General features: G+C 42.6%; 99 protein-coding genes, 1 tRNA gene and 1 other annotated feature (1 of these 101 cut by a window edge). Of the genes, 27 read left to right on the top strand and 73 right to left on the bottom strand.

The annotated features are described in order from the left end of the window. The 24 genes from miaB to DXD11_RS03160 all read left to right on the top strand — a co-directional run. Window positions 1-136: the 3' end of a tRNA (N6-isopentenyl adenosine(37)-C2)-methylthiotransferase MiaB gene (miaB, locus tag DXD11_RS03275; RefSeq protein WP_118757758.1), read on the top strand. It extends 1,316 nt beyond the left edge of the window; the window shows 136 of its 1,452 coding nt (coding positions 1,317-1,452); its start codon lies off the left edge, out of view; the stop codon is at window positions 134-136. 29 nt (window positions 137-165) lie between these two features. Then, complete coding sequence (mutS, locus tag DXD11_RS03270; RefSeq protein WP_118757872.1) at window positions 166-2,763, top strand: DNA mismatch repair protein MutS; 2,598 nt, start codon at window positions 166-168, stop codon at window positions 2,761-2,763. A 16-nt stretch (window positions 2,764-2,779) separates the two neighbouring features. Next, on the top strand, window positions 2,780-4,861 hold the full coding sequence (mutL, locus tag DXD11_RS03265; protein WP_118757757.1) for a DNA mismatch repair endonuclease MutL: 2,082 nt from the start codon (window positions 2,780-2,782) through the stop codon (window positions 4,859-4,861). A 12-nt stretch (window positions 4,862-4,873) separates the two neighbouring features. Next, window positions 4,874-5,830, top strand: a complete 957-nt coding sequence (gene miaA / locus DXD11_RS03260; protein WP_243105808.1) for a tRNA (adenosine(37)-N6)-dimethylallyltransferase MiaA — start codon at window positions 4,874-4,876, stop codon at window positions 5,828-5,830. After that, the gene (locus tag DXD11_RS03255; protein WP_117548968.1) at window positions 5,827-7,113 is read left to right on the top strand and encodes a methionine gamma-lyase family protein; all 1,287 of its coding nucleotides are present in this window, start codon (window positions 5,827-5,829) and stop codon (window positions 7,111-7,113) included. Before miaA ends, DXD11_RS03255 begins: the two co-directional genes overlap by 4 nt. Before the next feature lie 59 nt (window positions 7,114-7,172). Further along, the gene (gene radC / locus DXD11_RS03250) at window positions 7,173-7,901 is read left to right on the top strand and encodes a RadC family protein (RefSeq protein ID WP_015534923.1); all 729 of its coding nucleotides are present in this window, start codon (window positions 7,173-7,175) and stop codon (window positions 7,899-7,901) included. Continuing rightward, window positions 7,901-8,767: a rod shape-determining protein MreC gene (mreC, locus tag DXD11_RS03245; protein ID WP_242992607.1), complete on the top strand. Its 867-nt coding sequence runs from the start codon at window positions 7,901-7,903 to the stop codon at window positions 8,765-8,767. Before radC ends, mreC begins: the two co-directional genes overlap by 1 nt. Window positions 8,768-8,789: 22 nt before the next feature. Beyond that, window positions 8,790-9,299, top strand: a complete 510-nt coding sequence (mreD, locus tag DXD11_RS03240; protein WP_022216476.1) for a rod shape-determining protein MreD — start codon at window positions 8,790-8,792, stop codon at window positions 9,297-9,299. Continuing rightward, window positions 9,299-12,136, top strand: a complete 2,838-nt coding sequence (locus DXD11_RS03235; RefSeq protein ID WP_118757756.1) for a penicillin-binding transpeptidase domain-containing protein — start codon at window positions 9,299-9,301, stop codon at window positions 12,134-12,136. Before mreD ends, DXD11_RS03235 begins: the two co-directional genes overlap by 1 nt. Window positions 12,137-12,182: 46 nt before the next feature. Then, entirely contained in the window at window positions 12,183-12,887 is a 705-nt protein-coding gene (locus DXD11_RS03230; RefSeq protein WP_055144455.1) for a septum site-determining protein MinC, read from the top strand. A 25-nt stretch (window positions 12,888-12,912) separates the two neighbouring features. Next, window positions 12,913-13,704, top strand: coding sequence for a septum site-determining protein MinD (gene minD / locus DXD11_RS03225; RefSeq protein WP_022216474.1), 792 nt, complete (start codon window positions 12,913-12,915; stop codon window positions 13,702-13,704). A 16-nt stretch (window positions 13,705-13,720) separates the two neighbouring features. After that, window positions 13,721-14,050, top strand: a complete 330-nt coding sequence (locus tag DXD11_RS03220; protein ID WP_117548966.1) for a cell division topological specificity factor MinE — start codon at window positions 13,721-13,723, stop codon at window positions 14,048-14,050. Next, window positions 14,001-15,164, top strand: coding sequence for an FtsW/RodA/SpoVE family cell cycle protein (locus tag DXD11_RS03215; RefSeq protein WP_117548965.1), 1,164 nt, complete (start codon window positions 14,001-14,003; stop codon window positions 15,162-15,164). Before DXD11_RS03220 ends, DXD11_RS03215 begins: the two co-directional genes overlap by 50 nt. Window positions 15,165-15,174: 10 nt before the next feature. After that, the gene (locus DXD11_RS03210; protein WP_022216472.1) at window positions 15,175-15,570 is read left to right on the top strand and encodes a methylglyoxal synthase; all 396 of its coding nucleotides are present in this window, start codon (window positions 15,175-15,177) and stop codon (window positions 15,568-15,570) included. Between the two features lie 52 nt (window positions 15,571-15,622). Beyond that, window positions 15,623-16,618 (top strand): D-alanyl-D-alanine carboxypeptidase family protein, encoded by a 996-nt coding sequence (locus tag DXD11_RS03205; protein ID WP_242849648.1) that lies wholly within the window; start codon window positions 15,623-15,625, stop codon window positions 16,616-16,618. A gap of 73 nt (window positions 16,619-16,691) precedes the next feature. Next, window positions 16,692-17,111, top strand: coding sequence for a hypothetical protein (locus tag DXD11_RS03200; RefSeq protein WP_015534931.1), 420 nt, complete (start codon window positions 16,692-16,694; stop codon window positions 17,109-17,111). Window positions 17,112-17,205: 94 nt separating this feature from the next. Then, window positions 17,206-18,612: an HlyD family efflux transporter periplasmic adaptor subunit gene (locus DXD11_RS14180; protein ID WP_158579419.1), complete on the top strand. Its 1,407-nt coding sequence runs from the start codon at window positions 17,206-17,208 to the stop codon at window positions 18,610-18,612. A gap of 22 nt (window positions 18,613-18,634) precedes the next feature. Continuing rightward, a complete protein-coding gene (locus DXD11_RS03190; RefSeq protein WP_015534934.1) occupies window positions 18,635-19,330 on the top strand; it encodes a YggS family pyridoxal phosphate-dependent enzyme in 696 nt (231 codons plus the stop codon). 12 nt (window positions 19,331-19,342) lie between these two features. After that, window positions 19,343-19,996 carry a cell division protein SepF gene (locus DXD11_RS03185; RefSeq protein WP_015534935.1) on the top strand — a complete coding sequence of 218 codons (654 nt, stop codon included), beginning with the start codon at window positions 19,343-19,345 and terminating at the stop codon, window positions 19,994-19,996. 25 nt (window positions 19,997-20,021) lie between these two features. Further along, the gene (locus tag DXD11_RS03180; protein WP_015534936.1) at window positions 20,022-20,738 is read left to right on the top strand and encodes a DivIVA domain-containing protein; all 717 of its coding nucleotides are present in this window, start codon (window positions 20,022-20,024) and stop codon (window positions 20,736-20,738) included. Window positions 20,739-20,770: 32 nt separating this feature from the next. Beyond that, the gene (gene aroB, locus DXD11_RS03175; protein WP_118017619.1) at window positions 20,771-21,856 is read left to right on the top strand and encodes a 3-dehydroquinate synthase; all 1,086 of its coding nucleotides are present in this window, start codon (window positions 20,771-20,773) and stop codon (window positions 21,854-21,856) included. A gap of 23 nt (window positions 21,857-21,879) precedes the next feature. Next, the gene (lspA, locus tag DXD11_RS03170) at window positions 21,880-22,398 is read left to right on the top strand and encodes a signal peptidase II (protein ID WP_015534938.1); all 519 of its coding nucleotides are present in this window, start codon (window positions 21,880-21,882) and stop codon (window positions 22,396-22,398) included. A 3-nt stretch (window positions 22,399-22,401) separates the two neighbouring features. Further along, window positions 22,402-23,325 carry an RluA family pseudouridine synthase gene (locus DXD11_RS03165; protein WP_022216467.1) on the top strand — a complete coding sequence of 308 codons (924 nt, stop codon included), beginning with the start codon at window positions 22,402-22,404 and terminating at the stop codon, window positions 23,323-23,325. A gap of 183 nt (window positions 23,326-23,508) precedes the next feature. Further along, entirely contained in the window at window positions 23,509-24,123 is a 615-nt protein-coding gene (locus DXD11_RS03160) for a cytidylate kinase-like family protein (RefSeq protein ID WP_022216466.1), read from the top strand. Between the two features lie 157 nt (window positions 24,124-24,280). On the opposite strand, the gene DXD11_RS03155 is transcribed toward DXD11_RS03160, so the two are convergent. From DXD11_RS03155 to yneA, 3 genes are all read right to left on the bottom strand, one after another. Continuing rightward, on the bottom strand, window positions 24,281-25,000 hold the full coding sequence (locus tag DXD11_RS03155; protein WP_118757755.1) for a tRNA 2-thiocytidine biosynthesis TtcA family protein: 720 nt from the start codon (window positions 24,998-25,000) through the stop codon (window positions 24,281-24,283). Window positions 25,001-25,030: 30 nt separating this feature from the next. Then, window positions 25,031-26,095 (bottom strand): tyrosine-type recombinase/integrase, encoded by a 1,065-nt coding sequence (locus DXD11_RS03150; protein ID WP_055144446.1) that lies wholly within the window; start codon window positions 26,093-26,095, stop codon window positions 25,031-25,033. A gap of 273 nt (window positions 26,096-26,368) precedes the next feature. Beyond that, window positions 26,369-26,698, bottom strand: coding sequence for a cell division suppressor protein YneA (yneA, locus tag DXD11_RS03145; protein WP_015534940.1), 330 nt, complete (start codon window positions 26,696-26,698; stop codon window positions 26,369-26,371). Window positions 26,699-27,010: 312 nt separating this feature from the next. Here yneA and lexA point away from each other — a divergent pair, with 312 nt between their 5' ends. Further along, window positions 27,011-27,631 (top strand): transcriptional repressor LexA, encoded by a 621-nt coding sequence (lexA, locus tag DXD11_RS03140; protein ID WP_022216463.1) that lies wholly within the window; start codon window positions 27,011-27,013, stop codon window positions 27,629-27,631. 294 nt (window positions 27,632-27,925) lie between these two features. Here the strand turns inward: lexA and DXD11_RS03135 are convergent, their stop codons facing one another. The 38 genes from DXD11_RS03135 to DXD11_RS02950 form a co-directional block, all read right to left on the bottom strand. After that, on the bottom strand, window positions 27,926-29,113 hold the full coding sequence (locus DXD11_RS03135) for an HD-GYP domain-containing protein (protein WP_118757754.1): 1,188 nt from the start codon (window positions 29,111-29,113) through the stop codon (window positions 27,926-27,928). Between the two features lie 54 nt (window positions 29,114-29,167). After that, the gene (rsfS, locus tag DXD11_RS03130) at window positions 29,168-29,518 is read right to left on the bottom strand and encodes a ribosome silencing factor (RefSeq protein ID WP_022216461.1); all 351 of its coding nucleotides are present in this window, start codon (window positions 29,516-29,518) and stop codon (window positions 29,168-29,170) included. Between the two features lies 1 nt (window position 29,519). After that, window positions 29,520-30,098: a bis(5'-nucleosyl)-tetraphosphatase (symmetrical) YqeK gene (gene yqeK, locus DXD11_RS03125; RefSeq protein ID WP_082418046.1), complete on the bottom strand. Its 579-nt coding sequence runs from the start codon at window positions 30,096-30,098 to the stop codon at window positions 29,520-29,522. Window positions 30,099-30,167: 69 nt separating this feature from the next. After that, the gene (nadD, locus tag DXD11_RS03120) at window positions 30,168-30,791 is read right to left on the bottom strand and encodes a nicotinate (nicotinamide) nucleotide adenylyltransferase (RefSeq protein ID WP_118757753.1); all 624 of its coding nucleotides are present in this window, start codon (window positions 30,789-30,791) and stop codon (window positions 30,168-30,170) included. A gap of 12 nt (window positions 30,792-30,803) precedes the next feature. After that, window positions 30,804-31,091 carry a ribosome assembly RNA-binding protein YhbY gene (gene yhbY, locus DXD11_RS03115; protein ID WP_022216458.1) on the bottom strand — a complete coding sequence of 96 codons (288 nt, stop codon included), beginning with the start codon at window positions 31,089-31,091 and terminating at the stop codon, window positions 30,804-30,806. A 14-nt stretch (window positions 31,092-31,105) separates the two neighbouring features. Further along, window positions 31,106-32,401 carry a GTPase ObgE gene (obgE, locus tag DXD11_RS03110; RefSeq protein ID WP_055144437.1) on the bottom strand — a complete coding sequence of 432 codons (1,296 nt, stop codon included), beginning with the start codon at window positions 32,399-32,401 and terminating at the stop codon, window positions 31,106-31,108. Window positions 32,402-32,594: 193 nt separating this feature from the next. Next, window positions 32,595-32,882 carry a 50S ribosomal protein L27 gene (gene rpmA / locus DXD11_RS03105; RefSeq protein ID WP_004850948.1) on the bottom strand — a complete coding sequence of 96 codons (288 nt, stop codon included), beginning with the start codon at window positions 32,880-32,882 and terminating at the stop codon, window positions 32,595-32,597. 5 nt (window positions 32,883-32,887) lie between these two features. Further along, the gene (locus DXD11_RS03100) at window positions 32,888-33,214 is read right to left on the bottom strand and encodes a ribosomal-processing cysteine protease Prp (RefSeq protein ID WP_015534943.1); all 327 of its coding nucleotides are present in this window, start codon (window positions 33,212-33,214) and stop codon (window positions 32,888-32,890) included. 28 nt (window positions 33,215-33,242) lie between these two features. Then, a complete protein-coding gene (gene rplU / locus DXD11_RS03095) occupies window positions 33,243-33,551 on the bottom strand; it encodes a 50S ribosomal protein L21 (RefSeq protein WP_004850943.1) in 309 nt (102 codons plus the stop codon). A 156-nt stretch (window positions 33,552-33,707) separates the two neighbouring features. Further along, window positions 33,708-34,874, bottom strand: a complete 1,167-nt coding sequence (locus DXD11_RS03090) for a ribonuclease E/G (RefSeq protein WP_117548956.1) — start codon at window positions 34,872-34,874, stop codon at window positions 33,708-33,710. A gap of 46 nt (window positions 34,875-34,920) precedes the next feature. After that, window positions 34,921-35,628: a TIGR03936 family radical SAM-associated protein gene (locus tag DXD11_RS03085; protein WP_242859136.1), complete on the bottom strand. Its 708-nt coding sequence runs from the start codon at window positions 35,626-35,628 to the stop codon at window positions 34,921-34,923. Beyond that, window positions 35,603-37,471 carry a TIGR03960 family B12-binding radical SAM protein gene (locus tag DXD11_RS03080; RefSeq protein ID WP_118757752.1) on the bottom strand — a complete coding sequence of 623 codons (1,869 nt, stop codon included), beginning with the start codon at window positions 37,469-37,471 and terminating at the stop codon, window positions 35,603-35,605. Before DXD11_RS03080 ends, DXD11_RS03085 begins: the two co-directional genes overlap by 26 nt. Window positions 37,472-37,640: 169 nt before the next feature. Then, window positions 37,641-39,005 carry a PFL family protein gene (locus DXD11_RS03075; protein WP_022216453.1) on the bottom strand — a complete coding sequence of 455 codons (1,365 nt, stop codon included), beginning with the start codon at window positions 39,003-39,005 and terminating at the stop codon, window positions 37,641-37,643. Between the two features lie 36 nt (window positions 39,006-39,041). Further along, the gene (locus DXD11_RS03070; RefSeq protein WP_015534945.1) at window positions 39,042-39,314 is read right to left on the bottom strand and encodes an ACT domain-containing protein; all 273 of its coding nucleotides are present in this window, start codon (window positions 39,312-39,314) and stop codon (window positions 39,042-39,044) included. A 73-nt stretch (window positions 39,315-39,387) separates the two neighbouring features. Next, on the bottom strand, window positions 39,388-40,185 hold the full coding sequence (locus DXD11_RS03065) for an MBL fold metallo-hydrolase (protein ID WP_117548954.1): 798 nt from the start codon (window positions 40,183-40,185) through the stop codon (window positions 39,388-39,390). Further along, on the bottom strand, window positions 40,182-41,621 hold the full coding sequence (locus tag DXD11_RS03060) for an ASKHA domain-containing protein (RefSeq protein WP_117549430.1): 1,440 nt from the start codon (window positions 41,619-41,621) through the stop codon (window positions 40,182-40,184). Before DXD11_RS03060 ends, DXD11_RS03065 begins: the two co-directional genes overlap by 4 nt. Before the next feature lie 15 nt (window positions 41,622-41,636). Beyond that, complete coding sequence (gene ilvA, locus DXD11_RS03055; protein ID WP_015534949.1) at window positions 41,637-42,881, bottom strand: threonine ammonia-lyase; 1,245 nt, start codon at window positions 42,879-42,881, stop codon at window positions 41,637-41,639. 103 nt (window positions 42,882-42,984) lie between these two features. Continuing rightward, window positions 42,985-43,962 carry a signal recognition particle-docking protein FtsY gene (gene ftsY, locus DXD11_RS03050; RefSeq protein ID WP_022216450.1) on the bottom strand — a complete coding sequence of 326 codons (978 nt, stop codon included), beginning with the start codon at window positions 43,960-43,962 and terminating at the stop codon, window positions 42,985-42,987. Between the two features lie 30 nt (window positions 43,963-43,992). Further along, window positions 43,993-47,550: a chromosome segregation protein SMC gene (smc, locus tag DXD11_RS03045; RefSeq protein WP_118757751.1), complete on the bottom strand. Its 3,558-nt coding sequence runs from the start codon at window positions 47,548-47,550 to the stop codon at window positions 43,993-43,995. A gap of 3 nt (window positions 47,551-47,553) precedes the next feature. Further along, window positions 47,554-48,243, bottom strand: coding sequence for a ribonuclease III (gene rnc, locus DXD11_RS03040; protein WP_117548951.1), 690 nt, complete (start codon window positions 48,241-48,243; stop codon window positions 47,554-47,556). Further along, entirely contained in the window at window positions 48,243-49,253 is a 1,011-nt protein-coding gene (gene plsX / locus DXD11_RS03035; protein ID WP_118649149.1) for a phosphate acyltransferase PlsX, read from the bottom strand. Before plsX ends, rnc begins: the two co-directional genes overlap by 1 nt. A gap of 229 nt (window positions 49,254-49,482) precedes the next feature. Then, a complete protein-coding gene (gene rpmF, locus DXD11_RS03030; RefSeq protein WP_004850916.1) occupies window positions 49,483-49,665 on the bottom strand; it encodes a 50S ribosomal protein L32 in 183 nt (60 codons plus the stop codon). A 13-nt stretch (window positions 49,666-49,678) separates the two neighbouring features. Continuing rightward, the gene (locus DXD11_RS03025; protein ID WP_117548949.1) at window positions 49,679-50,194 is read right to left on the bottom strand and encodes a YceD family protein; all 516 of its coding nucleotides are present in this window, start codon (window positions 50,192-50,194) and stop codon (window positions 49,679-49,681) included. Between the two features lie 118 nt (window positions 50,195-50,312). Continuing rightward, entirely contained in the window at window positions 50,313-51,506 is a 1,194-nt protein-coding gene (locus DXD11_RS03020; protein ID WP_118016537.1) for an acetate/propionate family kinase, read from the bottom strand. A 57-nt stretch (window positions 51,507-51,563) separates the two neighbouring features. Then, window positions 51,564-52,595: a phosphate acetyltransferase gene (gene pta / locus DXD11_RS03015; protein WP_055222666.1), complete on the bottom strand. Its 1,032-nt coding sequence runs from the start codon at window positions 52,593-52,595 to the stop codon at window positions 51,564-51,566. A gap of 132 nt (window positions 52,596-52,727) precedes the next feature. Beyond that, window positions 52,728-53,336 (bottom strand): dephospho-CoA kinase, encoded by a 609-nt coding sequence (gene coaE, locus DXD11_RS03010; RefSeq protein WP_242992605.1) that lies wholly within the window; start codon window positions 53,334-53,336, stop codon window positions 52,728-52,730. Beyond that, window positions 53,323-55,968 carry a DNA polymerase I gene (gene polA, locus DXD11_RS03005; RefSeq protein WP_118757750.1) on the bottom strand — a complete coding sequence of 882 codons (2,646 nt, stop codon included), beginning with the start codon at window positions 55,966-55,968 and terminating at the stop codon, window positions 53,323-53,325. Before polA ends, coaE begins: the two co-directional genes overlap by 14 nt. A gap of 42 nt (window positions 55,969-56,010) precedes the next feature. Then, on the bottom strand, window positions 56,011-56,550 hold the full coding sequence (locus tag DXD11_RS03000) for an anti-sigma factor family protein (protein ID WP_022216444.1): 540 nt from the start codon (window positions 56,548-56,550) through the stop codon (window positions 56,011-56,013). A gap of 9 nt (window positions 56,551-56,559) precedes the next feature. After that, the gene (gene greA, locus DXD11_RS02995) at window positions 56,560-57,057 is read right to left on the bottom strand and encodes a transcription elongation factor GreA (RefSeq protein WP_015534956.1); all 498 of its coding nucleotides are present in this window, start codon (window positions 57,055-57,057) and stop codon (window positions 56,560-56,562) included. 203 nt (window positions 57,058-57,260) lie between these two features. Beyond that, on the bottom strand, window positions 57,261-58,286 hold the full coding sequence (gene ilvC, locus DXD11_RS02990; protein ID WP_015534957.1) for a ketol-acid reductoisomerase: 1,026 nt from the start codon (window positions 58,284-58,286) through the stop codon (window positions 57,261-57,263). A gap of 70 nt (window positions 58,287-58,356) precedes the next feature. Continuing rightward, the gene (gene ilvN / locus DXD11_RS02985) at window positions 58,357-58,833 is read right to left on the bottom strand and encodes an acetolactate synthase small subunit (RefSeq protein WP_015534958.1); all 477 of its coding nucleotides are present in this window, start codon (window positions 58,831-58,833) and stop codon (window positions 58,357-58,359) included. A gap of 186 nt (window positions 58,834-59,019) precedes the next feature. Then, window positions 59,020-61,446: a homocysteine S-methyltransferase family protein gene (locus DXD11_RS02980; protein ID WP_118757749.1), complete on the bottom strand. Its 2,427-nt coding sequence runs from the start codon at window positions 61,444-61,446 to the stop codon at window positions 59,020-59,022. 17 nt (window positions 61,447-61,463) lie between these two features. Then, window positions 61,464-61,946: a ribonuclease HI gene (gene rnhA, locus DXD11_RS02975; RefSeq protein WP_022216442.1), complete on the bottom strand. Its 483-nt coding sequence runs from the start codon at window positions 61,944-61,946 to the stop codon at window positions 61,464-61,466. Window positions 61,947-61,961: 15 nt separating this feature from the next. Continuing rightward, window positions 61,962-62,777 (bottom strand): purine-nucleoside phosphorylase, encoded by an 816-nt coding sequence (locus DXD11_RS02970; protein WP_242849647.1) that lies wholly within the window; start codon window positions 62,775-62,777, stop codon window positions 61,962-61,964. Between the two features lie 68 nt (window positions 62,778-62,845). Beyond that, window positions 62,846-62,933 (bottom strand) — tRNA-Ser (locus DXD11_RS02965). A 9-nt stretch (window positions 62,934-62,942) separates the two neighbouring features. Next, window positions 62,943-64,547 carry a L,D-transpeptidase family protein gene (locus DXD11_RS02960; RefSeq protein ID WP_158579418.1) on the bottom strand — a complete coding sequence of 535 codons (1,605 nt, stop codon included), beginning with the start codon at window positions 64,545-64,547 and terminating at the stop codon, window positions 62,943-62,945. Window positions 64,548-64,673: 126 nt separating this feature from the next. Continuing rightward, complete coding sequence (locus DXD11_RS02955; protein WP_242992604.1) at window positions 64,674-65,528, bottom strand: metallophosphoesterase; 855 nt, start codon at window positions 65,526-65,528, stop codon at window positions 64,674-64,676. A gap of 10 nt (window positions 65,529-65,538) precedes the next feature. Then, on the bottom strand, window positions 65,539-66,786 hold the full coding sequence (locus DXD11_RS02950) for a D-alanyl-D-alanine carboxypeptidase family protein (protein WP_118757747.1): 1,248 nt from the start codon (window positions 66,784-66,786) through the stop codon (window positions 65,539-65,541). Between the two features lie 149 nt (window positions 66,787-66,935). Between DXD11_RS02950 and DXD11_RS02945 the strand changes: the two genes are divergently transcribed. Then, on the top strand, window positions 66,936-67,964 hold the full coding sequence (locus tag DXD11_RS02945; RefSeq protein WP_022216437.1) for a 3-deoxy-7-phosphoheptulonate synthase: 1,029 nt from the start codon (window positions 66,936-66,938) through the stop codon (window positions 67,962-67,964). A 109-nt stretch (window positions 67,965-68,073) separates the two neighbouring features. On the opposite strand, the gene DXD11_RS02940 is transcribed toward DXD11_RS02945, so the two are convergent. From DXD11_RS02940 to DXD11_RS02900, 9 genes are all read right to left on the bottom strand, one after another. Next, a complete protein-coding gene (locus DXD11_RS02940; protein ID WP_117548940.1) occupies window positions 68,074-68,403 on the bottom strand; it encodes a hypothetical protein in 330 nt (109 codons plus the stop codon). Window positions 68,404-68,417: 14 nt separating this feature from the next. After that, window positions 68,418-69,080, bottom strand: coding sequence for a DivIVA domain-containing protein (locus DXD11_RS02935; RefSeq protein WP_118757745.1), 663 nt, complete (start codon window positions 69,078-69,080; stop codon window positions 68,418-68,420). Window positions 69,081-69,246: 166 nt separating this feature from the next. Next, complete coding sequence (dtd, locus tag DXD11_RS02930; RefSeq protein ID WP_055144406.1) at window positions 69,247-69,693, bottom strand: D-aminoacyl-tRNA deacylase; 447 nt, start codon at window positions 69,691-69,693, stop codon at window positions 69,247-69,249. 76 nt (window positions 69,694-69,769) lie between these two features. After that, window positions 69,770-70,276: an acetolactate synthase small subunit gene (ilvN, locus tag DXD11_RS02925; protein WP_022058961.1), complete on the bottom strand. Its 507-nt coding sequence runs from the start codon at window positions 70,274-70,276 to the stop codon at window positions 69,770-69,772. A gap of 81 nt (window positions 70,277-70,357) precedes the next feature. Then, on the bottom strand, window positions 70,358-72,082 hold the full coding sequence (ilvB, locus tag DXD11_RS02920; protein WP_118757744.1) for a biosynthetic-type acetolactate synthase large subunit: 1,725 nt from the start codon (window positions 72,080-72,082) through the stop codon (window positions 70,358-70,360). A gap of 101 nt (window positions 72,083-72,183) precedes the next feature. Further along, window positions 72,184-72,471 (bottom strand) — a binding site (T-box leader). Between the two features lie 74 nt (window positions 72,472-72,545). Next, window positions 72,546-74,525, bottom strand: coding sequence for an AAA family ATPase (locus tag DXD11_RS02915; RefSeq protein ID WP_118757743.1), 1,980 nt, complete (start codon window positions 74,523-74,525; stop codon window positions 72,546-72,548). A 112-nt stretch (window positions 74,526-74,637) separates the two neighbouring features. Then, on the bottom strand, window positions 74,638-75,945 hold the full coding sequence (locus DXD11_RS14450; protein WP_243105799.1) for a GNAT family N-acetyltransferase: 1,308 nt from the start codon (window positions 75,943-75,945) through the stop codon (window positions 74,638-74,640). 15 nt (window positions 75,946-75,960) lie between these two features. Continuing rightward, window positions 75,961-77,337: an MATE family efflux transporter gene (locus tag DXD11_RS02905; RefSeq protein WP_118757742.1), complete on the bottom strand. Its 1,377-nt coding sequence runs from the start codon at window positions 77,335-77,337 to the stop codon at window positions 75,961-75,963. 211 nt (window positions 77,338-77,548) lie between these two features. Beyond that, entirely contained in the window at window positions 77,549-78,382 is an 834-nt protein-coding gene (locus DXD11_RS02900) for an Rpn family recombination-promoting nuclease/putative transposase (RefSeq protein ID WP_118757741.1), read from the bottom strand. 172 nt (window positions 78,383-78,554) lie between these two features. Between DXD11_RS02900 and asnB the strand changes: the two genes are divergently transcribed. Next, window positions 78,555-80,411 (top strand): asparagine synthase (glutamine-hydrolyzing), encoded by a 1,857-nt coding sequence (gene asnB, locus DXD11_RS02895; RefSeq protein WP_118757740.1) that lies wholly within the window; start codon window positions 78,555-78,557, stop codon window positions 80,409-80,411. A 106-nt stretch (window positions 80,412-80,517) separates the two neighbouring features. Here the strand turns inward: asnB and DXD11_RS02890 are convergent, their stop codons facing one another. The 23 genes from DXD11_RS02890 to rplS form a co-directional block, all read right to left on the bottom strand. Then, complete coding sequence (locus tag DXD11_RS02890; protein ID WP_118757739.1) at window positions 80,518-85,728, bottom strand: leucine-rich repeat protein; 5,211 nt, start codon at window positions 85,726-85,728, stop codon at window positions 80,518-80,520. 28 nt (window positions 85,729-85,756) lie between these two features. Continuing rightward, window positions 85,757-86,410 (bottom strand): TetR/AcrR family transcriptional regulator, encoded by a 654-nt coding sequence (locus DXD11_RS02885; RefSeq protein ID WP_118757738.1) that lies wholly within the window; start codon window positions 86,408-86,410, stop codon window positions 85,757-85,759. Between the two features lie 163 nt (window positions 86,411-86,573). Further along, window positions 86,574-87,524, bottom strand: a complete 951-nt coding sequence (locus tag DXD11_RS02880) for a HipA domain-containing protein (RefSeq protein WP_118016545.1) — start codon at window positions 87,522-87,524, stop codon at window positions 86,574-86,576. Next, entirely contained in the window at window positions 87,521-87,856 is a 336-nt protein-coding gene (locus DXD11_RS02875) for a HipA N-terminal domain-containing protein (protein ID WP_082418041.1), read from the bottom strand. Before DXD11_RS02875 ends, DXD11_RS02880 begins: the two co-directional genes overlap by 4 nt. Next, entirely contained in the window at window positions 87,856-88,056 is a 201-nt protein-coding gene (locus tag DXD11_RS02870; RefSeq protein ID WP_015534972.1) for a type II toxin-antitoxin system Y4mF family antitoxin, read from the bottom strand. The genes DXD11_RS02875 and DXD11_RS02870 overlap by 1 nt, the downstream gene beginning before the upstream one ends. Before the next feature lie 200 nt (window positions 88,057-88,256). Then, entirely contained in the window at window positions 88,257-88,838 is a 582-nt protein-coding gene (locus tag DXD11_RS02865) for a dipicolinate synthase subunit B (protein ID WP_118757737.1), read from the bottom strand. Window positions 88,839-88,885: 47 nt separating this feature from the next. After that, window positions 88,886-89,803 (bottom strand): dipicolinate synthase subunit DpsA, encoded by a 918-nt coding sequence (locus DXD11_RS02860; RefSeq protein WP_117548930.1) that lies wholly within the window; start codon window positions 89,801-89,803, stop codon window positions 88,886-88,888. 60 nt (window positions 89,804-89,863) lie between these two features. After that, on the bottom strand, window positions 89,864-91,051 hold the full coding sequence (locus DXD11_RS02855) for a D-alanyl-D-alanine carboxypeptidase family protein (protein WP_118757736.1): 1,188 nt from the start codon (window positions 91,049-91,051) through the stop codon (window positions 89,864-89,866). A gap of 101 nt (window positions 91,052-91,152) precedes the next feature. After that, the gene (scpB, locus tag DXD11_RS02850; protein ID WP_015534975.1) at window positions 91,153-91,827 is read right to left on the bottom strand and encodes an SMC-Scp complex subunit ScpB; all 675 of its coding nucleotides are present in this window, start codon (window positions 91,825-91,827) and stop codon (window positions 91,153-91,155) included. Between the two features lie 13 nt (window positions 91,828-91,840). Further along, entirely contained in the window at window positions 91,841-92,599 is a 759-nt protein-coding gene (locus DXD11_RS02845; RefSeq protein ID WP_022216424.1) for a segregation and condensation protein A, read from the bottom strand. A gap of 122 nt (window positions 92,600-92,721) precedes the next feature. Further along, entirely contained in the window at window positions 92,722-94,188 is a 1,467-nt protein-coding gene (gene spoIVA / locus DXD11_RS02840; protein ID WP_117874207.1) for a stage IV sporulation protein A, read from the bottom strand. 174 nt (window positions 94,189-94,362) lie between these two features. Then, on the bottom strand, window positions 94,363-105,054 hold the full coding sequence (locus DXD11_RS14675) for a Cna B-type domain-containing protein (RefSeq protein WP_118757735.1): 10,692 nt from the start codon (window positions 105,052-105,054) through the stop codon (window positions 94,363-94,365). 217 nt (window positions 105,055-105,271) lie between these two features. Beyond that, the gene (locus DXD11_RS02830) at window positions 105,272-106,261 is read right to left on the bottom strand and encodes an NAD(P)H-dependent glycerol-3-phosphate dehydrogenase (protein WP_117548926.1); all 990 of its coding nucleotides are present in this window, start codon (window positions 106,259-106,261) and stop codon (window positions 105,272-105,274) included. A gap of 375 nt (window positions 106,262-106,636) precedes the next feature. Then, entirely contained in the window at window positions 106,637-107,296 is a 660-nt protein-coding gene (gene plsY, locus DXD11_RS02825; protein WP_118757734.1) for a glycerol-3-phosphate 1-O-acyltransferase PlsY, read from the bottom strand. A 2-nt stretch (window positions 107,297-107,298) separates the two neighbouring features. After that, on the bottom strand, window positions 107,299-108,621 hold the full coding sequence (der, locus tag DXD11_RS02820) for a ribosome biogenesis GTPase Der (RefSeq protein WP_118757733.1): 1,323 nt from the start codon (window positions 108,619-108,621) through the stop codon (window positions 107,299-107,301). Between the two features lie 25 nt (window positions 108,622-108,646). Continuing rightward, window positions 108,647-109,957: a DUF512 domain-containing protein gene (locus tag DXD11_RS02815; protein WP_118757732.1), complete on the bottom strand. Its 1,311-nt coding sequence runs from the start codon at window positions 109,955-109,957 to the stop codon at window positions 108,647-108,649. A gap of 62 nt (window positions 109,958-110,019) precedes the next feature. Next, entirely contained in the window at window positions 110,020-110,865 is an 846-nt protein-coding gene (gene pgeF, locus DXD11_RS02810) for a peptidoglycan editing factor PgeF (protein WP_243105798.1), read from the bottom strand. Window positions 110,866-110,878: 13 nt separating this feature from the next. Next, window positions 110,879-111,238: a YraN family protein gene (locus tag DXD11_RS02805; RefSeq protein ID WP_015534983.1), complete on the bottom strand. Its 360-nt coding sequence runs from the start codon at window positions 111,236-111,238 to the stop codon at window positions 110,879-110,881. Window positions 111,239-111,278: 40 nt separating this feature from the next. Next, the gene (locus DXD11_RS02800) at window positions 111,279-112,034 is read right to left on the bottom strand and encodes a ribonuclease HII (protein ID WP_015534984.1); all 756 of its coding nucleotides are present in this window, start codon (window positions 112,032-112,034) and stop codon (window positions 111,279-111,281) included. A 64-nt stretch (window positions 112,035-112,098) separates the two neighbouring features. Then, window positions 112,099-113,124, bottom strand: coding sequence for a signal peptidase I (gene lepB, locus DXD11_RS14755; protein WP_118757730.1), 1,026 nt, complete (start codon window positions 113,122-113,124; stop codon window positions 112,099-112,101). Then, the gene (gene ylqF, locus DXD11_RS02790) at window positions 113,125-113,973 is read right to left on the bottom strand and encodes a ribosome biogenesis GTPase YlqF (RefSeq protein WP_015534986.1); all 849 of its coding nucleotides are present in this window, start codon (window positions 113,971-113,973) and stop codon (window positions 113,125-113,127) included. 10 nt (window positions 113,974-113,983) lie between these two features. Further along, window positions 113,984-114,556, bottom strand: a complete 573-nt coding sequence (lepB, locus tag DXD11_RS02785; RefSeq protein WP_117548919.1) for a signal peptidase I — start codon at window positions 114,554-114,556, stop codon at window positions 113,984-113,986. 110 nt (window positions 114,557-114,666) lie between these two features. Beyond that, a complete protein-coding gene (gene rplS / locus DXD11_RS02780; protein ID WP_055272925.1) occupies window positions 114,667-115,014 on the bottom strand; it encodes a 50S ribosomal protein L19 in 348 nt (115 codons plus the stop codon). Window positions 115,015-115,343: the final 329 nt, after the last annotated feature.

Below are 115,343 nucleotides of genomic sequence, written 5' to 3'. Positions count from 1 at the left end.
CGGCCTTCTGACCGGAAGACTCTCCAACAACATACTTGTCCATTTCCCTGGGTGTGCGGAGATGGTTGGAAAGATCCTGAATGTAAAGCTTGTTGAGTGTAAGGGATTTTATTACATGGGTGAATTAGCAGAATAGGAGTAGTTGAAGTGGCAGCATTAACACCAATGATGGCTCAGTATATGGAAGTTAAGAATCAGTATAAGGACTGTATTCTCTTCTACAGACTGGGAGATTTCTACGAGATGTTCTTCGACGATGCCCTGACGGCATCCAGGGAACTTGAGATAACACTGACCGGCAGGGACTGTGGTCAGGAGGAGCGCGCACCAATGTGCGGTGTTCCGTATCATGCTTGTGACATATACCTGAACAAGCTGATAGAGAAGGGCTACAAGGTAGCCATATGTGAGCAGATGGAAGATCCGAAGCTCGCAAAGGGTATAGTAAAAAGAGAAGTTATACGTATAGTTACGCCTGGTACAAATATGTCCCAGGCTATTCTTGATGAGACGAGGAATAACTATCTCATGTGTATATTTGGCTGTAATGATGAGTATGGCGTGGCAGTGTGTGATATCACTACCGGAGAGTTCAGATCATGTCATATCTCATCCACATCCAAGCTGTACGATGAGATCAACAAATATTCACCGACGGAGATCATAGGGAATGAGGTTTTTCTGTCATGTGGCCTGAACTTTGATTACATGAAGGAGAAGATGAAGATAACGATATCGGAGGCTCCGTCTCATTATTTTAACGATGACACCTGTGAGGATTTCATTAAAAGACAGTTTAAGGCCGGATCAATAGATGGTCTCGGCATAGATGAGCAGGAGGATATGCTGCTGTCAGCGGGCGCACTTCTCCAGTATCTACATGAGACACAGAAGAACTCACTGGATCATATCAACAGAATAGATATATATTCCATAGAGGACTTCATGATCATAGACAGCTCATCCAGAAGGAATCTGGAGCTGACAGAGACACTCAGGGATAAGCAGAAGAGAGGCTCACTACTCTGGGTGCTTGACAAGACCAAAACGGCCATGGGAGCGAGAATGCTCAGAAATATGATAGAGCAGCCCCTTATCCACAAAGATGATATAGAAGCCAGACTTGACGCGATAACAGAGCTCAACGACTCTGTCATAACCAGAGACGAACTCCGTGAGTACATGAATACCATATACGATCTCGAGAGACTTATGACGAGGATATCGTTAAGAACAGCGAATCCGAGAGATCTTCTGGCATTTAAGACGTCCATACAGCTTCTGCCATTTATAATACAGCTTCTCGGTGAATTCCATTCGGATGAGCTCACCGAGATCAGGGATGGAATAGATGATCTGCAGGATCTCTATGACCTTCTTGACCGTGCCATAGTTGATGAGCCGCCTATACTTATCAGAGAGGGCGGAATATTCAAAGATGGCTATCTTGAGGACATAGACACTCTGAAGAATGCCACAACTGATGGCAAGAACTGGATCGCAGAGCTTGAGGCCAGAGAGAAGGAAAAGACCGGAATCAAGAATCTCAAGATAAAGTTTAATAAGGTGTTCGGATATTATTTTGATGTAACCAATTCATATAAGAGTCTTGTGCCGGATTATTTCATCAGAAAGCAGACACTTGCCAATTCTGAGAGATACACAACCGAGGAGCTTGACAGACTGGCTGGAGTTATACTCGGATCATCCGACAAGCTTGTTGCGCTGGAGTACGACACATATGTTGAGCTCAGGGACACCCTTGCTGCAGAGCTCACAAGGGTACAGAGAACAGCACACAGCATAGCCATGCTCGACGCTCTGTGTTCACTCTCATATGTGGCTGTTGCAAATGGGTATGTTAGACCTGAGATCAATACAGATGGAGTCATCGACATAAAGGACGGACGTCATCCGGTCGTTGAGAAGATGCTGAACAACGATATGTTCATCACAAACGACACATATCTGAACAACCATGAGAGCAGGATATCTATCATCACCGGTCCTAACATGGCTGGTAAATCCACATATATGAGACAGACTGCGCTCATAGTTCTCATGGCTCAGGTTGGAAGCTTTGTCCCTGCGGCATCTGCCAATATAGGCATATGCGACAGGATATTTACAAGAGTGGGAGCTTCCGACGACCTTGCATCAGGACAGTCCACATTTATGGTGGAGATGAGCGAGGTCGCAAATATACTCAGAAATGCCACGAAGAACAGCCTTCTCATCCTTGATGAGATAGGTCGAGGAACAAGCACATATGACGGTCTGGCGATCGCCTGGGCTGTCGTTGAGTATATAAGCAACAGTGAACTGCTCGGAGCAAAAACTCTGTTTGCGACACATTACCATGAGCTCACGGAGCTTGAGGGTAAGCTGTCGGCAGTCAACAACTACTGTATAGCGGTCAAGGAAGACGGAGACGACATAGTGTTCCTCAGAAAGATCGTCAAGGGCGGTGCCGACAGAAGCTACGGTATACAGGTTGCAAAGCTTGCCGGTGTGCCGGATGTCGTTATAGCGAGAGCAAATGAGATATGTAATCAGCTTATAGACAAGGACATAACAACCAAGCTGAAGGAGATAAAGGTTACAAATGATTTCAAGCCGAAGAAAGAAGACACCCAGATGTCAATGTTCGGCTCACTTGCCGAATCACAGGTGATCGAGGACATAAAGTGTGTTGATCTGTCCAACATGACACCTATGAAGGCGTTGCTTTATTTAAATGAATTGCAAGAGCGACTTAAATAATAAGGAGCGATAAGTGATGATAAAAGTATTAGACCAGAATACGATAAACAAGATAGCAGCCGGTGAGGTTATAGAGAAGCCGAGCTCGGTCATCAAGGAGCTTGTGGAAAATTCTATAGACTCAGGTGCCACAGCGGTAACCGTCGAGGTAAAGGGAGGCGGACTGTCATTTCTCAGAGTCACCGACAACGGAGCAGGCATAAAGAAGGATGAGGTCAAGCTTGCATTCCTCAGACATGCCACAAGTAAGCTTGTGACAGTCGAGGATCTCCTGAGTATCTCTTCTCTTGGTTTCCGTGGTGAGGCACTTGCAAGTATAGCGGCGGTTGCACAGGTTGAGATGATCACCAAGACCGCTGATGATGTGACCGGTCTCAGATACCAGATACATGGCGGTAAGGAGATATCCAGCGAGGAGATAGGTGCTCCGGGTGGAACAACCATAATTGTCAGAAATCTTTTTTACAATACACCGGCGAGAAAGAAGTTCATGAAGACTGATGCCACGGAGACAAGCTATATCTACGACTTGATGTGCCGTATATGCATGTCACACCCGGAGATCTCATTTAAGTTCATTACAAATGGAACAGACAAGCTGTTCACATCAGGCAATGGCAAACTCAGAGACATAATCTACCATATCTATGGAAGAGACATCACCTCAAATCTTCTTGAGATAAATGCGGAAAATGACTATATGAAGATCTCCGGATATATAGCAAGACCTTGTATATCAAGGGGCAACAGATCATTTGAGGGCTACTATGTAAATCACAGATATATAAAGAGTGCGGTGCTCACCAAGGCGATCGAGGATGCTTTCAGGACATTTGTCATGATACACAAGTTTCCATTCACCGAGATCAATTTCCAGGTGAGACCCGATCTCCTCGATGTAAATGTACATCCGACCAAGATGGAGTTGAAATTCGCCAACAGTCAGGATATATACAGCTTCACCTACAATGCCATAAGGGAGACACTGTTATTCAAGGAGCTCATTCCTGATGTGGCGCCGGGGAAGGATCCAAAGCCGGAGACCTTCAAGCAGAGGGATGTTGGCAAGGCACCGGAGGCGTTCGAGAATAAGAGGCGTGAGGCGATAGTCAGGGCAGAGGAGAGGACTGTACCGCAGAGTCAGCCTGAGCAGCTTTGTCCGGCAGAACCACAGACATTACCACAGCCGGTCCGCCCGGTTATAGAGATCATAGATGAGACTAGCAGCTCAAACAATAAAGGATCAGACGTCATAGATAATAACAAGACGGAGAAGCCGGCAGGAAACTACATATATGCGGATAGAAAGAATGATCTGGGGAGATCTGTAGTACAAAACAGGAATGTGGTAAACGAGAGTCCGGCATATACAGCTCCGGCACCTGCTAGACCTTCGGTCACAGCGGCAACACCAGACTCAACAGTATCTGCAGCTTCAGATGCAGCTTATATTGAGAAAGCCGGAAAAAAATATGTACAGCAGGATATGTTCCAGGAGAAGTTCCTGACAAAGGAGGCACGTGCTAAGCATAGACTCATAGGACAGCTGTTCAAGACATACTGGCTCATAGAGTACGATGGTAAGTTCTTCATAATGGATCAGCATGCCGCCCATGAGAAGGTTAAGTACGAAGAGCTTATGGAGAATTACAAGAATAAGAAGATATACTCACAGTATCTTATGCCTCCAGCGGTCGTTACACTCAGTGCCGCAGAGATAGAGTTTCTTCATGAAAATATGGAGATGTTCGAGGCACTTGGATATCAGATAGAGAACTTCGGAGGCAGGGAGTTCAAGCTGAACGCTGTTCCTGACAACCTGTTTGGCCTTGATGGCAGAGAGCTTTTCATAGACTTCATAGCGGATGCAAGCAGCAGTGCTAAAAAGGTGACCATAGATACATTTATACACAAGCTTTCCACCATGGCGTGCAAAGCTGCGATAAAGGGTAACACGGAGATAAGCTTCAAGGAGGCTGACGCACTTATAGATCAGCTATTAAAGCTTGAAAATCCATACACATGTCCTCATGGACGTCCGACTGTCATATCCATGACGGAGGCGGAGATTGAGAAGAAGTTTAAACGAATAGTGTAGGAGATTAACATGATGGATAAGAATATGAAACCACTGATAATCCTCACCGGCCCCACGGCTGTCGGCAAGACGGCACTGTCCATAGGACTGGCAAAGGCGGTGGATGGCGAGATCATATCCGCAGATTCCATGCAGGTATATAGAAAGATGAATATTGGAACGGCGAAGATAGAGCCGGAGGAGATGCAGGGGGTAAGGCATCATCTGATAGATATTCTGGATCCGGCAGAAGAGTTCAACGTTGTGTTTTTCAAGAAATATGCTCTTCGTGCTATGGAGGATATATATTCCCGGGGAAAAATTCCAATCATAGTAGGTGGTACCGGTTTCTATATCCAGGCGCTTTTGTATGATATAGATTTTGAGGAAAATGACAATGATATGTCATACAGGGAAAGGCTGCAGAACCTTGCAGATACCCACGGCAAGACATTTCTTCATGACATGCTAGCGGAGGTCGACCCTGAATCCGCTGAAAAGATACATGAGAACAATGTAAAAAGAGTGATACGGGCTCTTGAATTTTATAAAAAAACAGGTATGAAGATATCTGAACATAACGAGACTGAGTCGCAGAAGAAGTCACCATATAATTTTGAATATTTTGTGTTAAATGATGACAGACAGAAATTATATGATAGAATAGACAGACGGATAGATATCATGCTTGAGGCAGGGCTTCTGGACGAGGTAAAACTGCTTGTGAGCGAGGGTTACAGCAGGGAGCTGGTGTCAATGCAGGGGCTTGGCTACAAGGAGATAATCGATTATATTCAGGGCAGATGCACTCTGGATGAGGCAGTATATACGCTAAAGAGAGATACAAGGCATTTTGCCAAGAGACAGATCACATGGTTCAAGAGGGAAAAACATGTGACCTGGGTTGATAAAAGTGAGTACGACAGCGAGTCTGAAATATTGTCATTTATGCTGGACAGGCTTCGCGAAAAGGAGATTATACAGAGATGAAAGATATGTTAAAGGATTACTACAGATCACTGAATGTGGATGAAAAGGTGTTTGAATACTGCAACAGTGTGGAGGAGAAACTTAAGGATAGATTCGCAGCCATCGATGCTGTGAGTGAGATAAACCAGCTCAAGGTCCTGAAGGCCATGCAGGACAACAGATTGTCCGAGGCGCATTTTGCCGGCTCTTCAGGCTATGGCTATACAGATGACGGAAGAGATGCCCTTGAGAGGATATATGCAGATGTATTCCACACGGAAGATGCTCTTGTCAGGACACAGATAGTGTGCGGAACCCATGCACTCTGCACGGCCATGTTTGGTAATCTGCGCCCGGGAGATGAGATCCTTGCCATAGCGGGAAAGCCGTACGACACATTGGATGAGATCATTGGTATCAGGGAGTCAAGGGGTTCACTTGCAGAGTATGGTGTCACATATGCCCAGGTGGATCTGCTACCGAATGGAAACTTTGACATTGACGGAATAAAGAATGCGATCAATAGCCGCACAAGACTTGTGGAGATACAGAGATCTAAGGGATATGCAGTCAGAAAGACGCTGTCTGTACAGCAGATCGGTGAGGCCATAAAGGCGGTCAAGAGTGTAAATCCTGATATCATATGTATGGTAGATAACTGTTACGGAGAATTTGTACAGGATATAGAGCCGTCGGATGTTGGGGCTGATCTGGTAGTCGGCTCTCTTATCAAGAATCCGGGAGGCGGACTTGCACCGATAGGAGGTTATATATGCGGTAAGAAGGAGTATGTGGAGAATGCTTCATACAGACTCACGACTCCGGGACTCGGCAAGGAGGTTGGAGCCTCACTTGGCAATACAAAGGCTCTCACTCAGGGACTTTTCATGGCACCTACAGTTACTGCAAGTGCGCTTAAGGGTGCGATATTTGCAGCAAATGTATACGAGGGACTGGGCTTTAAGGCTGTTCCTGACAGCACAGAGGACAGATACGATATTATTCAGGCTGTTGAGCTTCAGACTCCTGAGAGGGTCGTGGCATTCTGTGAAGGAATCCAGGCTGCAGCGCCGGTTGACAGTTATGTAAGACCTGAGCCTTGGGACATGCCGGGCTATGATTCACCGGTCATCATGGCCGCTGGAGCATTTGTGTCTGGTTCATCCATTGAGCTCTCAGCGGATGCACCTATGCGCCCACCTTATGCGGTATATTTTCAGGGGGGACTTACATATCCCCATGCCAAGTACGGCATAATAATGTCATTACAGAAAATGGTAGAAAAAAACCTTATAGTATGGTAGATTAATTAGTCGGCCATATAAAATTTTCTCTGGAGCTTGGAGAGGCGGAAGGAGGAAATATGGATAAAAATTATTGCAAAGAGAATTTTGCAGGAGGACTTTCGGTCTCCATGAAAGAAATGTCGGAGACTGAGAGACCGTATGAGAAGAGCTTTAAGTATGGAGTTGAGGTTCTCACAGATGCTGAACTTCTGGCAGTCATCCTCAGAACCGGAAGCAGGAAGGCAAATGCGCTGTCCACAGCCTACAGGATATTGGATGCCCATCCGGTCCACAAGGGTATAGTGGGGCTTAATTACCTGACTGTGAGTGAACTTGAAGAGATAAGCGGAGTTGGAAAGGTAAAAGCAATACAGATGAAATGTCTGGCTGAGATATCCAGGAGAATGGCCAGGGCTTCATTTAAGCCGTTTTTGTCGTTCCAGTCCCCACAGAGCATTGCGGATTATTTCATGGAGAACACAAGATATCTCGAAAAGGAATACGTGTATCTCCTCATGTTTGATGCGAAGCATAAGCTCATAAAGGATGTCCGCATTTCAGAGGGAACAGTGAACAGTTCGATGTTATCTCCGAGAGAGGTGTTTGTGGAGGCGCTCAGATACGATGCTGTCTATATCATACTTGTGCATAACCACCCATCCGGAGATCCGACTCCGAGCGGTCAGGATATAGATATTACCAGAGAGATGGACAGAGCCGGGGAACTGATAGGGATAGAGCTTTCAGATCATATTATTTTGGGAAATAACTGCTATGTCAGCTTAGCTGAGCGAGGTATTTTATAATGAAACGAAGACGAAATAGGAACAGAAAAAGAATAGAGATCACACCGAGATATTTTTTGCTTGGACTCACAGGCTTTTGCGTTGTGCTCATGCTTGTATCTCTTTTTGCGGGAGGCATATTTGCACCGGTGAGGAATTTTACCAACATATTTGTCCAACCCATGCAGAAAGGGGTAAATACCATAGGCAGATGGGTTCAGAGCAAAACTGAGGCATTCCAGAATTATGACGCACTGTTAAAGGAGAATGAAACACTCAAGGATCAGCTTGAACAGAGTCAGAAGCAGGTGGCACAGTACCAGCAGAATTCGTATGAGCTCGAACGTCTTCAGGCACTTTATGAGCTTGATCTCCAGTATTCCGATTATAAGAAGACTGCTGCCAGGGTCATATCAAAGGATACCGGCGGATGGTTTCAGGTGTTCTATGTCGACAAGGGAACAGATGATGGTGTTGTCGAGGGCTGCAATGTCATGTATGGCAACGGCCTGTGTGGAATAGTCACAGAGGCCGGAAATGATTATGCCAAGGTAAGAGCCATCATAGACGATACATCAAATGTAAACGGAATGATATTACCGTCAGAGGCTATTTGTAATGTTGAGGGAAGTGTCAGCAATTATGAGAATGGCTATCTTATCGCTGAAAACATTGACAAGGACGCAGAGGTCGGAGTCGGCGATCAGGTCGTCACATCCTATGTGTCAAGCAAATATCTGTCGGGAATTAACATAGGGTATGTAACAAAAATAGAGGAAGATTCCAACAATCTTACAAAGACTGCATATATCACTCCGGCATGTGATTTTTCAAAGATACAGGAGGTACTCATAGTCCTCCAGACCAAGAAAACTGTTTCGGAGTAGAAGTAAAGAGGTTAAACAGACATTGAGAAGAGTTATCACACTTGGATTATTAATCATAATATGTTTTGTGCTTCAGTCAGCACTTTTTCCATATATTTCAGTTGCGGGTGCGACTCCCAATCTGATGCTCATCCTCACGGTGTCCTTTGGACTTATGAGAGGTCGAAAAGAGGGAATGTTGGTGGGATTTTTCTGTGGCTTTTTATATGATCTGTACTTTGGCTTTGCCATAGGCCCTTTTATGATCATATATATGCTCATTGGATACTGTAACGGATTTTTCCACAGACTGTACCTCGTGGAGGATGTACTGCTGCCTATCATCATCATAACACTTGATGATTTCATATTTAATTTCATAACATTTATAATATTCTTTGTAATGCGTAACAGACTCAGTTTTGGGCTGTACATGAAGGATATTATTTTGCCGGATATGATATACACAGCCATACTTACGATGATAGTATTCAAGCTGTTTGTCTTTATAAACAAGCGGCTGAAACGCGCTGAAAAAGGAAGTGAGACATAGTGATCAGAGATATATTAGAGATAATCAAAGATTTTATAGTAGAAAAGTTAAAGAGCCGTATTTTTTATGTCACTCTGTTTTTTTTGTGCCTGTCAGGCGTGCTTGTGTACAGATTGTTTAATCTTCAGATCATAAATGGAGAAAAATATCAGTCCAGCTTCCAGTACAAATCACTTAAGACGGTGTCGGTCAAGGCCACCAGAGGAAAGATTTACGACTGCAACGGAAAACTGCTTGCATCTAACGAATCTTCATACAATCTGAGTTTCACCAGCAATGCAGACCTCACTGAGGCGGCAGACAAGAAGAATATGTCGGTCAATGAGCTAAGAAATGAGATAGTTTATAAGACGATACTTATACTTGAGCAGAATGGAGACAGTCTGTCCGTGGAGCTTCCGATCAAGCTGGATGCAAATGGCAACATGAAATTCACGATAAGCGGCTCACAACTCAATACATTTTATATGAATGTTTATGGTGCAAGCTCAGTTGAAGCCCTCACCGATGCACAGAAGAATGCTACAGCAAGGGAAGTATTTGACTATATGAGAAGTGATGAACTTTTCAATATCTCGGGTGATTATTCGGATGCCTATGTGCTCAAGATCCTTGCCGTGAGATATGAGGTATGGCTCAACAGATACCAGCAGTACATGACAGTGGATATCGCCAACAATATAAGTCAGCAGAGCTATGCTGCGATAACTGAGAATATGGATACACTGCTCGGAATGGATGTGAGTATTGAATCAAACAGAGTATACAATGATGCCATATATTTTTCGCATATAATCGGATATATCGGCAACATTTCAAATGAGGAGCTCGAGGAGTACAATGCGAAGCTTGACGAGGATCAGCAGTATGATTCCAATGATATGGTTGGAAAGCTTGGTTTGGAACAGTCGTACGAGGATCAGCTTCGTGGTGTTGACGGTTCCCAGAAGATGTACGTTGACAACATGGGAAAAGTCCTTGAGATTATAGAAAAAACTGATTCTGTTGCAGGAAACGATATTTACCTCACACTTGACTCTGATCTTCAGAAATACTGCTACAACGCACTTGAAAAGGAATTGTCGTATATTCTCCTTGCAAATCTCAAGAACGTGACGACATCCAAGGAGAAAGAGGATATACCTATAACGGATGTGTACTCGGCATTCTTTGACAACAACATTATAGACATAAAGGCCCTTAATGCTGCGAATGCAACTGACAATGAAAAGAATGTGTACAACACATTTGTATCAAGCAAGCAGTACACACTCAATGCGCTTTCGGACATTCTGAAGAGCAGTCACACGGAACTGTATAATCTTTCGGATCAGTACAAGGATTATATGGAGTTTATATGTGAGACGCTGAGCTCAAACGGCATATATGACAGCAGTGCAGTGGATAAGGACAGTGACACATATAACAACTATGTAAATGACAAGATATCATTATATGAGTATCTGAAATACTGCATAAGCCAGGGAGTAATAGACATAACCGGCATTCAGACAAGCAGTGATTATTATGATACGGATGAGATATACAATGTTATTGTCGATTATGTACTCAAAGAATTTGAGGATGACTCCGATTTCGACAAACGAGTCTTCAAATATATGATATTATCAGGTGAAATAACAGGTTCCCAGGTAATATACCTGTTATACGACCAGGGAATCCTTAATAGTACAACAGACGAAGATTACGAGGGATTTACGTCAGGAGTCCTCAGCAATTTTGAATTTATTTACAGAAAGATCAAAAAGCTTGAGATAACACCTGCCATGCTTGCTCTTGACCCATGCTCGGGATCCATCGTGGTGGTCGATCCGGCGACAGGAGCTGTAAGGGCTATGGTAAGCTACCCAAGCTACGACAACAACAAGCTCACAAATGTGATCGATCCTGACTATTATGCCAAGATAACAGAAGATAAGACGACCCCTATGTACAATCGTGCAACCATGCAGAGAACTGCACCGGGTTCCACATACAAGATGCTCATTGCTGCAGCGGGTCTGCAGGAGGGCGTTATAGACGTTGGATCAGTGATAACTGATTACGGTACATTCTCAAAGGTTGTTCCTTCACCGGCCTGCTGGCTCAGAAGCGGACACGGAACGCTTGGTCTCGCTGACGCCATAGAGGTATCGTGTAACGGTTTCTTCTATGAGGTTGGATACCGTCTTGCCACAGACAGCAAGGGAGTATATCAGGATGCACAGGGAATAGATAAGATACAGAAGTACGCTTCGTTATTTGGACTTGACCAGAAGTCAGGTGTGGAGATAGAAGAGATGGATCCGCATGTGTCAGATACTGATGCGGTACGTTCTTCTATCGGACAGGGTACAAATAACTATGCGCCTGTCCAGCTTGCCAGATATGTGACAACCATCGCCAATGAGGGCAACTGTTATGACCTGACACTGGTGAACGAGATAAAAAATATAGATGGAAGAACAGTGTATAAGAGTGACAACGTTCCTAAGAATACAGTTGATCTGACGGACAGCCAGTGGGCGGTCATAAAACGGGGAATGCGTCAGATGGTAAGTGACCACACAAGTCCATCGGCTCTTATAAATCAGATAAATGTCAATGTTGCCGGCAAGACGGGAACAGCAGAGGAGGATACCACAAGGCCGGATCACGCATTGTTTGTGTCATTTGCGCCTTATGAGAACCCTGAGGTCAGTGTAACATGTGTTATTCCACATGGATATACATCGGGTAACGCAGAGGAGCTTGCCGGAATGGTGTACGCATATATGTATGACCCTGACAAGCTTGATACGCTTGACATAACAGGAAACAACCAGATGTCAGATTAATTGAGATACCAAAGATATATCACAGAACCTGTGTGTAGGAAATAATATGACAGGAGCAGATGATATGGATGGTATGGACAGATTATCAATCAAGGCAGACAGATCAGGCATAGTTGTCTATGTACCGGCGGCTATGTCTGTAAATGATATCTGCTGCGATCTGTATTGCAGGATCCTCGATAATATAAGTGCCTTCCAGAAAAAAGGAACTGTATGTATATCTTTCAGGGGATGTACCCTGGAGCGTGGAGACACGGAGGAGATAATCAGTTTTTTAAACAGCATTGATAAGATTCATGTCAGATTTGCAGCTAAACCTGACATAGATCAATATACAGGTTCCGGTGTCCGGGATGATGGGGATCGTGAACCACAACAGGCAAAAGTCAGTATGGCTTTGCCGGATATGACTAAAACGCACAGTGACAATGAAAGACCATATATCTTCCGCGGTGACATAGGGAGAAAGCAGACCCTTGAGATCAGGGGAAATGTCATTATCCTCGGAGATGTTGCCAGGGATGCCAGGGTTGTATCCGGTAAGAATATCGTGGTCGTTGGGGAACTGGCGGGAGCTGCCATAGCGGGTAAGCTGGCGGCTGGAAACAATTTCATAATAGCGATGAGAATGTGCCCACAGCTTTTGCAGATAGGAAAAGCGAAAAGTACAGGAATCAGACTTCCGGGTGCAAAAAGAATGCCAATGATAGCTACGAATGATGAAGGAATCATAAATATAACCTACATATGATAGTAAATTTAGGAGGATTTTTATTATGTGTGAAGTTATTGTTGTTACATCAGGAAAAGGCGGAGTTGGCAAGACGACCACATCGGCGAATATAGGAACCGGTCTTGCGTCCCTCGGGAACAGAGTGGTGATGATAGATACAGATATAGGTCTCAGAAACCTGGATGTTGTGCTTGGCCTGGAAAACCGCATAGTCTATAATCTGATAGATGTAATAGAGGGAAACTGCAGATATAAGCAGGCTCTTATAAAGGCGAGGAACTACAACAATCTGTACCTGCTGCCTTGCGCGCAGACCAGGGATAAGACAGCGGTCAGCCCGGAACAGATCATCAAGCTCATAGACGAGATAAGAGACGAGTATGACTACATAATCATTGACTGCCCGGCCGGTATAGAACAGGGCTTTAAGAACGCCATAGCTGCTGCTGACAGGGCTGTCATAGTGACAACTCCCGAGGTCTCGGCCATAAGGGATGCAGACAGGATAATCGGTCTGCTCGAGGCGTATGGAATTGAAAAACAGCACCTCATAATCAACAGGATAAGATATGATATGGTCAAAAAGGGCAATATGATGTCCGTCGATGATGTGGTTGATATACTTGCAGTGGATCTGCTTGGAGTAATCGCCGATGATGAGGACATAGTCATATCGACAAACAAAGGAGAACCGGTCGTGTGCAGCAACACGAAATCGGGACATGCATATATGAATATATGCAGAAAGATAGTGGATGATTCCCTTGAAGTTGAAGATTATTATTCAGGGAAGAACCGCTCACTGCGTTCGCTTTTCAGACGTAAAAGAGCCTGAAGGGAGGAATATGGGGATGAATAAGATATATTTATATAACACAGGAAGTTATGCCAAAGAAAGGCTTATAAGCATGCTGGCTTCAGACAGGATAGGGTGTAATCCGGATTTCCTGGACGATATGAAGCATACCATAAAGCAGGAGATAGACAGATACATCAATGTAAAGGAATCAGATATCGATATCCAGGTCAAGGAGCGTATGCTAGTGGCATATATTCCATTGTTAAGCGTGGATACAGAGAAGAAGGATAACGAATATACATACAGAACAATAGGACGAGGATCAGTGAATTATGAACTTATTCAAGAAGGATCAACTGAACTTAAAACAATTCAGTCTTGATCAGGATCAAAAAAAATACAGTATACTGGATTACAATTTCAAATTGTTTTTCCTGATAATAGCAGCCATGGCCATGGGTACTGTGATCATAGTGAGCGTAGATGAGACAAAACTCACAAAGCAGTTGATCGGTGCCGGGGTGTGTATACTGGGAATGATAATAGTATCACTCATAGACTATAATTTCATATGCAAATACTACATGGTACTATACGCTGCAAATATAGTGCTGTTGGGACTTGTACTGGTGGCAGGATCAGGTGCGGATTCCCATGGAGCCAGCAGATGGTTCCAGATATCCGATTCATTTACCATACAGCCATCGGAGTTTGCCAAGATAATACTGATAATCTGCACGGCTGTTTTTCTTGAAAAACATGCGGATGATCTGAACACGGCAAAGACGCTGCTGAAGCTTGCAGCTTTCCTTGCAATACCGATCGGACTTATATTTGCCGAGCCGGATCTTTCAACCACGATATGTATATGTGCAACATTGTTTATAGTCATATTTATAGCGGGGCTCTCACTCAAGATAATAGGTATTGCGGTACTGATACTCATACCATTCTTTGGAGGCTTCTTCTGGTATATCCAGCAGGACAACCTGCCTCAGTTTCTGAACGGATATCAGAGACAGCGTATACTTGGACATATGTATGGAGGCGGATCCACCCAGGATCAGCAGAACAACTCGATCATGGCCATAGGATCGGGACAGTTGACCGGTAAGGGGATCAACAGCTCTGATGTGGCAACCGTAAAAGATACAAATCTCATATCTGAGCAGCAGACAGACTTTATATTCTCGGCAGTGGGAGAAGAATTAGGTTTCATCGGAAGTGTTATTATTATTGCAATTTTACTGCTCATAGTGTTACAATGTATTAGGGTTGCTAGGCGTTCCGGTGATAAAAAGGGAATGTATATAGCAACAGGTATGGCAGCACTGGTCAGCATCCAGTCATTTATCAATATTGGTGTTGCCACATCCATACTTCCGAACACGGGATTACCTTTGCCATTCATAAGTTACGGACTGAGTTCACTCGTCAGTTTGTGTGCCGGAATGGGCATGGTTCTCAATATAAATTTGCAAAAGAAAAAGTATTAGGAGGATTTTCATGAATATTGGTTTGATAGCACATGATGCTAAGAAAAAACTGATGCAGAACTTCTGTATAGCATATAGAGGAATTCTTAATAAGCATGAGCTTTACGCAACAGGAACTACCGGAAGACTTATTGAGGAGGTTACCAATCTTACAGTTCACAAATATATTGCAGGACATCTTGGCGGTGAGCAGCAGCTCGGATCACAGATAGAGAACAATGACATCGATATGGTCATCTTTCTGAGAGATCCGCTTCATCCAAAGAATCATGAACCTGATATAAACAACATATTTACATTGTGTGATACACATAATATTCCGCTTGCGACTAATCTGGCAACTGCCGAGCTTCTTATACTGGCACTTGACAGAGGAGATCTTGACTGGCGTGAATTCTACAAGTAAATATATTTCAGCACCGTTATCAGGCTGTTGAATATATTTCGGAGGTTATATTATGTTTAATCAAAGCAGAATAGGAAAATACATGCGAAGAAGTATCTCTTTGATACTTGTGTTGTCGATGGTCCTTCTGACCGGCTGCGGAAGCAAGACCTACAAAGCTGGAAAACAGCTCGACATAGGTGTGTTGCCTGATCTTCCGGTGTATGGGGAGCTCGGAATGGCATACGATAACGCTGTGATAGCACAGGGCGAGGAGATAGATGCCGCAAACTACAACGGATGTTATGCCGCTATGCTTGTCGATGAGACGACCAAGGATACCATAGTGGCTCATAATGTACATGGAAAGATATATCCGGCAAGTATGACCAAGATCATGACAGGTATACTCGTTATGGAGAGCATAGAAAAGGGAGATATATCCCTTGACGATGTGGTAACTCTCAACAGAAAGGTCACATTTGACGATTGGGATGCCATGGCCAGTGACCTGGTCGGAGGCTGTAGCCTGACGGTCAAGAACCTGCTGTACGGTCTCATGATAACATCATACAATGACTGTGGTGTTATACTTGCAGAGCTGATAGCCGGCAGCGAATCAGCATTTTGTGACATGATGAATGAAAAGGCGAAGGAGATCGGTGCGACAAATACCCACTTTGTCAATTGTCACGGACTTCACGACGATGACCATTACACTACAGCGTATGATCTGTATCTTATAATAAAGGAATTTTCAAAGCATGACCTTGCGTATGTGATAGATTCACTTGATACATATGATTTCACATACACGGATGCAGATGGCAATGAACAGGTGGTAACCATAGAGCCGACAAATGAATTCTTAACTGGTGAGGTAAATTTTCCAGATGGATACTCGATAGGTTCGTGGAAGACCGGAACCACAGAGGAGGCACTCAACTGTCTTATCATGGAGCTTAAGAACGATTCCACCGGTGAAGAGTATATTGCTCTTGTAGCCGGAGCAGATGGAAAAGAGGCACTGTACAGCGCCATGACTGAACTTATAAATAAGGCAAAGTGATGTGTGTATCTGACATATATGATACGGACATTATTTGTATAAATTTTACACCAAGATTCAGGAGGCATGAAAAATGATTCACATTATTGCAGGAGATAAGGGTAAGGGAAAGACAAAGGCACTGATAGATAAGGTCAACAATGAAGTAAAGGTTGTTTCCGGTACGGTAGTATTTCTTGATAATAACAACAAGCATCTCTATGAGCTCAGCAACAGAGTCAAGATGATCAACTGTACAAGCTATGGAATTAGCAAGCTGGATTCGTTCACCGGATTCGTGCGAGGAATAATCTCCCAGAACAGTGATATTGAGAAGATTTATATAGATAATTTTAAGACGGTTGCATACGTTGGAGAGTCACATATCGTTGAGGCATTGGACGAGATAAAGAACATATCCGATATGTTCAATGTTGATATAGTGATCTGTCTGGCAACAGATGTCAATGACGTACCAGAGGATTTCAAGGACTGCGTTATTGCGGCATTATAAGCTGGATGCCGCCTTATATTTCAGATAGAATGTGGTTGGCATATGTATGTTGCCAGCCATTTTCTGTGCCAGAGTAAATTACGGGAGACATATTATGGCGACAATAAAACGAAAAAAACAAAAGACAAAGATCGAACTTCCAAAGCTCAAAATGCCGGGCTTTGGAACATTCCTTTTTGCATTCGTATTCATATATATACTCATCAGGGTCGTTGCGTATGTTAATGATTCTGATCCGATAATATTCACGGTTGAGCAGAGTACGTACGATACTGATTTCACGGCTACAGGGCTTGCGGTAAGAAGTGAGACTGTCATAACCGCCTCGGCGACGGGAACACCATGCTACTATATAAGAGATGGCGAGAAGGTATCCAAGGGTGCAAATATATATGCCATTGATAGCTCGGGCTCCATGCAGGCAGCAATGAGCGACATGCAGGAGAATGGTTCAGCACTTCTCACGAGCGCAGATTACACAAGTCTGAACAATCAGATAAAGATGTTCAAAAATGGATTTTCGGCATCCAATTTTGGTAATGTATATAATTTCAAGACAAGCATCGACAACAAGCTTTTAGAGCTCTATGAGGAGCTTGCTCTTGAGCAGGTCAGCAATGGTTCTTCATCATTTTCACTTGATGCCCAGAAGGCACCATTCAGTGGACTTGTCACATACTATCAGGATGGATATGAGAGCGTCGATGTGAAGAATCTGACACCTGAGCTTTTTGATAAAACTGTGTATACAAAACAGTCACTCAAGTCAGATGGCCAGGTTTCTGCGGGCAGCGCTGTATGTAAGCTTATCAACGATGAGGAATGGAATATTGCCATATCGCTCAGCAAGGATGAATTTGACAAGGTTACACAGAATGAATACGCTTCATTTACCATCAATAATTCGAGCAGAAAGATCAGATTGACATACGATAAGATCGAAAAAGATGGTCATTATTATATAGTGGTATCATTCAACAAATATATCGCGCAGTATGTAAATGAAAGATTTCTGGACATCAACTTCATGTTTGAGGAATCCAGCGGTCTGAAGATACCGGCTTCATCCGTAATAACAAAGGATGTATATATGATACCTGTGGATTACCTGACAGGAGGCAGTGGTGATTCAGATCTGACTCATTTTAATCAGGTAACATACGGCAATTCGGGAAGCACTTCAATAAAACAGATATCACCGATAATATATTTTACCGACAAGAGATTCTGTTATGTTGATCCGTCAAGTATAGATTCAGATGCGGTACTGCAGAAGAATAATTCCAAGGATACATTTTCCGTTGCCACAGCCGCCAAGTATACGATGGATGGTGTTCTGTGTGTATCAAGAGGAACTGCGGAATTCAGAAGAATAGAGGTTATCGTATCGGGCGATGATTACTCGATCATCAAGCCGGATCTTTCATATGGAATATCCAGATATGACAGAATATTACTGGATGGACATTCCATGAAAGAGGGAGAGCTTATATATCAATAGTACAGACACAGGAGATGATAATATGCTTAAAGAAAATTACGAAAAAGTAAAAGAGAACATAGTCAGGGCATGTGAAAAGGCCGGCAGATCACCGGAGGATGTCACTCTGATCGCCGTTAGCAAGACAAAGCCTTTGTCAGATATAGAGGAATTGCTCAGTGATACGGATGCCGTTGATTTTGGTGAGAATAAGGTTCAGGAGCTTGTGGACAAATACGAGAATGTCTCAAGACCTGTAAACTGGCATATGATAGGTCACCTGCAGACGAACAAGGTAAAATACATTGTAGATAAGGTGTGTATGATACACTCCGTTGATTCGTTAAATCTTGCCAAAACCATTGAGAAGGAGGCTGCAAAGCATGATGTCACAGTCAATATTCTCATTGAGGTAAATGTTGCACAGGAAGAAACAAAGTTTGGACTGTCATGCGACGAGGTACTTCCGCTTATCCAGGAGATAAAAGATTTCCCTCATATCAGGGTTAAGGGCCTTATGACTATTGCTCCATTTGTGGATGATCCCGAGGACAACAGGGTCTATTTCCGCAAATTGAAAGATTTATCACTTGACATACAATCTAAAAGCATTGATAATATCGATATGAGCGTCTTGTCGATGGGTATGACAAACGACTATGAAGTTGCAGTTGAAGAAGGTGCAACGTTGGTTAGAGTTGGCACGGGAATATTCGGTGCCAGAAATTATAATATTTAAAGGAGAACAATCATGGCAAAGGGAAATACAAAGAAAAGTTTTCTTGATTATTTCAAATTAAGTGATTCAAGCGACGATGACTTTGATGATGATTTGTTTGATGAAGATGAAGATGACTATGAAGATGAAGACGATATGGACGATCGCTTAGATGATGAGTACGATGATGAGGATGATTACGATGCGCCTCAGACAGAGTCCAGAGTGAAGGCTTCACCGCTCAAGTCCTTTAATAAGTACAAAGGTTCTGCATCATCTGACAATGGATCGGCCAGATCAAAAGCTGCAAGATCTTCTCATGGTCAGCAGTCAGGAGCAGGTAATGGAAAGCTCGTATCGATCAACAGCAGATCCAGAGCAATGGATGACAGTGAAGTATTTGTTATCAAGCCGGACGAGTTTGACGATGCGCAGATGATAATCGATCATCTCAATCGAGGACAGATAATCGTAATAAACATGGAGGATCTTGATCTTCCAACTGCACAGAGAATAGCGGATTTCATTGGAGGAGCAAGTTATGCTGTGGATGGCCTGTTTCAGGCTATTTCGGGCAACATATTCCTTGCCACACCTAATGGAACCTACGTATCTGGTGATTTAAGGGAGGAATTGGCTGGAGGATCTCTTCAGGGGGAAACTCTTTCAAGTAAGGCAACTTACTAATATATGTTTTTACGGGGGATTACATATGCTTACACCAGTTGATTTACAACAGAAGAAGTTCACGCATGGAATGGGATATGCGCGAAAAGATGTAGATGCATTTTTTGACATAGTTGTGCTAAGCTACACAGAACTGTATAAGTCCAATGCAGATCTTACCAATCAGGTGAAAACTCTGACTGACAGTTTAGTACATTACAGAACAACCGAGTCAAAGCTTCAGAAATCTCTCATGCTAGCAGAGAAGAATGCTGAGGAGTCTACAAAGAACGCCACTGATAAGGCGAGATTGATAGAGAATGATGCCAAGATCAAGGCTAATAATATAGTGCAGGAGGCCAGGGAGGAGCTTGAGCGCATAGAGGGAAGTATTGATGGAATAAAACAGCAGTACAAGGACTATGTATGTGCATTCAAGGCTCTTATGGAAGCCCATATGAATTACCTTGCCCAGAATCCTATCAATGAGGAGATGGGGCTTAATTTCGATGATGTATTAAGCGAGGGCAGTTCAAATGCTTCTTATTCACAGTCGACACAGAGCGCAGCCATGAATTCGTTTATGAACTCCTATGACGGCGATCCACAGGGCCGTGAGGAATCAACTCTCGGATCAGGAGGCGGCTCAGCCATGGGTGATTCAACACTTGGCGGTGCCGGTGGCGGAAGTGTTACAAGTGATTCGTCTGTATACACAAAGAATCTTGGCGGTAAGTCATTTGTTAATCCATTTGGAAACTAACAATATATTTTATACTAAGGGAGAATGTTTATATGTGTAATGCACTCACAGTTCATCTGAATGATGAACCAATCTATGACATTTTCTTTGCAAACGATTTTAATTCCCTGCCTGAGCTTTTAGCCGGACAGGGAATTGCTGATAGAAGGGTATGTATCGTTACAGAGAGTAACGTTGCGCCTCTTTATCTCGATGAGATCAGGACTCAGCTTGATGGAAAATGCAAAGAATTGATATCTATTGTATTTGAGGCCGGTGAGTCTCAGAAGAATCTTGATACAGTAAAGATGATCTACGAGAAGCTTATTCTTGCAAAGTTTGACAGAAAAGATCTTCTGGTGGCTCTTGGAGGCGGCGTAACGGGCGATATAACCGGATTTACTGCTGCAACGTATCTCAGAGGCATAGACTTTGTACAGATACCTACAAGCCTTCTGGCACAGGTGGACAGCAGTATCGGTGGAAAGACAGGCGTTGACTTTGATTCATATAAGAACATGGTCGGAGCCTTTCACATGCCAAAGCTTGTGTATATCAATGTGTCAACACTCACCACGTTATCCGATGAGCAGTTTATTTCGGGAATGGGTGAGATCATAAAACATGGACTCATAAAGGATTCTGCATATTTTGACTGGCTTATAGAAAATCACGACAGAATACTTGCAAGGGATAAGGATGTCCTGATGGAGATGATAAGGGTGAGCTGCAACATCAAGAGAGTTGTTGTGGAAAACGATCCTACTGAGAAGGGCGACAGAGCTCTGCTCAATTTTGGACATACTCTTGGACATGCCATAGAGAGATACCTCGACCTTAAGCTGAGTCATGGGGCATGTGTCGGCATCGGATGCTGCCTTGCGTCTGTTATCTCATACAACAGGGGTGACATCACAGAGGACGAGCTTCATAAGATCATACACGCATTTGATATGTTTGGTTTCCCTACTCTTGAGGACTACCCTGTCGATGCAGATGCTGTCATAGAGTACACTAAGAACGATAAGAAGATGGTTGGGGGCAAGATCAAATTTATTCTTCTTTACACTATTGGCGATGCATATATCAATACCGATGTCGTTCCTGATGATATGAAAAAGGCATTTGAGTGGCATTGATGTTCAAAGGAGGAACGGATATTATGAAAAAGAGAATACCGATGGCTATACTTGCCATTATTATTCTTACAGCTTTAGATCAACTGGTGAAACATCTCATATCCACCAACTTTCAGGTTGGACAGACAAGGAAAATAATTGACGGAGTTTTCCAGCTCAACTATGTTCAGAACAGAGGTGCGGCCTGGGGAAGTTTCTCAGGTAAGATCGTTTTCCTGCTTGCGATAACATTTGTTATCCTGCTTGCGGCTATATATGTATACATCAGGCTTGCAGGCAATCAGGAAAAGAAATATACACCGCTCAGGATATCACTGGTATTTCTCATATCGGGAGCTGTCGGTAATATGATCGACAGAGTTGCCCGTGGATATGTGGTTGACATGTTTGACTTCTGCCTTATTAACTTCCCGGTATTCAATGTCGCAGATATATTTGTCACATGCAGTTTTATTGTTATAGTTATTCTGGTGCTGTTCAAGTATAAGGATGATGAGCTCTCAGAGATCATACACCAAAAACAGACAGATGGACAGGAATAGTATATGGAAGAATATAACATCGAAGCCAGCGGCGACTGGGCAGGGAAAAGAATAGACAAGGTTCTCAGCGGGTATTTCAGCGATTATTCGAGATCTTTCATAAAGAAGTTATTTGATGACGGATATATTCAGGTCAACGGTAAGGCTTCAAAGCCGAGCTACAGTGTACGTACCGGAGATATTTTTGATATATCTGTGCCGGATCCGGTCAGCATTGACATTGAGCCTGAGAACATACCGCTCGACATCATATATGAGGATGATGACGTGATACTTGTGAATAAACCAAAGGGAATGGTGGTCCATCCGGCACCGGGACACTACAGTGGGACTCTGGTCAACGGACTGATGTACCATTTTAAGGATTCCCTTTCCGGTATAAATGGAGAATTCAGGCCGGGAATCGTTCACAGGATAGATATGGATACAACAGGTGTACTTGTGGTGTGTAAGAACGATAATGCCCATAGATCATTGTCTGAGCAGCTTCACGAGCATAGTATAACCAGAAAGTATTATGCCATAGTCCATGGAAATATCGCACAGGATGATGGTACTGTGGATGCGCCGATTGGAAGAAGTCCTAAGGATCGGAAGAAGATGGCGATCAATACCAGAAATGGCAGACATGCCGTCACACATTACAGGGTTCTGGAGCGTTTTGGAGGAAAGTATACCTTTATTGAGTGTCAGCTTGAGACCGGCAGGACACATCAGATCCGAGTTCATATGGCATCCATTGGACATCCCATACTTGGGGATGAAGTTTATGGACCGAAGAAATGTCCGTTTAAGCTGCAGGGACAGACGCTGCATGCGGGTATTCTCGGTTTTGAACATCCCTCAACCGGGGAATACGTTGAGTTCAAGGCTGATCTGCCGGAATATTTTGAAGATCTTATAAAGAAGCTAAAACTGTTAAATTAATATAATGTAACAAACGAGTATAGACAATTGTCACAAATTACGTGCAATTGTCTATACTTTTTTATTTACAGTTTATTGTATAAATGTTATAATAACCCATATAGGAATTTAAGTATTTTGTACATAAGTAATATATTTTGATATTTCTTACATGGAGAATACGAGAAGATGGGAGTGGTTACTATGGCAGAGAAGAAGATTATTACTATAGGTAGACAGTTCGGAAGTGGAGGCAAGCAGATCGGAGAAGCTCTTGCAGAAAAGATGAACATACCATTTTACGACAAGGAGTTACTTAAAGAGGCAGCAAAGAACAGTGGAATATGTGAAGAGATTTTTGACAGCTTTGACGAAAAGCCTACGAATAGCTTTCTTTACTCACTGGTGATGGATCCATATTCACTGGGATTTGGCAATTCAACAGAGCTTCCTCTCAACCACAAAGTTTTCCTTGCGGCATTTGACACCATCAAGAATCTTGCAGAGAAAGATGGTTCATGTGTATTTGTCGGCAGATGTGCTGATTACGCACTCAGGGATCTGGACAACGTGGTGAATATATTCCTGTATGCAGACATGGATGACAGAACAGCCAGAATCGCCAAGAAGTACAACATAAGTGAATCGAAGGCCAAGGATATGATCAAGAAGGAAGACAAGGCAAGAGCTTCATATTACAACTATTATACATCCAAGAGATGGGGCGAGATGAAGGGATACGACATATGTATCAATACTTCGAAGTACGGCATAGATAAGACGATAGATCTGTTATATGACATTGTAAATAATTATTGATCTCAGTCATGATTATTATTGAAAATTGTAATATATCATCATAATAATGTTATTATAAAATCTTGTATATAAAAAATGACAGTAGGTTGTTTGTTAAACGCTTACTGTCATTTTTGTTTTGTGATTGGATTTATTTTTTATATCCATAAGCTATTAATCAGTGCCTTGACCATCCGTCTATTCCGGCACCCTCGATGGAGGAAAATATACGATCTTTTACATCAGGCACGCGTACTTTGAGTTCGTCTATAATGTCTTTGCTTTCCTGACGCTTTGTGACGCCGTCAGCGGGACAAGGGTTCTTGCAGACTGGAAGATCGTTGACGCGTGCAAATGCTCTTATTTCGCCTTCCAGGGCGTATATAAGAGGTCTTATGAGTGTGACACCTGATTTCTCCAGATGAGTGACAGGAGAGAAGGTGTGAATGCGCCCCTCATACAGCATGGACATCAGGAAGCTGTCTATAACGTCATCCTTGTGATGGGCATATGCGATCTTGTTGCAGCCAAGTTCTGCAGCACAATCATTGAAGGCTCCTTTGCGCATACGACTGCAGAGTGAACATGGATTAGGTTCCTTCCTGTAATCGAAAACGATCTCGCCTATATGAGTTTTGCAAACCGTATAATTGACTCCAAGTGACTCGCAATATTCCTTAAGTCTGGACGTGTCAAAATCCTTAAATCCAAGATCTACGGTTATAGCTTCAATTTCAAATTGTATGGGATAAAACTTTTTCAGTTTGGACATTGCATATAAAAGTGTCAGACTGTCTTTGCCTCCGGATATTCCTATGGCTATCTTGTCACCGGGACTGATCATATCGTAATCAGTTATAGCTCGTCTTGTATATGATAAAAGCTTTTGTGATTTCATAAAAATACTCCTTAAGTTAACATAATATTATTATGGTTTAATTGTGCGTTTTTCACGAAGCTGTACTTCGTTCCTGAAACGACGTTTTCTGTCCTCATCCATATCAGCGTAGTGTTTTCTTGTTGTATTTACATCCGAGTGGCCTAATACGTCCGCCACCAGGTATATGTCGTCTGTAGCCCTATAAAGTTCAGTGCCAAACGTACTCCTGAGTTTGTGAGGTGTTATATGCTTTAAAGGAACGGAGGTAAGAGAGTATTTTTTTACAATATTCTCAACTGATCTGACAGATATTCTTTTTAATTGACCGGACAGAAATAACGCATCCTCATGGCCTTTTTCCGGTATCAGTTTTTTCCTTTCATCAAGATATTCAAGCAAAGCTTCACTTGCCTCATCACTGAAGTATACGTATGCCTCCTTGCCACCTTTTCGAACGATCTTAATCCGCATATTATCGAAATCAACGTCACGTATATCAATTCCAACGCATTCGGATACACGCATGCCGGTGCTGAGCATAAGTGATAAAAGCGCCAGGTCACGGACTTTATTTTTCTCATGATATTTTTTCTGGCGTTCAGTCAGGCCGCTGCCATACTCAACATTATCAAGAAAATCTGCAACTTCGTTTGGCTCCATTCGTATAATTTTCTTATCGTGTATCTTTGGCATGTCGACCTTTTCTGCAGCGTTTGAGCTTATACGGTCGTTTTTATACAGGTATGCAAAAAATACCCGGAGTGCAGATAATTTGCGTTTTAACGCCTGCTCACCGTTGGTGTATGTACGTCCGTTTTTAGTGTAAAGCTTCATGGCATGCAGGAACTCCTCGATGTCCTCGGCCTCAAGTCTGCTGAGATCCTCAGTAGTAATATCGAGTGGAGTTTTATCACGAAAGAATGGGTTATTTTCACATAAATACTCGTAGAATGTTTTTATATCCCTGGCGTAACCAAGGCGTGTTCTTGTGGATGTAGTATTCTCAATTCCACGAAAAGCGATCGTTGCGTATTGTGGTAACTCGGAAAGAATATCTCTGAGCAATAATATATTATTCTCATCGACCTGTTTGTTGTATGGCTTGGCTGGCATCGTTATATTTGAAACCTCCTGATATATGTTAATTTGTGGGCATATTCATGTATATGACTAAATGGATTATAGCATAATCTAATATAATATGCTATATTTTTTCGTAAAACCTGAGTTTAGCGAATAGAAACATATAGACCAAAATACATTCCAACTGCACTGCTTTCACTGATTCTTACGACTCTCTAAGCAAAAATCTAAACATAAAACGCATATAGAATCTATCATTTAATAGAATCTATATGCGTTGATCAAGAACATATAATTCCTTGTTTAATTGAGATCAGTCACTTCATAATATGGTATTACCAGGTTTGTTCCGGCTACTATCGATGAATCGTTGTTCAGATTGTTGATCGAGACAACTTCATCGATATAATCCTGGGTTGATGTATATTCATCAGTCATATACTTCTGAGCTATATCCCAAAGTGAATCGCCAGACTCAACGGATATACATGTGTAATACTTGGTGCTGGCATTGGTGGCATCAGCTTCGGATGCATCCATGTGTGTGATCGAAACATATAATACTGCTGCTATGATTATGGCTACAATTATTGTCACCTTTTTATTGCTAATGAAATTAAATAATCTATTCATCTCTATCCCTCCTGAACGTATGTTTGTTACTATGTTCGTATTATACCGAACAGATGTTTTGTTGTCAAGTGATTTTCGAACACTTGTACGACTGCAGTTCGTATTGTAACTCTGAATCCTTAATACTACTATATTATGCACTATCAGGTGTCCATTTTTATTCCCACGAAAGAATAGATCCGGTCAAGAATATTCAAAACAAAGCAAAATTAAAACAGAACATTCGTTTGCAATATCAGAACATATGTGCTATCATATTTTGTATATAACAGATTATGTTAAATAGAATTTATTTGTGGAGGTTCAATATACATGGGAAAAGGAAAGATATCTGATAAACAGACAGAGATTTTGGAATATATCAAGGAAGAACAGCTTAAGAAGGGCTATCCACCTTCAGTAAGAGAGATCTGCAAGGCTGTTGGACTCAAGTCTACATCATCAGTACATGCTCATCTCGCATCTCTTGAGGAGAACGGATATATAAGGCGTGATCCAACAAAACCAAGGGCTATAGAGATAATAGATGATGATTTTGCATTGTCAAGGCGTGAGGTTATTAATATACCTGTTGTTGGACAGGTTGCAGCGGGACTTCCTATCCTTGCCACACAGAATATTATGGATTATTTTCCTATTCCACCGGAATATTTACATAACACCAATAATCAGACATTCATGCTTCGCGTTAAGGGCGAAAGTATGATCAACATCGGAATCAACGATGGTGATCTCCTTATTGTTGAACAATGCTCTTCTGCTTCCAATCGTGATATTGTGGTTGCACTTATCGATGACGGGGCTACAGTAAAGAGATATTTTAAGGAGAATGGTCATATAAGACTTCAGCCGGAGAATGATTATATGGATCCAATTATCGTAGACCACTGCGATATACTCGGAAAGGTTATCGGATTATTTAGGCAGATGTAATTACAATATAATATAATAAATTCATTAAGAAAGAGATCCCCAGGTCAACATACGTCAGCAACATTTACGTATATGACCTGGGGATCAATTTATGTCATATTTTTTAAGAGGGGGCTTATTAAAAGTAAATTAACTTCAAAATAGTTAATTTGTATCAATTTATTAATTACATTATACCAATTAATTAGCTTATTTCAAGCCTAAATCCAAAAAAATAGACTAAAAAATCATAAAAAACAGTTTTTTAGTCTATTAGCTTAATGTATATTTAGTCTATTTTTAAGTAATCACATTTTAGTATATGTGCTTATCAGCATTCTGTTCTGCTATCTGTTTGAATTCCTTGAAATGAGCCTGGAATAATAATACCACCTTTGGATCAAACTGTTTACCACTCTGGCTTACTATCTCGGTATAAGCCTCCTCCATAGACCAGCCTTTCTTGTAGTATCTTGCTGATGTAAGGGCATCGAATACATCACATACAGCCATAAGCCTGCTGATATATGCGATCTCTTCTCCCTTCATATGCAGATATCCAGAGCCATCCCATTTCTCATGATGTTCCTTGGCGATCGTTCTTGCAATCTGAAGGATCTGTCCCGGACATTTTGAGAGAAGTGCGTCGCCATATAATACATGACTCTTCATAATGGCGAACTCCTCATCTGTAAGACGGGAAGGTTTGTTGAGTATTTCCTCGCTGATCATCAGTTTGCCGATATCGTGCATCATGGCTGCGGTTGAAAGCATGTCAACATAATCGTCATCAAAACCGGATGCCTTTCCAAGAACCTCCATGTATTTTGCAACTCTCTTGATGTGCTCACCTGTTGATTTTGACTTGCTCTCTGAGAGCTCGGCAAACGCATATATGAGTTCCTTCTGATTAGTTTTGACCTCTTCAGCATGGTCTATAACATTATTGAGCATTGTTGAGTTTCTTGATACTATGAAATATGATACAAATGACATGATAAAAATGGCTATAACACATGGCGCTATGACCAGTATCATATTGTCAGCAAAATCATCATGTGCGGGTGGAATAACAAGATCACATAATCTGTAATTGACTATATCTGCAGCGAATACACCGACTGTAGATAAAAGCGCAGTATAGAGAACCATTGTCTTGTTATAATAAAGGGAAGCTACAAGCATAGGAAATATCCAGACGATCATAGCTGTGTACGATAAAGTTGTATTGAGTATGGAGCATATGAGTACAGCCAATGCAATTACCACATATTTTATACATTTGCCCTCATTGTTCTTAAGTAGATCAATAAAAATCGTAGGTATAAGGGTCAGAATACAACACACGCTCATGCATGAACACAGGATCACAATATTGCACTGTCCCCCGATATATGTAAATACCCAATATAGAAGTATCAATATCACGAAAAGCCTCATACATTTTGAGGCTATATGATTGATCTTGATATAATTGTCGCTTAATAGCCTGTTACTCTCCATGTTTTAATCCCCAAATTCTTACTTGCAACCCAATCTTATTTTAAGCTGAATATCTTATATGCTGTCCAGAGATACAATATCTCCGTCACTCCATATCTTCTCTATGTTGTAGAATCTTCTTGATTCTTCAGAAAATATATGGATTATTATATCATAATAATCCAGCAAAATCCATCCACCTTCAGAATATCCCTCCACTCCCTTGTGGGAATATCCAGCTTCGTGCATATTGTCCTCAACATTATCGCTGAGTGCCTGAACCTGTTTTTTATTTGTTCCGTCAGCTATCACTATATAATCACATAAGGTTGAAATTCTGCTTATGTCTATGATCTTAATGTCAAATGCTTTTTTATCCTCAAGAGCAGCACATGCTATCTTGAGCATCTCTCTGGAATCTGCCATATTAGTCCTCACTGTTCAATGATGTATAATATTTATATGTCCGGACAGACATTTCGTCCGTGTCTCCACAGCTGCCACTGTCCAGATAAGTTAAAGTATTCTTTAATATGTGGGCCACCGAAGCGTCAATATCGGAGAATGCCTCATTTCTTATCTCATCTATCTCCGGCAAAGGCTTACGGTTCGGCTCTATATAGTCAGCCACAAAAACAATCTTTTCCAGAAGCGACATAGCCGGTCTTCCAGTTGTATGGAATTCTATAGCCGATCGGATGTCCTCATCGTCAACTCCGTATTTTTCTCTTGCGTAATATGCTCCCAGCTTTGCGTGTAAAAGCTCAGGGTTAGCAAATTCGACCTGGCTTATTGGAAGTCCGTGTTTTTTGCATCTTGCTATCTTCTCGTCTGCAGGCAGACATTTGGCGCAGTCATGTAGAAGTCCGGCAGTCAAAGCTTTGTTAACATCTGCTCCGTGAACCATGGCCAGGCAGCCTGATACATATTCCACACCAAGTGAATGTTCAAATCTTTTCTTTGTGAGCTTGTTTTCAAGGCGCTCACGCATCTCAAATCTGTTCATCTTATCTCCTATCTGTTGCAAATGTTCAAGTATAAGTAATATTCAATATATGTTGTTATACCTGCCAGATCAAACGTGATATAGACCATTGTCCTTGATATATGTTATCACGCTGTCGGGAACCATATCCCTGATATCTTCTCCTGACCGCACAGCAGCTCTTATATCACTTGAGGATATATCGTGCTGGTGGATGTACTCCCGACGGATATCAGAAGCCGGAAACAGGCTGTGCAGGCTTGCTATCTTGTTGTTGATCATATCCTCAGGAGCTCCACTTCTTGTTGTGACAAGCAGCGTTGCATGCCTTGATATGATGTCAGGTCTGTGCCAGTGGTCAAAATACATAATGGAATCCCCGCCCATGATAAAATACCAGTGAACGTCAGGATATAACTCATGAAGGGCCTCAAGCGTATCTGAGGTGTATGTGATCCCGGGACGTCTGAGCTCAAAATCAGAATACTCCAACCCTTTTATGCCATCTATGGCAAGTTTTATCATGTTGACCCGGTGATCTGTTGTAACTTCGTTGGAAATATCTTTATAACCAGGCTTATTGTTGGGCATCACAAGCACTTTATCCAGTCTAAACTGTTCCAGTGCCTGTACGCCAAGCTCTATATGTCCATAGTGTATAGGATTGAATGTTCCGCCGAGTATACCTACATGTCCTGCTTTTGGTGCCAGCATGGCTTATTCCCCCTATGGAAGTTCGATCTTCTTATGTTCCTTTGACTCCTTGTACAGAACGATCTTTCTGCCGATCACCTGAACTACCTGTGAGTGTGTTCTCTCACCGAGCATAGCTGCTATCTCACGAGGATCGTCAAGACAGTTCTTGAGAACAGAGATCTTGATTAGTTCTCTCGCCTCAAGAGCCTCTGCAACAGATTCTGTGAACTCAGGTGTGAGTGATGATTTGCCTATGTTGAGTATAGGCTGGATGGTCTGTGCCAGCCCCTTTAAATATGCTCTCTGTTTGCTATTCATACGTGTTTATTCCTTTACTTATAATAATCAAATTCAAGGAAATACATTCTTACAGTATCTCCGTCTACACAGCCAAGCTCCTCAAGCTGTGCAAGTATTCCATTGTCTCTGAGGAACTTCTGGAAGAAATCAAAGCCCTTCTCAGATTCAAGGTTCGTATATCCGAGCATCTTCTCGATTCGTGGACCCTCGACGATATATACACCCTCCTCCTCGTCTGACTTTCTGACTTCAAATGGAAGCTCAGGATCATCCTGCATGGACAGATCTATCTCAGGTTCAAATTCGATGATCTCCCTTGGAGACTGCTTTACAAGGTCATTGACATACCAGAGAAGTTCATTGATACCCTTTCCTGATACTGCAGATATAGGGAATATCTTATATCCTTCATCCTCCGGGAATTCCTCCTTAAGCATCTCTATGACAGTCTCATAGCCCATATCATCCAGAAGATCGACCTTGTTGGCTGCTATAACCTGTGGACGGTTCTCGATGTCTTTATTGTACTTCTTGAGCTCTTCATTGATTACGTGGATATCATTTATCGGATCTCTTCCATCCACCGAGGCTGCATCCACGATGTGGATTATAACCTTTGTACGCTCTATATGTCTTAAGAACTGAAGTCCAAGACCTGTTCCTTCTGACGCACCTTCAATTATGCCTGGAATGTCTGCGATCACGAAGCCGTTCTTATCCCCGAGATCCACCACACCCAGGTTCGGAACTAAAGTGGTAAAATGATATGCCGCGATCTTAGGACGGGCATTCGTAACTCTTGCAAGGAAGGTTGATTTACCTACACTTGGGTATCCGACAAGTCCTACGTCAGCTATACACTTGAGTTCAAGATCTACTGTAAGCTCCTTGGCTGGCTGACCAGGCTGTGCATACTTTGGCGCCTGCATGGTCGAAGTAACATATGTTCTGTTGCCACGGCCACCGCGGCCTCCTTTAAGGAAAACAACAGGTTCCTTCTTGTATGCCATATCGAGAATAACCTTACCTGTCTCTGAATCTTTGACAACAGTTCCAGGTGGAACCTTGAGCACGATATCGGCACCATTGCTGCCATGGCAGTTCTTCTTGCCGCCCTCTTCACCGTCTCCGGCTTTGTATTTTGTCACATGTCTATAGTTAGTTAGCGTGTTCATTCCCTCGTCGACAACAAAGATAACGTCACCGCCATTACCTCCGTCACCGCCGTCAGGACCGCCGTTTGGAACATATTTCTCTCTTCTGAAGGATACATGTCCGTCACCGCCCTTGCCTGATCTCACATATATTCTGGCTCTATCGGCAAACATAATATACCGCCTTTCTATGTCAGATATTCTATACCGAATATTCAATGTCTAAACTACCTGTGTCAAGTTCTGCAGATACATCTGCACACTATTTCATAGTATACCCCATATCTGCACTTTTGTCTGTAAAAAAAGACTGGAATAATAAAAATTACTCCAGTCTCTTGATAGTATTACTTATATATATCCAATATTACTCGTTAACTACTGGATAGATAGAAACCTGCTTCTTGTCTCTACCCTTTCTCTCAAATCTAACGATACCATCAGCTGTAGCGAACAGTGTGTCATCTCCGCCAATACCAACGTTAAGACCTGGGTGAATCTTTGTTCCACGCTGTCTGTAAAGGATGTTACCAGCCTTTACGAACTGACCGTCAGCTCTCTTAGCGCCAAGTCTCTTGGACTCTGAGTCTCTGCCGTTCTTTGTAGAACCTACACCTTTCTTATGAGCGAAAAACTGAAGTTCCATCTTCATCATGTCAATTACACCTCCTTAAAGGTCATACAAATATAATCGCCATAGGATTCTTCGATTCCGGATATACCGATCACAAGCGCCTGCATCAAAGTCTGTGCCTTGATATCCGGCTCCTCTGTGAATATGAAATCCATATGTCCGCTCTCCTGATCGCAGTCAAGTGTGAAATTCACATCTGAAAGCTTCTCAACAGAGTTCAGAATGGTTATCGTGATCGCTGAAACTGCGCTACAGACGATATCTTGTCCAGGATCATCATATTCCGCATGTCCATCCGTCTTAAATCCTATATATTCCGAATTGCTGTTCTGATAAATAACTACATCAATCATGTCTTATAATCGATACAATCAATACCAATTAAGCGTTGATCTTCTTGATCTCAACCTTAGTATATGACTGTCTGTGACCATTCTTCTTGTGATAGCCAGTCTTTCTCTTGTACTTGTAAACAATAACTTTCTTAGACTTGCCTTCACCAACTACTGATGCTGTTACAGATGCATTAGCAACTGCATCTCCACACTTAACGTCTGAATCAGTGCTTACTAAGATAACATCATCAAATGTTACTTCGCTTCCAGCCTCTGCTGCGAGCTTCTCAACCTTGATCACGTCTCCTTCAGCTACCTTGTACTGCTTACCGCCTGTTGCTATAATTGCGTACATGGTTAATACCTCCTTAATCAAACTCGCCAGTTTTGGTGGTGTCTGTTGACACACTTATACCTAACTGTGCGGCATACTCATATAATCTACCATTGAGATGATTATTTGTCAATAATTTTCTGATATATTTTTACAATATTTTTTGATTTATTTTCATCAAAGCTTAACCATTTCGTGAAGCGGTCTCTTTAACTTCTTTCTGGTCAGCTCTATAAGTCCAAGCTTGGTGATATCTACGAATTTGGCTGGTACAGGATCGTCTGCCAGCTCTCTTATCAGGGTATCACGTATCCTGAGAATATCATCGGGATTCTTCATGTTTATAAAGTCTATGACTACTATCCCTGACAGATTGCGGAGTCTTAACTGACGGCAGGTTTCGATGGCAGCCTCGGTGTTGACCTTCAGCATGTGCTGTTCCATATCTCTGCCTGATATAGCCTTGCCTGTATTCACATCCACAACTACCATGGCCTCAGTCTGCTGGATTATAAGGTAGGCACCTGACTTAAGCCATACTCTCTCCTTTAGAGCTCCCTCCACTTCTTTATTGAGATTGTAGATTGCCGTAAGCGGACATGCTGTATCGGTATGAAGCGTTAAGTCTATTGTTCCAGGCTGTTTTTTCTCTATGTAATCCTCAAATACGTGGAATATTTCTTCATCATCGGTTACCAGTGAATCTAGCTTATTACTTCCCATGAAAGTTATGTTTTCTATATATTCCGGTGGATTCCGGTACAGACAGGAAAAGCATTTTCTGGTTGTTGCGGCCTTCAGGATCTGCGTGAGACGACCGCCCAGCTCATTCAGTTCACGTTTTATGAGTTCAGGGTCCGCATCCACAGCATTTGTCCTAATGATACAACCTATACCCGCCGGGAGGGTATTTCGCGCGATGTCCTTAAGCTCGTCCCGGAGCTTTCTGCTGCTTATCTTGTTCGATACACCGATCTGTTCCCCGGTGTGGACCACACAGTAATCCCCGCGGAGGGTGAGCTCCGATGAACCAACAGGGTTCTTGGTCTTGACTGCGTCACGGCTGATCTGAACGACTATCTCATCGCCGATCCTGAGCTTTGTGTGCTCCCTGCCATCGGCGTATATAATATCATTGTCATCCAGACTGTAGTAGCAGGGAAGTCTGTCACCGTAATCCACGAAGCAGGCATTTATATTGTTTACGATGTTGGCCACCTTGCCCACATAGATATTGCCAAGGACTGTACTGCCCTCTGACAGGTTAAGATCTGTGACTTTGCCATCCTGTATAACAGCCTGTAATATTTTGTTGTCGTAGTGTGTAACTACCAGCTTTCTCATGTGATATTCCCCTTATAATCTTTCAAATATACGGTCAGGCAGACTCTTAGAATGGTGAACCGGCTTTGTATAGAGGTATTATATTGCCATCAGGGCCATCCATGTACGTCTCCAGTCTGTGAATATGATAATGGAACTGGTTGTGACTGACACCCGCATACGCGCAGAGAGCCTGCATGACGAGCTCCGGCTTGAGGTTGTATTCACTTCCGGTTGACAGCAGCATATATATCTGATCGTCCCTCAGCTCGCAGGTCATGATACCAGGTTTTATATTCTCCTCGCGTTCGCTCTTCTTTGTTTTTTTCAGAATGACGATCTGATCCTGCGACATGAAGGATTCCACACTGTCCAGTATATTATGCCGTTCTTCAGTTCCTGCTTTGTCAAGGAATGAGATGACATAGTCCGATGCTGACACAACTGACATGGAGTTCTTTGCATCATCGGGAAGAAGTACACACTCAGTGACCTTCATCTCATCAACCGATACGGCATTCAATGCGTCGATCATCTCTCTGGATGTTGTAACGGATTCAAATTCTCCGTCAAAGTATTCGCCATCAGAAGTGATTCCCATGGCCAGCGGAGCGGCAAACGAGATGATCTGGTGAGGCGAATATCCCTTGGAATAGCTCACATCCAGACCGGCACGTCTTATCTCCTTCTGGAAATATCTCATAACGTCAAGGTGTCCTATAAATCTAAGGTTACCGAGCTTGGAGTATTTAATTCTTATTTTCAAAACATACACCTCCTCCAAATCTTGCGGCACCACAGCCGGAACACTGCTGTCTGCAGTTAGGGGTTACCTTTTCGTTCTGGGCGTTCTCCCACTCTCTCTCAAGGAACTTTCTTGTGACTCCTATATCAATGAAATCCCATGGAAGTATCTCATCAACACTTCTGTCCCTGTATGTGTAGAAATCTATATCCAGGCCGTGCTTTGCCATGGCGTTGTCCCAGTTTTCTTTTTTGAAGAACTCTGTCCATGCGTCAAATATCTGACCGGCCTTATAGACATCATATATTACATCGCAAAGCTTCCTGTCGCCTCGAGCAAGCAGTCCCTCAAGTATGGTGATATCTGCTTCGTGGTACTGGAACTTAAGACTCTTATGGTTCTTCTCTGCGCGGAATCTGTCCTTCACAAAGTATGCACGCTTGACAAATTCCTCAGGCCTTATCATCGGAGCCCACTGGAACGGAGTAAATGGCTTTGGCACAAAATATGATGCCGATGCGGTGACCATGACACGTCCATTTCGTTCTTCTCTTGGGATATTTGCAAAGAAAAGCTCAGTGATCTCCTCCGACAGGTCTGCAATCCCGGCAATATCGTCATATGTCTCAGTAGGAAGGCCCATCATGAAGTACAGCTTCACCTTATCCCAGCCGCCTTTGAAGGCCTTCAGGGCACCATCCATTATGTTCTCCTTTGTGAGACCCTTGTTTATAACATTTCTGAGTCTCTGCGTTCCTGCCTCAGGGGCAAATGTAAGTGAACTCTTCTTCACATCCTGGATCTTGCTCATGACATCCAGAGAAAAGGCGTCTATACGGAGCGATGGCAGAGAGATATTTACATGCTCATTGTCCATCTTCTCGATCAGGCAGTCTGTGAGTTCCGGAAGCTCCTCGTAATCACTCGACGACAGACTGCTGAAGGTTATCTCCTCGTGTCCTGTACTTGCCAGCATTTTCTCAGCATAGCCCTTTAACAGATTGACATCTTTAGGTCTGGTTGGTCTGTATATCATTCCAGCCTGGCAGAATCTGCAGCCTCTTATACATCCGCGCATGATCTCAAGAACAACTCTGTCCTGAGTGAGCTTCATGAATGACACAACAGGCTTCTCAGGGTATGTGACTTTGCTGTGATCCATGACAACCGTCTTGGTTATCGTGGCAGGCACATCTTCAAATCTAGGAGCAAATGAAGCTATCGTGCCATCTTCCTTGTATGTGACTTCATAGAGCTCAGGAACGTATAATCCCGGAATGTTGGACACCTTTATGAGAAATTCTTCCCTGGTCATATCAGTGTGCTTATACACCTTGTAAAGCTCCAGAAGTGCATCATAAGATACTTCGCCCTCACCCATATAGAATATGTCAAAGAAGTCTGCTATAGGCTCAGGATTGTATGAGCATGGGCCTCCGCCTATAACAAGTGTGTCTCCCTTTTTTCTGTCTCTTGTACGGAGTGGGATTCCAGCCAGATCAAGCACCTGAAGAATATTGGTGTAACACATCTCGTACTGGAGTGTTATTCCAAGGAAATCAAAATCCCTTATAGGATCCTGGGATTCCAGCGCGAACAGAGGGATGTCATGTTCTCTCATCTCCGCGTCCAGATCAGGCCATGGCGAATAAACTCTTTCACACCATGTGTCCTCTCTCCTGTTGAACATATCGTACAGTATCTGAATTCCGAGATGGGACATACCTATCTCGTATACATCAGGAAAACACATGCAGAAACGCACATCAACCTTGTCCTTGTCCTTCATAACACTGTTGTATTCTCCACCTATATATCTGGCGGGCTTTTCAACCTTCATCAGTATTTCATCCGGTAAAGCTAATCTTCTCATAAAATAATATCCTTAAATAATTTTCTTGTGATCATATTATCTGATATCTCCAAATGGAAATATTCAATTACAGCAAAAGAGATGCGCACGGAATTTCCGTATTCAGTGCGCATCCTCTATATATCTATATCGTATCAGGAACTGTGATCCTATACCGCATTATCCAATATTAGTTTTTGAAACTATGGATAGGGGCTGGAATACGTCCACCTCTGTTGACAAACTTATCACATGCAAATCTGTTGACAGGCATGATAGGTGCGTATCCGAGAAGTCCGCCAAATTCAGCCTGATCTCCAACTGTCTTACCGATAACAGGGATAAGTCTTACAGCGGTTGTCTTCTGGTTGATCATACCAAGAGCCATCTCATCAGCGATAATTCCTGATATGGTTGCAGGTGATGTATCACCAGGAATTGCTATCATATCAAGACCTACTGAACATACACATGTCATGGCCTCAAGTTTCTCAAGAGTTAATGCTCCTGCGGAAACTGCATCGATCATTCTCTGGTCCTCAGATACAGGGATGAATGCACCGGAGAGTCCTCCGACGTATGATGAAGCCATAACTCCACCCTTCTTAACCTGATCGTTGAGGAGCGCAAGTGCTGCTGTTGTACCAGGAGCTCCGGCGTATTCAAGACCGATCTCCTCGAGAATCTCACCTACACTGTCTCCGACTGCAGGAGTAGGGGCAAGTGACAGGTCAACTATACCAAATGGTACACCGAGCATCTTGGATGCCTCTTTTGCAACGAGCTGTCCAACTCTGGTTACCTTGAAAGCTGTCTTCTTGATGGTCTCGCAGAGTTCCTCAAAGTTTTCTCCTCTTACCTTCTCAAGGGCTTTCTTTACAACACCAGGGCCGCTGACTCCGACATTGATGACACAGTCTCCCTCGGTAACACCGTGGAATGCACCGGCCATAAATGGGTTGTCATCAGGTGCGTTACAGAATACTACAAGCTTTGCACAACCGATGGAATCTGCTTCCTTGGTGAGCTCGGCAGTGTCTTTGATCATCTCTCCGAGAATCTTGACTGCATCCATATCTATACCGGTTTTGGTTGAACCTACATTTATGGAGCTGCACACCTTTCCTGTGCTTGAGAGTGCTTCAGGAATTGAACGGATAAGAAGCTCATCAGCAGGAGTCATGCCCTTATTTACAAGCGCTGAATATCCTCCGATGAAGTTGACTCCTATGGTGTCTGCAGCCTTGTCAAGAGCCTTTGCGATCTTTACAAAATCTCCGGTGGTCTTACATACGGAACCACCAACCAGTGCTATAGGTGTTACAGAAACTCTCTTGTTGACGATTGGTATACCATATCTTCTTGATATCTCCTGACCTGTTGATACAAGATCCTTGGCATATGTTGTTATCTTGTTATATATCTTTGTACATGTATCATCCACATCTGTACCTACACAATCCAAAAGACTGATTCCCATTGTGATGGTACGAACATCCAGATTCATGTCTGAGATCATCTTATTGGTCTCGATTACTTCATTTATGCTAATCATGTATATCCTCTTTTCTGTCTGTCAGACTGTATATTATTAGATTCTGTGCATTGTCTCAAAGATCTTCTCGTGCTGTACCTTTATCTGTACTCCAATCTCTTCTCCGATCTGTCCGAGCTCTGATGCGATGAGCTCTGTTGATTTGGATGATTCCTGTGTATCAACCACCATCATCATGTTGAAGTACCCTGCAACTATAGTCTGTGATATGTCAAGTATATTGATCTGGTTGTTTGCCAGATATACACATACCTTAGCTGTGATTCCCACGCTGTCCTTACCTACTACAGTTATGATTCTCTTTTTCATTTCATTTATCCTCCTTGTTGATGATGGAGCCTGTACATACAGAACCCATCTTTATTCACTCCTAAAAATCAGCCTATGCCTCTATGGCAGCCATAGGCATGTCTCTTCTGGCTACTGCCAGCCCAAATTCCCTTACATCGTTGGCGTATGAATTGTTTTCAAGCTCCAGCTTGACTGTCTCGTATGCCAGCTCTTCAAAATTGTTCTCCTTGCTCAGATGTCCCAGAATGATACCCTTCACATGGTCATTCAGAAGTCTGTATATGAGCTGCCCTGACAATTCGTTGGACAGATGACCATAGTTGCCAAGGATTCGTCTCTTGAGATAATAAGGATATGGTCCCGCCTCAAGCATTCTGACATCATGATTGGCCTCAACTACCATTATATCTGAGTTGTCAAGCTTATCTACAATATAATCATTATAATTGCCCATATCAGTCGCTATGGACACTTTTTTGCCATCTCCATACAGGCTGTAGCATACCGGATCCGCTGCGTCATGCCAGATGGATGACGGATCAACGGTTATATCCTTTATCAGTATCTTTTCATCAGGACGAATCTCATGAAACAGTCCCTCATCGATACTGCCAAGGGAGGTCATCTTCTTCATCTCAGCTATGGTTCCTGCAGTGGCATATATAGGAACACCGTGCTTTCTTGCCAGAACACCTATGCCCTTCACATGATCTATATGCTCATGCGTTACAAGAACACCATCGAGTTCAGACGGCTTTATTCCCTCATCCTTAAGGGCGTTTTCAACCCTCTTGCAGCTTATGCCTACATCCACAAGAAGATGGGTATCGCTATTGCCGACGTAATAGCAGTTACCGCTGCTACCGCTTGCTATACTTAGTAATTTCATAATCTACTCTTCTGTTGTAATTTATTTGTACCATGTGACTGTGCGGTCCATGGTCTGAGATCCATATGACTGTAATATCTTCTGTCAAAGCCCTCAAGCTCACCGAGATTCACAGCAGTCAGGGTCTCTTTAAACGCATATATTCTATCAATAAAACTCTTATCAATCAAGCACTTATGTGCTCCGTGCAGGGATGTATTTCCTGCAAATTCTGATTTTCCCTGAAAACTGTCCGGAAAAAGTCCAAGGCTTACCGCACTTGATATATTAAGACTGCACCCGAAGCCTCCTGCCAGATATACACGTGATACGTCCTCTGCCGTTATCCCCGCCATATCCATGAGGGATTCTATCCCTGCACATATGGCTGCCTTTGCAAGGAGAAAGCTTCTGATCATATCCATGTCAATTGTCACTCCACCCGCAAGTCTGTAGCCTCCGTCTATATACTGATCAACCAGGACTCCATCGTCATTCACTATGTGTAGCAAATTAAGTCTGTTCAGCAGATCAAAGGCTGTGGTTGGAGCTGCAACACCTCTCCTCAGCATTCCCTCAAATGCCGGACCACATGCACATGAGGTGGCATAACCGATGCCCTGCTTTGCAAGTATGAGTTCTCCGTTTGTTCCGAGATCTGCAAACAACTGATATTTGTCAGACCTGTCAATGTTACAGACGACTGCACCGCACAATGCGTCAGCTCCAACAAATGCGCTGAGGTTAGGAAGACATGTGACTTCTGCACTGCAAAATCTTTCATCATCAAAGAAATCCTTCCCTGATACTGTTATACTGTCAGGATTCCTGATCTCAAATGGTGCATGCCCGAGATTGTCCAGAAGCAGCCGCTCAAGTATTGCATTCATGGTGGTGTTTCCGGAAATAATTATCCTTGATATATCTGCAGGGGCATACCCCATTCCGGCCAACTCTGAGGAAATCCTTGTGACTACTGAGCTTCTGAGCTTTGCCAGTCCATCTTCTGTGGAGCCTGTTCGGATCCTCGATATGACATCGCTGCCATATTCAATCTGTGGATTCATAAATCCACATCTGCCCGTGACACTTCCATCAGACATATCTATCTGTTCTATGGCGATGGTGGTGGTGCCTAAATCTATAGCTATGCCTATACCACGACCATCGCCATTATATACGTTGTTGGATTCATCAGCACCCTTGTACGAAGCAAGGACTGACATGTTATCCTCACCTATGGTTATCTGTATGTTATCAGTGATAGTGTAGGTACAGCTTTTTACCGTGCCCGCACCTTTTACATCCACCAGACATCTCTGACACCTTCCAAGACCTCCGCAGTTTCCACTGAACACATATCCGGCGCTGCACAGCACCTTGAACAGATTGTCACCGCGTCTGCAGGCGATTATTTTGTTGTCATTTACGGTTAAAGTGAGTTCATCGTTAATCATCGATATCAACTACAATTAATTGTATATTCCCTTTGTCATGACTTCCTTTGGCTTGTAGCCCTTATCAGCAAGTGTGTTGATGATGAGCTGCTTGTGCTCAGGGCCAAATGCCTCCATAGTGATAACAAGCTCAACTGCTGAATTCCTGTTGATGGATACGAACTGGTTGTGCTCAAGCTTGATAACATTTCCCTGGAGATCAGCGATAACCTTTGAAATGTTCATGAGTGCACCCGGCTTGTCAGGAAGAAGTGTTGAAACTGTGAAGATCCTGCTTCTTGCGATAAGTCCGTGCTGTACAAGTGAGGCAAATGTTATCATATCCATATTGCCGCCCGACAGTATGCTTACGACCTTGGCACCCTTTACATCGAGATGCTTAAGTGCTGCCACTGTGAGAAGGCCTGAATTCTCAACAAGAAGCTTGTGGTTCTCAAGCATATCGAGGAATGAAACGATGAGTTCGTTATCCTCTACAGTTATAATATCATCTATGTTCTTCTGTATATATGGGAAAATCTTGCTTCCCGGTGTCTTTACTGCAGTTCCATCTGCAATGGTGTCTACATATGGAAGTGTTGTAACCTTCTTGTTCTTCAGTGAGACCTGCATACAGTTTGCTCCGGCAGGCTCAACACCTATGACCTTGATGTTCGGATTCATCATCTTGGCAAGTGTGGACACACCTGTTGCCAGACCGCCACCTCCGATAGGAACAAGGATATAGTCAACGAAAGGAAGCTCCTTTATGATCTCCATCGCAACCGAGCCCTGTCCTGTGGCAACATCGAGATCATCGAACGGATGAATGAATGTATAACCCTTGTCCTCTGCAAGCTCAAGAGCGTATGCACATGATTCATCATATACGTCTCCATACAGTATAACCTCTGCGCCGTATGCCTTAGTTCTGTTAACCTTGATGAGAGGTGTAGATGAAGGCATAACGATGGTCGCCTTTACTCCATATGCTTTTGCAGCATATGCCACACCCTGGGCATGATTTCCAGCCGAAGCTGTTATCAGTCCCTTCTGTCTCTCTTCATCTGAAAGAGTGCTTATCTTGTAATATGCACCCCTGATCTTGTATGCACCGGTCTTCTGAAGGTTCTCAGGTTTGAAGTATACCTTGTTGCCTGTTATCCCACTGAAATAGTCACTGTATATGAGCTTTGTAGGGAGAACCACCTTATGTACAATGTCGTAGGCCTCCTCAAATTTCGCAAGTGTCAGTTTGTCTGTTGTGTTCTGTTCTGCCATTTGTTAATGTCTCCTTATGTAAAAATCCTTTTGAAAATCATATATGGTTGTGCACAGATATAAGTACATTGACATACATATGATCATTATATATGCCGTAGTATTACATGTCATCGCCGATGAGCATATCGATCTCGGATCTGTCCTCGTCAAAATCTGCGAACAATGCGTTGACATATTCCTGAGGGTCAAATCTTTGGAGATCACCGATCTTCTCACCAACTCCGATAAACTTGACCGGTACGTCAAGCTCTGCCTGGATCGCTATCGCAATACCACCCTTGGCAGTTCCGTCAAGCTTGGTGATAACTATACCGTCAAGCTCAGTTACATTGCTGAACTGTCTTGCCTGTTCAAGGGCATTCTGACCTGTTGTTCCGTCCAGAACTATGAGCGCCTCAACATTTGCCTCTGGATAATCCCTTGTGATGATCCTTCTCATCTTTGCAAGCTCGTCCATGAGATTCTTCTTGTTGTGAAGTCTTCCCGCTGTATCAACGAGAAGGATATCCGTATCTCTTGCCTTGGCGGCAGCCACTGCGTCGTATACAACTGCAGCGGGATCAGCGCCCTCATTGTGTGAAATTATATCAACCTGTGCCCTGTCAGCCCAGGTCTTTAACTGATCTATGGCGGCAGCTCTGAATGTATCGGCAGCAGCCATGAGAACCTTCTTGCCTCTCTGGCGGTACTGGGCAGCAAGCTTTCCGATGGTCGTTGTCTTGCCGACACCATTTACCCCGATGACCAGCACAACGGACTTCTTATTCTCGAAGTCGTACGCTGAATCGTCCACAGACATCTGGTTCTTGATTATATTGATCACAAGTTCCTTGCAGGCAGCAGGTTCTTTGATGTGTGAATCCTCAACCTTCTGCTTAAGTCCCTCTATAACCTTCTCAGTCGTCTCATATCCCATATCAGCCATGATAAATGTCTCTTCAAGATTCTCATAGAAATCATCATCTATATGGGATGCACCGAATACATCTGTAAAGCTTTCTACTATATTATCTCTTGTCTTTGCAAGACCTGCCTTAAGTCTCGCAAAAAATCCTTTTTTCTCTTTTTCCTCTGCCATGACATACCTCCTGTTTAATATCTTCTATTGTTATTTATCCAGATCGTTCTCAATAAGGTTGACTGATACGAGGGTAGATACACCCTTCTCCTGCATGGTTATACCGTACAGGATATCAGCAGCCTCCATGGTTCCCTTTCTGTGTGATATAACTATGAACTGCGTATCCTTTGTAAGCCTGTTGAGATACTGTGCAAATCTTCTTACGTTCGAGTCGTCAAGAGCCGCCTCTATCTCGTCCAGCAGACAGAAAGGTGATGGCTTCAGACTCTGAATTGCAAATAACAGTGCTATGGCGGTGAGGGACTTCTCTCCACCTGACAACTGCATCATATTCTGGAGCTTCTTTCCAGGTGGCTGTGCTATGATCCTGATACCTGTTTCAAGAAGATCCTCGGTATCAACCAGCTCAAGTGCACCACGTCCACCACCGAACAGCTCCTTGAATACCTTGTCGAACATGACCTGTATCTCCTTGAACTTCTCGGCAAACTGCTCCTGCATTGATTTTTCAAGCTCCGCAATGATATTTACAAGGTTGGTCTCCGCACTGACTATATCGTCATGCTGTCCCTTGAGAAATTCGTATCTCTCAGAGACTTCCTTGTAGTCATCTATGGCATTGACGTTGACATCTCCAAGGGATTTGATCTTGGCCTTTACTGCAACGATCTCCTTCTTTAGTGCCGGCAGTTCAGGAAGATTATCGTCCTTGAGTTCCTGGGCACTGCTGTATGTAAGCTCATACTCCTCCCACATATAGTTGCTGAGTTCGTCTGCTTTCTCAGTGTTCTTCTCGATTATCGATGTGAGCTTGTATGAGTCCTTCTCGAGTCCTGCAATCTTTTCGGAAAGTTCTTCTCGTCTGGCAAAGAATTCCTTGTGGCTCTGCTGTAATTCCTCTCTCTTGACTGAGAATTCGTTTACCTTGTCCTCGTTGTCAGCGATACTTCCGGTTCTGCTTGCGATATCTGTCTTTATAGCAGCTATCCTGTCTTCCAGCTCTGTGATCTCACTGAATGATGACTCCACGCGGCTTGTAAAGCCCTCAAGTTCTTCCTTGTATTTTTCGATATCCATATTTATTCTTCGGATATTTTCTACAATGAAGTCCTCTTTCTGCTTGACGGAATTAAACTTAATCATAAGCTCAGATACCCTTGCGTTTGCAGCGGTGAGCTTATCCTTGTTCTCCTGTCCCTGTCCCTCAAGTTCTTCCACTCTTGCCTCAGCTTCAAGCCTCATGGCTTCATGCTTTTTGTTGTTGTCGGCAAGAGAATTCTTATTGTTGTTTATCTCCGTTATCTGATTATTGAGCTCTGCTACCTCTTTCTCAATCGAGACAAATACTCTTTCAGATTCGGCAAGCTTTTCTTTGACCTGTTCAATACTCATGGTCAGAGTATTCTTTTTCAGATATGCCTGCTGCAGTTCGGAGTTGTATTTGTCTATATCCTGTCTGAGCTGATCTCTTGAAGTCTTAAGTTGTGCGTCGAGAGCCGCAGCCTTTGACGCTGTTGATTTCAGGTTATCGATCTGCTCCTTGAGTTCATCCAGCTCCCTCTTCCTTCCGAGAAGGTTACTGGAATTCCTGAATGCACCTCCGGTCATTGATCCGCCCGGATTTATCAGTTCTCCCTCTATGGTGACAAGTCTGAGCGACTGATTGTTCTTACGCGCTACCGCCAGGGCATTATCGATATTGTCGACAACTATGATCCTGCCTAAAAGGTTCTTTACCAGCGTGTTGAATTTGGAATCGACCTCAACAAGATCTGATGCAACTCCTATGACTCCTTTTTCCCTGAGCACATCATTTCTGACGGAACCGCGGTCTGTTATGGTGTTAAGCGGAAGAAATGTTGCACGTCCGAGTCTGTTGGTCTTCAGATATGAGATCATTCTCTTGGCAGTGGCATCGTCCTCAGTGACAATGTTCTGTATACTTCCGCCAAGGGCAGTCTCCACAGCGACCTCGTACTTCTGATTTACCGTGATTATGTCCGCAACAACGCCTATTATACCCGGATTCCACTGCTTCTGTTCCATGACTCGTCTGATACTGTTGCCGTATCCGTCGTATCTCTCAGTTATATTTCTGAGAGCCTCCATCTTGGACTCTGTTGCCGAAAGCTTCTCGTTGGTGTTGTGGATCAGCTCACGGTTAGTTTTGTTTCTATTCTGATTCTGGGCAAGCTGATCGGTTGCACTGTCCAATCCCGCGAGAATGACCTTTGCTCCCGCCTCAAGTTCGGCAAGCTGTGATGACAGTGACTCATAGTCCTTCTTGTCCTCGGCATCGTCGCTCTTAAACTGCAGAAGTCTCTGGTTGAGCTGTGTCTTTCTAAAGTTGATATTCTCCAGCATGGCGTCATATCTTCCGACCTTTGCCTGGAGATTACCGCTCTCATGCATATATTCTATGATGTCAGCCTTGCAGCTCTCAATCTCCTGCTGGCAGGCCTCTATGTAGGAGGTCATGTCGGAGCTTTCCTTCTGGGCTGTTTTAAGTGCCTGTTCAACTTCTGAGATAGAGTCATCCAGTTCATCTTTCTGGGATGTGTAATCTGTGAGTTCTTTCTCGCCGGACTCGATCTGACTGTTGATTCGGTCTATCTGATCATGTATGTTCTGATCGTTCATTTTGAGTGTGATTATCTGCTGGTTGATAACATTTATCTCACCTTCAGCACGCTCTTTTGCAAGCCTGTTCTCATGAATCTCGTTTTTAGATGACTCAATTATGGAATTGAGCTGCTCTATAGCAGTCTCTATCTGGTCGTATTCTTCCTTTGTCTGTTCATACGCCTGCTTGCTCTCATCTATATCATCGTTTACGATAGTGAGCCTGTTCTGATCTTCCTCGAGAGCTGTTTTAAGTTTCTCTGTCTCGAGAAGGAATGCATTCACATCGAGTTTTTTTAATTCATTTTTAAATGCCAGGTATTTCCTTGCGGTCTCAGACTGCTCCTTGAGTGGTCCGACCTGTTTTTCAAGCTCCTTGAGAATGTCGTTGACACGGCTGAGATTGTCCCTCTCTGCTTCAAGTGATTTTTCCGCAGCAGCCTTGTTCTTCTTGAACTTTACGATTCCGGCAGCCTCGTCAAAAAGCTCTCGTCTCTCCTCAGGTTTACCATTGAGGATCTTCTCGATCTGGCCCTGTCCGATGATTGAATAACCCTCCTTACCGATACCAGTGTCAAAGAAGAGAGAATATACATCCTTCAGTCTGCTGACAGTACCGTTAATCAGATATTCAGACTCTCCTGATCTGTATACTCGTCTTGCAACTGTGACTTCATTATAATCTATAGGAAGGCTGTGATCGCTGTTGTCAAGAGTTATGGCAACATATGCGGAGCCCTGCGGCTTTCTGAGCTGTGTTCCCGAGAAAATGACATCCTCCATCTTGGAACCACGGAGACTCTTGGCACTCTGTTCACCCAGAACCCATCTCACTGCATCCGCTACATTGCTCTTACCCGAACCATTAGGTCCAACGATACAGGTTATTCCGTGATTGAATTTGAATACTATCTTGTTTGCAAATGACTTGAAGCCATTTACCTCTATACTCTTTAAATACATAAATTAATCCTGCTTTTTTCTTAATTGTAACAATGTTTTGTATGCAGCCATCTGTTCGGAGTTTTTTCTGTTTGAACCCTCACCTCTGGCTGTAGCCTGGCCATCTATCATGGCATCCGATACAAATATCTTGTTATGTTCAGGCCCCTTCTCCTCTATGAGCTCATACTTTAATTCTTTTCCATTCTTCTGGCAGAATTCCTGAAGGGTTGACTTTGCATCGTAGAACAATGATTTTGTCTCAACGTCATCCAGCAGGAACTGATGGACAAACTTCTTGGCGACATCCATTCCGCCATCAAGATACATCGCACCGAGAACGGATTCAAAGAGATCACACAGAATGGATTTCCTTGTTCTTCCGCCTGTCTGGGCTTCACCCTTGCTAAGAAGGACAAATTTGCCATATCCAAGACTCTCGGATATCTGTGAAAGAGTAAATTCGCATACGAGACTTGCCCTCAGCTTTGTGAGTTTTCCCTCCTCATATTCTCTCTTCTTGTGGAAGAGATAGTCACTCACAATATACTCAAGGATGGCATCCCCGAGAAACTCAAGTCTCTCATATGACTCAGTTTTATTAACCTTAAGCTCATTTGCAAATGACGTGTGTGTCAGAGCCGTTATCAGAAGTCTTATATCCTTGAATTCGTATCCTATTCTTTTTTCAAGCTCACCATAATCCTTCTTCATTATGCCTGCTCCTCACTCAGCTTATCAGCTATCTTGGCATTTACACCGGTCTCGCTGAAACTGATACACTGGAATATTGCACTTTTAACTTCTTCGTTATGTGAATTGCCGTGGATCTTGACAACAAGACCCTTGAGACCGAGGAGCGGTGCGCCACCCTTAGTCTTGGCATTAAATCTCTCCTTGAGCTCGCCGAGTGAACCTTTTATCAGTGCGCCTCCGATCTTGGATTTGAATGAGGACATGACCGCCTTCTTTATCTCTCCAAGAAGCATTTTTGCAAGCCCCTCATAAAGCTTTAATATTACATTTCCCACAAATGCTTCACAGACAATTACATCTGCAGCACCGTTTGGTATCTCACGAGCCTCTATACTTCCGATAAAGTTGATATCCTTACATTCCTTAAGAAGCGGGTATGTCTCCTTTACGAGAGCGTTGCCCTTCTCTTCCTCGTCGCCGATATTCACAATGGCTACTCTAGGTTTTTTGATCTTCTCTATGTTCTCCATATATACAGTGCCCATCTTAGCAAACTGAACAAGATGCTCAGGTCTTGCATCAACATTCGCACCACAGTCTATGAGCAGGGAGTATCCTTTTGTTGTTGGGATGAGAGGCGCAAGTGGTGATCTCTTAACACCTTTAGATCTTCCAACTATTAGCTGACCTCCTGCAAGTATGGCTCCTGAGCTTCCCGCAGATATTATCGCATCTGCATCACCGCTTTTCACCATATTCATTCCAACTGTAAGTGATGAGTCTTTCTTGCTTCTGATTGCCTGAACAGGTGCATCGTGACATGTGATCTCCTCAGTACAGTTCTTTATCTCTATCTTGGAGGTGTCATATGTGTATTTTGCAAGCTCACCCTTTATGACAGCCTCTTTTCCAGTGAGAATTATATGAGCCTTTGCCCCTTCGTTCACAGCTTCTACAGCACCTCTTATGATCCACTCCGGTGCATAATCTCCGCCCATAGCATCTACTACAATTCTTGTATCGCCCATATCAAAACTCTCCTATCTTACGTGTATTATGGGATATCCCACCATATAATTATTTTTAGGTGCAAACGCACAAGGTCATTATATATTTCTGAATTGTCAAAGTCAAATATTTCAGTACAAATATACAAACCGCTATGTATATATGTGCACGAAAAAAGACCTTCCTTATTATAAAAATAAGAAAGGTCTTGTTTATTCTACTACTCAAATACCGAGTGAGAACTGGAAATTACTCAGCAACTGAGATAATCTCTTTCTTGTTGTATGAACCGCAGTTCTTACAAACTCTGTGTGGAACCATTAACTCGCCACACTTGCTGCACTTAACTAATGCTGGTGCAGACATCTTCCAGTTAGCTCTTCTCTTATCTCTTCTAGCCTTTGAGCTCTTATTCTTTGGACAAATTGACATTATTCACACCTCCTCAATTCTTTAAGATGTCATTAAAAACTGATAATCTCGGATCAGGAACAAAATCATCACAGTTACATGTACCATGATTCAGATTCGTTCCACACACCTTACAGAGTCCCTTGCAGTCATCCCTGCACAGAATCTGTATTGGAACTAAACCCATCAGTTCCTTTTTCAACAGTGCGTCCATATCGATATTACAGTCTTCAAAATAGCTTAACTCATCTATCTCATCTACCTTATCAGAATCCAAAACGGAAGTATCAATAACTGTGTCGATATCTATATGGAAAGTTCTCTCAAACTCCTCCAGACATCTGTCACACACAAGCTCCATGACAACATCAGTGCTTCCGGTAACCTTGACTCTGTTCTTGCCGTCATTCGACAGATTCAGTTGAAAATCATCTGCCTGTCCAATCCGGTAGTCCATTCCCTTAAACTGGAAATTATCAAAGTCTACATGTACTTCAACGCTTTTAGTCAATCCCTCAGTGGATAAAATCTCAGATAAATCAATTAACATAATATCTCCTAAAAATCGCACATCTGCTATTATACATATACAGATATTTATTGTCAACAAAATATTGCAAAATTTTTATACAATTCCGTCAACTGAATCCTGTCGTTATACAGAAGACTTATTTTGTAACAAGCTCTACAGTCTCTCTTGCAATGGCAAGCTCTTCGTTTGTAGGAACTACCCATACCTGAACCTTTGAAGCGTCAGTGGAGATCTTCTGCTCTTCGCCGCGGATCTCGTTCTTAGTCTCATCTATATCGATACCCATGAATGAAAGATCCATTGTTGAAACTCTTCTTACATATGGATTGTTCTCTCCGATTCCTGCCGTAAACGCTATCGCATCAAGACCTCCCATTGCGGCTGCATATGCTCCAATATATTTCTTGACACTGTAGCAGAATACATCGAGAGCAAGACGGCATCTGTCATTGCCTTCCTTCATGCCGGCGTCAAGATCTCTGAAATCACTTGATACGCCTGAAAGTCCTGATACACCTGACTTCTTATTAAGAATAGTTGTTATCTCCTCAACGCTCTTGCCCTCTTTGCCGGCAATGAACTCAAGAATCGCAGGATCTATATCACCGCTTCTTGTGCCCATAGGAAGACCTGCAAGAGGTGTGAGTCCCATGGAAGTGTCCACTGACTTACCGCCGTCAACTGCTGTGATACTTGATCCGTTTCCAAGGTGGCATACGATAAGCTTGGTATCTTTGATATCTTTGCCTATGAGCTCTGCCAGTCTCTTGGATACAAAGCTGTGGCTTGTTCCGTGGAAACCGTATCTTCTTATCTTATAATTCTCGTAATATTCGTAAGGTATTGCATATGTATATGCTTTATCAGGCATGGTCTGGTGGAATGCTGTATCAAATACCGCAACCATAGGAACACCCGGCATATGTGCCTGACATGCTCTGATTCCAATGAGGTTGGCAGGGTTGTGAAGTGGTGCAAGATCATTACACTCTTCTATGGCCGCCATTACTTCGTCTGTTATAACTACTGAATTCGCAAACTTCTCACCGCCGTGAACTATTCTGTGTCCAACAGCGTCGATCTCTGACAGTGAAGCGATAGCTCCCTTATCTGTATCAAGAAGAGCGTCAAGAACAAATTTTACAGCAGCATTGTGATCCGGCATAGCGGCATCCACTGTATACTTATCCTTACCCATGGTCTGATGTGTGAGCTTTCCGTCGATACCGATCCTCTCACACAGTCCTTTTGCTATAACAGCCTCTGTATCAGAATCAATAAGCTGATACTTCAGTGATGAACTACCACAATTAATTACAAGAACCTTCATTTCAATCCTCCTGCACAACTTATGTGTAAATAAATCATCTTTAAAAATTATCTTTTACTATCTCTCTTTTGGAGTTACCTTCATTCTGCCGTCCTCCTGAGCCTGAGCCTGGATAGCTGTTATGGCAACAACTCCAACTATATCGTCTGCAACACAGCCTCTTGACAGGTCGTTTACAGGCTTTGCAATACCCTGTGTAACAGGACCATATGCATCAGCCTTTGCGAGTCTCTGTACAAGCTTGTATCCGATGTTCGCTGCATCAAGATCAGGGAACACAAGAACATTCGCATGTCCTGCAACCTTGCTTCCAGGTGCCTTTGATGCTGCAACCTCAGGAACGAGTGCTGCATCTGACTGAAGCTCACCATCACACAGAAGGTCAGGGAACTCAGCGTTAACGATCTCTGTAGCTTCAATAACCTTGTCAACGTCAGGATGCTTTGCGCTTCCCTTTGTTGAATGTGACAGCATAGCCACAACAGGTGTCTCATCAACCAGAAGTTCAAATGACTTCGCTGACTGCTCTGCGATATCTGCAAGCTCTGACGCTGACGGGCTCTGATTGAGTCCTGCATCTGCAAATACAAATGTTCCATTGGCACCATACTGACAATCTGGAACTACAACCAGGAAGAATGCTGATACGATTCTTGTTCCCGGAGCAGTCTTCAGTGTCTGAAGTGCTGCACGGAGCACATCTGCTGATGCGTTGATCGCACCGGCAACCATACCGTCTGCATCATCCTGCTTAACCATCATACATCCAAAATATAATGGGTTTGTTAAAAGCAGTTCCTTGGCTCTTGCCTCGGTCATGCCCTTCTTTCTTCTCATCTCTACAAAAGCATCCACGTATTCATCAAATTTCTCATAATTCTTAGGGTCAACAAATGATGCTCCGCTGAGATCGATATCACCAGCTCTGCTCATGATATCTTCCTTGTCTCCAACCAGGATAATGTTCGCAATGCCCTCTGCCAATACCTTGCCGGCTGCCTCGATTGTTCTCATGTCTGATGTCTCAGGCAGTACGATCGTTTTCTTATTCTGTTTGGCTTTTTCTTTTAACTGATCAATAAACTTCATGTTTATTTCCCCCTTTGAAATAATGAAAACACACATAGTTAAAGTTTAACTCATTGCCCCATTATTCTCAATAGAAATAGCCAAAAAAATTGTCTTTTTATCCGTACAATCCGTGATAATAACTAAAAAAATCTAACACTCAATTCCCATCGCCAGCTTAAGCTGGTTTCTCAATTTTTCTAAATTGCCTGAATTGTCTATCTTTTTTGAACAATTTTCCTCATAATAGCTGTCAGGCTCCTGCGAAGCGATGACTTTTCTTGCTTTTTCATCGGTAAACCCGCGATAAGCGCACAAACGTTCAATTCGTTTTGAAACGTCTGCATAGACATACCACATCTCATCGCAGATGTCCAAATACCCATCCTGGATAAGCAGTGCAGCTTCAAGAACGTATAGTCTGCATCCTGACTTTTTCTGCTCCTCCATGGATTCAAGAATGGCCTTTTTTACATTTGGGTGAGTTATGGAATTGAGGATATCGAGCTGCTTCTGATCGCTGAAAACGACCGCTGAAAGCTTTGCTCTGTCGATCCTGCTGTCTTCATCAAGAATATCTCTTCCAAAGTGTTCCACTATGTCATTGTATGATATCTGTCCCGGTTCCATGAGTCTGTGAGCCAGGGCGTCGGCCTCCATAATGAATGCTCCGTAGTCTCGCTGCATTATATCAAGCACAGCGGTTTTTCCAGAACCGATACCACCAGTTATTCCTATGATCTTCATATTATTTTGCCTCATACCAGTTATTTCCTGATGCAACGCCCACCTCAAGAGGTACGGTCATATCTGCGGCATGCATCATCTCATCAACGAGAAGCTTCTTCACTATGTCCACTTCATCCTCGGCAGCCTCTATAAGAAGCTCATCGTGTATCTGCAGGATAAGCTGTGACTTCAGTCCGAGCTCCTTGAGCTTCATGTTAACTCTCACCATGGCGATCTTGATTATGTCCGCAGCGGTTCCCTGTATAGGCGAATTCATGGCAACCCTCTCGCCAAAACTCCTCTGCATAAAGTTGGATGACTTCAGCTCAGGGATAGGCCTGATCCTTCCGAACATAGTCGTCACATAGCCTTTTTCCTTTGCGTGGGCTACCTGTTCATCCAAATACGCTTTTATACTCTTATAGGTGTCGTAATACTTTGCAATGAAATCGGAAGCCTCTTTTCTGGATATACCCAGATCCTCACTCAGACCAAATGCGCTGATTCCGTACACGATTCCGAAGTTGACAGCCTTGGCATGCCGTCTCTGGAGAGGTGTCACTTCACCAATCGGAACCTCAAACACCTCAGATGCCGTAGTGGCATGAATATCCACGTTATTCAGAAAGGCATTCTTCATAACCTCATCTCCTGACAGATGGGCAAGCACACGGAGCTCTACCTGTGAGTAATCGGCATCTACAAATACATATCCTTCCTTAGGGATAAATGCCTTTCTTATAAGTCTTCCAAGCTCCAGCTTCATAGGTATATTCTGAAGGTTAGGCTCTGTTGAGCTTATTCTTCCGGTTGCCGTGATAGTCTGGTTAAAGGTTCCGTGAATACGTCCGTCATCCGATATATAGTTCACAAGTCCCACTGCGTATGTGGAATTGAGTTTTGTGAGCTGTCTGTATTCCAGAATATCTCCGATGATAGGATGTTCGTTTTTGACCTTTTCAAGTACATCCACACTTGTTGAGTAGCCCGTCTTGGTCTTTTTGCCGCCCGGTATGCCCATATCTTCAAAAAGGATAGGGCCAAGCTGCTTCGGAGAATTGATATTGAACTCTTTTCCTGCGTAACCGATTATCGAATCGTGAAGCTCCTGAATCCTCTTCTCAAGCTTTTTGCTGTATTCCTCAAGCTCTGCCTTATCGACTCTTATTCCGCGTTTTTCCATGTCGTATAAGGTGTAAACGGTAGGGAGCTCTACCTTATTGTACAATTCGAGCATGCCTTCTTTGGCAAGCTTATCCATGACGACATCCTTTGCAAGGAGCGGAACGACCGCCTTGTACGAAAATACTTCAAGGAAATTATCACTTATAAATGTAAATATATTCAATTCATCTTTGCCGATGAGTTCCTTCTCAGAAGGAAGTATGTTGCCAAGATATTCCTTTGCGACATCATCGTAATCGTATGAATCCTCCATCGGATTGAGGAGATATGCTGCCACTCCTATATCAAGTACATTTGTGTCACATTCATGAAAATCTACATATTTCAGCGCGCTCTTAAGATCCTCCATGCATATGATGATTCCGGCATTCTTCAGATCGTATATGAATTTGACTGCCTCATCAGGATCTATACCAGATGAACAGTTTATCACATACACATTCTTTGAATCACAGGCAATGGCTATGCCGAGCATCATGTCATCACTGTGGGCAACGTATACACCGACAGCTTCTGATTTCTTTGCAGCATCCTCAATATAAGCAAAGTCGGCTGTAGAATTTACCACTGTTATATCCGGTTTCAGTTCACTTACGGTCTGCTTGTTGTCAAACTTCTTTAAGAGACTCTTGAATTCCAGCCTTTTGAAAATGTTGTATGAACTGTCATTAAACGCGTTCTCATATGTGGTATCCTCAAGCTTGAAATCCAGTTCACAGTCAAGCTTGATCGCTGCAAGCTCCCTGGACATTATTGCCTGTTCTGAGAACTCCGCAAGATTTTTCTGGGCTTTAGGAGGTTTGATCTCGTCTATATGTTCAAGAGCTCCGGCCACAGATCCCCACTGCTGAATGATCTTGGATGCGGTCTTCTCGCCTATTCCGGGAACCCCTGGGATGTTATCTGACGTATCTCCCATAAGTCCCTTCATATCTATAAACTGGACTGGTGTAACTCCGTAGAGATCCTTCACATCATCTGCGTAATAGTTCTCTATCGTGGTTCCACCTGCTTTTGTCTTCGGAATACGGACGAGGATATTGTCTGTTGCAAGCTGCAGAAGATCCCTGTCACCCGATACTATCACGACTTTGTATCCGGCAGAATCTGCAACTCTTGACAATGTTCCTATAATGTCATCAGCCTCATAACCCCCCTTCTCAACTATGGTGACGTTCATCGCTGTCAAGACTTCTTTTATGAGTGGTACCTGCTCCCGCAGTTCATCCGGCATAGGCTTTCTTGTGCCCTTATACTCTTTGTACACAAGATGTCTGAATGTAGGCTGTTTAACGTCAAATGCCACGCATACATTTGTCGGATTCTCTTCGTCGATTATCCTGAATATAATATTAAGAAAACCGAGGACAGCATTCGTGTGAAGTCCCTCATAGTTGGTGAGATCCGGAAGCCCGTAAAAAGCTCTGTTAAGTATGCTGTGTCCATCTATTATCAATATCTTTTTACCTGTATCTGGCATGAAAACCTCCTCTTATTTACCGCTCGCCATAGAGTATTCTGACTATTCGATACCCTTATGATTTGCATTATATTTTTTGATATTCTGCATAAATTCCGTACTTTCATCCCTGACTTTGTTTTGTTCTTCGTAATATCTGTCGATATCACTGAGATCATAGCGGGAATCGTCCAAAAGTCTTGAGCCAAAGAATTCAGCATAATAGTATTCAGGTTGCTCACTGAGTTTGGAATTCTGTTCATAGTTGTAGACCTTGTCAAGAGCACCGCTGTACAGCCATATAAGTCCGGCAACAACGGCTGCAATTCCGACCAGTATCGTGGAATTTGCTATTCTCTTTACCGTGGTAAGTCTGTTCATCTCTTCCTCAAGATGCTTATCCAGGGCATTCTTAAAATCTGTAGATATGTTATCAGACTCGTCCAGTTGTTTCATACCAACTATAAGCGTGTAATAGATATCCAGCTCTTCATAGCAGTTTTTGCATGATCTGACATGCTTAATAAACTCTCTGAGTTCATCGTCAGGGAGTTTATTCTCAATAAACGCCATTATCTTTGACTGTGCTTCCAAACAATTCATATGATCCACCTAGTTAATCTCAAATGATCCATCATCCTGTGTGTTTTCAATCTTTCTTATGACTAGATAATACGGTTCACCTTTCTCTGGAACGACCTGAACTCTGTCGCCAACCTTGTGTCCCATGATCGCCCTGCCTATAGGTGATACGTTGCTCACCCTTCCGTCAAGCACATCAGCACGAACACTTGTGACAACTCTGTATGTTTCCTCCTCGTCGTCATCCTCAAAATAAACGGTTACCGTGTTATCAATTCCAACCTCATCGTCTGCTGAAGTATCATCTATTATATCTGCAGTCCTGACAAGCCTGTCCAGATATCTGATCCTCCGCTCATTGGCATTTTTGTCTTTCTTTGCTGCATAATATTCGAAATTCTCACTGAGATCCCCCTGAGCTCTGGCCTCCTTTACGGCTTCAAGCTTCTCCTTCCTGACTACACATTTTCTATATTCGATCTCCTGTTCCATCTTTTCGATGTCTTTTTTTGTAAGCTGCTTACCCATATCGATACGCCTCCAAATCTAACGCAATACTTTATATATACTATCACAAAATCCATTCAAAGTAAAATGAGGTGTTGCTGCTCAGATATCATGACGGTCACCTGTATCCATCGCAGATGATGCTCTCATAAAAAAATACCCGGCAACCACTGCATGCAGTAATTACCGGGTAAAGTGTATACGTTTAAATATATAACCAGAAATTAGTTGTTGATAAGCTTGTCTGACTCGTTGTTCCAGCTATAAAGTGCTCTGATCTGCTCTCCAACCTTCTCTGATGGATGCTCTGAAGCAAGCTTTCTCATAGCCTTGAAGTGAACCTGACGTCCTGCTGGTGACATGTCAAGGAGGAACTCCTTAGCAAATGAACCATCCTGAATGTCCTTAAGGATCTGCTTCATAGCCTTCTTTGTCTCTGCTGTAACGATCTTAGGACCTGTTATATAGTCACCGTACTCTGCTGTGTTAGAGATTGAATATCTCATTCCAGCGAATCCTGACTGGTAGATAAGGTCTACGATAAGCTTCATCTCATGGATACACTCAAAGTATGCGTTTCTTGGATCATAACCAGCCTCGCAAAGTGTCTCGAAACCAGCCTGCATAAGTGCACAAACACCACCACAAAGAACTGCCTGCTCACCGAAGAGGTCTGTCTCTGTCTCTGTTCTGAATGTTGTCTCAAGAACGCCGGCTCTTGCTCCACCGATTGCAAGTGCATATGCAAGTGCAAGGTCAAGTGCCTTACCTGTAGCATCCTGCTCTACAGCAACAAGACAAGGTGTACCCTTTCCTGCCTGGTACTCTGAACGTACTGTGTGTCCAGGTGCCTTTGGAGCGATCATTGTTACGTCAACATCCTTTGGTGGCTTGATACAACCGAAGTGAATGTTGAAACCATGAGCGAACATAAGCATGTTACCTGGCTCAAGGTTTGGCTCGATATCCTTCTTGTACATATCTGCCTGTAACTCATCGTTGATAAGAATCATAATTATGTCAGCCTGCTTTGCAGCCTCAGCGGCTGTGTATACCTTAAATCCCTGTGCCTCAGCCTTAGCCCATGACTTGCTTCCCTCGTAAAGACCGATGATGACATTGCATCCTGACTCCTTAGCGTTGAGGGCATGTGCATGACCCTGACTACCATATCCTATGATTGCGATTGTCTTTCCATCAAGTAATGAAAGATTGCAATCCTGCTGATAATAAATCTTTGCTTCTGCCATTTCTTTAATCCTCCTAAATATGTATAAAATGACTTATATATTAACTACCACTTGGATAATTAAAAACGTATTAACCTCTGATGAGACCTGTGAGACCTGTGCGTACAAGCTCAACTATCTCATGTCCATCGAGCAGTCTGAGGAACGCCTCACACTTGGTTGTTGTTCCCGTAAGTTCTATAATAACCGAATCTTTGGAAACGTCAACTATATTCGCTCTGAAAATATCTGCAACTGAGATAATATCCTTTCTCTCGGACGGATTCGCTTTAACCTTGACAAGAACGAGCTCTCTGCATACAGACTTGCCAGGCTCAAGCTCCACTATATCCACTACATCCTCAAGCTTGTTGAGCTGTTTCTTGATCTGGATAAGGCTGGCTTCATCGCCGCTAACTGCAACAGTCATTCTGGAATAAGCGGGATTCTCAGTCTCTCCTACTGTCACACTGTCAATGTTATAACCTCTTCTACTGAACAGTCCTGACACTCTGCTCAAAACTCCCGATGTGTTGTCAACAAGCAGTGACAAAACAATATTACCCATCTATATGTACCACCTTTCAACTCGTCTCTTTAAAATGTACTAAATTATTATAGTTATAAACCACTTTAATGTCAATTTATAACGTGAATTTTGTAATTATTTTTATCTGTTATTTCTGATAATTTTTGTTGTGTATTTACAAATACCCCAAAACTTATAGTGAGATATCCGGATTTTTCCAAATATTTACTCTATGCCCAGAAGATTCTTGACTACAACCACGCAGTTTGCCGCATCCTCGGAATATCCATCCGCACCGATCTCCTCGGCGTAGCTCTCGGTTATAACTGCACCGCCTATAACAACTTTACTGTCCAGGCCATTCTCCTTCACAGCTTCAACAACATCCTTCATCTTGACCATGGTGGTTGTCATGAGGGCTGACAGTCCGATTATGCTGGCGTTATTATCCTTTGCCGCTTGTATTATCACATCACAAGGAACATCCTTGCCGAGATCTATAACATTAAATCCATAGTTTCTGAGCATAAGAACCACGAGGTTCTTACCTATATCATGTATATCGCCCTCAACTGTCGCCACGACTATGGTAGGCATATCAGAGCTGTCCTTGTCCTTCAGAACAAGTGGACTTATAACACCTATCGCCATCTCCATGGTCTCAGCACTTGATATGAGCTGTGGCAGGAAATATTTTTTCTTCTCGAAGAGTCGTCCAACCTCATTTATCGCACCTATCAGATCGTTATCTATGATGGACTGGGGATCAGCTCCGCTGTCAAGCACAGCATGTACATCGTCAAGTATGGTTCTCTTATTTCCTTTGAGAACATCTATATAAATCTGACTTTTTCCTTCCAGATCAGATCCTGCTTTGCCGCCGGATACACCCGCTCCCGGTGAGGCAAGCTCAAGAGGTTTGACATTCTCAATATAACGGACATCGCTCTCCTCCTTGAAAAGCAGCATATCAGAAGCAAATGCAGCATTCATAAGCATGGTCTGGGATGGATTTGCTATAGCCATCGTAAGTCCACGAGAGATAGCCATGGTGAGGAATGCTGTATTTACAAACATTCTCTCAGGAAGTCCAAATGAAATGTTGGACAGACCACAGATGGTTGCAAGTCCGTTGTTATAACAGTAGTTTATGGTTTTCAGGCAGTTGATGGCAGCGTCCTTCTGGGCACCGACCGTTGCAACAAGTCCGTCCACAACCACATCATTCTTCGTAAATCCCATCTCATACGCAGTGCCAAGCACCGTGTTGATTATGTCCTCCTTCTCCTGTGGACTCTCCGGAAGCCCCTTATCCGACAGAGGAAGAAGAATAAACATAGCTCCGTACTTCTTTACAAGAGGCAGTATCTCTTCCATCTTCACCTTCTCAAGGGATACTGAATTGACAAGCGCACGTCCCGGATAGATACGAAGTGCCGCCTCAAGTACCTCTGGTGAGCTGGAATCAAGGCATAACGGAAGGTTTACAGCCTGCGATACCTGATATACTACCTTAAGCATCATATCTCTCTCATCGATACCATTCATACCGACATTGATATCAAGTATTGAAGCGCCTTTATCTACCTGCTCTTCGGCCATATTCATGACAAGCTCAAGAGATCCCTCCCTGAGCTCAGCCTGAAGCTTCTTCTTTCCAGTCGGGTTGATTCTCTCTCCAACAACCTTAAACGGAGCATCCAGATCTATTATGAGAGATGAACGCTCAGATGATATACATCTGACATGCTCTGAACTTATCTCAGGAACAGGCATCTTGGAAGCCATATCAGCAAGAGCCTTTATGTGTTCAGGTCTCGTACCGCAACAGCCACCAACCATTCCGGCCCCGGCCTCGATTATCATCTTCATATCTTCAGCAAATTCCTCAGGGGTCATCCGATATACGCTTTTATCATTTACAAGCTCCGGCATTCCGGCGTTCGGCTTTGCAAATACAGGGATAAATGCGATGCTCTTCATCTGTCTAACAAGCTCGACCATCTTATCAGGGCCTGTGGAACAGTTTACACCTATAGCTGCCACTCCAAGATTCTGAAGAACATTTACTGCTGTCACAGGATCGGTTCCATACAGGGTACGTCCATCCTCGTTGAATGTAAGGCTGGCGATTATAGGGAGATCTGACACTTCATTTGCCGCAATAACCGCAGCTCTGGTCTCAGCGAGGCTCATCATGGTCTCGACCACAAGCAGGTCACAACCACTCTCGTCTATGACCTTTATCTGTTCCTTATACACGTCGACCAGCTCTTCAAACTTCAGTTTTCCCATAGGATAGAGCATCTCGCCTGTCATGGTGATATCGCCCGCCACAAGGCCATGGCCTGCAGCCTTGACCGCTTCCTTAGACAATTTTACAAGTCTTCTGTTCATGTCCTCAAGGTCATCGGCAAGCCCATACTCGTTGAGTTTTATCCTGTTACATGTAAAGGTTGGAGCATACAGAATATCTGTGCCGGCGTTCAGATATGCAACCTGGAGGTCAAACATTATCTGTGGATGTTCAAGTATCCATTTCTCGGGGCACACGCCAAGAGGCATGCCTGCATTCATAAGATTTGTTCCTGTGGCTCCATCAAGTATAAGTATCTTATCATCAAACAGTTTTCTGAAATCTGTCTTTTTCATGTCTTATCTCCTCGTACTCAGGCCTGATCCAGACCTTCATCAGTTATTTTTCCATCGCCGTCTGCGGCTGCTGTTGCAAGCATGTCACATCTCTCATTTCCAGGGTTGCCGGCATGACCCTTGACCCACAGGAATTCCACGTTGTGTGGTGCTTTTGCTGCAAGCAGACGTTCCCACAAATCCCGGTTTTTGACCGGTTCATTCTTGCCGCGCTTCCAGCCTTTTTTGATCCAGCCCTCTATCCAGTGCTGGTTAAATGCGTTGCACAGATACTGTGAATCTGAATACAATTTCACATTACATGGCTTTATAAGAGCCTCAAGCCCGACTATCGCCGCCATAAGCTCCATTCTATTGTTTGTTGTCTTTATATATCCCTGGCTGTATTCTCTCTCATGAAGCTGTCCCTTTGCATCGATAAACTGAAGAACAGCGCCATATCCACCAGGTCCATTTGGATTGCCTCTGGCAGATCCATCAGTGTACAATATTACATCCATATATGATCTCCATAATTATATTTTCTGTATAAATGAGTCTATGATACGAACAAGTCTTCCTGACGCTTCATCGCCCGCCGCAATGATCTCCTCGTGCGAAAGCTCTCCGCCGAGGCCTGCAGCTTTGTTGCATATTGAGGAAAGACCTGCGACACGCATTCCCATATGTCTTGCAGCTATGGCTTCACATACAGTGCTCATTCCAACTGCATCTGCCCCCATTCCCGCAAACATTCTTATCTCTGCAGGAGTCTCATACTGAGGACCGGTGACCTGAATATATACACCCGACCTGAAATCAATATCATTTTCAGCAAATGCTTCTCTGATATAGCTATTCAGCTCCACATCGTAGACATGCGTCATATCGGGAAATCTCACACCCAATTTATTATAGTAACTGCAAATGAGTGGCGATGGTACAAATGTTGAAATGTGATCACTTATCATCATGATATCGCCCGGCTCAAGCTTCTCAGATATTCCGCCTGCAGCATTTGTGAGCAGAAGTTTATCTACACCAAGCAGCCCTATGACACGGACAGGCATGACAACCTGGCTCATATCGTATCCTTCATAATAATGGACCCGTCCCTGCATGATAAGGACCTTTTTCCCGTGGATACATCCGTATACGAAGCGGCCTCTGTGTCCTGCTACTGTAGATACAGGAAAATGTGGAATATCTCCGTAATCCACATACACAGGGTTCTCAATAACGTCCGCCATATGTCCCAGACCACTGCCCAGGATAAAGGCTATATCAGGAACATCTCCTATCGCATGTCTCAAATACGAGGCAGCCTCCGTCAACTGATCGTATGTTACCAAATCATCACCCCCATAATACAAAACAAGGTCAGGATATTATTCCTGACCAGGATCTATATAAATTATAACGGAGACGGAGGGATTTGAACCCTCGCGCCGGTTGCCCGACCTACCGCATTTCGAGTGCGGACCCTTCAACCTCTTGGGTACGTCTCCAATTACACTTTAATAATAGCAGATGACAGGCATTCCGTCATATACTATATTAAACAACTGTTCTGCCGCGGATACAGGAAGATTTACACATCCATGGGATCCGCTGTTCTTGTATATATCACCGCCGAATGAACTTCTCCACGATGCATCATGGAATCCGATTCCCAGCTCGCCTATGAATGGCATCCAGTATGTTACAGGAGTCTCATAGTCATCGCCGATAAGCACAGCAGGTGTCTTCTTATACAGGATCGTATATACACCTTCAGGTGTTCTGTATTTGCCATTGTTTGCAAGGCTTCCGGTTACGCAGTCGGAATCCCACACAAGATTGCCGTCTACATATGCATATACATGCTGCTGGCCAAAATCACATTCGATATATGAATCACCGATATCATCGCCGCCATCGTGATAAACTGCAGCATAGCAGTCAAACGGCGGTGTATGTGTTGTGGACTCTCCGGCTTCAAGAAGCTTCATGAGCTCTTCTGTCTCACCATCCACATCGATCATCCAGCCATACCAGGTATTCGCCAGAGTGATGACATCACCATTATGGGTTCTGAAATTCCTCGGCACACCATATGTATCGTATCTGCTTGCGATATTCTCGACATACTCATGCACCTTGTCTTCTGAGAATTTCCATTTTCCTTTTATGTTGCTGATCCAGTCGCCATATTCCTTGCTGGTAAGCTTCCATGACACCTGATCTATCTCATATGTAATGGTCATCTCAAGGATCTTTGCAAGTTCCTTCTGCTCATTTACTATCTCTTCACTGTCGGCTGTGAGCTCAGGACTCTCGTATGCGTCACTTTCCGATACATCAAGCACGGATTCACCTTTAACAATCGCCTCATCTATTATACAGCATAATCTGTCAAAATCAAGATAATTTCCTTCAGATTCAGGAATAATTGTTGATTCTCCATCCTTGATCGTAACATAGGCATCTTCCGGTTTCTCCATCTTGGACTCATCAAGACTGTCATAGCTCTTCAAAAGCTTCTCGAGAGCATCCTTGTCATACGACGCTGAATAGTAAAGGTCATAATCTTTTCTCTTTAGCATGTAATAAGGCCAGATAAAACCATTCTGTTCGCTTATGATCTTCTTGGCTGTTATATTCGGCTTTATATCAAGCGATATATCTTCTGGTTTTATGACATGTTCCTCACCGCCCCTGAGCTTGAGTGCGAGGGAATAATCCTGTATGTAACTCTCTATGTATGCATCGACATCATCAAGTGAGTAAAACGAATAGTCTATATCATTGATGTATGTCTTGTAGTTGTAATGGAACATGAACCATATCGATATAACTATATATGTACATACGACCACCGCTCCACATATAGCCGCTGTGATCTTCAAAGCTCTGTGAGTCTTTTTTGCAGGCTTGTCATCCGGTTCGTCCGCTTCATCAGAAGCTTCATTATCTGGGAATATCGGTATTCCTGCTCCATCGGGAATGGCTGCATCCGATGCCGCAGTCTCCGGTTCGGTCTCTGTCCCTCCGAATATTGTCTCTTCAGCAACTGTCTCTTCAGTGGCATCAGTGTTCACATTATCTTTATCTATATTGTTATCATCTGTGTTATTGTTCATAAAATCACGCTCTTCCCCTTCGCACATAATTCCATGCGAACTTATGTCCAACATACATAATATTATATGCTATATTGCTATAATTCAACTCTTAATTATGTTTAAATATAATAGGCTAACGCACTGTTATCTGGACAAATTGATGGTCACCAGATCCGGTTCGTTATTAACTCTGATTCGGATAGTGTGAAGTCCGAGTCCTGCACTGACTATCATATTATGTCCATCGCAGGAATATAACCCCTTATAGTATTTCGGAAACAGTCTGATCATAGGCGATATCACGCCTCCGAGAAATGGCAGGATCACAAGTCCGCCATGTACATGGCCGGATACAGTAAGATCAGCGCCCCATCTGGAATATTCTTCAAAATAATCGGGATCATGTCCTATAAGTATATTGTAATCGGATCTGCTTATCGGTGGAAGTTCATTCAGCAGATACTCTTCATCCATATCGAGCTTTTTGAATCTTCTGTAATATTCCGTCTTCATGTCAAGTCCGTATATCGTGACATTGTATTCATCAAGATGAACACTTTCATTTATAAGCCAGGTGATGTTATCTTTTGTTCCTTCATATAACCTGTTCCACATATCACCATATTTTTCATATATGGATGCGCGCATCTCATGATTTCCTTTTCCCATATACACAGGAAAACGCTTGCCAAGTTCATTCAGGAAATGTATACCTATATCTACTGTAAGTCCCGGCTTCCCGACTATTATATCCCCCGCCACCAGTATGAAATCCGGATTGATCTTTTCTATACAGCTTATAAGCTTCTCGTTGTCCTTTCCAAATTCCGCATTGTGGAGATCTGATATCATGACTATCCGGGCTTTTTTTCTTATTCTCCTGTCATGCAGTTGATAATTTGAAAACGAGATTCTTCTGTTTTCGCGGTAACTCTCTATCAAAACATTAACAAGCGTTATAATGCATAGTACGATAACTACAACTAAAAAAATCTTCATGTATTTAACCTCAATATGTAAATTGTAACTTGAGCACTTTAACGAAAGCGTACTTCATACTCATGGAATCAACCTTCTCCGCCGCATATATCGGCACTGAACCGATGCACCTCTCGCCAATATAATAGCTCATCTTTCCAAGCTCTTCACCACTATCAACCGGGGCAGTCAGAGGATCTCTCATCTCCAGTTTCTTCTTCACATCCTCCGCGTGTTCTCCCGCAAGCAGGATCCCGGTGAATTGTGAGTCGGTCTTAATTGTAACACAACTTTCGGTGCCATTGTCTATGGAAATCTCTTTTTCCTGAAGAATATTCAGATCTGTATATTTCTGGCACATCGAATATCCATAATCAAGCAGCCTGCAGGCGTCTTTGTTTCTGATATCCTTTGTATCAGCTCCCATGATGACAGCAATAAGCTGTATGCCGTCCCTCTCAGCAGTCGCCGACATGCAATATTTTGCGGTATTTGTGAAACCTGTCTTAAGGCCGGTTGCTCCTGTATACATATTCAAAAATTTATTTGTGTTGACGAGATCAAACTGACTCTCGCCTCTTCGTGTTTTATGTATGATCGAATCCATCCATATGCCTGAATAATCAAAGATGGCAGGATATTTTGTTATGAGTTCTCTGGACATTATGGAGATATCCCGTGCTGACATTTTATGTCCATCCGCATCCAGGCCACATGCATTTTTGAAACTTGCATTTGTCATCCCCAGCTCAGCAGCCCTCTCATTCATCTTTTTCACAAACGCTTCTTCGCTTCCGGCAACCTTTTCCGCCATGGCAACAGCCGCATCGTTTCCGGATGCAATTATAATACACTTTATCATATCTTCAACAGTCTGTTCTTCTCCTGCCTCAAAGAAGCATTGCGATCCGCCCATGGACGCAGCATGTTCACTCACAGTTACAATATCATCAAGAGTCATTTGTCCGGCCTCTATCGCCTCAAAAGCCAGAAGAAGCGTCATAACCTTTGTAACCGAAGCCGGAGCCATGGCTTCATCACAGTTTTTCTCAAATAACACCTGACCTGTGGATGCCTCAACGAGTATACAGCTTGGAGATTCCACCTCCAGAACTTCTGTCTGGTCTGCCGCCTGAGTCTCTGTCTGTTCCTCTGCATATACCATAAGATTCGTACCATTTGTGTTTGCAAATATGATAAAGATGAGTACCGTTATAACAGATAATCTTCTGATATTTTTCTTCCTGCCCATCTTTTTTCTATCCGGAAAATGCTGCATACAACTCCTCTTTCAGTTTCTGTTTATATATTATATTATGCATTTATCCGGCAATATGACTTTTTATCCCACCAATATAGTATTATTTTCTTTATTTTGTAAAGTTTTTCTGATATAATCAATGGCTAGAAAAAAGGAGGACATGTTTCATGAGTATGAAATTAGTTAAACGAGTACCAACTGGCGATGAGATCAAGGAACTATACCCTCTTTCAAGCGAGTTGAAAGCCATCAAAGCCAGAAGAGATGAAGAGATCAGAAAAATTTTCGTAGGCGATGATGACCGATTTATATTTATCATCGGACCTTGTTCAGCAGATAATGAGGATGCTGTTTGCGATTATCAGAATCGTCTTGCAAAGGTTGCAGATGAAGTTAAGGATAAGATACTGGTCATTCCACGTATATATACTAACAAGCCAAGAACTACTGGTGATGGTTACAAAGGAATGCTCCATCAGCCTGATCCTACAAAGGCATCAGACATGCTCGAGGGCCTTTACGCCATCAGAAAAATGCATATAAGAGCTATCAGGGAGACAGGACTCACCGCTGCTGATGAGATGCTTTATTCAGAAAACTGGCAGTATGTAGATGATATCCTCTCTTACGTTGCCATAGGCGCACGTTCTGTTGAGGATCAGCAGCACAGACTTACCGCAAGTGGAATGGATGTTCCTGTAGGTATGAAGAATCCTACAAGTGGTGACTACAACGTTATGATGAATTCCTGTATAGCAGGACAGCATCACCACACATTCCTCTATTCTGGATGGGAGGCACATACAGACGGAAATCCTTTGACACATTGTATATTGAGAGGTGCACTGAATAAGCATGGACAGTCTATATCCAATTATCACTATGAGGATCTCAGGCTCCTTGCTGACACATACAAGAAGTTCAACCTCGTAAATCATGCATGTATAGTTGATGCCAACCACAATAATTCTGGCAAGAAATTTATTGAACAGCCAAGAATTGTCAAAGAGATAATCCACAGCAGGAATTACGATTCTGAGATCAAGAATCTTGTAAAGGGTGTTATGGTTGAGAGTTATATTGAGGATGGCAACCAGCCAGTAGATGGTGGATGCTATGGTAAGTCTATCACAGATCCTTGTCTTGGATGGGATAAGACAGAGAGACTTCTTAAAGAAGTTGCTGATCTTCTGTAAAAAATACATTTTAAGCCTGCGCGCTTATACAATTACACGTGCTGTGCTTATACAACAAGAGAAAACCGGCGGATCTATCATGATACCACCGGTTTTCTTTATTTATCTGTCAGGCCGAAGCCTCGCAGAGTTTGACGAGGATGCATCTTCCCAAAGACACATCTCCCATCATCTTATATTTACTTGTAGTATACGCATACATCGGATCGACAACTCTTCTCAAAAGTCTCGAAAGAACTGGAACTGTAAATACATATTTAACCTTATACTCCCTGTCCGAATCCTCTGTTAATCTGGCAACATGATCCCTTATATCTATGTAGAACACCCCACTATCATTGCCGATAACATTGAACTGAAGACAACAATCACCAATATCCGCCAATTCCAAAGAACTGAGAACGCCGTCAATACACTCCACGCATTCTTTATACGTCATATAAACACCCAATCTTATAAGAACTCGAAATCTGCATCCTCATCGCCATCGCCGATAAGTGCCTGATTACGCTTAACGCCCTCTTCAACTTCTCCGATGATAAGCTCTTCTTCCTCTTCCTCCTGAGCAGTCTGAGCACTCTTACCTGTGAATGCTGCCGGCTTTGGCTCTGCCTCTGGAGCAGCCTTTGGTGTCATCTTAAGCTTCTGAGGTGCATCTCCGCCCTGCGACTTCATCTTAAGCTTTGTTATAGGATCCGCCTCAACTGCAGCTTCAACCTTATCTGCAGCCTCAGCAACCTTTGCACTTGATCCGCTCTTGAGTGTCTCCATCTCTTCCTTGAGCTTGGCAAGCTCAGCCTTTGCATTTGCGATAACCTCGTTAGCCTTCTTCTTAGCGTCGTTTATTATCTTGTTAGCCTCAGCATTTGCTGCGTTGGCTTCCTTCTTGGAACCAGGAGCAGCCTGCTCGAGCTGCTTCTCAAGCTCATAAATCTTTACGCTGTTCTCCATAAGGTTCTTCTTTGACACTTCGTTCTCTGACTCAAGAGCTGCATACTTTGTCTCAAGTTCTGCATAATCTTCTGCAACTGAGCGCAGGAAGCTGTTAACCTCATCCTTATTATATCCAAAAAGTCCTTTTTTAAAGGTTTTAGATTCAATCTGATCCTTTGTCATTGTATAGTTCTCCTTTTCAGTATTAGTTCTCTCTATAATATTATCCTTTGCATATAGAAACTCCACTTGTAATTATATTAACAAATATTCATTTTTTCAACAATATTGTTAGATTTTATAAAATTTTCCCAATATATTACAATTTTTTCGGCAAATCATGGATATATTACAATTCATTACTGTCAAGTAATATGGTAAATGGCCCATCATTGGACAGATCTACTTTCATATCTGCGCCAAATTCTCCATGTTCAACCACAGGCACAAACTCACGGCATCTTTCAATTATATACTCATACATCTCATTGGCCATATCAGGCGCTCCTGCACCAGTAAATGATGGTCTGTTGCCCTTCCGGCAGTCTGCGCACAAGGTAAACTGTGAAACGATCAGGAGTTGGCCGTTTACTCTGTTTATGTCAAGATTTGTCTTGCCATTTTCGTCGGCAAATATCCTCATCTTCACAAGCTTGTTTATCATCTTGTCAGCAATCTCTTTGGTATCCGAATCGTATACTCCGACAAAAACCAGAAAACCTTTCTGTATGCTGCCGATCACTTTGCCATCCACCTCTACTGATGCGTGATTTACACGCTGTATAACAAATTTCATTTTACGGATCCTTTCATAATCTTTTTACAGACTATTTTTTCAACAATATCATTGTGACAGTTATTTTCTGGTCATACTATCTGTCCGACATGCTTATCGCTTCAACTGCAACACTGCCGCCTCTTACAACTTCTATCCTGTTAGGGAAACTCTCCTTGAACAGTTTTATGGCATTGTCATTCTTTGCATCAGTCTGAACGCACTCTACAAGCACAGATTTCTTATTGTAGTCAGTTATCTTGTATCCAAATGCATTCGCAATTCTGAATACTTCATCTTTATCCTCATTTGAACAGCTGTTGACCTTGACAAATAAAATCTCGTTGTTGTGAATGGCTATATCAGTGTAGTCAACTACCTTGATAACCTCCACACTTCTGTTGAGCTGCTTTTTCACCTGCTCAAATGTCCTGTCATCACTGGTGAAACCGATGGTCATTCTGGATATTGTCTCATCCTCGGTTACTCCAACGGTTATAGTATCTATATTGTATGATTTGCTTGAAAACAAACCTGAAATTCTTGCAAGTACACCTACCTCATTCTCTACGAACAGGCATATCCATCTCTTCTTTACGCTCATTCTATATACCCCTTTCATCTGGATAATATACAAATATATATATGTACATTCTATTACCAATATAAAATCAATTTATCAATATCAGCAGTCAAGTATCATGTCATTCAGTGACTTTCCACCCGGAACCATAGGAAATACGTTGGCCGTAGGATCGATGAAGAATTCTATAACTGTAGGTCCGTTTGTATTTGCCCTGGCAGCCTCAAATGCCGGCCTGATTTCCTCAGGCTTTGTAACTCTGATGCCCTTTGCATCATAGCTCTCTGCCAGTTTTACAAAGTCAGGAGAATACTTTGGACAGCATTTATCCGGATTCTGACAGTCTCTGTTGCATCTTCTTCTGTATCTGAGACATGTACTGCTGTATCTCTTATTGAAGAACAGCTCCTGCCACTGGCGTACATTGCCGAGATAGCCGTTGTTCAGTATACAGAGGGTAACAGGAAGCTCAAGCGCAACAGCTGTAGCCATCTCCTGAATGTTCATCTGGACTCCGCCGTCTCCGGATATACAGATAACATCTTTATCCATGTTGCCAAGCTTTGCGCCTATGGCAGCAGGAAATCCATAACCCATGGTTCCAAGACCTCCAGAAGTTAAGAGCTGTTTGTTCTCATCTATATCAATGTACTGCGTTGTCCAGAGCTGATTCTGTCCAACATCAGTTGTAACGATGAGATTGCTGTACATATCGTTTATGGTTCTGATGATAGCCTCAGGGGTCACTCCATCATATCTGTTCATGTTGATAGGATACTCAGTCTTGACATTCATAATATCATCCACCCAGCCTTTGATATCAAGAGGCTCAGCGTATTCAAGCATCTTGGATATTGCAACCTTGGCATCAGCAACGATAGGTATATCTACCTTTATATTTCTTGATATGGACGCTGCATCTATATCAACATGTATGATCTTGGCATTCTTGGCAAATGTATCTATAGTACCTGTTATTCTATCATTGAATCTGCATCCGATGGAGAAGAGAACATCACTCTCCATGATAGCTTTGTTGGATGCCATATTGCCATGCATACCAATGTTGCCTACATAGAGTGGATGGTCAGTAGGTATCGCACCTTTGCCCATGATGGTTGTGACTACAGGTATACCTGTCTTCTCCGCAAGCTGCTGCATCTCCTTTCTTGCATGGGCGATATTTACACCGCCACCGCAGAGGAACACAGGCTTCTTTGCATTCTTAAGCTCCGCAAGCGCTCGCTTGATCTGTCCGACATGTACGCCCTCTGAAGGCTTGTAACCTCTGATATTTACTTCTGTTGGATACTCGTCACTTCCCATGGCAAGCTGTATATCCTTAGGAATATCAACAACTACAGGACCTGGCTTTCCGGTTCTTGCTATGTAAAAAGCATTTTTAATGATCCTTGCAAGATCCTCTCTCTTTCTTACTGTGACTGCATACTTACATATGCTTCTTGTGATTCCAACTATATCAACCTCCTGAAAAGCATCATTTCCAATAAGATTCATTGGAACCTGTCCTGTAAAACATACCAGTGGCACGCTGTCGTAGTTGGCTGTGGCAATTCCCGTTACAAGGTTTGTCGCACCCGGACCACTTGTTACCAGACACACTCCAACTCTTCCTGTTGAACGTGCATATCCATCTGCTGCGTGGACAAGCGCCTGCTCGTGTCTTGGAAGTATCATATCGATACCTTCTGCATCATACAACGCATCAAACAGATCTATCGCCGTTCCACCAGGGTATGCGAACAGAGTGTCTACCCCCTCTTCCTGCAACGCTTTTACAAACATCTTTGCTCCATTGATCTCCATATCTTATACCTCCTGTAAAGTTCATGATAATCTAAACTTACGCCTCGGGATGTATATATGCACCCCATGCATAGAAAAAGCCCTAAGCGCAACTGTTTTACGCTTAGGGCGAATATGTTCATATCCGTGGTACCACCTAAATTCAGACAAATGTCTGCACTCATCAGATACTATAATAAATTATCACTGTAATCATTATTAATATCTTATTCCTGTAACGGGGAAAACCGTTGAAACCTACTCAACAACAGCCGACAAATATGTATGCTGCAATCTTTCAATCCACTGCTCGAAGGCTACCTTCCACACATTCCTGATGAAGACTCTCACCACCATCTTCTCTCTGTTGATCGGGAGATGCATGTACTCCTCCTCGTCATAGCATTTGACTATTTCCCGGTCGTTTTACGACCCTTAGATGTGATTATTTTATCATTAACATGAAGATGTGTCAACGATTCTTTTACTTGCCTATCAGAACCCTTTTCCCTTCAAATGCAAAGCCGTAATGTCTGATATGATTCTTCTCAAATCCGAGATCATACAATTCTGCATCATAGTTCTTATCAATGATCTGACGTAATGCAGAGTTCACAGTATCTTGTAGATTCTTTTCCGTGCCGGCACTGTATACTTTGAATTCCATGATTATAGCTGAATCATCAGCTGACTTTGGAATAATGATCACATCACATCTGCCGTATCCACTTTCGTGATTGGACTTTACGACATATCGGTCTCTAAGTTCAACAAGAAGCCCAAGAACAAAACCATGGAAGAATTTCTCGGGCAGAGCCTTGTCAGACGGATGTCGCCCCGAATCAAAGCTGCTTATCGTGGTCATGGCTACATCATTCATGTATATATTCATCTCCTCGAGGTTGTCATCAAGCAGAGCCATTACGAACCTGTTGTAGTTGGTATCAGAACGATTAAACCATAATCTGAATGTGTTGCAGAACATTCCCAGCGTCTCCATATTAGTTATTCGGAGATGATACACCGGCTCAAACGAATTCTCTAAATAATTGACACTTACGATCTTCAGATAACCACTTGCAAGGAGCAGGCTCCATATAGCACTATCATCATATTCCAGTCTGTCAAATACGATCTGTTCATCGAAGATCACAGCAATATCACTGCCGCCCATAAGCAATTCCATTTTCTTCTTCGTGGATGCAGGCGCTTCACGGAGAAGCCGGCTGATCATCTCATTCGAACTTGTTGCCACCCAATACGGACGAAACTGTCTCTTATCTATGTAGTTGGTTATGGACCATGGATTGTAGATGTCATTTACATGACCAAATGAAAAACCATCATACCATCTCTTCACAGCGTCTTTACATTCTCCAAGTCCATATGAATCGAGTGCTGCAAAAGTCTCCTTCTCTGTAAATCCAAAGCAATCTGCATATCTGTCATTCATTGATGTTATAACATTCAGGTTGTTCAGATCTGAGAAAATAGACTCTTTGGATACTCTGGTTATACCTGTCATGACAGCCCGCTCAAGATGCCTGTTGGACTTGAATGTGGCATTGAACAGACTACGTATAAAGGATGTCATCTCCTGCCAATAACCATTGATATAAGCCTCCTGCAATGGAGTGTCGTATTCATCAAGAAGAACTATGACCTTTTTGCCATAATGGCTGGTAAGAAGGCTTGACAGATCATTCAGTGCATTCTGAGCAGTCACATCATCCATATTCCTGCTTACAGAAGCAAGAAGCTTTCTCTGACCATCGGTAAGTTTGTCCGATGTATAAAGCTCTGGAAACTGGCTGTATACATCACTTATTATCACCTTTATCTGCCTTATGGCATCAAGGCAGTTCGTCTGCTTTACCGCTGCAAAGCTTACAAATATCACCGGATATGTTCCCTGAATCTTCATATATTTAGCATAATCCGATATATATAAATTATCGAACAAATCCCTCTTGTCTCTGTATCTGACAGAAAAGAAACATTCCAGCATGCTCATATTAAGTGTCTTGCCGAATCTTCTCGGTCTGGTTATAAGTGTTACCGCATCTCCAGACTCCCACCATTCCTTGATAAAATACGTCTTATCTATGTAGAAATACCCAGATTCCCTTATACTGTCAAATCCCTGATTACCTATACTTACAACTGTATCGCTATCAATATTACGATTATCAATCGATATGGAAACTTTTCTGTTCATGGCCGCAGCAATCTTCACAAGAAACTCCAGGCTGGGATTATAATCTCCACTCTCAAATCTGGTTATATTAGGCTGGGATACTCCTGCAAGCTTTCCAAGTTCTGCCTGGGTGATTCCCTCTGCTGCACGACATTCCCGGAATTTTCTGGCAGTATCTGTACAGATTCTGTTCTGCTCGTATTCAATGACAGAATTCCTGTCACCAGCATTCACTATAAAATCACTATTATCAATGCGATCGTCCATATCGTCACCGCCTCTCCGCAAGCACAAATATACCGTATATGATATAAATTCATTATATCATATACGGTATATTGATTCAACATAATACAAAAATAGAATATGCTGGGAACTGCTACTTTGCCAGCAGTTCAAACCAGAACACATCATAACCTGCCGCAGCGGCAACTCTCTGGGAGGCTATATGGGACATGCCAGTTCCATAATATGGAATTTTGCCACATCTGAGTATATCCTTGGTCAGTTCAGATACCAACGATGTACCCACATGCCTTCCCTCAGCATCTTGAACAACATTTATACCAATCTGCCAGAAGTCGTCACTGTCAGCGCTTGCGCCAGCCATACCAATAATCTCACCATCTGATACAGCAGCCACAGCCAGCACATCAGGTGTGTTATCATCAAAACAGAAAGCTTCATCCCATCTGTCATCTCCTTTGAATTGCAGGATTTCATCCCCAGTATACCTGACAAGGTTAAAATCTTCTTTTATCATCGAATCAACGGTTTTATCTGTATTATCTTTTCTCGCTGCCTGTTCGCTCAGTTTCGTCGGAAGGTAAAATGGGTGGGCAGATTTCAATTTGCATCCGTATCTGGAAAGAATATTGTCGAGTTCACGAAAATTCTCTATATCCATGAACCATTTTCCAGATGCATTCTCATAGCGTTTTCTGCATTCATCTACAATCTCTCTACGACCGGTAAATAACAGCTTGCCATTTACCACAGCTATTTTGAGCGGGCACTTTTCCTGTCCTTTGAACTGCCTCTGCCCTGCTATCTGTCTGTATTCAGAGAATATATTGTCACTGGAATATATATCGGCCGCATCACAGCAATAATCCCTGGCCAGCTGATCATACAGTGCATTCTTCATCTTTCCAGACAGCCAATGTTTTCTCGTCAGAATATTCGTATGTCCTATCCGGACTTCATTCAAAAGAGGCACATCCACTTCATCACAGGTATGATGAAACACAAATCCGAGCTTTTCCTGTACTATGCGTGACTTGGAATTGCCATCGTAGTAACCGCACCATATCGTTCTCATGCCCAAATCAAGGAATCCATGTTCTATAAGCCTCCCAGCCGCCTCCGGTGCGTATTCGTTGCCCCAGTGAGGCTTTCCTATCCAGTATCCAAGTTCACATTCGTCATCGCGGTCTGTCATATCTGTCCTTCCATTTAACAGTAATTCGATGGCACCGACAACCAGACCGCTGTCCTTCAGACACACAGCATAACACTCCGGCCCATTAAATACATTCCGTATCACATCAAGGCTGTACTCCCTGCTCTCATGCACAGGCCAGCCAGCTATAGGTCCCACATCAGGGTTACTTGCATATTCAAATAATATATCTGCGTCACTCTCCTGCCAGTGACGTAATATCAATCTCTTAGTTTCTAAAATCAAATCATATATCCCCTTTCATATAAGACTTTCTTTCCCCCAGTCTGTGCTTTCCCAGTTCTTCACTATCCTCAGATATTTACCGAGATTGATAAATGATCTAACGATCTCGTCCACTATGACTGCAAGAAAGACGCCTGCTATTCCAAGCTTAAGGACAAACACAAACAAAAGCGCCACAGAAACCACCCACACCGTGCCAAACAGCTGTGTTATGAGCATCCATATCGTGTTGCCACTGCCCCTGATCGCATTGCCAACAACTATGTTTGCTGATTTTGCGAACAGATTGATGCTGATAAAGATCCGATATATCCCACACGATGCAATTATACTCTTGTCGTTGGTGAAAAGTGATATGATCTGCTGCGGAAACGCAAGACAGACACCGAGTGTGATGATTCCAACTACTATACACAAGCCATACGCACAGACACATACACCCTTGTATTTACCCAGATCATTGTTTCCTTTTGCCTCACCGGTTAGTGTCATTGTACCATTTCCTATCGCTCCAATGATGACAACCGCCAGAACCTCGACACTGAATATGATGGAATAAATTCCGGCAGCCATCTCATTTATGGCGTTGAGAATCCTTATAAGCAGCAGATTACCGAGGTTCCACGCAAAATCCTCAAGAGCTGTGTTGACACCAAGCTTCGCAGACAAAAGATACGGCTTTATATGTGCCTTTAACACCCATTTCATTGATGGTTTAGTGTTAAGCTTCTTGCTTGATACCACGAATATCACTGCGAATATAAGTCCAGAGTACTCCGCTATTGTAGTCGCTATGGCTGCACCCTTTATCCCCATGGCCGGAAGCCCGAATCTTCCAAATATCATAACCCAGTCAAGGAATATATTTACACCAGATCTTAATATTCCATATATGACAAGCGGCTTTGTATAATTAGACGTCTGAAGTATTACACTGAAAGCACCGCCAAGTCCTGTTATCAGAAATACAGGCGCATAATACCTGGAATAATCAAGACACATCGGCATCAGGCCATCTGACACACCCATGAGTCTGAATACAAATTCAGCGCAGAATGTCCAGAAGAAAAATAACAGTATCGGTATGATATTGTTGTATTTCACCATGGCACCGGAGTATTCCTCTATATGTTCATTATCTCCTGCACCAACACTCTGGCTTATAAGTATGGACGCTCCTGTCACTATGGAAAAACAGAACGACATGGTTGTCCACATCGGCGAAGTCACATTACCGAGTGCGCTCATGTACATGCTGTTTACATGTCCTAAGAATATTCTGTCTATAAGCATCTGGAGCTGAGATATCAGATTGCTAAGCATGATCGGAACCGCAATATTTAACAGTCCCGGAAGGTATTTTTTATTAGTCTGTATTATTGTATTTTTCACGATAGATTTCCTCTTTCTGTATTGTTTCTTATGGATATGTATTTCTATAAACTCCAAGCTCTATTGTCGCAATAATCATAACATGACAGCATATTCAATTATATCAACGCATGCTTTATTCTGCATTACACCTGTGGTGTTATATAACAAAATAAAGTGCATGAAAAACCGATTCATGCACTTTGCTTTACATACATTTATCTACAAATTATCAGTCCAGATCAAGCCAATATGCTATATGTTCAGCAAGATCATCCTCGTCCATCTCAGGATGTTCTGCTATGTAATCTTTTATCTCATATATTTGCTGTTCTTTGATTCCCAGTATTTTAGCAGCAATCTCGGCATCTTTTACATCTAGCTTCTTTACCTGATCAATCAGATGCATATATTTGCCCAACAGCTTATTTTCGTTATCTCTCATCAACAATGTCATAAATTCGCGCCTCCATTTCTTATTGCTTTTAACATTATTAACCTCTTCATCAAGCAATTTTGTTAGAGTGCTTGATGGTTTATCTCCACCAATATAGTGGAGAAGCTCTTTTACTTCATCGCTCACATCATCCATAGTGCCTTTTGTATTAAGTATAATTTTTACAGTTTCATCATTAAGCTTAAGTGCAGGTTCCTGAATGCACGTATTCTCAAAAGTATAGATATGACGACCCATGCCAAATTCATCATAATCACATATAAATATTACATAACTCTTCTTTAACTTGTTATAATCTTCGCCCTTGTCGATGATATTGATATCTATTATACCTTGATAATATCTCATCCTTTTAGGAAGATTTTTCTTATTTGTTGTCTGCATCTCAATGTTGTATATTGTGTCGAATTCATCTTCAATATACACATCAAGTCGAACACTTTTTGAGCCTACGCCTTTGCTTATCGTCTTTTCAAGCTCTGGATATTTTATCTCCCGTATTTTTATGTTTAAAATGCATTCCAGCAGTGCTTTACACAATTTCGGATTCTGCATTACAGCGCCAAAAATAAAATTGTCCGTTATAGTCTTATCTTTAAATATCGTCATTTTATATGTCCTCCTGTATGTGCCTCTCCAAGCGCAATGTCAGTCCTTCATATAAAAATCTTGTTTAGATTATAACTTTTATTTAATCATACTACAACCGCATATCATCTAAAAGTTCTATAAAATCAACTCCCCAATATAATATATAGATACCACAAAAAGAGGTAAATATATGTGTTCCATCGCAGGATTCTATAACTCCAACAGGGATTTCAATACCGAACATGAACGATACTCATACATATTGAACGACATGAATAATGCGCTTGCTCACAGAGGTCCGGATGCACAGAATACAGTGCTGTCATTCCACTGCGGGCTTGCCCACACCAGACTGTCCATACGTGACGTGGCAAGAGGCGAACAACCCATGAAAAAGACAATCGGAGAAAATGATATATACATAGTGTACAACGGCGAGATCTACAACACAAAGGAGCTGAAATCGGAGCTACTCGCCCTTGGATATACATTTGACACAACATCTGATACAGAGGTTATACTCAACTGCTTTCTACATTATGGCCCGGACTTTGTACATAGATTGAACGGTATATTTGCATTTGCAATATATGATGAGCATATCCAGACAATATATCTGTACAGAGACCACTTCGGTGTCAAGCCACTGTATTACTCAGTGACAGACGACAGGACTCTTGTATTTGCATCGGAGATAAAAGGGATACTATGCTATCCGGGCATACGACCTGTCATAGATGCAAATGGACTGTGTGAAGTGTTTGGAATTGGTCCGTCCAAAACTCCCGGCTGCGGTGTGTTCAAGAACATAGACGAAGTGAAACCGGGACATTTTATGAAGTTCTCAGCATATGGAACGAGTGACTTCACATACTACCGCATCACAAGCACACCACACACGGACAGCTACGAAGACACAGTGAAAAAAGTTCGATATCTTGTTAAGGACAGTATAGAAAAACAGATTGTATCAGATGTACCTATTTGCACTTTTCTCTCAGGCGGCATCGACTCATCAATCGTCAGCAGTGTGTGTGCGGCAAAGCTTAAGGAGCAGGGAAAGCAGCTTCACACATTCTCATTTGACTTCAAGGACAACTCCATATATTTCAAGTCAAACGCATTTCAGCCAGAGCAGGATCGACCATATGTAGATATGATGGTAGCCCACATAGGTTCAGACCACACATACCTCACCTGCAATTACAGTGATCTTGCAGACTATCTGTATACTTCCGTGGAATCAAGGGATATGCCGACCATGGCGGATGTGGATTCATCACTTCTGTACTTCTGTTCATTGGTGGCAAAGGAATACAAAGTTGTATTGACCGGAGAATGTGCAGATGAGATATTCGGAGGCTACCCTTGGTTTTACAGGGATGAACTGCTGTCTTCAGACACATTTCCATGGATGAAGGATCTGTCGCCAAGGCTCTCCGTACTGTCGCCGGACCTCAGAGATAGTCTTGATATACCGGGATATGTGTCATCACTGTACAATTCTCTCCTGTCCGAGATCAATCTTCTTCCGGGGGAATCCGATACAGAAAAACGGCGCAGGCAGATATCTTATCTGAATATCAGGATGTTCATGCAGACATTGCTTGACCGAATGGACAGAACAAGCATGGCAAGCGGACTTGAGGCGAGAGTTCCATTTGCAGATCCACGAATACTAGATTATGTGTTCAACGTTCCATGGGAGTACAAATATTCCGAAGGCTGTGAGAAAAAGCTTCTGAGAGAAGCCATGAAGGATTATGTTCCGCACGAGATCATGTACAGAAAGAAAAGCCCATATCCAAAGTCATATGACCCTCATTATGAACAGGAGCTTGCAAAGAGGCTTCTCTGCGTGCTAAACGATCCGGAAAGTCCTCTTCTGCCTCTCATCGACAGAGAATATGTGAAAAGCTTCATAAATGCGCCAAAGGATTACGGCAGACCTTGGTTCGGTCAGCTCATGGCAGGCCCTCAGATGATGGCATATCTTCTCCAGATTGATTACTGGCTGAGAAAATATGCCATTGTCCTTGACATATAAAAAGACTTCCAGCCTTCTGTATACATGTGGCGTATCGAAAATGGCGAATACGCTGCATGTACAAGAGGTCTGAAAGCCTTTTTTTTGCAGGCAATTTATATATTTGTTATTTATAGATTGCTTTCGCAGAAGGACTGCCATTCTTTATCAGTTTCTTGTATACTGTGACTTTATTTCTAGGTACTGCAAATGTAATTTTGCTGTATGTTCCACTGAAGGATTTCGATCCAACGCTCTTAAGTTTAGCTGACTTTATCGTCATCTTCTTAAGGTTTTTGCATGATAAAAATGCGTTTGCCCCTATGCTTGTCACATTGTTACCTATAGTGACATTCTTTAGAGCCGTATATCTGCTGAATGCATTTGCGCTTACAGATGTTATCTTAAACCTTACATCTCCTACAACGACAGTATCTGCGATGGTCAGTGATGCAAATTTCTTATCTGACCTTGAGTACGTTGTTCCGGCAATTGCAACTGTGCCAGTGCCGTCTGCCTTTGCTCCGATTATTGTGTACCTGAACTTTCCAACTGTATATGTCTTTCCCTTGGCAGCCTTTACTATGGCAAATGTCTTTGTTATTTTACCAGAATATGCATTCTTACCACATATTGTCACACTTGCCTTGCCCACCGCTTTGTTCTTGCTGTAGGTGACAGTGTAATCCTTGTTCAGTCTGAGCGTATTTGTGCCAGCCTTGACAACAAGAGACTTCTGGGTATGTACCTTTCCATTGTAGATCTTGTTCTCTATTCCGGAAACAGTGATCTTGCTTGTCTTTTTGCTTATATCAGTTGTTGCAAGTTTGGCAATACTTCCGGTTTTAGTTGCTTTGCACACGGTACATGTGAATGTCTTCACACCTGTCGCCGTGTATGTAGGTTTCTTTGTCACCCTGCCGGAATTCCACTTATGTCCAAGTTCCTTTACATATACACCTGTGCTCATGACATCGCCGCAGATTGAACACTCTGTATGTCCAGTTCCTGCCTTTGTGCAGGTTGGTGCCTTCTCTCCTTTTAGTGTATACTTTACAGTCTTGCCCTCTGAACATGCCGCTCTGTAGATGGTTATCTTCAGCTCTGTGCTGTCATAATTTTCCTTGTCATCGCCAACGTATACAGCGGTTGCCTCCACTGATCCGCCTGCCTTTATCACAGTCGATGTATCAGCATCAAGCCATGTCCAGTCTCCCGGAAGTGCAATACTTCCAACGGTCTTATGTGTATTATCTACACTTAACAGCAGATTCGGCATTGTAGCCTTGCTCACATTTACCGTGATCTCAATTTCTGCTGTGTTGTAATTCACACTGTCAGCCGGCGTAAATACAACGGTATACAGCGTATTGTCACTGTCAGATACAAACGGCTTTATGGAATCATCCTTCCATGCAAATGTTCCCGGTATCTCAACCTGATCAATACCATCAAAGGACACTCTTCCTCCAGATATAACAGCTTTTGCAAGATTGTCACCGTATGTTATTCCGCTTGCCGCTGGTAATTCAACTACTTCTACATCGGCCTTTGAGACATTCAACTGAATAGTTCCCCTGACTGAATTGTAATGTTTCTGGTCATCTGGGATAAATATGACATCATAGTCTGTAACGTCCACCGATGGTACTACAGAATCATCAGCCCAGCTCCATGTTCCGGTTATGTTTTCTCCTGAAACTCCGATTACGACTCCGCCCGAAATACTTGCTTCATTTAAGGTTTTGTGTGGATCGTAGCTTATAGGATCTGCCACCGGAAGTTCACTTATAACCGGATCAGCTTTAACTATATCGAATTCAGCCTTGCAGTTTATATCGTAATTTCCTCCCATGACGTCCGTGATGGTTATTGCCGCTGTTCCAACTTCTGTATTGTCACTGTAAGATACTTCATATTCGCTTGAAGGAATGACTGTATCACCATCCATAAGGGCAAACTCAGGCTCTACCTTCTGTCCTGTGTATGTGTACTCAGACTTAAGTCCGTCAAATGTTGGACTGCTGATCTTCTTTGGCTCAATGGTAAATGTCACGTTCTTTGTTCCTGAGTAAGCACCGATTCCTGTTACAATCGCAGTCGCTGTGCCGGCGTTGATATTGTCGAAATACGTTACATTATAATCTGAGCCTTCTTTTAGCTGTACAGAAAACATATTGTCCCAATTATAATATACCTTTACAGATGGTTTTAACTCACTTCCGGAGTAGATGATGTTTTTATTTTCATCTAACTCTGCATATACTTTATCGTTCAGCAATGCTCCAATTCTAAGCTTATTATCTTCTATACTTGTTGACAGATCAATTATAGAATCATCTGATGATGCGTTGAACCAATCTGACTTTAACGCAATGCCATCACCTGCTACAGCATATGCAGCACCTTGTTGTACACCTATTCCATCCAGAACAATCGGAATAACATTATGAGGCTCTGCATTTATAATTATTTTTTCTCCGTATATTCCATACAAATATATTCCGTCATTGATTTTTATATCACTGTTGTTAAAGTATAATTTTATTGTTTCATCAGCTAGAATTATCTTGTTTATATCTCCACCATTTAGTATCAATTGACCCATAGTATGTATCGTTCCCGAAATTTTTACATTACCAATTGTTACTGTTGAATCTTTTTTTATATCTAAATGACCTTTTACGTATCCTCCCGTCTTGGAAGCAATTATCGTTATTTTTCCGTTATTTACATTAATATCATCTATCTTATGTCCATTTATGTCTATAGTAAAATCAGAATCAGGATTGTTTATATCAAGAGCTGTATTCGTATCTTCCATAACGGTAACAACACTACCCGGCATTTTTTCGGCATAACCTATTGCTTCCGGCAGTGAAACACAGGATAAAGTCTCATCACCTTTTGTGACTGTCGCCGCAAGTTTCTCACCACAGTATCTGCATATGCCATCCTCGAAGTTATGTTTGCCAAATACATCCTTTTTCTCATTGCTGTATGACACCGAGGCAACGTCAGATGAAGCGTTACAGCCTATATAAGTTATGCTCTTATATACCTTCGGGCCATGTAATACAGGATAGGTGTCTGTTCCGATGATCTGTCCCCAGATTTCTTCTGACTGACCGTTCTGCAGGAGATATGCAACCTCGCCGTTCCTATATTGTTCTGTTGTTTTACCTTCTACATTTTCGTATTTTCCGGTAATATCACCATATGCATACTTGTCTCCGATCGAATCCCCAGCATAAACGGTACTGTCATAATAGCAGTTTTTGATATCCCCTTTGCCATCAATATCTTCTCCACATATACCTCCAATCTTACCACCACTTCCAGAAACCGCACCCATACTGTTGCAGTATGATATTGCGCTAAAATTAGCCCCGCAGATACCGCCTATATATGTTCCTGATCCACGGATATCGCCAGAATTACTGCAGTTTGTGATATTGCTGGCATAACCGCCAGAACCACTATTTCCACATATCCCGGCAACTCTATAAACGCCGCTCACATTACCTGTGTTATAACAACGTGTGATCGGGCTTGTACTATCACCGCATATACCGCCTACATAAGTATCACCATTAACCACACCTGTATTATCACAGTCAGAAATCGTTCCTCTGTAAGTACTTCCGCATATACCACCAATCCCCAAATGAGAATTACCGGTTGTCCCATTGATGGTGCCTGCATTATGGCAGTTTACGACCGTTCCAAGGTGGCTCTTTCCGCATATACCTCCAACATCGGTAGCGCCACTGAAATATGAATCTAAAATACTTACATTGTAAATCTTGCCATCTTCAATACAGCCGAACAAACCTATAGACCGATCATCATCCTTTTTTAAATATAAGCCGCTGATCGTGTGGTTTTGCCCGTCAAATGTGCCACTGTATGGAGCAGCAAATGGCACATGGTTTTTTCCGTAATAAAATGTTCCGATAGGTATCCAGTCTCTATACGTTCCTTCATTTAGTGTGCCATCTGATTTCAGAACATTTTCATTTACAACAATATCATCTGTAAGAACTACATTTATTTTTCCGTATGTATCATTGTTATTGAGCACTTTATCGCTAAACCAATACAGTTCACCTGTATTTCCAATCTCATACACCTTGTCCTTACTATCATCATTGTCGATATCATACTTGTCCGTAGTGAGTACTGCCGGCTGATACGCGTCGCAATCTGTACAAAATCCCTGCGAATTATAATTGTGTGATTTCGTTTCTTTAGTCACATATCCGATCGGACAGTCTTTGCATGCTACTCCTTTTGTATGTTCTTTGTCATCTTGCCAAATATATGTAATATTACCGTTTGTATTATGTTTGTGTTCAGCTCCATCTATCAGAATTGTGGCTCCATCTTCAACAATAAGCTTGTCCAGATTTGTGATGCTCGCACTACTCTCAAATTCTATGCTTTCTCCACTTGCAATCGTTAAATCTTCTTTTAAAGCGGCTTTACCATATACATATGTTTTCGTTACATCATCACCGGTATCAATGTCGTTCCATTGCTTTGTGATGACAGAGTTGCTGAAGTCACAATCACTTAATACAGGTTCTTGACAGGCTAAAGCACGGCTAACCACGATCTGGCTTCCTGATACATTAATTTGTTGATTTGATCTAATTACCTCACCTTCGTATCGTTCTGTTGTTGCTTTCGCTTCAACATAACTGTCTACTATATTAATTTTATCACCACTAATTACGTTTGAATGATCCTCCTCATTTGCTACCACATGGCTATTTTCAATCGTTAAGCTGCCGCTACATTCAATTTGGGAAGTCTCCAGCGTTGCTCCTATAATTTTTATATTATTATTATTTGAGCCTAAGTCATCTGCACTGATTTTTCCACAACTTAGACTTTCATTCTGATTGTTACCATTTATTTCTAATGTAGGCACAATTCCGCTTTCTGTTAAAATACTTTGAATCACCATATCTGATCTCATAGTATTTGTTCCGGATAACATAATCGAAAGATCACCGTTCTGAATCGTAATGTTTCCAGAAATAGACGCATTTTCCAGTACAAGCTGATTCCTCGTGATGTCATAGTACCAATTAGTTCCCTGATATATCGTGTCATCATTACCAGAAACTTCATCATCTTGAAATTCCCCATTATCAATAAGACGTGTTGAGCCCATCAATAAATATTCGGGTATTTTTTCCGTTGTAGTCTCCTCTGCCTTAGCAGTCATCACTCCCCAGTCACTTACACCCATCACCGGCGCAGGCGACGTAAACACCGCGGCAGCAAGCGCAATTATAATTCCCTTCTTAAATATTAATCCCTTTCTCATATCATTCCTCCGCTTCTATTTAACCCTGTTACTTTATCCCTTTTGTTGCATAATCAAGTATCATTTCCTTGATCATTATAAGCTCGTCCGTGTAGTCCTTGTTGTCGTCCGATCCCCATATGAAGCCCTCCGCATAATGAGCGCAGGCCGTCATCATGGAGTGGACGGTGACACGCATGAATTCTGCTTCCGGTATGTCTGTCCGGATAGTTTTGTCCACCTTCGCTTTCTCGTACATCATGTGAAGTCTTGTATCCACCGAATACAGTGAGCTGTGAAAATCTACAAGCTGATCATTGTTCTTGCCCTCATGGGTTACATAGTAGTTGAAGTTATCGTTGTACTTCAGCAACGCCTTGTGGTTCTGATACATGTCTATGTAACTGTCCATGGTGAATATCAGTCTGTCTATGGCTGGTATGTCATGTACAGACGATATAGGTCTTCTCGCGTCCAGGCCATCCAGGTATCTCTTCCACTGATCAGCGCATACCGCTATGACCAGCTCAAGCTTACTTGGATAGTACCTGAACAATGTAGCCCTTCCCACATCGGCAGCCCTTGCGATATCTCCCATACTCACCGCCTCTATCTTCTTGTCTACGAACAGCTCAAATGCAACATCAAGGATCTTTCTATCGCGCTCATCCATTTCCTCTTTTAGTTTTTCCGGATCTCTCATATATTACTTTACACTCCAAAATTACATTATGATACTCCCTGTCTCACAATAAATATTTTACAGGACTATCTTATGTCAGTCAACAAAAATCCCAGAAGTCACATTTCGAATCACATTTCGATAGTAAGTAACTTCTGGGATTTCGTATTATATTAAATTTTTATCAATCTGACAAAATCAGCATTCTTTCCTCAATCAAATGATTGAAGTCTGATTTCATTTTTTCAGGTATATAAGATTCGTCACAAATCTTTTTCATTTTGTCCTTATTTTTAACTACCAAACTTATCATCTTCTCCGCTGATATCCGACTTAAACCACATACATCAGCAAATATAAGGAAATCTTTTCTTCTCACATTTCTCTTTTTCCCATTCATCGGTATCGCCAATTGCTCTGTATCCTCAGGCATGATAACATTTACCGGCAGCAGATCATAGGCTGGTGAGAGAACATAATCTCCGCTTCCCACCTCTGTTTCAATAAGCGAAAAATTCTTCAAATGCATATCGGAATTGCCAGTCACGAAAGAAAATACAATTCTCATATAGAATTCTGCCATATCCAGACCTACACGACTTGAATATTTTTCTATGATTTTTGCGCATCGCTCGTATGAACCTTTATATTTGTCCTGTGTAAGACGATAGTCCAACTGACAGAAATCTTCCATTGCAAGCATTTCAACAGTTGTTTTCTCGAATATCCTATCCACTCTTTTAGTAATATATGCCATCTGCCCATTTCCTTTGATCAACGCATGCGGCACCGTTGAAATTCCTATCATATCAGCCATAGACATCACAAGCTGCTCCGCTTCAGGCATCGCTTTAAACTGATCAACCTGAGGTTTAAGTATATATCCTGTTGGGTAGTTTACCAATGTAAGTCTTGGATTACCTGGTTCAGAAAGCAGGTGTAACGACAGTTTCTTCTGCACACCCGGGACCGTATAACCCTTGTTTATACTTTCCTCTGCAAGAACTTTTAGTTTCTGATCATCTATATCTATATCTGGCAGCTTAGTCGTCGTAAAAAATCTCTTCACACAAGCTTTATGCCAACCTGTTCCGTCGTCATTTTTCAAAGTTTTTCCACAGCACAAACAATTCATACGCGATCCTCCATGACACTTACATTGCCTATCGCATCGCGGCATGCAACAAGCAGCAATCCAAACCTGTCCCTTACATCTATTTTCCAGTTTCTGCTGACAACATCAAGCAGCCAGCCCTCGGGGATTAGTCCATCAAAAAAAGAAAATAAAGTCTTGGATCGATACATGTCCTTCGACAATGGCATGGTAAGTGATACAGCACTGGCATTTTCTCTCTCAAGATATTCTTCATCGTAAGAAAATGTATATCCCTCGTCGGTCTCACATAAAATTCCCGCAAATTCATTTCTTATATATACATAAGCCGTTCTAAAAGTATTATCCACCATCAATCATCCTTTCTCCCTGGAACCGCCTCCATGCCGAACATTGCAAGAGCTTCATTGACCTTGTCCATACGCACAGTTTCTTTCCCCTGTTCAAGTTCACGGACAAATCTGAGTCCAAGGCCTGATCTTATTGCAAATTCTTCCTGTGTAAGACCCGCTTCTTTTCTGTTAGTCTTTATAAATTCAGCTATCTTATTCATCGTTATTACCTCTTATACGTGATTCTTCTTATACGCTATTCTCCTTATATATTACACCCGATAAGGTATAATTTCAATCAAATATAATATTTTTTATACCATAACGGGTATAAAAAATATTATACAAAGCAAAACTACACCCGATGGGGTATAATAGCCGCAATAAGCAACAAACTTATACCCTATCGGGTGCAGTAAAACTACTTTATGAGAACCGGCTGTATCTGCCTTCCCTCAAGAGCCTCCTCTATGGTGGCTGGGATGAGATCAAGTCTGCTTATGAGTGAATTGGGTTTTTTCACACAGTTATCCTGTTCAAATGGAACAAAATAAATATTTTTCATATTCATGAGCTGGCCGATGTTCTTGAAGTTCATACCCATGGCATCATTTGTCGAAACAGATATGATGAGTGGCTTATTGTTCCTCAGATGTGCCTTTGCAGCCATGAGAACCGCGGTGTCAGTTATGCCATTTGTCAGCTTGGCGATGGTGTTTCCGGTACAAGGTGCTATGACCAGCGCATCAAGATAGGCCTTGGGACCTATAGGCTCAGCCTCCTGTATAGTGTAAATACCCTTTCGCCCTGCTATCGTCTCAACGTCATTTACGAATTTGTCAGCTTTTCCAAATCTTGTGTCGTACTCTGCGGAGTGAGGCGAGAATATCGGATACACATTTATTCCCATCTCAACCATTTTCTTTATTTCTATCTTAATCTTATCAAAGGTACAAAATGAACCGGTTATAGCCATACCTACATTGCACTTTGATAAATCCATGTTATATACACTCCTATTTATTAAGCGTCAGTTCATACAAATCCATTTCAGCGGTGAGCCGACACTGCCTCTACCACTGCATCGGCAAGAATCATCCCCGAGGTCTTTGGAGACAGCTTACCCGGGATTCCCAGGCTGTGTTTATAAGGAATATCATGTTCCTTGCAATAATCAAAATCCACCCCTCCCGGCATAGATGCTATATCTATTACAACCGCATGTCTGCTGAGCAGAGACAGGATATCTTCACATACAACTCTCGCAGGTACTGTATTGAAGCAAAAATCCACTTCTGACAGTATATGCCTATATATCGGAATATCCTCAAATGACATAACCTTGTAGCCTATGAGCGCCGCATCACTCCTCTGCTTTGGACGTCTTGCCATAACTATTACATCTGCTCCCCAGGATGCAAGCCTTTCGGCAAGAACCCTGGCACATTTGCCAAATCCCGTCACCAGACATACGCTTCCGTCTATATTAATATCAGACAGCTCCTCCGCATCGCAGACTGCCCCCTCCGCGGTTGCAACTGCATTTCTCTCGGCCACAACATCATCTGCAAGAAAATCAAATACATAAGGACTATTTTCGTTTGTATCAGACATATATTTGCCTATCCCGCCTCCAAACACAATGTCAAATTCCTTGCTGCATTCCAGAATGCTGTTCACGGTGAGAAGGGTTCTGCCGTTGACAAATTCACCATCCCTCGTAACAGGCACAGGAAGAATGATAGCTTTCAGCATTTCTACAGATGGAGACGCACATTCGCCCTCTATCAGTCTGCGAAAGCCCACTCCTGAAGCCCCCGAAATAATGGTGACCGGCGAATGTCTCAGCAGATCGGCATCATATGGATCGAAATGAAACACATTACTGCCTTTCTCCGCCAGACTGAGAGACATATAGCAGCTTCTCCTGTCACCGCCTACCACGTAGTATACACAATCCATATCCATACCTCAGTGCACCGCCCTTATATTATTGATAATTTAGGATATGCCTGTGCCAGGCAAATGTTACATTGCAGCACGATATAAAACTTTTATTATCTCATCCTTAAATGTCACATCTGCTATCTCCTCGGACACAATAACATTCTCAACATCTATAAGTTCATCGTCCAGGTACACTTCAAGCGAACCGGCCACAGCGCCTTTATGCACAGGTGCCTTTAATGTATCCGCGACTTTGTATACATACTGTATACTACCTTCAGATGCTGTCACAGTCCTGTTCAGCCTGCATTTTGTCGCTGTGCTTCCATCTGCCGACGAGCCCGATGAATATGTTATCCTGATGTCAGGCGAAGCAGGCGCCTTAAGCTCCGTGTATATGGTGTGTTCCTGCGCAAATGCCACAAGTGCCCTGGAATCTTTCCATTTATAAGTCTTATTATTCGGCCATCCGCAGCCAAGGAGAGCCCATATATATGTATGTCCCTCAACCTCCGCAGCTCCTATATAGCAATATCCAGCATCGCAGGTAAAGCCGGTCTTTCCTGACAATGCGCATGGCATCATATCGAGAAATGCATTGTGATTAATGCATGCAAATGTTCTATTTCCGGTATTATCAGTGAATGTGTATGATTTTGTTCGGGTAATCTTCAGAAATTCATCCTTTTGGGGTGAAATAAGAATACAATACCTCATGATCCTGACAAGATCCTCCGCAGAGGTGCCATGGACGCCATTTTCGTCCTGGGCATCCAGACCATTTGGCGTGATAAAATATGTAGAATGGCAGCCTATCTCCTCAGCCTTTGCGTTCATCATCTCCGCAAAGTGCTGTACACTGCCACCGATATGTTCCGCTATGACTACAGCGGCGTCGTTGTAGCTCTCGAGCATCATGGCGTACAACATGTCTTCAAGTGTGTACCTCTCGCCGTCACGAACCCCAAGTCTGACCTCAGGCATCTTGGATGCATAGGATGAAGCTGTCACATCATCCGCCAGATTCCCGCACTCGATTGCAAGTATACATGTAAGTATCTTGGTCGTGCTGGCGTTGGGTCTGTGCTCATCACTACATTTGTCATATAGTATATCTCCAGTCTCCCCATCCAGCAGAATCGCATTTCTGGCAAATAGCTGTACATCCGCTGTATTGTCTTCTTCAGCATACGCTTTTATAAATATATTGTTACCAACGAGAAACTGTATTACCAGACTTGCTGCAGTCCAGGCTGCAACAAGCAACATAAACCGCCTTATGCGTGATCTTTTTCCTGTAGAAAACATATGCATATACCGTCATATCCTCATAATATTGGTCATGATATTATATTACAGGAACATGTCTGTTATTCTTCGGATGTCGTATCTACACTGAGCGTGAAATCTGCTTCCTCCAGCGCTTCTTTCTTGAAGTCCTCTATCTTATCAGGGCTTATCATCGGAAGATCATTTGTCGATGACACTCCAAAGCATCTGAGAAATTCCTCTGTTGTTCCAAACATGATAGGTCGTCCAGGAGCATCAAGTCTTCCAACCTCTTGCACGAGATTGTACTCTATGAGCTTGTTTATGGCATGTACACATGAAACTCCTCTTATAGCCTCGATCTCGGGCCTTGTTATCGGCTGTTTGTATGCAATTATAGACAAAGTCTCAAGAACAACATCCGTGAGGGAAAGCTTCTTCGGTGTATTGACAACCTTGGCGAGAATTCCATAGTATTCGTTGCGCGTACAGAGCTGAAGCGAACCGTCAAGATCTATGATCCTGATACCCCTGTCGCTGTTGTTGTAATTATATATGATACCCTCAAGCTGCTTTGTAAGCTTCCTCTTGTCCATCTCAAGAGCTGAGGCAAGTCTGTCGATCGATACAGACTCACCCACTGAGAAAAGTATAGCCTCGATGGCGGATGTGAGATAATCGTCACTGTACTCCTTGTCCGTCCTGGCCTCCTCATTCTCTTCTGAAGGGGTATTTACTTCATCTATTTCCTCATTCTGTAAATCTTCGTTATTCATCGTTACCTCATCTCTATATAGTATCCAGAGAATCAATGATTATCTCTCCGAATATATCTTCCTGTCTGATCGCTATTGCGCCTATCTTCATAAGCTCAAGTATGGCAAGGAATGTGACTATGATATTCATCTTTGATGCCTGCATCTCAAGCAGTGTCCTGAAGTTTATGCCCTCCAGTCCTCTGACTTCTTCTCTTACCTCCGCCATCTTCTCCTCAAGGGAAATCTCCTCCCTCTCGATCTCTTTGAATTTGCTTCGTATCGGATCTACCTTGTCGACCTGCTTACGCATAACCGATTTGAATATCTCATTGAGCTTCTGGAGATCCACATCAGCCTTGGAGATCAACTCATAAGGATCGACCTCCTGCTTGACATTCTTCACCTCAGCCGGTATGGTCGCCTTCTTGAAAAATGCCTTGTTTCCCTCAATCTCCAGATCCTTCAGTTCACCGGCAGCATACTTGTACATCTTGTACTCAAGCAGTCGTCTGACGAGCTCTTCTCTAGGATCCTCTTCATCCTCAGGATCCTCCTCATCCTTCGGCAGGAGCATCTTGGACTTGATCTTGATCAGAGTCGCCGCCATGACCAGAAATTCGCTCATGACGTCAAGATCTTCTTCCTCCATGTTGTTCACATATTCCAGATACTGCTCTGTGATAGTGACGATCGGAATATCGTATATATTGACTTTGTTTTTCTCTATCAAATGCAAAAGAAGATCCAGTGGGCCCTCAAATACATTAAGCTTTACATCTATCGCAGACATATGTACGTCTCCATCCTGAATTGATAACCACCATAATGTTCCATGCCCGGACAATCAAATGTCTAAGGCATCCACCAGAACACCTTAGACATTTTAACATAGCCTGCCATAAATATGCAATCTTATATTATTATGCACACCATTCCGCCATTTCCGTCATTTACGATCTTCTCCATGGTATTCTGAAGCTTCTGCTGACTCTCCGCACCTATCTTGCTGACCTTGTTGTTAAGTCCATCGTCAACGAGTTGTTCTATGGTCTTGCCAAATATATTAACTCCCCACATATCTCCATCATCGCTGTTGTCAGATATGTATGTGACAAGATCATCCGCCTGCTCCTTGCTTCCCACAAGAGGCATGATCTCGGTGGTGATATTCGCCTTGATCATATGTACCGATGGCGCGCTTGCCGATATCTTCACTCCAAATTTTCCTCCGGTCTTTATAACCTCAGGACTTCCGAGCTGGACATTCGACTTATCCGGCATAACGAGGCCATAACCTCCATTGTTCACCTGCTCAAGCGCTCCCATGACACTCACACAATACTTACGATTATCTGCCATGGATTTGAGCTCAGTGATAAAATCGTACTCGTTTGTTATATCTGCGCCCATCATATCTGACAGCATTGCGTAATAATAATTATCGTAGATATCGACGTCTATATTCACACATCCATCCGCCATATTTATGCTGGAACACTTATACCTCTTGACATATTCATTCTCAGGGTAGTCCATATGATCGATATCCCTCAGGCTGTCTGCAGCCGCCATTATCTGGGCTGCATCACATATAACGCTGCTCTTGATCTCATTGTCATCATCGACAACCTCAAGCCATTTCGGTATCTCAAAATATATAGATGTGACAGGGAAGCTCATAAGAAGTTCTGTAAAAATATATGTAATATCCGATTCTCTGAGCTGCTCCACGTTTACCGGAATAACACTTGCACCATATGTATCGCTCATTTCTGCCGAGAGCGCGGCCGTCTGACTGCTGGATGGTTTGTCAGTGTTGAGAAGAATGACAAATGGCTTCCCAATGGTCTTCAGCTCATCAACAGTCTTCTGCTCAGCTTCAAGATAGCTCTCCCTCGGAAGCTCACCAAAGCTGCCATCCGTGGTCACAACAATCCCAACAGTTGAATGGTTATTTATAACCTTGTTTGTGCCTATCTCCGCCGCCTTGGAAAACGGAATGTCATAGTCAAACCACGGCGTTCTCACCATTCTCTCCTTGCCATCCTCAAACTGACCCTCGGCATCCTTGACGACATATCCCACGCAATCGATCATCTTTACCTTCATATCCAGATTGTCAGCAACATTGATTGATACAGCTTCCTTTGGTATAAATTTTGGCTCAGTCGTCATTATGGTCTTTCCTGATGCCGACTGCGGCAGTTCATCCTGTGCAAGCTGCCTGTCATTTTCCCCTGAAATGTTAGGAATAACCATCTGGTTCATAAATCTTTTTATAAATGTGGATTTTCCTGTTCTCACCGGACCGACTACGCCGATGTATATTTCTCCGTTTGTTCTCGCCTTGATATCCTGATATACCTGATACTCCTCCATACATCCTCCTGACATGCTATTTATTTACATAATTATATTACTGTAAACACAATAGATCTACGGTCATTTTCTATATATAGCATATGAATGTAACTGCTGTTTTATGAACAAAAAAATCCCCCAGAATACCACCATATAAGGTGATATTCCCGGGGGACATGTCACAGCTTTGTATTACTTGCTGCTCTGATTATCTTTTCTCTTTTTAGATGCCACAATAACACCGCATCCGGCAAGACTTATTAAGAGCACAACTGCTATTGGTACAACAGGAGCTCTGTCACCAGTATCCGGCTTGTTCTTGTCCTCTGTTGTTATTTCAGTAGTCTCAGTTGTCTGTGTTGTCTCGGTTGTCTCTGTGGTTTCGGTTGTCTCTGTGGTTTCCGTAGTCTCTGTGGTTTCCGTAGTCTCGGTCGTTGTTGTCTTCTTATCAACCATTGTGATAGTCACTACAATATCCTCACCGGCTGCAACCTTATCATCAGATACTGTAAATTCAATATCCTTTGCAAGGTCATAGCCAGATGGAGCCTTGACCTCTATGAGTGTGTAAGTCTTACCGATCACAAGTACCTTGTTTACCTCATGTACACTGCCATCTGTTACCCACTCATCAATCATTTTTCCATTAGCATCTTCAATTCTGAGTGTTGCACCCTTCACAGGGTTACCGTCCTCATCCACCTTCTCAAAGCTGTATTTTACTGAAGGCTCAAGCCATGTGATATTTCCATTATCATCAACTCGGGCTGTAACTTTACCAGTGTCAGTATTGAAACCACCGTCAAATGAATCAACTGTGATCTTTCCGTTCTCATCTTTCTTGAACTTGATTGATATTGGCTGTTCAGATACATAGTATCCATCCGGCGCCTGTATCTCTCTGATCGTATACTCTGTGCCGATCAAAATACCGTCAAACTTGAGAACTCCGTTGCTGTCTGTTGTAGCCTTAGCGACAAGCTCTTCCTCACCATTCTCGTTCTCCTTGTAGAGTCCGTATACTGAATTTGGAAGCTTAATGCCATTGTTCTCCTCTGCAACCTTCTCTATCTTGAGATCTGTTCTAGGAAGATCATTTATCAGTGTGTTATCCTGAACACCATTTAACACTGCATAAGTGTCAATGTTTGCCTCTGTTACCTCTGCTGTGTAGACTGTGTTATCGATAATATAATCTCCGATAGTCTTACTCTCTTTTACAAGATACGTACCAATCTTAAGATTCTTGAATGTCACAACACCATTTACACTTGTTGCTGTCATTACAGAATTCTCACACTCTGTATCTGTACCCTCATAGAGCGCAAACTCTACACCATCAAGCATTTTTACATCATCAGGGTCTTCAGCACATGACTCCTTATAAAGTCCAGCCTTAGTGAACTTGACAGTGCCAAGCTTGTAGGTATCAACGAACTCTACATCGGCTGTATTTCCACCAATAAGTGTTATTCCGGATGCCTCTGTTCCTTCACCGTCTATTCCATCCACAGTATAGCTGACTGTTACCGCTGCTCCATCATATGCATATGATGTTTCCTCAACTGTATATGTACCATCCGGCACATTTACAAGAGTTATCTCATACTTGCCATTTCCGAGCTTTGCCACCTCAGGGTCTGTAAGCTTTATGAGCTTACTATAGCCTGCATTGTTTGTAACATTGAACGTTACATTTGCCGCTGCATCATCTGCTGTAATATCTCCATTTATGGTCTTGGTAAGTTTTATAACATTTGGCTTGTATGTGTTTGTTATGTCATATCCAGTAACAGATGCCTTGTATCCCGAAACAGCATTCTCTGATACAGAATACTTGATCATGGTTCCATTATCTCTGTACTTTGGTAAATCCGTAAAGCTGTAATTCCAGTCAGTATCTGCTGTAACCACGAGGCTCTTTATACCAATACCATCTGCAAGAAGCTTAACTGTTATCGAATCTGGTCTCTGACCATCGTGATCATCGTCATCAACCCACGTCTTAGTGCCTGATACATTGATTGTCTCAGGTGTATGCTGATTGTCAACCACATATCCATCAGCTGCATTTCCTGTTATGACTGTTGTGTAACCATCTATAGTTGTAGTCTCCTCAACTGTGTAGTCGATGGTCTGTCCATTTTTCTTCTCGTCAAGAGCGTTCCATGTATGTGTCCAGTTATTTGCCTCGCTGAGTGTTACCCCAGAGCCAGCTACAACCTGTCCATCAGCCAGAAGACGAACCATTACGCTAGGTGTTCTCTTGCCGTCCTGGTTATCGTTATCACTCCACTTCTTTGTAACTGATACACTTGTCTTTCCCGGTGTGTAACTGTTCGTGATATTATAACCTGTAACCACACCTGTATATTCTGGTACATCAACCTCAGATACAGAATACTTGATCTGAATTCCACCATCTCTATACTTTGGAAGATTTGTAAAACTATACTCCCAGTTTTCTGCCTCGGTTACCGTCTTTGTAGCATATACACTGCCATCTGCAAGAAGGTTTACCTTGATATTTCCAGGTCTCTTGCCGTCCTGATTGTCCGCATCATCCCATGTCTTGCTGCCGCTCACTGATGTCGTCTCTGGTGTATAGCTGTTCTTTATTGTGAATCCTGTCTCAGCATCGCCTGTGACTGTGGTTGTATATCCATCAATTGCGGTTATCTCTCTTACACTGTAGACGATATTCACACCACTCTTCTTGACATCAAGTCCTGCCCATGTATATGTCCAGTTGTTGTCAGCACTGAGAGTTGTTTCTGATCCAACGACAGGAGTTCCATCAGCAAGAAGTTCAACCTTTACTGAACTCTCTCTCTTGCCGTCCTGATTGTCGGCATCATCCCAAGCCTTTGTAACTGATACACTTGTCTTTCCTGGTGTGTAACTGTTCGTGATATCATATCCATTTACAAGTGTCTGATAATCCTCAACAGCATTTTCTGTGATACTATATGTGATCTCGTTGCCACCTGCGTACTTTGGAAGATCTGTAAAGCTGTACTTCCAGCCGTTCGCAGCTGTAACTTCCTTATCATCCACCTTCACTCCGTTTGCAAGAAGATTTACTGTGATCTTTCCTGGTCTCTTACCATCCTGATCATTTGCATCATTCCATATCTTCTTACCACTTATTGAAGTTGTCTCTGGTGTGTAGCTGTTCTTGATGATATAACCGGTCTTCGCAGATCCTGTGATAACTGTTGCATATCCTTCAACCGATGTAATCTCTTCAACAGTATATTCAATAGGTGATCCATTCTTGTTGATATCAAGATCACTCCATGTATGACTCCAGTTGTTGGCATCACTAAGATCCACCTCAGAATCTGCAACTACGTTTCCGTCGGCAAGAAGTCTTACTTTTATATTTCTAGCTCTCTTGCCATCCTGGTTATCAGCATCATCCCAGGCCTTTGTAACTGATACACTGGTCTTTCCAGGTGTATAACTGTTCGTGATATCATATCCATTGACAAGTGTCTGATAATCATCAACAGCATCCTCTGTGATGGTGTACGTGATTTTATTGCCATTTTTGTACTTTGGAAGATCCGTAAAATTGTACTTCCAACCATCTGCCTCAGTTACTTCCTTCGTAGCATATATGTCTCCATCTGCAAGAAGATTTACCGTAATCTTTCCTGGTCTCTTGCCATCCTGATCGTTTGCATCGTTCCAGGTCTTTGTTACTTCTATATTGATCGTTTCAGGCGTATGACTATTGGTAAATGTATATCCGTTTTCTGCGTCTCCTGTTACAGCTGTAGTGTATTCGGAAACAGCATCCTCAGTTACTTCGTATGTTATCTCTGATCCATCTGCATATTTAGGAAGGTCTGTGAAACTAAACTTCCAGTCATTTGCTGCTGTGACTTCAAGACTCTTGATCTTTGTTCCGTTTGCAATCAGGTTGACTGTGATACTTGGAGGTCTGATACCATCCTGATTCTCGCCATCGTCCCAGATCTTAACACCCTTTACCGATGTCGTCTCTGGTGTGTAGCTGTTCGTAACTGTGTATCCTGTTGTCATATCTCCGGTTATCACTGGAGTATATCCTTCAGTAATATCTGTTTCTTCTACAGTGTAAGCTATCGGAGCTCCATCCTTGTTCACATCAAGATCTATCCATGTATATGTCCAGTTGTTATCTGCTTTTAATATAGTCTCTGAGCCATCTACTGCTATTCCGTTCGCAAGCAGCTGAACCGTTACACTCGTAGGTCTCTTTCTGTCCTGGTTGTTTGCATCATCCCAGCTCTTTGTGACTGATACACTTGTCTTTGCCGGTGTATATGTGTTTGTAATGTTATATCCGTCTATTACGGTTGCATAATCACCGACCGCATCCTCTGTGATTGTATAAATGATCTTGTTGCCACCGCTATACTTTGGAAGATCTTTGAAACTATACTTCCAGTCTTCCTCTGCTGTAACAGTCTTTGTCTTGTATAACTGACCATCCGCAAGAAGATTTACAGTGATGCTCTCAGGTCTCTTTCTATCCTGATTGTTAGCATCATCCCATGTCTTTGCACCAGCTATATCAATGGTCTCTGGTGTGTAGCTGTTTGTTATGACAAATCCTGTCTTGGCATCACCCGTGACCTTCTTCGTATATCCGGTCACTGTGGTGGTCTCATCTACTGTATAAGCTATAGCCGTACCGTTCTTATAAACTGCAAGATCTTTCCATGTATACGTCCAGTTGTTATCTGCTTTAAGAGTTACCTCTGAGCCAGCGACCTCTGATTCATCAGCATACAGTTTAACCTTGATTTCTGTTGCTCTCTTACCATCCTGATTTCCAGCATCGTTCCAGATCTTTGTAACCTTAACATCTGTAACCTCTAGAACATGTGTGTTTGTAATATCATATCCATTTGGAACTGCCGTATACCCCTCTACGCTGTCTTCTGTGATGGTATACTTTATCTCCTGTCCATCGCTGTACTTTGGAAGATCTGTAAAACTGTACTTCCAATTTTCTAACTTTGTCACTGTTTTTGTTGCGGTCTCAGTTCCATTTGCAAGAAGTCTGACTGTGATTTTATCAGGTCTCTTGCCATCCTGGTTATTATTATCATCCCAGGTCTTGGTTCCCTCGATATCAATAGTCTCAGGTTTATGACTATTAGTCACTACAAAGCCTGTCTTGGCATCGCCTGTGACTTTGGCGCTATATCCATCGATAATGCTAGTCTCTTTAACAGTGTATGTTATGTTCTTTCCGCCGGACTTCTGTGGAAGGTCATTCCATGTATGTTTCCACTGATTGTCAGCACTCAGTGTAACCTCAGAGTTCGTGACATCGATACCGTTTGCCACAAGCTTAACCTTTACGCTTGTAGCTCTCTTGCCATCCTGGTTATCAGCATCATTCCACTCCTTGAGTACTGAGATGCTTGTCTTTCCAGGTGTATAACTGTTGGTAATATCATATCCATTGATATCAGTATTGTAATCCTCAACCGTATCCTCAGTGATGGTGTACTTTATCTCATTACCACCTCTGTACTTTGGAAGATCTGCAAATTTGTACTTCCAGCCCTTTGCTGCAGTTACACTCTCTGAGTTAATCTCACTGCCATCAGCATAGAGTCTGACTGTGATAGCATCTTTTCTCTTACCATCCTGATTATCATTGTCATCCCAGGTCTTGGTTCCCTCAATGTCAATTGTCTCAGGTGTATGAGTGTTTTTGATGGTAAAACCGCTCTCTATACTGCCGGTTATCTGAGTATTATAGCCAGTTACCTTTGCCTCTGATACAGTGTATGCGATCGCTTTGCCTGCCGCATCATACTTAGGAAGATTCTCAAAGCTGTATGCCCAATTTCCTGCTGCATCAGGTGTAACCGTTTTCCTGTCAACTTCCGTATCACCATTCTTAACAATAACAGTTATGTTATTCGGTCTCAGACCATCCTGATTGTCATTGTCATCCCATACCTTGGTTCCGCTTATATTGACGTATGCAGTATAGGTATTGGTAATGGTCACAAGTGATGTAGCATCTGAAGATATCTCTACAGTGGCATCTGTATCATTTTTTGAAGCACCTACAGCATATGTAACTGTGTTCTTATATCCGTCAAATGCAGCATTCGTCTCTGTTATTGTATATGTTCCATATGGAGCATTCTTTACAACGTAGCTTCCAGCGGTGAACTGATCATATGTAACTGATGTTGGTCCATTATATCCATCTGGACCTGCGATTGTGAATGTGATCTGTCTCTTCTGTGCATCTGTGAGCTTTGTATCATCAAGATCCCCACTAAACAGCTTGGCGATCTGTATCTTTCCAACATTCAGTGTGTTGGTAAGCTCTGCAGCCGTAACCACTCCATTCTCATCTTTTGTGAGTTCAAGCTTTCCTGTATAGCCATTCACATCATTCTCGACAACTGTGTAGTTAATCAGATTGCCAGCGTCATCCTTCTTGTCAAGATCTGTAAATGTTCCACTCCAGTTATTTGAATCATTGAGTGTAAGTGTCTTGTCAACGATCTTTGTTATATTGCCCGCCGCATCCTCTGTGGCAAGTGTAACTTTGATGTTCTTTGGTCTTGCTGACAGAATGTTGTCGCTGTCATCCCACTTCTTGGTTACAGGAATATCGATCGTCTCATTTGTCACCTTTGTGTTGGTGTTCGTGATGGTGATCGTTCCGGTTGCTGTTCCATTATTACTTATTGTGACCTGGTAATCAGCATTATCAAAATCCTCTTCTGCAAAGTAGTAGAGGTAGTTGCCATTTGCATCAGCTACTTTAAGCTCTATCTCATCGCTTGTCCACTTATTTGCACTATTTAAGGTAATTGTCTTTACAACAGGATCTGTATTCTTGTCGTAACTTGATGGATTAGTTGATGCATAGACCTTAACTGTTATACTGTCAACCGGAATATCCTTCAGTGTTCCACCTGCGGCATCCTTCCATACCTTTTTAACAGTTATCTTTCTGTTCTCAGGAGTGTTATCTACTGGCAGTGTATAATCCTGTGAACCTTTGCTGTCAAGGACTATGTCTGAGATAGAATCAGTTGTCACCTCAGCAGGTTTCGGTCCTGTCAGGCTGGATGAGATATTGTTCTCATATATGTATATAGGATCTGTGAGCTTCTCATAACCCTCAGGTGCTTCCACCTCTATAAGCTTGTAATAGTAATTATAATACAAACTTGATAATGTAAGTCTTCCCTGTTCGTTAGTTACTCTTTCCTCATCGCTTCCAGGTACCATGAGATTCCAGTTAGTGTCTGCACTGTTGTTTGGATCACCATATCTGTAAAGCTCAAACTTCGCACCAGCAAGCTTGATTCCTGTCATTATAGAGTCAGTTTTTATTATCGAAAGATTAAACTGCTCTGTATCAGTTCCCATTGATGAATCCTGATCATTGATGTTCGTGTCCGTCGATGACGAATCTGCCGAACTTGTAGATCCAAGAATACCAACGCTGTTCTTAACATCCGCTGTAAGCTTACCTGTATATACAAGAGTATATGTATACTTCAGGATAAACTTTGTCTCATCCGGCATGGTGAGTGTCAGTGTAGACATCTTAGCTGTCGTATCATCTGCATATGTATAGCTGTATTTGTCCGCCGGAACTTCAGCGCCTGTATCTGCGTACAGAAGCTTAAGCGAACCATCCTTGATAAATACTCTCTTTACTGCAGCCGCATTGCTGTAGTCATACTTGTCAACTACAGTTATGGATCCTGTATTGCCAAGAGCCTCACCCTTCTCATTGATATACACAGTATATTCAATACTGTTGGTGTCATTATCATAGTTTCCTGCAGTTTTGGTAATATTCGGTCCAGTCACAGTAACCTTTGCGCTGTCATCCTTGGTCTTAGTTGAACCGTCGGTTCTGACAACTGTTGCCGAACAATTGTTGGTGAATTCCACGTCACTGCCACCAACAACGGATGATATATCCTTTGTGACCTTGACTGCATAGTAGACAACAACCTTGACATTTCTGGTATAAAACTCAAGTGACTTTATGTCAAAACTAATACTGTTGCTTGCCAAATTAAAGTTCTCTATATAATTATATGCACCTGTCTGAGGTCTCGTCTTATTATCTGCATAATAAGAAACAAAATATATTCCAGCATGGCCAACAGTCTCTCCTACACCCCCTGGAAGCATATCACGCTTAAGGTATGTAGTATCGAGCTCAGTTCCTGCCGGAAGTGTATCTGTAAAGGAAAGTCTGTCTCCATCTCCATACGCAAAGTCACCGTTGAGAACTACCTTATATACGAACACATTGTTGGCCTTGTCATATCCGACAATACTCTCCTTCTCGTCAGCGCCATTGGTATAGCTGTACTTCTCTACTATAGAACCCTGGGGTATTCCAGATACAGGATGTGAATCCTGTGATGTCTTGGATGAACCATCAATAGTAAGAGTACCCTTATTGACTGCCGTATACTTGCTGTCAGACTTTACTGTCGTATTATATGTGATAACATAATCTATCGGGTTCTCCTCTGTACCTGTTATATCTCTGAGGAATTCTATTGTATATCCCATTATGTAGTTGTCAGATGATGCTGGAACATCTGCAACACTGTCAACAGTTGCAAACTTTGGCCCCCATACATTTGAGAAGTCAGCGTATGTTACCTTTACCTTGTAGTCAACTTCCTCTGTAAGGCCAGCTATTGTAAGTCCGTTTATCTGATCTGCCGTAAAGTAATGCTTTGGAAGTGCTCCATTATCATATGTTACAGAGTCAGTATATGTATCATTCGCATTGAGCTTGTCAACACCAGATATTGTAGACTTCCATGCAAGGGTATATGTATCATCGTTCTCCGTCTCTGATACGAATTCCTTCTTTATTGAATCACCGGCCACCTCTACAGTCGCCTTGGCGCTGTCCGTAACTCCGTTCTTCTCTATTGTCGCTACATTCTTATAAACATCAGTCAGCTTATCAAGCTTGGATGAATCTGTTGTGTAGATGAACACGATCTTGGATTTGTTCTCTGTCACCTCAACCCTTGAAGTTCCATCTGTCAAATAAAGTTTACCATTCTCTTCCACAAAGCTTGCAGGAAGATTGATAGTGGTTGAAACATCTGTGTCATTTATGGATACGCTGCACGTCTTTTCGTCTGTGAGCTCTGTTCCATTCTTTGTGAGTATATCCGATACTGACATTCCTGTCAGATTCTTCTTCTTATCCGCATTCACGGTTACTGTCCATGTTATGGTTGACTTGTCACCTGACAGTGAACCGGTCTTACTTATGGATGCTGTAGACTTGCCGGCATTGTACCATGTACTGCTGTCGTTATCAGTATGCTCGTCATGTGAATCATCTGACACGTCTACACCATTCTTATTGTGTACATTTATGATTCCGATGTCATCGGCAATATCTGAGACAACAACCTCGTATGTGATCTCATACTGTGAATTAGCGTCAAGCTTCGGAAGCTTTCCATTTATAACTGTTTCACCATTTCCTATGGTTCCTGTTGCAGGAGTCACATATCCATTTGCTGTGACATCCGTGTACTGTCCGTTGCTGTCCTTGAGCTTGCATGTAACATTCTGTACTGATCTCTTGGCATCAGATCCAAGTTTTGAGTCAAGTTCATTTGCAAGAATATCATCGAGTGTAATATCACCATCGCTTCCATACTCAGAACTTACTATAACCTTGTACTTGTAAACTATCTTGTGATCGTCAGGATAATTGCTCACACCATCTGAGGATTTTGTAACCTTGAGATCTGTGGCACCGTCCTTCACATATTTGTAGCCCTTGTTGGTCTGATCCTTATCATCAACCTTTGAATTCTTAGCCTCCGCGATATTGCTCTGGTTCAGATTGATCACGTCCTGAGAAAGATCATCGACTTTACTCTTTACTGTATAGGTTATCTTATATGACTCCTTTGCACCGAGTGCAGGAAGAGTTCCTTCTATAGTAGAGGTACTACTGTTATATGTGAGTGATGAGCTGCAGTCTGTGTTGTCAGACTTGATCACCTTTATATCTGTAACTTCAGGTGTGACACCTGCTATGTCGTTGGCTATAACATCACTAAAGTTCAGATCCTCACTGGCACTTCCATGATTGGATGAAACTTCTACGGTATAGTCAAAGTATACATATCCATCCTTAGGATCTGTAACTCTACCCTCGGATGCGGTCTTCTTCACATCCACATCAGGCTTGAAATCCACATCCACAGTCACAATCACAGTGCTTGTGAATTTGTTCTCGACCTGGTTTTTCTCATTGTACTTTGTGAGATCCATATCGATCCACGCCTTGAAGAAAGCCTTGAGCTGGGCTCCCCCCTTGAGTGCTGTATGATTGATAGTCGCAGTAAGGACTCCGTTCACAACTGAATACGAACCGATCTTGTTACCACTTCCATCAGTTATATCCTCATTCAGAATATCGGAATTAAACTTTATGGTATCCGGCATCGTATAAGTAAATGTTGCATCTTCACCAGACTCCAATATGCTATTAACAACATCTTCCGGGAACACTATATCCATAGACATCTGGATATCTACACCGGCTTTTGTAGGATCATTTGGATCTACAGGAAGCGGCGTTGTGGACGGTCTGGAACTGCTACCATATATATTACCTGCTTTATCAGCAATCGTAGCTCCAGTAATATAATCTTCAAGATTTCCGGTTACTGCTGCACTCGACAGCATTGCTATCGAATCAGTAGCCGTGGCGTATGCGTCTCCTCCTCTCGTCTCGGCCGCATTTGACCAACTATAATTAGAAGGCGAAATCAACGTAGTTATCATAACTACCGCCAGCAGCAGTGCTATAAGCTTTTTCGTAGTTTTTGCCATTGTAATACCTCTTTTCTAATTATTTTTCGAATTACAAACTTGCTTTAAATTTATCATAACACATGGTAATTGTAAACAGTTTGTGAACAAAAAGAACAGTTTTCTGTTGCTTTTTTGTTCACATTTACTTTATCGTTTAATTATTAGGTGATTTTGTACTACTATTCTTCGGCAGCATAATCTATCGAAATATATCAAACATATAAAATATAATCGATTACAATTCACTCTTTCTGTCTCTGTTGAGAAGCTCTGTGAGAGCCTCTTTTGCCGTCATGCCATTAAATAATACGTTATTGACTGCTTCAACGATAGGCATCTCAACCCCATGCTCCCTGGCAAGTGCCAGTGTTGCCTTGGCAGAATAAACACCCTCAACAACCATCTTGACCTCCGCCATAGCCTCCTCATAGGTCTTTCCCTGACCGATGAGATAACCGGCATTCCTGTTACGGCTGTGCTTGGATGTACATGTAACTATAAGATCTCCCATTCCTGAAAGTCCTGACAGCGTCTTGACATCTGCGCCCATGGCAAGTCCAAGTCTCATGATCTCCGCCATTCCTCTGGTCATAAGAGCAGCCTTCGTGTTGTCGCCAAGTCCAAGTCCATCTGATATTCCGGCTGCCAGAGCTATTACATTTTTCACTGAACCACCCAGCTCAATACCAGTCACATCAGTGCTTGTATATACCCTGAAATAATCGTTCATAAATGCGTTCTGGATCGTCTTTGCAATCTCTATATCACGGGCACCGGCAACTACCGTTGTAGGTATTTCGCGGCCTACTTCCTCTGCATGTGACGGACCCGAAAGGACAGCCACCTTAGCCTGTGGAATTTCTTCCTCAATGATCTCCACGAGAGCCTTGAGTGTGGACTCTTCTATTCCCTTGCTGACATTCACGATAAGCTGTCCGTCGCTCACCTTGTCAGCGATGCTCTTTGCTGTGCTTCTGACAAACGGAGAAGGCACTGCGCACACTATCATCTTCTGACCGATAACAGCCTTTGACGCATCTGTTGTATATTCAATACTGTTGTTAAGTATAACGCCCGGAAGTCTGTCTCTCTGCTCATGAAATTCCTTGAGCATGGCAACCTCTCTCTCATCTATAGACCACACTATAACCTCGTGTCCATTTCCTGCCAGCAGATTAGCAAGTGCAGAACCCCATCCACCTGCTCCAAGAACACCTATTTTCATCGTAAAATACCTCCAAAATATTTATATTTCTTTTTTCAATCCTTGAATCACTTTTTCTATTTTAACTTTTTTTCATCATTTAATCCAGTCCATAGTGACAATACATGGATGTTTTTGCAATTTTTTACTGTATTTTTAGATTTTTGTCCAGTTATGTAAACTCACATTATTCTATTCAACGGTTTTTAATACACTTTTCACTGCGTATAAATATCACATAACCATAATCTCAGTTTTATGTATACTCATTATGTTATCTGATTTTATTTTATCCAGACATCTATAAAACGTTGCTCACTACAAAAAAACCCCCTCCTTCCTGGTTTATCCAGTAAGGAGGGTATTCAATAACTCTCTATTCGCTTCCGCTTTCCATCAAGCCTTCTTAGAACCAAACGACAACTTATTCTCTGTTCCCGCTATCAGTCTCTTGATATTCTGCCAATGTCTTATCACGGCCATTCCGGCTATGATTCCCGCCATGATTATTCCTTCGATCATTTTGGCATTCGATGTGAAATTATAATCTCCATGAATTGCAAATACTGTGTATAATATGAAGAATCCGATCATGATCGTAAGTGATCCAACCGATACATATCTTGTTATCACAACACTTATAACGAACGCTGCAAGGAGTATCACTACCAATCTCCAGTCCCACAGACCTACTATCATTCCGCCGCTGGCAGCAATTCCCTTGCCGCCCTTGAACTGCATATAGAATGGGAAGTTATGACCAAGCACAACTCCAAGTCCTGTATACAGTACGAACATGTATGCATCACCTATACCTAACTGGCCAAGTATGATATGTGTCAGTGAGCAGGCGATTATTCCTTTGAGGAAATCCCCCAGGAAAACTATCAGTCCAGCTTTCTTTCCAAGAACTCTCAGTGCATTTGTCGTTCCCGCATTTCCACTTCCATACTTTCTTATATCAACACCTTTTATCCTGCCGTAAATATACGCTGTCTGAATGAGTCCTACTCCATAGCCCCCAACCAGACATATAGCTCTAATCAACATCTCCATGACTACTTCTCTTTCCTCTCCCTGATTATGAATTTTAGAGGTGTACCTCTGAATCCAAAGGATTCTCTTATCCTGTTCTCTATATAACGTGTATATGAGAAATGCATAAGCTCCTTGTCATTTACAAATATGACAAATGTAGGAGGTTTTACTGACACCTGGGTAATATAATAGAGCTTAAGTCTCTTACCCTTATCTGATGGTGGCTGCTGCATAGCAACCGCCTCACTCATAATCTCATTCAGAACACCAGTAGCTATGCGGAGTGAATGATTCTCTATAACAGCATCTATGGTCTCGAACAGCTTTGGAAGTCTCTGTCCGGTCTGGGCTGATATGAAGAGCAGTTCCGCATACGGCATGTATGAAAGCTTGTTTCTGATCTCCTCTGTAAACTTATATATGGTCTTGTCATTCTTCTCGATGGCATCCCATTTGTTCACAGCTATTATCATTCCCTTGCCACGATCATGTGCGATTCCCGCGATCTTGGCATCCTGATCGGTTATTCCCTCCGTTGCGTCTATTACGAGGACTGCAACATTACATCTCTCAACCGCTGATACTGTTCTTATGATACTGTATCTCTCTATATCCTCTTTAATCTTGCTCTTTCGTCTGAGTCCCGCTGTGTCTATGAATACATATTCTCTGCCATTTCTGACGATCTCTGTATCCACGGCATCTCTTGTGGTTCCGGCTATATCTGATACAATAACCCTGTCCTCACCGAGAAGCTTATTAATTATAGAAGATTTTCCTACGTTTGGCTTTCCTATGATGGCGATTCTAGGTCTCTCATCCTCCGTGTCATCCTTTGCAGACTCATTGAAGTGTGATACCACCTCATCGAGCATATCTCCTATTCCAAGTCTGGATGAACCTGATATAGGATGTGGATCTCCAAGTCCAAGATTATAGAACTCATACACATCCGGCATGAACTTTTCAAAGCTGTCTACCTTGTTGACAACGAGAACTATAGGTTTCTTGGATCTTCTGAGCATATCGGCAACCTTGACATCATCATCAACCATTCCCTGTCTGACATCCGTCATGAACAGGATGACGTCCGCTGTCTCTATGGCTATCTCTGCCTGTTCTCTCATGCTCTTAAGTATAATATTGTCTGACTCCGGCTCAATTCCTCCTGTGTCTATCAGAGTGAAATTGTAATCCAGCCAGTTGATATCAGCATAAATTCTGTCTCGCGTAACTCCCGGTGTATTCTGAACTATGGATATCTTTTCTCCGGCAAGCACATTGAACAGAGTTGATTTACCTACATTGGGTCTGCCCACTATGGCAACTATAGGTTTACTCATTCTATCTTCCTCCATATATAATTAATTACATATCATCGCCAATTACTGCATGAATAAAATCAGCACCACTTGATTCTACAATACAAACATCGACTTGTAAAGCATCTGTGAGCTCTGCAAGCGTCACATCATCAAGGAATTTTGGCTCATCCGCCATAAGAGTATTGGAAGGCAGTATAAGACGCTGCCCAAGAGGCTTTCCTGTGAGTTGTTTTCTTATATCACCGCCCGTAAGCAATCCTGTTACAGTTATCCTGTGTCCAAAGAAATCATTAATGATCTTATACAGATGCACCTTCACATTAGGGAACTTCTCAGGGATCCTGTTAGCAAGGAGCTTTATGGAATCATATACGAGCACTCCAGTAACCATGGACACCTCATACTCTCTGTCATCGCCCTCTACGCAGCTCCACTCTTCATCAAACTCATCCATGAGCAGTCTCACCATGCCCACACCATTTTCAAGCTGGATAAAGCCATCATACCTGTCAGCCTCAGGGAAATCCCTGCCGGCATTTATATACCATTCATCACTTGCCTGGACAAAATGTGTGCCATGCTTTTCAAATGCCTTTTTCTGAAAATGTTCTATTATATCAATAACCTCGCAGGCGTCCTCTCTGTTGAACGGTTCAAGATGGAACAAGCCATCTCTGTAATCTGACAAACCGACAGGAACCACGGACAAACTCTCCATAACAGGAACAAACTCCATAAGATCAGAGATCGTACGCCACAATTCCTCCCCGTCATTTATCCCCTTGCACAGAACTATCTGTCCATTCATAGGAATACTAGCTTCATAAAATTTCCTTATATAGTCAAGTATGGCACCGGCAAATCTGTTGTTCAGCATACTGCAGCGCAGCTTGGGATTGGTAGTGTGCACTGATATATTTATCGGAGCAAGGTGATAATTGATTATTCTGTCAATATCCTTTTCCTTCATATTAGTAAGGGTAATATAATTTCCCTGAAGAAATGACAGTCTGGAATCATCGTCCTTGAAATATATAGTGTCTCTCATACCTTTCGGGTTCTGATCGATAAAGCAGAATATGCACTTGTTATAGCAAGACTTGTAATTATCCATCAGGGAATTTTCAAAAACAATCCCTAGATCCTCGTCATAATCCTTATCTATCTCCAGAAGCCACTCCTCGCCGTCAGACTTTCTCACGAGAAGTTCTATATATTCGTCATTTATGAGATACTGATAGTCAAATATATCCTCTATAGGGTGGTCATTGACCGCCAGAATATTATCTCCCGGTTCGATCTCCATCTCCTGAGCTATACTTCCCTCAAGTATTTCCTTTACAATATGTTCCATAATTTCCTCTTCTATATTAATTGTCTACGGATCAAAAGCTGCAGCAAATGAATAACACCCTATCATTCAGGGAGCATGATCACCGCCGCAAGATTACCCCGCAGGCCTTTGCTCGCCCTGTGTGAAAAAAGCCATTCGCTGTTACAGCATGTACATATATTTGTCACGTCAATATTCTCAGGTTTTACACCTGAATCAACAAGATTGTAATAGTTGGCCTTGTGGAGATCAAGCAGATATTTGCCATTACCCTTGCTAAATAAGATCTGAGCCGCCTCTGCTTCCGTATATGCCGCCATAAAGCGTTCAGCTACATCTTCACTCACCTCATAGCAATTCTTGCATATAGAAGGTCCTATGGCGCAAATGAGATTCTCTGGAGATGTTCCATATTCAGACTTCAATCTGTTTATCATATGTCCGCTTATCTTGCTGACGGTTCCCTTCCACCCGGAGTGATTCGCCGCAACAACCTTTTTCACCGGATCATAGAACAGTACAGGGACACAGTCCGCATAAAATGTCATAAGTGGTATTCCCGGAACATCCGTCATAAGTCCATCGATCTCCAGAATATCCGACTCTCTGATTATTCCCTTTCCGGCATCCTTCTCTGTAACTTTATATATGTCTGTCTTATGCACCTGATCTGAGAACACAAGCTTTTCGTGATCATACCCCACTGCAGTGGCAAATCTGCGGTGATTCTCCATTACCAGATCCGCATCATCGCCTCTGTGGAAGCTCAGGTTCATGGAACCCAGATATCCCTCACTCACTCCGCCGATCCTGGTGGAGAATGCATTTACAACTCCGGCTCTGTCCAATTTGTCAAATGATATATAATCCACGCCATCCACCGTGTGGACATGTGTTGAATTGTCTTTCCTAATATACTTTATATCCATATCCGCCATCCTATCAATATCCCGAATACTCAAATGCATTTTCTATATGATGTATATCCTCACCAAGTATGGTTATCACATCAAATCTAACCGGGGTGTCCATTCCATATCCATATTTGTTCAGGAAGAATAATGCAGTCCTACATATCTGTCTCTGCTTGCGCACATCGACAGCCTCCTCCGGCAAGCCCTTATGTACTCCGGACCTATACTTCACCTCGATAAACACTATATATCCATCGTGTTTTGCCACTATATCTATCTCACCGCTGGCCACCCTGAAATTCCTGCACAGGATCTCATAGCCCCTGCCAGCCAGATGATCAGCAGCTAAAGCTTCCTTTTCATTACCGGTTGCTCTGCTGTTATACATCATTTCACCTTTCCATGAATATATGTGTGATGAACAATTGTTATACAAAGTTCTTGATAAACGTCCTTCTGTGTATTGCGCACGGACCGATCTTCTTGAGCGCATCAATGTGCTCTGCCGTACCATATCCCATGTTTTTTGCAAATCCATACCCCGGATACAGACTGTCATACTCAACCATAAGCCTGTCCCTTGTAACCTTTGCAATTATACTTGCTGCCGCAATCGACGCAGACAGCGTATCACCTTTTATTATGCCTACCTGCTCGATATCAACACCCGGAATATTAACCGCATCGTTTAACAGGAGCTGTGGTTTAACCTGAAGCTTCGATATAGCCTGCTTCATCGCCTCGTAATCTGCATTGAGAACATTTATCTCGTCAATTACTTTCTCGTTTGCCATACCCACGCCTACAGCTACAGCTTTCGCCATGATCTCATCGTATAGAGCCTCCCTCTTCTTCGGTGTGAGCTGCTTGGAGTCGTTGAGGTATAAAATATCACAGTCCTTTGGAAGAATGACTGCAGCAGCCACTACAGGGCCTGCAAGCGGGCCTCTTCCGACCTCATCTATACCACATATATATCCCTTATCAGCGTATTTTCTCTCAAATTCAAACATTTTATAGCTGCGGGCTTTTTCCTTTTCAAGAGCATTGATCTTTTTCTGAGCGGACGCTATGATCTTCTTTACCCCATCTCTCTCATCGTCGCCATACTTCTCGATAAGCCCCGAATATTCACTTATATCAGCATCAGCAAATACTTTTTTTATCTCCGCTATACTTTCCATATGTCCTCCACCTAAAAACAAGGACCATTGCCACTTTTTAGGCAACAGCCCCTGATATCTTATCCTATTCTATCTTGCCAAAACCGCCTGTAAATCTGAATACAGCCCTGCCAATGATATCTTTCTTGTGTATATTGCCAACATCCTCCACACGGCTGTCACGGCTGTTGTTTCTGTTATCTCCCAGAACAAAGTACTCGTCATCACCCAGTGTGATCTCCTCGGCTGCAACTCCGCGCTTGTCGCTGGCTATAGCCTCTCTGCCATACACATCGCCCTCCAGAGGCTCGTCATTTATATAGATAACACCATCTTCGTCTATATACACTGTCTCACCCGGAAGTCCGATTATACGCTTGATGAAGAAGGTCTCATCATCGTCTCCATACGGGAATACAACCACATCAAATCTCTTCGGCGAGCCAAATTCATACTCAAGCTTGTCAATCCATAATGTATCTCCGCTGTGAAGAGTATTGCTCATGGACTCTCCACTGACCTCTGTTCGCTGTCCGACAAATGTGAGCACAGCCCAGCATATGCCAATTACTATTATTATATAAATACACAGAAATATGAGATCCTTGACAATATTGACTTCCTTTTCGGCCTTTTCTTTCTTTTTTGCCTCTTTCTTCTCTTTCCTGAGTTGCTTCTTTAAAGCCTTCTCGTCGAGTTCTCCATCCTCATTGTACACTTCTTCAGAAGAGTCTGTATTAACCACTTCTGCAGTTTTATCTGAGCTCTCAGATTTAGCTGCTCCTGCAGCTTCTTCCGATGTCTTCTTCTGAGATGCTTCTTCCGATTTATCTGCTGTCTCCGCCTTTGCATCAGCCGAACTCTCAGCGACTGCTTTGTCCCAGGACCAGGAGGACTTCTCCTTATTTTCCTGCTCATCGTCGGCATTTTTCTTTTCAGCTTCCTTTGCTTCCTTCGCAGCCTTTTTTGCAGCCTTCTTCTGTTCTTTATCTATCGCTTTCTGACGCTTCTTCTCATATTTGGCGATCTCTTTGTCCCTTTCCTTCTTCGCAGGGTCATCCTCAAATATATCGTTTAACGCATCAGCAACATTCTTGTTTTCTTCACTCATCTAGTCTTCCTTCGGGGTCTCCAATGTAATACGCCCCAGCTTTCCCGATCTGAAATCATCGATCAGCAGAGCCGCAGCCTTGTCATAATCGAGCTCCCCGCCCTTCTTAATGCATTGTCTCTTCTCTGCGATACCTGTCAGCATCTGTACAGGATCATCAACACTTTCAATATTATACCTTTGAACAAGGGTATTACAATAGTTTGCCTGTAAAAATTTAATTAATTCAACCGCTATATCCGTTATGCTGAGTATCTCATCATTGATCGAACCTATGAACGCAAGTCTGAGACCAACGGCCTCATCATCGAATTTCGGCCATAAAATACCGGGAGTGTCCAGAAGCTCAATATTCTTTCCAAGTCTTATCCACTGCTTGCCTTTTGTGACACCAGGCTTATTTCCAACCTTGGTGCAGGCCTTTCTCGCATAGGAATTGATAAACGTGGATTTGCCGACATTCGGGATACCGACTATCATCGCCCTTATCGGACGGTTTATGATTCCCCTTTTTCTATCCCTCTCTATCTTCTCTTTGCAGGCCTCCTGCACGATATTGTTGATACTCTTCATCCCCATACCGTCACGGGCATTTATCTTTGCAACGGCAAAGTCTTTATTCTTATAATAGTTTTCCCACTTTGTTGTGACTGCATCATCCGCAAGATCTGATTTGTTGAGGAGTATGAGTCTGTATTTGTTCTTTGCAAGCTCGTCTATATCAGGATTCTTACTACTGAATGGGATTCTTGAATCCACCAGCTCTATGACGATATCTATAAGTTTTATATCCTCCTGCATCATTCGTCTTGCTTTTGTCATATGTCCGGGATACCACTGTATATTCATATCTCTACCTCTATTTTATCTTTACTCTGCCCAGCATCTCGCTCTTTTGCACATTGCCAGCCGCCTGAAATCTTGAATCCTGGCTGTTGTCCGGATTATCTCCGAGCAGGAAGTATTCATTCTCTCCAAGTGTGATCGCAGATTCCGCTATTCCGGCTGTTTTTATCTCACAGTCGACGGGATAATCTGCAAGCGGATTGCCATTTATATATACCTGACCATTCTGGATAAGCACAGTCTCACCCGGCAGGCCTACCACTCTCTTGATGGAATAGTATTTGTCCTGATTCTCAACTATACGATACGCTACCACATCGTATCTTTCCGGGGATGTCACCAGATAAACAGCCTTATTGACCAGATACGATTCTCCATCCGTCAGTGTCGGCTCCATGGATGGTCCTACCATATATACCGTCTGGAATCCAAATGCAACAAAACCATAACCAAGTATAGCCGCTGTCAGTATCGATATGAACCAGCCAAGTGCGCTCTTCATAGTCTTTTTCAATGATCTCTGTTGTCTTCTCTGACGCCTTTTTTCTCTCCTTATCCTTCGGAGTCTGTCATATCTCTCACTCATGAATTCTATCCTTCAATCATCAATATATTTGTTCAGTTCATTTCATCCATTCTAAAAATGGCTGGAGTAGAAATACTCCAGCCACTTTTACTTTCATGTTACAAGCTTTATTATTTAACAAGCTCCTTAACCTTTGCTGCCTTACCAATTCTTGAACGTAAGTAGTAAATCTTAGCTCTTCTAACTTTACCTTTTCTTACAACTTCAATCTTCTCAACGAAAGGTGAGTGTACAGGCCATGTCTTCTCAACACCGCATCCGCTAGAGATCTTTCTAACTGTGAATGTCTCTCTGTTGCTTCCGCCCTGTCTCTTTACTACAGTACCCTCGAAGATCTGGATTCTCTCCTTGTTACCCTCTTTGATTCTGTTGTGTACCTTAACAGTGTCTCCTACGTTGAACTCATCAACGCTCTCCTTCATCTGTGAAGCTTCAAGATTCTTAATGTAATCGTTCATTGTGTTCCTCCTTAATATTCTGATGTTCTTACTACCATATCCACCGGATATATGGGCACAGAGGACCATCACTCTTTTCACAACTCATTTAATATAACATACTGAAATTGTAGATGCAAGAAGAATTTTCGGATTTTATCCGTTTTTTAGCAAACAGGGCATATAGATTGATTTCTATATGCCCTGTTGCATTAAATATCTTGTTCGACTTAATTCAGTCAAGTGGAGCAGACGCATTAGAAGGCGAACTTCGTTCGCAGGCGTCTGCGTGCTTCATAACTTGTCGTCAAGCGTAGCTTGATGACCTACGCGCACATCAGTGCGCTTCC

It is taken from the genome of Coprococcus sp. TF11-13, from assembly GCF_003481085.1.
Classification (GTDB): domain Bacteria; phylum Bacillota; class Clostridia; order Lachnospirales; family Lachnospiraceae; genus Coprococcus; species Coprococcus aceti.
The sequence above is the reverse complement of the archived record's forward strand: the minus strand, read 5'-3'. Positions and strand labels throughout refer to the sequence as shown.

Bases quoted from the DNA above. Each gene is read 5' to 3' on its own strand.
- mutS (WP_118757872.1), top strand. From the start codon at position 166: ATGATGGCTCAGTATATGGAAGTTAAGAATCAGTATAAGGACTGTATT.
- mutL (WP_118757757.1), top strand. From the start codon at position 2,780: ATGATAAAAGTATTAGACCAGAATACGATAAACAAGATAGCAGCCGGT.
- miaA (WP_243105808.1), top strand. From the start codon at position 4,874: ATGGATAAGAATATGAAACCACTGATAATCCTCACCGGCCCCACGGCT.
- DXD11_RS03255 (WP_117548968.1), top strand. From the start codon at position 5,827: ATGAAAGATATGTTAAAGGATTACTACAGATCACTGAATGTGGATGAA.
- radC (WP_015534923.1), top strand. From the start codon at position 7,173: ATGGATAAAAATTATTGCAAAGAGAATTTTGCAGGAGGACTTTCGGTC.
- mreC (WP_242992607.1), top strand. From the start codon at position 7,901: ATGAAACGAAGACGAAATAGGAACAGAAAAAGAATAGAGATCACACCG.
- DXD11_RS03230 (WP_055144455.1), top strand. From the start codon at position 12,183: ATGACAGGAGCAGATGATATGGATGGTATGGACAGATTATCAATCAAG.
- minD (WP_022216474.1), top strand. From the start codon at position 12,913: ATGTGTGAAGTTATTGTTGTTACATCAGGAAAAGGCGGAGTTGGCAAG.
- DXD11_RS03220 (WP_117548966.1), top strand. From the start codon at position 13,721: ATGAATAAGATATATTTATATAACACAGGAAGTTATGCCAAAGAAAGG.
- DXD11_RS03215 (WP_117548965.1), top strand. From the start codon at position 14,001: ATGAACTTATTCAAGAAGGATCAACTGAACTTAAAACAATTCAGTCTT.
- DXD11_RS03210 (WP_022216472.1), top strand. From the start codon at position 15,175: ATGAATATTGGTTTGATAGCACATGATGCTAAGAAAAAACTGATGCAG.
- DXD11_RS03205 (WP_242849648.1), top strand. From the start codon at position 15,623: ATGTTTAATCAAAGCAGAATAGGAAAATACATGCGAAGAAGTATCTCT.
- DXD11_RS03200 (WP_015534931.1), top strand. From the start codon at position 16,692: ATGATTCACATTATTGCAGGAGATAAGGGTAAGGGAAAGACAAAGGCA.
- DXD11_RS14180 (WP_158579419.1), top strand. From the start codon at position 17,206: ATGGCGACAATAAAACGAAAAAAACAAAAGACAAAGATCGAACTTCCA.
- DXD11_RS03190 (WP_015534934.1), top strand. From the start codon at position 18,635: ATGCTTAAAGAAAATTACGAAAAAGTAAAAGAGAACATAGTCAGGGCA.
- DXD11_RS03185 (WP_015534935.1), top strand. From the start codon at position 19,343: ATGGCAAAGGGAAATACAAAGAAAAGTTTTCTTGATTATTTCAAATTA.
- DXD11_RS03180 (WP_015534936.1), top strand. From the start codon at position 20,022: ATGCTTACACCAGTTGATTTACAACAGAAGAAGTTCACGCATGGAATG.
- aroB (WP_118017619.1), top strand. From the start codon at position 20,771: ATGTGTAATGCACTCACAGTTCATCTGAATGATGAACCAATCTATGAC.
- lspA (WP_015534938.1), top strand. From the start codon at position 21,880: ATGAAAAAGAGAATACCGATGGCTATACTTGCCATTATTATTCTTACA.
- DXD11_RS03165 (WP_022216467.1), top strand. From the start codon at position 22,402: ATGGAAGAATATAACATCGAAGCCAGCGGCGACTGGGCAGGGAAAAGA.
- DXD11_RS03160 (WP_022216466.1), top strand. From the start codon at position 23,509: ATGGCAGAGAAGAAGATTATTACTATAGGTAGACAGTTCGGAAGTGGA.
- DXD11_RS03155 (WP_118757755.1), bottom strand. From the start codon at position 25,000: ATGAAATCACAAAAGCTTTTATCATATACAAGACGAGCTATAACTGAT.
- DXD11_RS03150 (WP_055144446.1), bottom strand. From the start codon at position 26,095: ATGCCAGCCAAGCCATACAACAAACAGGTCGATGAGAATAATATATTA.
- yneA (WP_015534940.1), bottom strand. From the start codon at position 26,698: ATGAATAGATTATTTAATTTCATTAGCAATAAAAAGGTGACAATAATT.
- lexA (WP_022216463.1), top strand. From the start codon at position 27,011: ATGGGAAAAGGAAAGATATCTGATAAACAGACAGAGATTTTGGAATAT.
- DXD11_RS03135 (WP_118757754.1), bottom strand. From the start codon at position 29,113: ATGGAGAGTAACAGGCTATTAAGCGACAATTATATCAAGATCAATCAT.
- rsfS (WP_022216461.1), bottom strand. From the start codon at position 29,518: ATGGCAGATTCCAGAGAGATGCTCAAGATAGCATGTGCTGCTCTTGAG.
- yqeK (WP_082418046.1), bottom strand. From the start codon at position 30,098: ATGAACAGATTTGAGATGCGTGAGCGCCTTGAAAACAAGCTCACAAAG.
- nadD (WP_118757753.1), bottom strand. From the start codon at position 30,791: ATGCTGGCACCAAAAGCAGGACATGTAGGTATACTCGGCGGAACATTC.
- yhbY (WP_022216458.1), bottom strand. From the start codon at position 31,091: ATGAATAGCAAACAGAGAGCATATTTAAAGGGGCTGGCACAGACCATC.
- obgE (WP_055144437.1), bottom strand. From the start codon at position 32,401: ATGTTTGCCGATAGAGCCAGAATATATGTGAGATCAGGCAAGGGCGGT.
- rpmA (WP_004850948.1), bottom strand. From the start codon at position 32,882: ATGATGAAGATGGAACTTCAGTTTTTCGCTCATAAGAAAGGTGTAGGT.
- DXD11_RS03100 (WP_015534943.1), bottom strand. From the start codon at position 33,214: ATGATTGATGTAGTTATTTATCAGAACAGCAATTCGGAATATATAGGA.
- rplU (WP_004850943.1), bottom strand. From the start codon at position 33,551: ATGTACGCAATTATAGCAACAGGCGGTAAGCAGTACAAGGTAGCTGAA.
- DXD11_RS03090 (WP_117548956.1), bottom strand. From the start codon at position 34,874: ATGAGAAAGCTGGTAGTTACACACTACGACAACAAAATATTACAGGCT.
- DXD11_RS03080 (WP_118757752.1), bottom strand. From the start codon at position 37,471: ATGAGAAGATTAGCTTTACCGGATGAAATACTGATGAAGGTTGAAAAG.
- DXD11_RS03075 (WP_022216453.1), bottom strand. From the start codon at position 39,005: ATGATTAGCATAAATGAAGTAATCGAGACCAATAAGATGATCTCAGAC.
- DXD11_RS03070 (WP_015534945.1), bottom strand. From the start codon at position 39,314: ATGAAAAAGAGAATCATAACTGTAGTAGGTAAGGACAGCGTGGGAATC.
- DXD11_RS03065 (WP_117548954.1), bottom strand. From the start codon at position 40,185: ATGAAATTACTAAGTATAGCAAGCGGTAGCAGCGGTAACTGCTATTAC.
- DXD11_RS03060 (WP_117549430.1), bottom strand. From the start codon at position 41,621: ATGATTAACGATGAACTCACTTTAACCGTAAATGACAACAAAATAATC.
- ilvA (WP_015534949.1), bottom strand. From the start codon at position 42,881: ATGGCAGAACAGAACACAACAGACAAACTGACACTTGCGAAATTTGAG.
- ftsY (WP_022216450.1), bottom strand. From the start codon at position 43,962: ATGGCAGAGGAAAAAGAGAAAAAAGGATTTTTTGCGAGACTTAAGGCA.
- smc (WP_118757751.1), bottom strand. From the start codon at position 47,550: ATGTATTTAAAGAGTATAGAGGTAAATGGCTTCAAGTCATTTGCAAAC.
- rnc (WP_117548951.1), bottom strand. From the start codon at position 48,243: ATGAAGAAGGATTATGGTGAGCTTGAAAAAAGAATAGGATACGAATTC.
- plsX (WP_118649149.1), bottom strand. From the start codon at position 49,253: ATGGGCGATACAAGAATTGTAGTAGATGCTATGGGCGGAGATTATGCA.
- rpmF (WP_004850916.1), bottom strand. From the start codon at position 49,665: ATGTCAATTTGTCCAAAGAATAAGAGCTCAAAGGCTAGAAGAGATAAG.
- DXD11_RS03025 (WP_117548949.1), bottom strand. From the start codon at position 50,194: ATGTTAATTGATTTATCTGAGATTTTATCCACTGAGGGATTGACTAAA.
- DXD11_RS03020 (WP_118016537.1), bottom strand. From the start codon at position 51,506: ATGAAGGTTCTTGTAATTAATTGTGGTAGTTCATCACTGAAGTATCAG.
- pta (WP_055222666.1), bottom strand. From the start codon at position 52,595: ATGAAGTTTATTGATCAGTTAAAAGAAAAAGCCAAACAGAATAAGAAA.
- coaE (WP_242992605.1), bottom strand. From the start codon at position 53,336: ATGAGGCAAAATAATATGAAGATCATAGGAATAACTGGTGGTATCGGT.
- polA (WP_118757750.1), bottom strand. From the start codon at position 55,968: ATGCCAGATACAGGTAAAAAGATATTGATAATAGATGGACACAGCATA.
- DXD11_RS03000 (WP_022216444.1), bottom strand. From the start codon at position 56,550: ATGAATTGTTTGGAAGCACAGTCAAAGATAATGGCGTTTATTGAGAAT.
- greA (WP_015534956.1), bottom strand. From the start codon at position 57,057: ATGGGTAAGCAGCTTACAAAAAAAGACATCGAAAAGATGGAACAGGAG.
- ilvC (WP_015534957.1), bottom strand. From the start codon at position 58,286: ATGGCAGAAGCAAAGATTTATTATCAGCAGGATTGCAATCTTTCATTA.
- ilvN (WP_015534958.1), bottom strand. From the start codon at position 58,833: ATGGGTAATATTGTTTTGTCACTGCTTGTTGACAACACATCGGGAGTT.
- DXD11_RS02980 (WP_118757749.1), bottom strand. From the start codon at position 61,446: ATGAAAAAGACAGATTTCAGAAAACTGTTTGATGATAAGATACTTATA.
- rnhA (WP_022216442.1), bottom strand. From the start codon at position 61,946: ATGGATGTAATATTGTACACTGATGGATCTGCCAGAGGCAATCCAAAT.
- DXD11_RS02960 (WP_158579418.1), bottom strand. From the start codon at position 64,547: ATGAACAATAACACAGATGATAACAATATAGATAAAGATAATGTGAAC.
- DXD11_RS02955 (WP_242992604.1), bottom strand. From the start codon at position 65,528: ATGAAGATTTTTTTAGTTGTAGTTATCGTACTATGCATTATAACGCTT.
- DXD11_RS02950 (WP_118757747.1), bottom strand. From the start codon at position 66,786: ATGCAGCATTTTCCGGATAGAAAAAAGATGGGCAGGAAGAAAAATATC.
- DXD11_RS02945 (WP_022216437.1), top strand. From the start codon at position 66,936: ATGAGTATGAAATTAGTTAAACGAGTACCAACTGGCGATGAGATCAAG.
- DXD11_RS02940 (WP_117548940.1), bottom strand. From the start codon at position 68,403: ATGACGTATAAAGAATGCGTGGAGTGTATTGACGGCGTTCTCAGTTCT.
- DXD11_RS02935 (WP_118757745.1), bottom strand. From the start codon at position 69,080: ATGACAAAGGATCAGATTGAATCTAAAACCTTTAAAAAAGGACTTTTT.
- dtd (WP_055144406.1), bottom strand. From the start codon at position 69,693: ATGAAATTTGTTATACAGCGTGTAAATCACGCATCAGTAGAGGTGGAT.
- ilvN (WP_022058961.1), bottom strand. From the start codon at position 70,276: ATGAGCGTAAAGAAGAGATGGATATGCCTGTTCGTAGAGAATGAGGTA.
- ilvB (WP_118757744.1), bottom strand. From the start codon at position 72,082: ATGGAGATCAATGGAGCAAAGATGTTTGTAAAAGCGTTGCAGGAAGAG.
- DXD11_RS02915 (WP_118757743.1), bottom strand. From the start codon at position 74,525: ATGGACGATCGCATTGATAATAGTGATTTTATAGTGAATGCTGGTGAC.
- DXD11_RS02900 (WP_118757741.1), bottom strand. From the start codon at position 78,382: ATGACGATATTTAAAGATAAGACTATAACGGACAATTTTATTTTTGGC.
- asnB (WP_118757740.1), top strand. From the start codon at position 78,555: ATGTGTTCCATCGCAGGATTCTATAACTCCAACAGGGATTTCAATACC.
- DXD11_RS02890 (WP_118757739.1), bottom strand. From the start codon at position 85,728: ATGAGAAAGGGATTAATATTTAAGAAGGGAATTATAATTGCGCTTGCT.
- DXD11_RS02885 (WP_118757738.1), bottom strand. From the start codon at position 86,410: ATGAGAGATCCGGAAAAACTAAAAGAGGAAATGGATGAGCGCGATAGA.
- DXD11_RS02880 (WP_118016545.1), bottom strand. From the start codon at position 87,524: ATGAATTGTTTGTGCTGTGGAAAAACTTTGAAAAATGACGACGGAACA.
- DXD11_RS02875 (WP_082418041.1), bottom strand. From the start codon at position 87,856: ATGGTGGATAATACTTTTAGAACGGCTTATGTATATATAAGAAATGAA.
- DXD11_RS02870 (WP_015534972.1), bottom strand. From the start codon at position 88,056: ATGAATAAGATAGCTGAATTTATAAAGACTAACAGAAAAGAAGCGGGT.
- DXD11_RS02865 (WP_118757737.1), bottom strand. From the start codon at position 88,838: ATGGATTTATCAAAGTGCAATGTAGGTATGGCTATAACCGGTTCATTT.
- DXD11_RS02860 (WP_117548930.1), bottom strand. From the start codon at position 89,803: ATGGATATGGATTGTGTATACTACGTGGTAGGCGGTGACAGGAGAAGC.
- DXD11_RS02855 (WP_118757736.1), bottom strand. From the start codon at position 91,051: ATGTTGCTTGTTGCAGCCTGGACTGCAGCAAGTCTGGTAATACAGTTT.
- scpB (WP_015534975.1), bottom strand. From the start codon at position 91,827: ATGAATAACGAAGATTTACAGAATGAGGAAATAGATGAAGTAAATACC.
- DXD11_RS02845 (WP_022216424.1), bottom strand. From the start codon at position 92,599: ATGTCTGCGATAGATGTAAAGCTTAATGTATTTGAGGGCCCACTGGAT.
- spoIVA (WP_117874207.1), bottom strand. From the start codon at position 94,188: ATGGAGGAGTATCAGGTATATCAGGATATCAAGGCGAGAACAAACGGA.
- DXD11_RS14675 (WP_118757735.1), bottom strand. From the start codon at position 105,054: ATGGCAAAAACTACGAAAAAGCTTATAGCACTGCTGCTGGCGGTAGTT.
- DXD11_RS02830 (WP_117548926.1), bottom strand. From the start codon at position 106,261: ATGAAAATAGGTGTTCTTGGAGCAGGTGGATGGGGTTCTGCACTTGCT.
- plsY (WP_118757734.1), bottom strand. From the start codon at position 107,296: ATGGAGATGTTGATTAGAGCTATATGTCTGGTTGGGGGCTATGGAGTA.
- der (WP_118757733.1), bottom strand. From the start codon at position 108,621: ATGAGTAAACCTATAGTTGCCATAGTGGGCAGACCCAATGTAGGTAAA.
- DXD11_RS02815 (WP_118757732.1), bottom strand. From the start codon at position 109,957: ATGGAACATATTGTAAAGGAAATACTTGAGGGAAGTATAGCTCAGGAG.
- pgeF (WP_243105798.1), bottom strand. From the start codon at position 110,865: ATGGATATAAAGTATATTAGGAAAGACAATTCAACACATGTCCACACG.
- DXD11_RS02805 (WP_015534983.1), bottom strand. From the start codon at position 111,238: ATGTATAACAGCAGAGCAACCGGTAATGAAAAGGAAGCTTTAGCTGCT.
- DXD11_RS02800 (WP_015534984.1), bottom strand. From the start codon at position 112,034: ATGGAAAGTATAGCGGAGATAAAAAAAGTATTTGCTGATGCTGATATA.
- lepB (WP_118757730.1), bottom strand. From the start codon at position 113,124: ATGAGTGAAGAAAACAAGAATGTTGCTGATGCGTTAAACGATATATTT.
- ylqF (WP_015534986.1), bottom strand. From the start codon at position 113,973: ATGAATATACAGTGGTATCCCGGACATATGACAAAAGCAAGACGAATG.
- lepB (WP_117548919.1), bottom strand. From the start codon at position 114,556: ATGAGTGAGAGATATGACAGACTCCGAAGGATAAGGAGAGAAAAAAGG.
- rplS (WP_055272925.1), bottom strand. From the start codon at position 115,014: ATGAACGATTACATTAAGAATCTTGAAGCTTCACAGATGAAGGAGAGC.